General features: G+C 49.8%; 112 protein-coding genes, 3 tRNA genes, 2 rRNA genes and 3 pseudogenes (1 of these 120 only partly in view). 74 read left to right on the forward strand and 46 right to left on the reverse strand.

What is annotated here, in order from left to right; all coding sequences use genetic code 11:
• The 4 genes from OOJ59_RS00005 to dkgB form a co-directional block, all read left to right on the forward strand.
• Positions 1-239, forward strand: a 23S ribosomal RNA gene (locus OOJ59_RS00005); the annotation flags it as partial.
• Between the two features lie 97 nt (positions 240-336).
• A 5S ribosomal RNA gene (rrf, locus tag OOJ59_RS00010) occupies positions 337-452 on the forward strand.
• 54 nt (positions 453-506) lie between these two features.
• A tRNA-Asp gene (locus tag OOJ59_RS00015) sits at positions 507-583 on the forward strand.
• Between the two features lie 164 nt (positions 584-747).
• Positions 748-1,551, forward strand: a complete 804-nt coding sequence (gene dkgB, locus OOJ59_RS00020; protein WP_061383115.1) for a 2,5-didehydrogluconate reductase DkgB — start codon at positions 748-750, stop codon at positions 1,549-1,551.
• A gap of 21 nt (positions 1,552-1,572) precedes the next feature.
• On the opposite strand, the gene yafC is transcribed toward dkgB, so the two are convergent.
• Positions 1,573-2,487 (reverse strand): DNA-binding transcriptional regulator YafC, encoded by a 915-nt coding sequence (yafC, locus tag OOJ59_RS00025; protein ID WP_268063309.1) that lies wholly within the window; start codon positions 2,485-2,487, stop codon positions 1,573-1,575.
• A gap of 104 nt (positions 2,488-2,591) precedes the next feature.
• On the opposite strand from yafC, the gene OOJ59_RS00030 reads away from it, so the two are divergent.
• The 3 genes from OOJ59_RS00030 (at position 2,592) to OOJ59_RS00040 (ending at position 5,548) form a co-directional block, all read left to right on the forward strand.
• The gene (locus OOJ59_RS00030; RefSeq protein ID WP_038637474.1) at positions 2,592-3,767 is read left to right on the forward strand and encodes an MFS transporter; all 1,176 of its coding nucleotides are present in this window, start codon (positions 2,592-2,594) and stop codon (positions 3,765-3,767) included.
• A 131-nt stretch (positions 3,768-3,898) separates the two neighbouring features.
• Positions 3,899-4,699 carry an endonuclease/exonuclease/phosphatase family protein gene (locus OOJ59_RS00035; RefSeq protein ID WP_038637479.1) on the forward strand — a complete coding sequence of 267 codons (801 nt, stop codon included), beginning with the start codon at positions 3,899-3,901 and terminating at the stop codon, positions 4,697-4,699.
• Between the two features lie 78 nt (positions 4,700-4,777).
• Complete coding sequence (locus tag OOJ59_RS00040; RefSeq protein ID WP_160956330.1) at positions 4,778-5,548, forward strand: class I SAM-dependent methyltransferase; 771 nt, start codon at positions 4,778-4,780, stop codon at positions 5,546-5,548.
• 49 nt (positions 5,549-5,597) lie between these two features.
• On the opposite strand, the gene mltD is transcribed toward OOJ59_RS00040, so the two are convergent.
• Complete coding sequence (mltD, locus tag OOJ59_RS00045; RefSeq protein ID WP_042310500.1) at positions 5,598-6,956, reverse strand: murein transglycosylase D; 1,359 nt, start codon at positions 6,954-6,956, stop codon at positions 5,598-5,600.
• Positions 6,957-7,027: 71 nt separating this feature from the next.
• A complete protein-coding gene (gloB, locus tag OOJ59_RS00050) occupies positions 7,028-7,783 on the reverse strand; it encodes a hydroxyacylglutathione hydrolase (RefSeq protein ID WP_069323837.1) in 756 nt (251 codons plus the stop codon).
• A gap of 33 nt (positions 7,784-7,816) precedes the next feature.
• On the opposite strand from gloB, the gene OOJ59_RS00055 reads away from it, so the two are divergent.
• Entirely contained in the window at positions 7,817-8,539 is a 723-nt protein-coding gene (locus OOJ59_RS00055; protein ID WP_038637488.1) for a class I SAM-dependent methyltransferase, read from the forward strand.
• Here OOJ59_RS00055 and rnhA read toward each other — a convergent pair.
• Positions 8,536-9,114: pseudogene (rnhA, locus tag OOJ59_RS00060) on the reverse strand (ribonuclease HI). The gene OOJ59_RS00055 and the pseudogene rnhA overlap by 4 nt on opposite strands.
• On the opposite strand from rnhA, the gene dnaQ reads away from it, so the two are divergent.
• Both dnaQ and OOJ59_RS00070 read left to right on the forward strand, forming a co-directional pair.
• Positions 9,068-9,796, forward strand: a complete 729-nt coding sequence (gene dnaQ / locus OOJ59_RS00065) for a DNA polymerase III subunit epsilon (RefSeq protein ID WP_160956329.1) — start codon at positions 9,068-9,070, stop codon at positions 9,794-9,796. The pseudogene rnhA and the gene dnaQ overlap by 47 nt on opposite strands.
• 133 nt (positions 9,797-9,929) lie before the next feature.
• A tRNA-Asp gene (locus OOJ59_RS00070) sits at positions 9,930-10,006 on the forward strand.
• A gap of 155 nt (positions 10,007-10,161) precedes the next feature.
• Here the strand turns inward: OOJ59_RS00070 and OOJ59_RS00075 are convergent.
• Complete coding sequence (locus OOJ59_RS00075; RefSeq protein ID WP_038637494.1) at positions 10,162-10,680, reverse strand: hypothetical protein; 519 nt, start codon at positions 10,678-10,680, stop codon at positions 10,162-10,164.
• Between the two features lies 1 nt (position 10,681).
• Positions 10,682-11,365 (reverse strand): winged helix-turn-helix domain-containing protein, encoded by a 684-nt coding sequence (locus OOJ59_RS00080; RefSeq protein ID WP_226809209.1) that lies wholly within the window; start codon positions 11,363-11,365, stop codon positions 10,682-10,684.
• A gap of 749 nt (positions 11,366-12,114) precedes the next feature.
• Between OOJ59_RS00080 and OOJ59_RS00085 the strand changes: the two are divergent.
• The 9 genes and pseudogenes from OOJ59_RS00085 (at position 12,115) to OOJ59_RS00125 (ending at position 21,217) form a co-directional block, all read left to right on the forward strand.
• A pseudogene (locus OOJ59_RS00085) lies at positions 12,115-12,663 on the forward strand (fimbrial protein).
• 69 nt (positions 12,664-12,732) lie between these two features.
• Complete coding sequence (locus tag OOJ59_RS00090; RefSeq protein WP_087856505.1) at positions 12,733-13,281, forward strand: fimbrial protein; 549 nt, start codon at positions 12,733-12,735, stop codon at positions 13,279-13,281.
• Positions 13,282-13,322: 41 nt separating this feature from the next.
• Positions 13,323-15,794, forward strand: coding sequence for a fimbria/pilus outer membrane usher protein (locus tag OOJ59_RS00095; protein ID WP_160955663.1), 2,472 nt, complete (start codon positions 13,323-13,325; stop codon positions 15,792-15,794).
• 26 nt (positions 15,795-15,820) lie between these two features.
• Complete coding sequence (locus OOJ59_RS00100) at positions 15,821-16,597, forward strand: fimbrial biogenesis chaperone (RefSeq protein ID WP_087856503.1); 777 nt, start codon at positions 15,821-15,823, stop codon at positions 16,595-16,597.
• 11 nt (positions 16,598-16,608) lie between these two features.
• Positions 16,609-17,214 (forward strand): fimbrial protein, encoded by a 606-nt coding sequence (locus tag OOJ59_RS00105; RefSeq protein ID WP_160955665.1) that lies wholly within the window; start codon positions 16,609-16,611, stop codon positions 17,212-17,214.
• Positions 17,211-18,275: a fimbrial protein gene (locus OOJ59_RS00110; protein WP_160955666.1), complete on the forward strand. Its 1,065-nt coding sequence runs from the start codon at positions 17,211-17,213 to the stop codon at positions 18,273-18,275. Before OOJ59_RS00105 ends, OOJ59_RS00110 begins: the two co-directional genes overlap by 4 nt.
• A gap of 9 nt (positions 18,276-18,284) precedes the next feature.
• Positions 18,285-18,827 (forward strand): fimbrial protein, encoded by a 543-nt coding sequence (locus OOJ59_RS00115; protein WP_160955667.1) that lies wholly within the window; start codon positions 18,285-18,287, stop codon positions 18,825-18,827.
• Position 18,828: 1 nt separating this feature from the next.
• On the forward strand, positions 18,829-20,496 hold the full coding sequence (locus OOJ59_RS00120) for an O-antigen ligase family protein (protein WP_160955668.1): 1,668 nt from the start codon (positions 18,829-18,831) through the stop codon (positions 20,494-20,496).
• A gap of 1 nt (position 20,497) precedes the next feature.
• A complete protein-coding gene (locus tag OOJ59_RS00125; RefSeq protein WP_038637529.1) occupies positions 20,498-21,217 on the forward strand; it encodes an EAL domain-containing protein in 720 nt (239 codons plus the stop codon).
• Positions 21,218-21,232: 15 nt separating this feature from the next.
• Here the strand turns inward: OOJ59_RS00125 and OOJ59_RS00130 are convergent, their stop codons facing one another.
• The 3 genes from OOJ59_RS00130 to fadE all read right to left on the reverse strand — a co-directional run bounded on the left by OOJ59_RS00130 (position 21,233) and on the right by fadE (position 25,877).
• Positions 21,233-21,643 carry a Spy/CpxP family protein refolding chaperone gene (locus OOJ59_RS00130; protein ID WP_038637532.1) on the reverse strand — a complete coding sequence of 137 codons (411 nt, stop codon included), beginning with the start codon at positions 21,641-21,643 and terminating at the stop codon, positions 21,233-21,235.
• 180 nt (positions 21,644-21,823) lie between these two features.
• On the reverse strand, positions 21,824-22,591 hold the full coding sequence (locus OOJ59_RS00135; protein WP_137347656.1) for an amidohydrolase: 768 nt from the start codon (positions 22,589-22,591) through the stop codon (positions 21,824-21,826).
• Positions 22,592-23,432: 841 nt separating this feature from the next.
• Entirely contained in the window at positions 23,433-25,877 is a 2,445-nt protein-coding gene (gene fadE, locus OOJ59_RS00140) for an acyl-CoA dehydrogenase FadE (protein WP_160955669.1), read from the reverse strand.
• Between the two features lie 239 nt (positions 25,878-26,116).
• Here fadE and lpcA point away from each other — a divergent pair, with 239 nt between their 5' ends.
• Together lpcA and OOJ59_RS00150 are read left to right on the forward strand one after the other, a co-directional pair.
• Entirely contained in the window at positions 26,117-26,698 is a 582-nt protein-coding gene (lpcA, locus tag OOJ59_RS00145; protein WP_016149592.1) for a D-sedoheptulose 7-phosphate isomerase, read from the forward strand.
• 111 nt (positions 26,699-26,809) lie between these two features.
• Complete coding sequence (locus tag OOJ59_RS00150) at positions 26,810-27,577, forward strand: class II glutamine amidotransferase (protein WP_038637544.1); 768 nt, start codon at positions 26,810-26,812, stop codon at positions 27,575-27,577.
• Here OOJ59_RS00150 and dpaA read toward each other — a convergent pair.
• Complete coding sequence (gene dpaA, locus OOJ59_RS00155) at positions 27,548-28,288, reverse strand: peptidoglycan meso-diaminopimelic acid protein amidase (protein WP_038637546.1); 741 nt, start codon at positions 28,286-28,288, stop codon at positions 27,548-27,550. The genes OOJ59_RS00150 and dpaA overlap by 30 nt on opposite strands.
• Before the next feature lie 350 nt (positions 28,289-28,638).
• On the opposite strand from dpaA, the gene OOJ59_RS00160 reads away from it, so the two are divergent.
• Positions 28,639-29,400, forward strand: a complete 762-nt coding sequence (locus OOJ59_RS00160) for a C40 family peptidase (protein WP_160955670.1) — start codon at positions 28,639-28,641, stop codon at positions 29,398-29,400.
• 36 nt (positions 29,401-29,436) lie between these two features.
• Here the strand turns inward: OOJ59_RS00160 and flhA are convergent, their stop codons facing one another.
• The 7 genes from flhA to OOJ59_RS00195 are packed head-to-tail and all read right to left on the reverse strand — an operon-like array spanning position 29,437 to position 35,694.
• Entirely contained in the window at positions 29,437-31,530 is a 2,094-nt protein-coding gene (flhA, locus tag OOJ59_RS00165) for a flagellar biosynthesis protein FlhA (RefSeq protein WP_038637552.1), read from the reverse strand.
• A complete protein-coding gene (flhB, locus tag OOJ59_RS00170) occupies positions 31,514-32,653 on the reverse strand; it encodes a flagellar biosynthesis protein FlhB (RefSeq protein WP_069323849.1) in 1,140 nt (379 codons plus the stop codon). The genes flhA and flhB overlap by 17 nt, the downstream gene beginning before the upstream one ends.
• Entirely contained in the window at positions 32,643-33,425 is a 783-nt protein-coding gene (locus tag OOJ59_RS00175) for a flagellar biosynthetic protein FliR (protein WP_038637559.1), read from the reverse strand. The genes flhB and OOJ59_RS00175 overlap by 11 nt, the downstream gene beginning before the upstream one ends.
• 1 nt (position 33,426) lies before the next feature.
• Complete coding sequence (locus OOJ59_RS00180) at positions 33,427-33,699, reverse strand: flagellar biosynthetic protein FliQ (protein WP_038637561.1); 273 nt, start codon at positions 33,697-33,699, stop codon at positions 33,427-33,429.
• 12 nt (positions 33,700-33,711) lie between these two features.
• Positions 33,712-34,470 (reverse strand): flagellar type III secretion system pore protein FliP, encoded by a 759-nt coding sequence (gene fliP / locus OOJ59_RS00185; RefSeq protein ID WP_038637565.1) that lies wholly within the window; start codon positions 34,468-34,470, stop codon positions 33,712-33,714.
• The gene (locus OOJ59_RS00190; protein WP_003838856.1) at positions 34,467-34,838 is read right to left on the reverse strand and encodes a FliM/FliN family flagellar motor switch protein; all 372 of its coding nucleotides are present in this window, start codon (positions 34,836-34,838) and stop codon (positions 34,467-34,469) included. Before OOJ59_RS00190 ends, fliP begins: the two co-directional genes overlap by 4 nt.
• The gene (locus OOJ59_RS00195; protein WP_038637570.1) at positions 34,831-35,694 is read right to left on the reverse strand and encodes a FliM/FliN family flagellar motor switch protein; all 864 of its coding nucleotides are present in this window, start codon (positions 35,692-35,694) and stop codon (positions 34,831-34,833) included. The genes OOJ59_RS00190 and OOJ59_RS00195 overlap by 8 nt, the downstream gene beginning before the upstream one ends.
• Before the next feature lie 594 nt (positions 35,695-36,288).
• Here OOJ59_RS00195 and OOJ59_RS00200 point away from each other — a divergent pair.
• From OOJ59_RS00200 to OOJ59_RS00235, 8 genes are read left to right on the forward strand one after another with little or no spacing between them, the layout of a single operon-like run.
• Positions 36,289-37,275 (forward strand): sigma-54 interaction domain-containing protein, encoded by a 987-nt coding sequence (locus OOJ59_RS00200; RefSeq protein ID WP_038637572.1) that lies wholly within the window; start codon positions 36,289-36,291, stop codon positions 37,273-37,275.
• A 47-nt stretch (positions 37,276-37,322) separates the two neighbouring features.
• Entirely contained in the window at positions 37,323-37,676 is a 354-nt protein-coding gene (locus OOJ59_RS00205; RefSeq protein ID WP_160956217.1) for a flagellar hook-basal body complex protein FliE, read from the forward strand.
• A gap of 4 nt (positions 37,677-37,680) precedes the next feature.
• Positions 37,681-39,360 carry a flagellar basal-body MS-ring/collar protein FliF gene (gene fliF, locus OOJ59_RS00210; RefSeq protein ID WP_160956218.1) on the forward strand — a complete coding sequence of 560 codons (1,680 nt, stop codon included), beginning with the start codon at positions 37,681-37,683 and terminating at the stop codon, positions 39,358-39,360.
• Positions 39,338-40,354: a flagellar motor switch protein FliG gene (locus OOJ59_RS00215; protein ID WP_038637583.1), complete on the forward strand. Its 1,017-nt coding sequence runs from the start codon at positions 39,338-39,340 to the stop codon at positions 40,352-40,354. Before fliF ends, OOJ59_RS00215 begins: the two co-directional genes overlap by 23 nt.
• A gap of 3 nt (positions 40,355-40,357) precedes the next feature.
• The gene (gene fliH, locus OOJ59_RS00220; protein WP_038637585.1) at positions 40,358-41,068 is read left to right on the forward strand and encodes a flagellar assembly protein FliH; all 711 of its coding nucleotides are present in this window, start codon (positions 40,358-40,360) and stop codon (positions 41,066-41,068) included.
• Entirely contained in the window at positions 41,061-42,401 is a 1,341-nt protein-coding gene (gene fliI, locus OOJ59_RS00225) for a flagellar protein export ATPase FliI (RefSeq protein WP_160956219.1), read from the forward strand. Before fliH ends, fliI begins: the two co-directional genes overlap by 8 nt.
• 2 nt (positions 42,402-42,403) lie before the next feature.
• Positions 42,404-42,847, forward strand: a complete 444-nt coding sequence (gene fliJ / locus OOJ59_RS00230; protein ID WP_087856494.1) for a flagellar export protein FliJ — start codon at positions 42,404-42,406, stop codon at positions 42,845-42,847.
• Positions 42,844-43,239, forward strand: coding sequence for an adenylyltransferase/cytidyltransferase family protein (locus tag OOJ59_RS00235; protein WP_038637597.1), 396 nt, complete (start codon positions 42,844-42,846; stop codon positions 43,237-43,239). Before fliJ ends, OOJ59_RS00235 begins: the two co-directional genes overlap by 4 nt.
• Positions 43,240-43,256: 17 nt before the next feature.
• Here OOJ59_RS00235 and OOJ59_RS00240 read toward each other — a convergent pair whose 3' ends face one another.
• From OOJ59_RS00240 to flgA, 9 genes are all read right to left on the reverse strand, one after another.
• Positions 43,257-44,459 (reverse strand): sulfatase-like hydrolase/transferase, encoded by a 1,203-nt coding sequence (locus tag OOJ59_RS00240; RefSeq protein ID WP_087856493.1) that lies wholly within the window; start codon positions 44,457-44,459, stop codon positions 43,257-43,259.
• A gap of 1 nt (position 44,460) precedes the next feature.
• Positions 44,461-45,729 (reverse strand): ATP-grasp domain-containing protein, encoded by a 1,269-nt coding sequence (locus tag OOJ59_RS00245; protein ID WP_137346867.1) that lies wholly within the window; start codon positions 45,727-45,729, stop codon positions 44,461-44,463.
• Positions 45,726-46,841 carry a DegT/DnrJ/EryC1/StrS family aminotransferase gene (locus tag OOJ59_RS00250; protein WP_038637606.1) on the reverse strand — a complete coding sequence of 372 codons (1,116 nt, stop codon included), beginning with the start codon at positions 46,839-46,841 and terminating at the stop codon, positions 45,726-45,728. The genes OOJ59_RS00245 and OOJ59_RS00250 overlap by 4 nt, the downstream gene beginning before the upstream one ends.
• Entirely contained in the window at positions 46,838-47,914 is a 1,077-nt protein-coding gene (locus OOJ59_RS00255; RefSeq protein WP_087856490.1) for a glycosyltransferase family 2 protein, read from the reverse strand. The genes OOJ59_RS00250 and OOJ59_RS00255 overlap by 4 nt, the downstream gene beginning before the upstream one ends.
• Before the next feature lie 31 nt (positions 47,915-47,945).
• Positions 47,946-50,507, reverse strand: a complete 2,562-nt coding sequence (locus OOJ59_RS00260) for a glycosyltransferase (protein WP_160956220.1) — start codon at positions 50,505-50,507, stop codon at positions 47,946-47,948.
• Positions 50,508-50,563: 56 nt separating this feature from the next.
• Complete coding sequence (locus tag OOJ59_RS00265; protein WP_085047736.1) at positions 50,564-51,508, reverse strand: lysine-N-methylase; 945 nt, start codon at positions 51,506-51,508, stop codon at positions 50,564-50,566.
• Between the two features lie 135 nt (positions 51,509-51,643).
• Complete coding sequence (flgN, locus tag OOJ59_RS00270) at positions 51,644-52,072, reverse strand: flagellar protein FlgN (protein ID WP_038637617.1); 429 nt, start codon at positions 52,070-52,072, stop codon at positions 51,644-51,646.
• Between the two features lie 12 nt (positions 52,073-52,084).
• Positions 52,085-52,372, reverse strand: coding sequence for a flagellar biosynthesis anti-sigma factor FlgM (flgM, locus tag OOJ59_RS00275; RefSeq protein WP_038643000.1), 288 nt, complete (start codon positions 52,370-52,372; stop codon positions 52,085-52,087).
• 99 nt (positions 52,373-52,471) lie between these two features.
• Positions 52,472-53,239, reverse strand: coding sequence for a flagellar basal body P-ring formation chaperone FlgA (gene flgA, locus OOJ59_RS00280; RefSeq protein WP_193156905.1), 768 nt, complete (start codon positions 53,237-53,239; stop codon positions 52,472-52,474).
• Positions 53,240-53,321: 82 nt separating this feature from the next.
• Between flgA and flgB the strand changes: the two genes are divergently transcribed.
• The 12 genes from flgB to OOJ59_RS00340 all read left to right on the forward strand — a co-directional run bounded on the left by flgB (position 53,322) and on the right by OOJ59_RS00340 (position 63,400).
• Positions 53,322-53,669, forward strand: a complete 348-nt coding sequence (flgB, locus tag OOJ59_RS00285) for a flagellar biosynthesis protein FlgB (protein WP_042310529.1) — start codon at positions 53,322-53,324, stop codon at positions 53,667-53,669.
• 2 nt (positions 53,670-53,671) lie between these two features.
• Complete coding sequence (flgC, locus tag OOJ59_RS00290) at positions 53,672-54,103, forward strand: flagellar basal body rod protein FlgC (RefSeq protein ID WP_006685942.1); 432 nt, start codon at positions 53,672-53,674, stop codon at positions 54,101-54,103.
• Positions 54,103-54,990, forward strand: a complete 888-nt coding sequence (locus OOJ59_RS00295; RefSeq protein ID WP_085047734.1) for a flagellar hook capping FlgD N-terminal domain-containing protein — start codon at positions 54,103-54,105, stop codon at positions 54,988-54,990. Before flgC ends, OOJ59_RS00295 begins: the two co-directional genes overlap by 1 nt.
• Before the next feature lie 26 nt (positions 54,991-55,016).
• Positions 55,017-56,219 (forward strand): flagellar hook protein FlgE, encoded by a 1,203-nt coding sequence (gene flgE, locus OOJ59_RS00300; RefSeq protein ID WP_085047733.1) that lies wholly within the window; start codon positions 55,017-55,019, stop codon positions 56,217-56,219.
• 9 nt (positions 56,220-56,228) lie between these two features.
• Entirely contained in the window at positions 56,229-56,966 is a 738-nt protein-coding gene (locus OOJ59_RS00305) for a flagellar basal body rod protein FlgF (RefSeq protein WP_038637629.1), read from the forward strand.
• Positions 56,967-56,996: 30 nt separating this feature from the next.
• Positions 56,997-57,782 (forward strand): flagellar basal-body rod protein FlgG, encoded by a 786-nt coding sequence (gene flgG, locus OOJ59_RS00310; protein WP_038637632.1) that lies wholly within the window; start codon positions 56,997-56,999, stop codon positions 57,780-57,782.
• Between the two features lie 56 nt (positions 57,783-57,838).
• Positions 57,839-58,504: a flagellar basal body L-ring protein FlgH gene (flgH, locus tag OOJ59_RS00315; RefSeq protein ID WP_038643004.1), complete on the forward strand. Its 666-nt coding sequence runs from the start codon at positions 57,839-57,841 to the stop codon at positions 58,502-58,504.
• Between the two features lie 13 nt (positions 58,505-58,517).
• Positions 58,518-59,639, forward strand: coding sequence for a flagellar basal body P-ring protein FlgI (locus OOJ59_RS00320; protein ID WP_087856483.1), 1,122 nt, complete (start codon positions 58,518-58,520; stop codon positions 59,637-59,639).
• 8 nt (positions 59,640-59,647) lie between these two features.
• Positions 59,648-59,950, forward strand: a complete 303-nt coding sequence (locus OOJ59_RS00325; RefSeq protein ID WP_110498852.1) for a rod-binding protein — start codon at positions 59,648-59,650, stop codon at positions 59,948-59,950.
• 98 nt (positions 59,951-60,048) lie between these two features.
• Positions 60,049-61,425 carry a flagellar hook-associated protein FlgK gene (gene flgK / locus OOJ59_RS00330; protein WP_087856482.1) on the forward strand — a complete coding sequence of 459 codons (1,377 nt, stop codon included), beginning with the start codon at positions 60,049-60,051 and terminating at the stop codon, positions 61,423-61,425.
• Positions 61,426-61,443: 18 nt separating this feature from the next.
• Positions 61,444-62,373 carry a flagellar hook-associated protein FlgL gene (gene flgL, locus OOJ59_RS00335; RefSeq protein WP_069323862.1) on the forward strand — a complete coding sequence of 310 codons (930 nt, stop codon included), beginning with the start codon at positions 61,444-61,446 and terminating at the stop codon, positions 62,371-62,373.
• A gap of 25 nt (positions 62,374-62,398) precedes the next feature.
• Complete coding sequence (locus OOJ59_RS00340; RefSeq protein ID WP_160956222.1) at positions 62,399-63,400, forward strand: flagellar hook-associated protein; 1,002 nt, start codon at positions 62,399-62,401, stop codon at positions 63,398-63,400.
• Here the strand turns inward: OOJ59_RS00340 and OOJ59_RS00345 are convergent.
• Together OOJ59_RS00345 and OOJ59_RS00350 are read right to left on the reverse strand one after the other, a co-directional pair.
• A complete protein-coding gene (locus tag OOJ59_RS00345; RefSeq protein ID WP_160956223.1) occupies positions 63,397-63,876 on the reverse strand; it encodes a hypothetical protein in 480 nt (159 codons plus the stop codon). The two genes, OOJ59_RS00340 and OOJ59_RS00345, sit on opposite strands and share 4 nt — an antisense overlap.
• Positions 63,854-64,804 (reverse strand): transcriptional regulator, encoded by a 951-nt coding sequence (locus OOJ59_RS00350; RefSeq protein WP_160956224.1) that lies wholly within the window; start codon positions 64,802-64,804, stop codon positions 63,854-63,856. The genes OOJ59_RS00345 and OOJ59_RS00350 overlap by 23 nt, the downstream gene beginning before the upstream one ends.
• Before the next feature lie 553 nt (positions 64,805-65,357).
• On the opposite strand from OOJ59_RS00350, the gene lafA reads away from it, so the two are divergent.
• The 11 genes from lafA (at position 65,358) to dinB (ending at position 74,641) form a co-directional block, all read left to right on the forward strand.
• Positions 65,358-66,272 (forward strand): lateral flagellin LafA, encoded by a 915-nt coding sequence (gene lafA / locus OOJ59_RS00355; RefSeq protein ID WP_087856478.1) that lies wholly within the window; start codon positions 65,358-65,360, stop codon positions 66,270-66,272.
• Between the two features lie 196 nt (positions 66,273-66,468).
• Positions 66,469-67,794, forward strand: a complete 1,326-nt coding sequence (gene fliD / locus OOJ59_RS00360) for a flagellar filament capping protein FliD (RefSeq protein ID WP_087856477.1) — start codon at positions 66,469-66,471, stop codon at positions 67,792-67,794.
• 33 nt (positions 67,795-67,827) lie between these two features.
• Positions 67,828-68,220 carry a flagellar export chaperone FliS gene (gene fliS / locus OOJ59_RS00365; protein ID WP_003843794.1) on the forward strand — a complete coding sequence of 131 codons (393 nt, stop codon included), beginning with the start codon at positions 67,828-67,830 and terminating at the stop codon, positions 68,218-68,220.
• A 4-nt stretch (positions 68,221-68,224) separates the two neighbouring features.
• Positions 68,225-68,542: a flagellar protein FliT gene (locus OOJ59_RS00370; protein WP_087856476.1), complete on the forward strand. Its 318-nt coding sequence runs from the start codon at positions 68,225-68,227 to the stop codon at positions 68,540-68,542.
• Positions 68,539-69,711 carry a flagellar hook-length control protein FliK gene (locus OOJ59_RS00375; protein WP_193156907.1) on the forward strand — a complete coding sequence of 391 codons (1,173 nt, stop codon included), beginning with the start codon at positions 68,539-68,541 and terminating at the stop codon, positions 69,709-69,711. Before OOJ59_RS00370 ends, OOJ59_RS00375 begins: the two co-directional genes overlap by 4 nt.
• Positions 69,712-69,718: 7 nt before the next feature.
• Positions 69,719-70,189, forward strand: coding sequence for a flagellar basal body-associated FliL family protein (locus tag OOJ59_RS00380; RefSeq protein ID WP_038637667.1), 471 nt, complete (start codon positions 69,719-69,721; stop codon positions 70,187-70,189).
• A gap of 20 nt (positions 70,190-70,209) precedes the next feature.
• Complete coding sequence (locus OOJ59_RS00385; protein ID WP_038637670.1) at positions 70,210-70,926, forward strand: FliA/WhiG family RNA polymerase sigma factor; 717 nt, start codon at positions 70,210-70,212, stop codon at positions 70,924-70,926.
• Positions 70,927-70,955: 29 nt separating this feature from the next.
• Entirely contained in the window at positions 70,956-71,819 is an 864-nt protein-coding gene (gene motA / locus OOJ59_RS00390; RefSeq protein WP_006685923.1) for a flagellar motor stator protein MotA, read from the forward strand.
• 2 nt (positions 71,820-71,821) lie between these two features.
• A complete protein-coding gene (gene lafU, locus OOJ59_RS00395; RefSeq protein ID WP_160956226.1) occupies positions 71,822-72,820 on the forward strand; it encodes a putative lateral flagellar export/assembly protein LafU in 999 nt (332 codons plus the stop codon).
• A 57-nt stretch (positions 72,821-72,877) separates the two neighbouring features.
• Positions 72,878-73,519 carry a DNA primase gene (locus tag OOJ59_RS00400; protein WP_160956227.1) on the forward strand — a complete coding sequence of 214 codons (642 nt, stop codon included), beginning with the start codon at positions 72,878-72,880 and terminating at the stop codon, positions 73,517-73,519.
• A gap of 66 nt (positions 73,520-73,585) precedes the next feature.
• Positions 73,586-74,641: a DNA polymerase IV gene (gene dinB, locus OOJ59_RS00405; RefSeq protein WP_038637679.1), complete on the forward strand. Its 1,056-nt coding sequence runs from the start codon at positions 73,586-73,588 to the stop codon at positions 74,639-74,641.
• 101 nt (positions 74,642-74,742) lie between these two features.
• Here dinB and pepD read toward each other — a convergent pair whose 3' ends face one another.
• A complete protein-coding gene (gene pepD, locus OOJ59_RS00410; RefSeq protein ID WP_087856472.1) occupies positions 74,743-76,200 on the reverse strand; it encodes a cytosol nonspecific dipeptidase in 1,458 nt (485 codons plus the stop codon).
• 260 nt (positions 76,201-76,460) lie between these two features.
• On the opposite strand from pepD, the gene gpt reads away from it, so the two are divergent.
• From gpt to crl, 3 genes are all read left to right on the forward strand, one after another.
• A complete protein-coding gene (gene gpt / locus OOJ59_RS00415; RefSeq protein WP_038637683.1) occupies positions 76,461-76,919 on the forward strand; it encodes a xanthine phosphoribosyltransferase in 459 nt (152 codons plus the stop codon).
• Positions 76,920-77,019: 100 nt separating this feature from the next.
• The gene (gene frsA / locus OOJ59_RS00420) at positions 77,020-78,264 is read left to right on the forward strand and encodes an esterase FrsA (protein ID WP_038637686.1); all 1,245 of its coding nucleotides are present in this window, start codon (positions 77,020-77,022) and stop codon (positions 78,262-78,264) included.
• A gap of 57 nt (positions 78,265-78,321) precedes the next feature.
• The gene (crl, locus tag OOJ59_RS00425) at positions 78,322-78,723 is read left to right on the forward strand and encodes a sigma factor-binding protein Crl (RefSeq protein WP_061383058.1); all 402 of its coding nucleotides are present in this window, start codon (positions 78,322-78,324) and stop codon (positions 78,721-78,723) included.
• A 56-nt stretch (positions 78,724-78,779) separates the two neighbouring features.
• On the opposite strand, the gene phoE is transcribed toward crl, so the two are convergent.
• Positions 78,780-79,835: a phosphoporin PhoE gene (phoE, locus tag OOJ59_RS00430; protein WP_042310379.1), complete on the reverse strand. Its 1,056-nt coding sequence runs from the start codon at positions 79,833-79,835 to the stop codon at positions 78,780-78,782.
• Between the two features lie 289 nt (positions 79,836-80,124).
• Here phoE and proB point away from each other — a divergent pair, with 289 nt between their 5' ends.
• The 13 genes and pseudogenes from proB (at position 80,125) to OOJ59_RS00495 (ending at position 94,236) form a co-directional block, all read left to right on the forward strand.
• Positions 80,125-81,228 carry a glutamate 5-kinase gene (gene proB, locus OOJ59_RS00435; protein WP_003031373.1) on the forward strand — a complete coding sequence of 368 codons (1,104 nt, stop codon included), beginning with the start codon at positions 80,125-80,127 and terminating at the stop codon, positions 81,226-81,228.
• 11 nt (positions 81,229-81,239) lie between these two features.
• Complete coding sequence (proA, locus tag OOJ59_RS00440) at positions 81,240-82,490, forward strand: glutamate-5-semialdehyde dehydrogenase (RefSeq protein ID WP_085047718.1); 1,251 nt, start codon at positions 81,240-81,242, stop codon at positions 82,488-82,490.
• A gap of 279 nt (positions 82,491-82,769) precedes the next feature.
• Positions 82,770-83,489, forward strand: a complete 720-nt coding sequence (locus OOJ59_RS00445; RefSeq protein ID WP_069323872.1) for a Crp/Fnr family transcriptional regulator — start codon at positions 82,770-82,772, stop codon at positions 83,487-83,489.
• Positions 83,490-84,085: 596 nt separating this feature from the next.
• Positions 84,086-84,667, forward strand: a complete 582-nt coding sequence (ecpA, locus tag OOJ59_RS00450; RefSeq protein WP_038637704.1) for a common pilus major fimbrillin subunit EcpA — start codon at positions 84,086-84,088, stop codon at positions 84,665-84,667.
• A gap of 53 nt (positions 84,668-84,720) precedes the next feature.
• Positions 84,721-85,398 (forward strand): hypothetical protein, encoded by a 678-nt coding sequence (locus OOJ59_RS00455; RefSeq protein WP_038637707.1) that lies wholly within the window; start codon positions 84,721-84,723, stop codon positions 85,396-85,398.
• A 57-nt stretch (positions 85,399-85,455) separates the two neighbouring features.
• Positions 85,456-87,948: a CS1-pili formation C-terminal domain-containing protein gene (locus OOJ59_RS00460; protein WP_085047774.1), complete on the forward strand. Its 2,493-nt coding sequence runs from the start codon at positions 85,456-85,458 to the stop codon at positions 87,946-87,948.
• Positions 87,949-87,952: 4 nt separating this feature from the next.
• On the forward strand, positions 87,953-89,569 hold the full coding sequence (locus OOJ59_RS00465) for a fimbrial protein (protein ID WP_160956305.1): 1,617 nt from the start codon (positions 87,953-87,955) through the stop codon (positions 89,567-89,569).
• A pseudogene (locus OOJ59_RS00470) lies at positions 89,566-90,264 on the forward strand (molecular chaperone). Before OOJ59_RS00465 ends, OOJ59_RS00470 begins: the two are co-directional and overlap by 4 nt.
• 141 nt (positions 90,265-90,405) lie before the next feature.
• Positions 90,406-91,143: a winged helix-turn-helix domain-containing protein gene (locus tag OOJ59_RS00475; protein WP_121528633.1), complete on the forward strand. Its 738-nt coding sequence runs from the start codon at positions 90,406-90,408 to the stop codon at positions 91,141-91,143.
• Entirely contained in the window at positions 91,118-91,588 is a 471-nt protein-coding gene (locus OOJ59_RS00480) for a hypothetical protein (RefSeq protein WP_038637718.1), read from the forward strand. Before OOJ59_RS00475 ends, OOJ59_RS00480 begins: the two co-directional genes overlap by 26 nt.
• A gap of 341 nt (positions 91,589-91,929) precedes the next feature.
• Positions 91,930-93,378 (forward strand): EAL domain-containing protein, encoded by a 1,449-nt coding sequence (locus tag OOJ59_RS00485; protein ID WP_160956396.1) that lies wholly within the window; start codon positions 91,930-91,932, stop codon positions 93,376-93,378.
• 114 nt (positions 93,379-93,492) lie between these two features.
• Positions 93,493-93,957 carry a methyltransferase family protein gene (locus OOJ59_RS00490; protein WP_160956397.1) on the forward strand — a complete coding sequence of 155 codons (465 nt, stop codon included), beginning with the start codon at positions 93,493-93,495 and terminating at the stop codon, positions 93,955-93,957.
• A 203-nt stretch (positions 93,958-94,160) separates the two neighbouring features.
• Positions 94,161-94,236: transfer RNA gene (locus OOJ59_RS00495), tRNA-Thr, on the forward strand.
• A gap of 156 nt (positions 94,237-94,392) precedes the next feature.
• Here the strand turns inward: OOJ59_RS00495 and OOJ59_RS00500 are convergent.
• The 8 genes from OOJ59_RS00500 to OOJ59_RS00535 form a co-directional block, all read right to left on the reverse strand.
• The gene (locus OOJ59_RS00500; RefSeq protein ID WP_160956347.1) at positions 94,393-94,785 is read right to left on the reverse strand and encodes a VOC family protein; all 393 of its coding nucleotides are present in this window, start codon (positions 94,783-94,785) and stop codon (positions 94,393-94,395) included.
• 31 nt (positions 94,786-94,816) lie between these two features.
• The gene (locus OOJ59_RS00505) at positions 94,817-95,071 is read right to left on the reverse strand and encodes a zinc ribbon domain-containing protein (protein WP_038637880.1); all 255 of its coding nucleotides are present in this window, start codon (positions 95,069-95,071) and stop codon (positions 94,817-94,819) included.
• A 297-nt stretch (positions 95,072-95,368) separates the two neighbouring features.
• Entirely contained in the window at positions 95,369-96,541 is a 1,173-nt protein-coding gene (locus OOJ59_RS00510; RefSeq protein WP_121528634.1) for a MalY/PatB family protein, read from the reverse strand.
• 12 nt (positions 96,542-96,553) lie between these two features.
• Entirely contained in the window at positions 96,554-98,005 is a 1,452-nt protein-coding gene (gene nhaC / locus OOJ59_RS00515; RefSeq protein WP_038637884.1) for a Na+/H+ antiporter NhaC, read from the reverse strand.
• 140 nt (positions 98,006-98,145) lie between these two features.
• Positions 98,146-99,156 (reverse strand): LacI family DNA-binding transcriptional regulator, encoded by a 1,011-nt coding sequence (locus OOJ59_RS00520; protein WP_038637887.1) that lies wholly within the window; start codon positions 99,154-99,156, stop codon positions 98,146-98,148.
• A 101-nt stretch (positions 99,157-99,257) separates the two neighbouring features.
• Positions 99,258-99,869: a LysE family translocator gene (locus OOJ59_RS00525; RefSeq protein WP_085047701.1), complete on the reverse strand. Its 612-nt coding sequence runs from the start codon at positions 99,867-99,869 to the stop codon at positions 99,258-99,260.
• A gap of 236 nt (positions 99,870-100,105) precedes the next feature.
• Positions 100,106-100,912, reverse strand: a complete 807-nt coding sequence (locus OOJ59_RS00530) for an AraC family transcriptional regulator (protein WP_121528635.1) — start codon at positions 100,910-100,912, stop codon at positions 100,106-100,108.
• A gap of 117 nt (positions 100,913-101,029) precedes the next feature.
• The gene (locus OOJ59_RS00535) at positions 101,030-101,479 is read right to left on the reverse strand and encodes a GNAT family N-acetyltransferase (protein WP_038637894.1); all 450 of its coding nucleotides are present in this window, start codon (positions 101,477-101,479) and stop codon (positions 101,030-101,032) included.
• 126 nt (positions 101,480-101,605) lie between these two features.
• On the opposite strand from OOJ59_RS00535, the gene pdxR reads away from it, so the two are divergent.
• Complete coding sequence (gene pdxR / locus OOJ59_RS00540) at positions 101,606-103,075, forward strand: MocR-like pyridoxine biosynthesis transcription factor PdxR (RefSeq protein ID WP_121528636.1); 1,470 nt, start codon at positions 101,606-101,608, stop codon at positions 103,073-103,075.
• A 364-nt stretch (positions 103,076-103,439) separates the two neighbouring features.
• Here the strand turns inward: pdxR and OOJ59_RS00545 are convergent, their stop codons facing one another.
• Genes OOJ59_RS00545 through OOJ59_RS00555 form a run of 3 tightly spaced genes read right to left on the reverse strand, consistent with a single transcriptional unit; the run spans position 103,440 to position 105,240 of the window.
• Positions 103,440-104,264 carry a LuxR C-terminal-related transcriptional regulator gene (locus OOJ59_RS00545; RefSeq protein WP_193156911.1) on the reverse strand — a complete coding sequence of 275 codons (825 nt, stop codon included), beginning with the start codon at positions 104,262-104,264 and terminating at the stop codon, positions 103,440-103,442.
• Complete coding sequence (locus OOJ59_RS00550; RefSeq protein ID WP_121528638.1) at positions 104,257-104,724, reverse strand: CaiF/GrlA family transcriptional regulator; 468 nt, start codon at positions 104,722-104,724, stop codon at positions 104,257-104,259. The genes OOJ59_RS00545 and OOJ59_RS00550 overlap by 8 nt, the downstream gene beginning before the upstream one ends.
• 57 nt (positions 104,725-104,781) lie before the next feature.
• Complete coding sequence (locus tag OOJ59_RS00555; RefSeq protein WP_223229535.1) at positions 104,782-105,240, reverse strand: hypothetical protein; 459 nt, start codon at positions 105,238-105,240, stop codon at positions 104,782-104,784.
• A 597-nt stretch (positions 105,241-105,837) separates the two neighbouring features.
• Here OOJ59_RS00555 and OOJ59_RS00560 point away from each other — a divergent pair.
• The 4 genes from OOJ59_RS00560 to OOJ59_RS00575 all read left to right on the forward strand — a co-directional run bounded on the left by OOJ59_RS00560 (position 105,838) and on the right by OOJ59_RS00575 (position 110,708).
• A complete protein-coding gene (locus OOJ59_RS00560; protein ID WP_087856452.1) occupies positions 105,838-106,428 on the forward strand; it encodes a fimbrial protein in 591 nt (196 codons plus the stop codon).
• Between the two features lie 70 nt (positions 106,429-106,498).
• Positions 106,499-108,967 carry a fimbria/pilus outer membrane usher protein gene (locus OOJ59_RS00565; RefSeq protein ID WP_268063341.1) on the forward strand — a complete coding sequence of 823 codons (2,469 nt, stop codon included), beginning with the start codon at positions 106,499-106,501 and terminating at the stop codon, positions 108,965-108,967.
• 12 nt (positions 108,968-108,979) lie between these two features.
• Complete coding sequence (locus OOJ59_RS00570) at positions 108,980-109,711, forward strand: fimbria/pilus periplasmic chaperone (protein WP_085047694.1); 732 nt, start codon at positions 108,980-108,982, stop codon at positions 109,709-109,711.
• A 43-nt stretch (positions 109,712-109,754) separates the two neighbouring features.
• Positions 109,755-110,708, forward strand: a complete 954-nt coding sequence (locus OOJ59_RS00575; RefSeq protein ID WP_121528640.1) for a fimbrial protein — start codon at positions 109,755-109,757, stop codon at positions 110,706-110,708.
• Between the two features lie 83 nt (positions 110,709-110,791).
• Here the strand turns inward: OOJ59_RS00575 and cbdX are convergent, their stop codons facing one another.
• The 5 genes from cbdX to hyaE all read right to left on the reverse strand — a co-directional run.
• Positions 110,792-110,881: a cytochrome bd-II oxidase subunit CbdX gene (cbdX, locus tag OOJ59_RS00580; RefSeq protein WP_069323885.1), complete on the reverse strand. Its 90-nt coding sequence runs from the start codon at positions 110,879-110,881 to the stop codon at positions 110,792-110,794.
• Between the two features lie 13 nt (positions 110,882-110,894).
• Entirely contained in the window at positions 110,895-112,031 is a 1,137-nt protein-coding gene (gene appB, locus OOJ59_RS00585) for a cytochrome d ubiquinol oxidase subunit II (RefSeq protein ID WP_121528641.1), read from the reverse strand.
• An 11-nt stretch (positions 112,032-112,042) separates the two neighbouring features.
• A complete protein-coding gene (gene appC, locus OOJ59_RS00590) occupies positions 112,043-113,587 on the reverse strand; it encodes a cytochrome bd-II oxidase subunit 1 (RefSeq protein ID WP_069323887.1) in 1,545 nt (514 codons plus the stop codon).
• Positions 113,588-113,677: 90 nt separating this feature from the next.
• On the reverse strand, positions 113,678-114,535 hold the full coding sequence (locus OOJ59_RS00595; RefSeq protein WP_160956124.1) for a hydrogenase expression/formation protein: 858 nt from the start codon (positions 114,533-114,535) through the stop codon (positions 113,678-113,680).
• Positions 114,535-114,678 carry the 3' portion of a hydrogenase-1 operon protein HyaE gene (gene hyaE / locus OOJ59_RS00600; RefSeq protein ID WP_085047690.1) on the reverse strand. It continues 258 nt past the right edge of the window, so 144 of the gene's 402 nt are visible here — the last part of the coding sequence; its start codon lies beyond the right edge, outside the window — the gene reads right to left on this strand; the stop codon is at positions 114,535-114,537. The genes OOJ59_RS00595 and hyaE overlap by 1 nt, the downstream gene beginning before the upstream one ends.

The following is a 114,678-nucleotide window of genomic DNA, read 5'->3' on the forward strand; positions in this document are numbered from 1 at the left end:
CCGGAGTGGACGCATCACTGGTGTTCGGGTTGTCATGCCAATGGCACTGCCCGGTAGCTAAATGCGGAAGAGATAAGTGCTGAAAGCATCTAAGCACGAAACTTGCCCCGAGATGAGTTCTCCCTGAGACTTTGAGTCTCCTGAAGGAACGTTGAAGACGACGACGTTGATAGGTCGGGTGTGTAAGTGTAGCGATACATTGAGCTAACCGATACTAATGAACCGTGAGGCTTAACCTTACAACGCCGAAGATGTTTTGGCGAAAGACAGACATCAGTTTCAGCTTGATTACAGATAACATTAACCGGCGAAAAGCGGGTTAATAAACAGAATTTGCCTGGCGGCTGTAGCGCGGTGGTCCCACCTGACCCCATGCCGAACTCAGAAGTGAAACGCCGTAGCGCCGATGGTAGTGTGGGGTCTCCCCATGCGAGAGTAGGGAACTGCCAGGCATCAAATTGCAGTAAACCGGGATGAAAATCCGGGTGGTGACAAAGAAATTCGGTGGAGCGGTAGTTCAGTTGGTTAGAATACCTGCCTGTCACGCAGGGGGTCGCGGGTTCGAGTCCCGTCCGTTCCGCCACTTATTAAGAGCCCTGAGCTAACGCTCAGGGCTTTTTCTTTGCCTGCGATTTAATTATTGCTAAATTCGCAAAAATCCTCTGCATTTTTCATTCTTTTTCTATAAAGCGCTGAAGTTCATAATCCTCTCCGTAAACGAACATTGTGATTAAAAAGAGGAATTTCATGACTATCCCTGCATTCGGTTTAGGTACTTTTCGCCTGAAAGACGACGTGGTTATCGCTTCTGTTAAAACGGCGCTAGAGCTGGGCTACCGTGCTGTCGACACTGCGCAAATCTATGATAATGAAGCGGCTGTTGGCCAGGCGATTGCTGAGAGCGGCGTACCACGTAGCGAGTTGTACATCACCACCAAGATCTGGATTGAAAACCTTAGCAAAGACAAGCTGATCCCAAGCCTGAAAGAGAGCCTGAAAAAACTTCGTACGGATTATGTCGATCTGACGCTAATCCACTGGCCATCTCCGGGTGACGCCGTCTCTGTCGAAGAATTTATGCAGGCATTGCTTGAAGCTAAAGAACAAGGGCTGACTCGCGAAATTGGCATTTCAAACTTCACCATTCCGCTGATGGAAAAAGCCATTGCTACAGTGGGCGTGGAGAACATCGCCACTAACCAGATTGAACTGTCTCCGTATCTGCAGAGCCGTCAGGTGGTTGACTGGGCGAAAGCGCACGGTATCCACATCACCTCTTACATGACGCTGGCTTACGGTAAGGCGCTGAAAGATGAAGTGATTGCGCGCATCGCCGCAAAACACAATGCCACTCCGGCACAAGTTATCCTGGCATGGGCAATGGGAGAAGGTTACTCAGTAATCCCTTCTTCCACCAAGCGTGAAAACCTGGCAAGTAACCTACTGGCACTGGAACTGCATCTGGATGCCGAAGATAGAGCAGCGATCGCGGCACTGGATTGCAACGATCGCCTGGTTAGCCCGGAAGGTCTGGCCCCTGAGTGGGATTAATTGCCTGACCCTTTGTACCCTTTAACCCTCTTTCACAGCTCCTTCGGGAGCTGTTTTTATATGTTCACTTAAGAAGTCGATAAATGCCCGGATACGTGTACTGACGGCACGATCGCTGTAGTAAACGGCGCTGAAAGGCATTTCTACCGGCAGACGCTTATCGGCCAGCAGTTCCACCAGTTCTCCCTGTTCGATCTCTTTGTCAATCATATAATCTGAAAGACATGCAATGCCGTTACCGTTCAGGCAAAGCTGTTTTAATGTTTCCCCGCTGTTGGAAGAAATCCCACATTCGACCTCATGGAGCTGCCCATCGCTACAGGCTATTAGCCAGGTATTGAGCGAGATGGGTTCAGAAAACCCCAGACACAGGTGCCGTTTTAACTCTTCAACACTCTCTGGCTTGCCAAAACGGGCAATATAGTCAGGTGAAGCGATAATCTTGCGGTAGCTGGTAAATAACGGACGTGCGCGCAGACTTGAATCAGTCAACGTGCCTGCGCGTATCGCAACATCCACTTTTCGTTCAATAAGATTGATGAACGTTTCTGAGGAGACAAGAGACAACGTCATCTCGGGATACCGCTCACGGAACGGTTTAATCAGCGGCATCAGGAAATGCAGCATTACCGGCGTTGCCGCATCGATACGCAGTAAGCCGCGTGGGGTATTACGTGATTCCATGATTTCCGTTTCTGCTGCAGCCATTTCTTGCAGTATCTGCTGCACGCGCCTGAAGTATCGCTCACCTTCTTCAGTCAGGCTCAGCTGTCGGGTCGTACGATTAAGCAGACTGACGCCGAGCTTCATCTCCAGCTTTTTAACTGCCCGGCTGACAGCGGAATTGGCCTGTCCAAGCTGCTCTGCCGCCCGGCTGAAGCTGCCGCTTTCCACGACAGCGACAAAAATTGCAAGTTCTTCGGAGGTTGCTTTCATTTTTGCACCTGAAGCAAAATTAAATTGATATTTTGAATATTTTTGTCATTAAAACATCCAGGCATACTGCGTGTCATCTGATTACTGATGTTATGGAGTTATTTATGCCTCTCGCTTTATTTGCACTGACGATAAGTGCCTTCGCTATTGGCACGACTGAGTTTGTGATTGTCGGCCTGGTGCCGACCATTGCTCAACAACTGGCGATCTCGTTACCTTCCGCCGGAATGTTGGTTTCAATCTATGCGCTGGGCGTGGCTATTGGCGCGCCGGTGCTGACTGCTCTGACCGGACGCTTACCGCGTAAACAGTTACTGGTCGCGCTGATGGTCTTGTTTACGGCCGGGAATTTGCTGGCATGGCAGGCACCGGGCTATATGACATTAATCGTCGCCCGTCTGCTGACGGGGCTGGCGCACGGTGTGTTCTTCTCAATTGGCTCTACCATCGCGACAAGTCTGGTGCCGAAAGAGAAAGCGGCTTCCGCGATCGCCATTATGTTTGGCGGCTTAACGGTGGCGCTGGTTACGGGCGTGCCGCTGGGGACATTCATCGGTCAGCATTTTGGCTGGCGCGAAACTTTTCTTGCGGTATCAATGTTAGGCGTGATTGCGCTGATTAGTAGCCAACTGCTGATCCCGGCCAACATTCCCGGTCGGGCGGCCGCCAGCATTCGTGACCAGGTGAAAGTGCTGACCCATCCTCGTCTGTTGCTGATTTACGCCGTTACGGCGCTGGGCTATGGCGGTGTATTCACGGCATTCACCTTCCTGGCGCCGATGATGCAGGATCTGGCAGGATTTTCCCCGGCAGCAGTAAGCTGGATCTTGCTGGGCTATGGCGTATCTGTGGCTATCGGCAATATCTGGGGCGGCAAACTGGCAGATAAGCATGGTGCCGTTCCTGCGCTAAAATTTATTTTCGCCGCACTGTTTGTTTTGCTGATGGTCTTCCAGGTGACCGCATCCACTCAGTACGCCGCACTGGCCACTATTCTGGTGATGGGGATCTTTGCCTTTGGCAACGTACCGGGTTTGCAGGTCTACGTTGTTCAGAAAGCCGAACAATTCACGCCTAATGCGGTAGATGTGGCATCGGGACTCAACATTGCAGCGTTTAACATTGGTATTGCATTGGGTTCAGTGATTGGCGGGCAAACGGTGGAGCATTACGGTTTGGCGCAGACGCCGTGGATTGGTGCCCTCATTGTTCTGGTGGCTTTCTTACTGATGGGCGTCAGCGGTCGCCTTGATAAACCTGTACGCATTGCTCTGGGGTAAATCATTGATGTAAGCGCCCACTTACAAAACAAACTGCAATTGTTCGTTGAAAGTGAGTGCTAAAATCCCTATAACAGAAGAACCAGTCCGGCTGCGGACTGGTTGACGTTACAGAGGTTTGAAAGTCTAAAGTGCGAAAAAACACCTATGCCATGCGTTATGTTGCCGGACAGCCCGTTGAGCGGATTTTACCGCCAGGGTCGTTTGCGCATATTGGCCAGGCATTACCCGCAGGCGCTCCGTTAAGCAGTGAAGATCGCATTCGCGTGCTGGTATGGAATATTTTTAAGCAGCAGCGTGCAGAATGGCAGTCGGTGCTGAAAAATTTTGGCAAAGATGCGCATCTGGTGTTATTGCAGGAAGCGCAAACCACGCCTGAACTGGTGCAGTTTGCGACCGCTAACTATCTCGCTGCCGACCAGGTACCCGCCTTTGTGCTGCCTCAGCACCCCTCTGGCGTCATGACACTTTCTGCCGCCCATCCTGTTTACTGCTGTCCATTGCGCGAGCGTGAGCCTATTTTACGGCTGGCGAAATCGGCATTGGTGACGGTTTACCCGTTGCCTGATACGCGTTTATTGATGGTGGTGAATATCCACGCGGTAAATTTCAGCCTCGGCGTTGATGTCTATAGTAAGCAGTTACTTCCTATTGGCGATCAGATTGCCCATCACAGCGGTCCGGTGATCATGGCGGGTGATTTTAATGCCTGGAGCCGTCGACGGATGAATGCGCTGTACCGCTTTGCGCGCGAAATGTCGCTGCGCCAGGTGCGCTTTACCGACGATCAACGCCGACGCGCGTTTGGTCGCCCTCTCGATTTTGTGTTCTATCGTGGTTTGAACGTGAGTGAAGCCTCTGTGCTGGTCACCCGCGCATCCGATCACAATCCGCTACTCGTTGAATTCAGTCCCGGCAAACCTGAACAATAACGGTGTGTCAGGTCTGCCGTAGGGCAGACCTGTAGTGGTGCTGCCCTTCTTATTAAACAACAACCGAAGGACAACACAATGACAACACGCTCCCATCATGACAACGTCGAAAAACAGTTTGGCTCTCAGGCTAATGCCTATTTGACCAGTGCGGTACATGCCTCTGGCCGCGATTTGCAACGCCTGTCCGCAAGATTGTCAGCATTTCCGCAAGCCCGGTTACTGGATATGGGATGCGGAGCAGGGCATGCCAGTTTTGTGGCTGCGCAACACGTCAGGCAGGTCGTAGCTTATGATTTATCTTCACAAATGCTTGAAGTGGTGGCGGAGGTGGCAAAAGACAGGGGGCTGGAAAACCTCTCCACGCGTCAGGGTTATGCCGAAAGCCTGCCATTTGAAGATAACGCGTTTGATGTGGTGATTAGCCGCTATTCCGCGCATCACTGGCATGATGTCGGGCGCGCGCTGCGGGAGGTGAACCGCGTCCTGAAACCCGGCGGCGTACTGATCGTGATGGATGTGATGTCGCCGGGTCACCCTGTACGTGATATCTGGTTACAAACCGTGGAAGCGTTGCGTGATACCTCGCACGTACGCAATTATTCCAGCGGGGAGTGGCTGTCTTTAATCAATGACGCGAATCTCATTGCTGACACCTTGTTAACTGACCGCTTGCCGCTGGAGTTCAGTTCGTGGGTTGCGCGGATGCGTACGCCTGCGGCGTTGACCGAAGCGATTCGTTTATACCAACAGAGTGCATCTGCTGACGTGAAGGCCTACTTTGCATTACAGGAAGAGGGGTCGTTTACTAGCGACACGATAATGGTAGAGGCGCATAAAGCAGGATAAATAAAAAAGGCACTGGGGGGAAACCAGTGCCTTCATTTCTACAATGTTATCAGGAGTCCGGCATACCGTTGTTTTTCACAAACAACGTTAGCTGATCGCCAGGCTGCAGGTTATCCGTGTCGCTATTCCAGCGCATCACATCTTTGATGTTAACCCCGTGACGTTTGGCAATGCTCGACAGCGAGTCGCCCTTACGCACACGATAGGTGATGCTATCGCTGTTATTAGCCAGGCGCTGCGCGCTGGTTCCAGCGCCTACCGTCAGGCTTTGGCCTACTTTCAGGGAAGAACCACGCAGATTGTTCCACTGTTTCAGGTCTTTTGTGCTCACGCCAAGACGTGAAGCAACGCCAGAAAGCGTATCGCCAGAGCGAACTTTGTAGCTACGGCTGTTCAGCGGCGTGTTATCCGCGAGCAGCGTTGACTGCACGGCTGCAATTTCGCCTGAAGCCAGAGACTCACGCAGCTTTTCTGCATGCTTCTTTGGCACCATCACATATTGCGGACCGCTGGCACCCAACGTGGAGCCTTTCACGCCTGCATTGAAGGTCTTCAGCTTGCTGACGGATATACCCGCCATATCGGCAACCTGAGCCATCTCAACCGGGCTATTCAAGCGAACACGTGCCAATGCGCGGCTTTCGTCTGTTGTAGGCAGACGCACGCCATAGCGCTTGCTGTTTTTGAGAATATCGCTCAAAGCCAGCATTTTGGGCACATACAGCTTCGTTTCCTGAGGCAACGGTAACGACCAGAAGTCGGTGGATTTACCACGCGCTTTGTTCGTTTTGATCGCCTTCATCACGCGACCTTCACCGCTATTATAAGCAGCAATGGTCAGCAGCCAGTCGCCATCAAACATCTTGTTCAGACGCTGCATCATGTCGAGCGCGGCAGTGGTGGAAGCCACAATGTCGCGACGTGCATCATAATTGCGGGTCTGCTTTAAACCATAATTGCGCCCCGTGCTCGGAATGATCTGCCAAATACCTGCGGCATTGGCGCCAGACGTTGCGTGAGGATCAAAAGCGCTCTCCACTATGGGTAGTAATACCAGTTCCATTGGCATGTTACGTTTCTTAACCTGCCCGGCTATCCAGTACATATACGGCTCTGCCCGTAAAGTTACATCGTGGAGATAGCTCTTATTGCGTAAATACTTCTGTTTCTGTTCGCGAATCCGGCTGTTTTCCGGAATTCCCATCTTTAGCTCGTCACCAATGAAAGCCCACAAATCTTGATCAGCAGCGATAGATGTTCCATCGTCCATCCATCGCGCCTGACTTGTAAACTTTCCTGCTTCCCCTTGACCAGCTGCAGAAAGGCTCTGTGCGTGCTGTTGGACGTTACCAGTATTCTGGCACCCAACAAGCAGGACAGAGGCGAGTAATATCGCTTTTGCCTTCATGTGTGTGTCAATAGTTGCTTAAAAGACGACCGATCATAACGGCGAAGTTTTCAAAAGGCAACCCGGAATTGTCAGAACGTATCTTTCTTTGACCTTAACCAGGCAAAACGCTCTTCAGGTTGTTGCAATATTGTTTCTTTGTTTATTTCATTAATTAAATCAATATCTTCAGTTCGCAAAAAAATATTATTTCGCCGCTCATTTTTCAGAATTACGGGTAGTGTCATTTGTTTTTTTACGCGTAACTCATTAACTTTACGATAATATTCATTTATGAACGAATCGTGCGGGAGGATGCTTAAAGCAAACTTCATATTTGCTAATGTGTACTCATGCGCGCAACAAATCAAAGTATCATCGGGAAGTGCGCTGATCTTTTTAAGTGATTGATACATCTGTGTTGCAGTACCTTCGAAAAGCCGACCGCAGCCACCAGAAAAGAGCGTGTCGCCACAAAACAGGTAAGGGTGACTAAAGTAACAGATATGTCCTAAAGTGTGACCCGGCGTAGCAATTACCTTAAATTCATGCCCCAATACGAGAGCAATATCGCCATCTTCGACTATGTGCGTCGTTCCCTTATCTTGCGTTTCAGCCGGTCCGTATACCACTATTTGTGGGAAGTGTTGCAGGAGTTCTTTCACGCCGCCAACGTGATCCTGATGATGGTGGGTCAGCAGAATGGCCTCTGGCACCCAGTTATGTTCTGCAATGGCTTGCAGAACTGGGGCGGCTTCTCCCGGGTCAACAATCAGACAATGTTGGTCATTATTTGACAGGACCCAGATGTAATTGTCCTGAAATGCAGGAATACTGTTAAGATTCATATCTTACCTCTCAATGCGAAACGGAAGGTTATGATGAAACCGGCAAGGATCCCTCAAACTGTCGTGGCGCCCGTGAGCTGGGATGATTTACCTTGGGGCGAATACTATCGTGAGGCGCTGGAGCATCAGCTTAACCCGTGGTTCGCAAAAATGTACGGTTTTCATCTGCTTAAAATTGGTAATTTAAGCGCAGAAATCGATTCTGAAGCGTGCGCGGTTTCTCATCAGGTAAATGTTTCTTTGCTGGGTTCTCCCATGCAGGTAACGGCCGATCCTTTACATCTGCCCTTTGCCGACAAGTCGGTGGATGTCTGTTTGTTGGCCCATACGTTACCGTGGTGCGACGATCCGCATCGGTTACTGCGCGAAGCCGATCGTGTGCTAATTGATGACGGCTGGTTGATTCTGAGCGGGTTTAATCCGGTAAGCCTGATGGGACTGCGTAAATTGGTGCCGGTATTGCGCAAGACCCCGCCTTACAACAGCCGGATGTTTACCCTCATGCGTCAACTGGACTGGCTCTCTTTGCTAAATTTTGAAGTGCTGCACTACAGCCGCTTTCATGTTCTGCCCTGGAACAAGAAAGGCGGGAAAATGTTAAGCGCCCATATTCCTGCCCTGGGATGTTTGCAACTGGTGGTCGCGCGTAAGCGAACCATCCCGCTTACGCTCAACCCAATGAAACAAAATAAAAGCAAAACGCCTATCCGCCAGGCCGTTGGCGCTACCCGGCAATACCGCAAGCCGGACGCTTAAGACTCGGCCTGATACCCGATATCATCCTGAGTGGGACTCATTGCCGCGGCGCGCGCAAGCTCATCACAGCGTTCGTTTTCCGGATGGCCCGCATGGCCTTTAACCCATTCCCATTTGATTTGATGCGGACCCAGCGCGGCATCCAGACGTTTCCACAGATCGACGTTCTTTACCGGTTTTTTATCTGCCGTTTTCCAGCCGCGCTTCTTCCAGTTGTGGATCCATTGTGTAATGCCCTGGCGCACATACTGGCTGTCGGTGCTGAGTATCACTTCACACTGTTCTTTCAGGGCTTCCAGCGCAACGATTGCCGCCATCAACTCCATGCGATTATTGGTTGTGAGGTTGTACCCTTCACTAAAGGTTTTTTCGCGCCCGCGATAGCGTAAAATTGCCCCGTAACCACCTGGCCCTGGATTTCCCAGGCAAGAACCATCGGTGAAAATTTCTACCTGTTTAAGCATCTCTGGTAGACTTCCTGTTTTAGCAAATCGAAATCAAACGATAAGTCTGACATAAATGACCGTTATGAGCACTGGAATTACACGACAGGTAGTCCTTGATACCGAAACCACCGGTATGAACCAGATTGGCGCCCACTACGAAGGCCACAAGATCATTGAGATCGGTGCGGTCGAAGTGGTGAACCGCCGCCTGACCGGTAATAACTTCCACGTTTACCTGAAGCCGGATCGGCTGGTGGATCCGGAAGCGTTTGGCGTACACGGCATCGCAGACGAATTCCTGCTCGATAAGCCTACGTTTGCCGAGGTGGCCGATGAGTTTCTCGACTACATTCGCGGCGCGGAGCTGGTCATCCATAACGCATCGTTTGATATCGGCTTTATGGATTACGAGTTTTCTAAGCTCAATCGTGATATTCCGAAAACCAACGAATTTTGCAAAATAACCGATAGCCTGGCGCTGGCAAGGAAAATGTTTCCTGGCAAGCGAAACAGCCTTGATGCGTTATGCTCGCGCTATGAAATAGACAACAGTAAACGAACCCTGCACGGCGCATTGCTCGATGCCCAGATTCTGGCCGACGTTTATCTGATGATGACCGGTGGGCAGACCACGATGTCGTTCTCGATGGAAGGTGACAGCCAGCAGCAAAATGACACGGGGATCCAGCGCATTGTTCGGCAGTCCAGTAAACTACGCGTTGTTTTCGCCACTGATGAGGAGTTAGCGGCCCATGAATCGCGCCTTGACCTGGTGCAGAAGAAGGGGGGAAGTTGTCTCTGGCGGGCGTAAATGACCCAATTACAGTGCAGAAATGACCATTCGGGTGATTTTTGCAGCAAACGATTAAAAACGTGAGAAAAAGCGTTGACGAGGAGCGAGGCAATCCGTAATATTCGCTTCGTTCCCGAGCGGAACACAACGCGGAGTGGTAGTTCAGTTGGTTAGAATACCTGCCTGTCACGCAGGGGGTCGCGGGTTCGAGTCCCGTCCATTCCGCCACTATTCAGAAAGCCTGAATCAGAAATGATTCAGGCTTTCGTCGTTTTAGCCCACCCCAAATAACAATCCCATCATTACACTGCATTGCAACCTCCGCGCTGCCGGGCGGGAAACACATCAGGTCATCCTTAACCCGACGCATATCGTAGAGGCGATTAACCCGCGAAGTGATTCATCACGCAGGCGAAGCGGGGTGAAAAGTTATCGCCAATAAGAACCGTTTCCTCATTCAGGCGCTTCAGCATATACAGCTTGTCGGCACGTTCGTAAGCGTCGAAGAAGAGGTAATCGACAGCATCCGTTGCGTCATCATCGGGGGATTTTTCACGTCCATCGGGAGTGAGCATGAAAACGCCTGCGGTATGGCCGAGCGGACGGGCGTAGCGAAAGAACAGTTTTCGGCTAACAGTGAACTCACCATCATCACTTTTGAATTTCCCCTGTACTGACAATGAAAGGTGTCCGGAATTGTAGCTCGTGATCAGCATAATTCCGTTGAGTTCCTTTTTGCTATTTTGGATGTCGAGTATCGACGTAAATTCCGATGAGCATGAAAAGCTGATTTCTTGTTTCTTCGCATTCCCGACGATAATGAAAAAAGCAATGGCCGCCAGCCCAAAAATGGCAATTACCACTGACCACAGTAAAGGAGAGTGATCGCTTTCCTGCTTCATATCATTCCTCATAATGACGATACTGGCTGACGCAATGGTAATAGCCGAGGTTTAGTCCGCATTCAGCGGCAAACGACCACTCAACCAGGTTATGGTTGCTCGCCCACGTATTAAGATAGAGATCTTTTGGATGCGAACAGTTTGGGTTAATCCCCACTGACTTGAATATATCCAGCGCTTTCTTTTCAGTTATGGTATCGGTAAGAGCATTCCCTAATATATGTACCCGGCATTGCTCGTAGTCGATTGTCCGCAGAATAGCTGCGTCCGTCATGGCGATTTCATTGGGTATCCATGTTAGCCACGCTGTAGCCAGCACTGCGATACCGGTGATTAACGTTGTTATCGCGACTGGCCATCGGTTTCGGTTCTTTTTGTTGAGCTTCTTTGCAACATGGGCAATTCGCGCTGGAGTTTGCGCCTCTTCCAGTTGCTGAATATTGATATTGACGTCGCCCATCCGAAATCCCATTCGCGGAATGGTGACGATGAGTTCGGCAGGGTGACCCGTTGACGTTATTGCTTTGCGCAGAAATGAAATGTGCTGGTTGAGATTGGCATCCGTCGCCCGGGCGCCATTATGCTGGAAAACATTCAGCAGAATTTCATCGCGCGAGGAAATCTCTTTACCATTTTGCAACAAATAGAGCAGTAATTGCGTTGCCACATTATTCAATGTCGCCATTTCACCCGATGTCAGGTCTTTTAGGGTATTTTTATTTGGTCTGAAAACTAAGCCATCACCAATAATTACGGATTTAATTTTGTTTATTGGTATATGAGAAATCACTGATGTCTCCTTTAAAGCAGGATATCTCGCATTCGAGTGGGGGAAGCAATAGCATAACATAATTCATTTATAAAAAATGGTTGCGCCATAGATCGCTTCATTAATATTTATATAACAATATTTTAATATTTCTTATAAGATGTCTCATTCTCCTTTCTCTCTGTCACTATCTTATTGTCATTACTCGCTTTTGATATCCACTTTCATTTTTACAAAACTTTCATAAATACATTTTGCCTGGTATCCGGACTAAATAAAAAAATAGTTGATAGATAAAAACTCTATAAAAACGCAAAATAATAGATATTAACACTGGTATGCGTCTGAATTTTGGCGGTTTTTTAGGTAAACGATCGTTATGCAGGCGGTGATACAACACGATTCCCTGAGTTTGATTAATACCGTATTTTTGCATTGTGTCATTTTTCTGCCGACTTAATATAAGCCCCGAAACAGCCTGAACAGCTGTGGACGGTATTTCGTATGGAATGCCAGTGATGTTCAAAATAAGGGGCGGGTTGAGATGGATTGTTTGCAGGGATATGCGCTACCGCCACCTGCAGATCAGCATTTCCCTGACGTTAAGTGTCTGCGGAAATAGATCGTCGGAATAACTAAAAACGGATATAAGGTTAAGTAGTAATATGAAAATGAAAAACGTGGCTGTGGCCTGCGCGCTGATGGCGGGAATGACTTTGACTGCCTCTTCTGCTTTCGCTGCAAAAAATGTCGAGCCGACTAACGGTAAAATTCAATTCACCGGTTCTCTGGTTAATTCCGCATGCGGTCTGGCACCTGAATCCAGCCCGGTGCAGGTTAATTTTGGTGAGATCCCAACCTCTTAGTTAAAAGACAACCAACGCGCTGGCGTTAAGCATGCCAAAATCGTTCTTCAGGGCTGCGACACCACCGTTGCGAAAACGGCCACTGTGACCTATACCCCGGCAACGATTGATACCGACAACAACGCCCTGGCCGCATTCACCTCTGGTACTGCAAAGGGCGCGGGTATTGGTATGGTTGACAGCGGCAACCAAGACGTGGAATGGGGTAAAGCTGCCTCTCAGGTCAACATCACTGACGGCGAAACCGACATTGATTTCGTTGCTTATCTGCAGGCAAACAACGCTTCTGCAGCGGTAACGCCGGGTGATTTCGAATCTACCGTTAATTTCCAGATCGACTATCAGTAATTACCCGCAGCGGGCGCATTAATGCGCCTGCTTAACCCTTCCTGCGAATAACTGAAAGGAAATACGGTTATGCCTGGATGGCGAATTTTACTGCTTTTTGTCTTTATCTCGCCTGCATGGGTTATGGCTGGCGCCAATCGTCTAAACAGTACGCCCGGCAAAATGCGCATGCGAGGAAATATTATTGAGGCAGCCTGTTATGTTGATCCGCGCGACCGGTCGCTACTGGTTGAATTCGATGATCTCTCTGCCAGAGATATTTCCGGAAGACCAGAAAAAGTGTCCGCGCATGATTTCAGTATTCATTTGCTGGGATGTTCATTAGGGGATTCTCAACATTCCGGGAATGTGTTTCAACGCGCCAATATTACCTTTTCTGGTGCGCCTGACAGGGACAATCCTGATTATCTGAGCGTGCAGTCGGAAACTGAACATTTAGCAATAGAAATATACGACAGCAAAGGACAGCAAATTCGTCTGGGCGAACCATCACCAGATTATGTGCTTAACCCAGGGAAGAACACACTCAACTTTACGGCTTATTTGATCTCCCGTGACGGAAGAATGACATCCGGCGAATTTACTGCGGTCACGCATTTTGTTGTGAATTATCTCTGAGCTGCACTGCAATTCGGGTATCTGAAGGTTTGCGAACGAAAATGATCACGCTGAAAACAGATAAAAAACGCCTAGCGCTATTTATTACTCTGGTTTGTGCCTCTGCATGGGCTGAAGCGGATGAGGCCATTGAATTTAATACTGACGTACTGGACGCCAGTGACCGGCAGAATGTCGATTTGCAGCGTTTTTCCGAAGGCAACTTTGTGACTCCCGGAGAATATCTGCTGGATGTTCGAATTAACAGCCAGGAAATTCCTCAGCAGTCGATCCGCTATATTGTCGATCCTGCCAACCCGCATAAATCCATGGCGTGTCTGACGCAGCAACAACTCGAATTACTGGCGCTCAAAGAAGAGGCGCTGACCTATATTCATCCGATTAGCGCGACCTGCTATGACATTTCCCGTCTGCCGGGCGTAGCGTTGAATAATAGCGCAGGCGTACTGGACATTACCGTGCCGCAGGCATGGATGAAATATACCGATCCCGACTGGACGCCGCCGGAGCGCTGGGATAATGGCGTCGCGGGGCTGATTTTTGACTACAGCATCTCGGGTCAGGCCACACATTACGAGCAGGGGGGCGATCATTACCGCTCTCTTTCTGGCTACGGGCAAACAGGCTTTAACCTCGGCGCGTGGCGCTTTCGCGGGCAGTATCAGGCCAATTACGCTTCCGATGATAATCGTGGGCGTATCGACTGGGATCAGATCTATGCTTATCGCCCATTACCGATGCAGGCGGCAAAACTGACGCTTGGCGAAATCTATCTGAATTCTCAGGTTTTTGATTCGGTACGTTTCACCGGGGTTAACCTCGCCAGCGATGAGCGTATGTTGCCACCGAATTTGCAGGGTTACGCGCCTGAAGTTCATGGCATCGCGCGGAGTAACGCGAAGGTCACCGTCAGTCAGCAGGGACGTGTTATCTATCAAACCACCGTTCCTGCGGGGCCGTTTAATATTCAGGATCTGCACGGCTCGGTACGCGGCACATTGGATGTACGCGTTGAGGAGCAGGATGGCAGCGTACAAACCTTTCAGGTTAATACCGCCGATATTCCCTACCTGACGCGCCCAGGCTACGTTCGCTACAACGCCGCGGTCGGTAAGCCATCGCTTTACAACCATGACATTCAGGGCCCTGCGTTTTATACCGGCGATTTCTCATGGGGGGTCAGCAATGCGTGGTCGCTGTACGGCGGCGCGCTGCTCACTGGCGATCGTTATAACGCCTGGTCGATGGGGATCGGCCGGGATTTGAGCTGGTTGGGAGCGTTATCGGCAGATGCGACGCAATCCGTGAGTCGGGTGAAGCATCAGGCTGAACAAAAAGGCATGTCCTTTAAGCTCAGCTATGCCAAAACCTTCGATGAATACAACAGCGCCATCACCTTTGCCGGGTACCGCTTTTCACAGCGTAACTTCCGCACTTTTTCGCAGTTCCTCGACGAACAGTATGCCATTAACAACAGCGCCGGCAACGAAAAAGAGATGTACACCATCACCGGTAACAAAACCTTTTTTGCCGACGATCCGCAGTTAGCCACCACGCTGTATCTGACCTACACCCACCAGAACTACTGGGATCGTCGTTCGCAGGATCGTTACGGCTTGTCGATGGGACACAGCTTTTCGTTGGCGGGCATCCAGGGGATTAGCGCCAACCTTGCGGCTTACCGCTCTGAGTATCAGGGCAAACGGGACGACAGTCTTTCGCTTTCAATTTCGATTCCCTGGAGCGATGGCCGATCCATGGATTATGAATTGCAGAACAGCGGCAACCAGACCAGCCAGATGGTTTCGTATTCCGATAACCGCGACCGTAACAATCCATGGCGTTTGCGCGCAGGGGTTTCCGGTGAAGGGCACACGGCATTTGATGGCTATTACAAGCACCGCAGCATGATGGCGGAGCTGGAATCTAACGTCAGTTGGCAGCAATCACGTTATTTCTCCGTAGGCGGCACGATGCGCGGCGGTTTTACCGCGACGCGTCACGGTGCGGCGTTGCACAACAGCCAGGCGTCAATGAATACCGCCAGAGTGATGGTGGATACCGACGGTGTGGCGAATGTACCGCTGAACGGCGAACAGGCGCACTCAAACCGCTTCGGTATTGCCGTGGTACCGGATGTCGTCAGCTATCACAGCTTTGATACCCGTATCGATGTGGACGCAATGGACGAGGATATTTCCGCGACCAAAGCCATTGTCACCAACACCCTGACGGAAGGGGCGATTGGCTACCAGCGCTTTGCCGTGGCGCAGGGGCAAAAAATGATGGCGCTGCTGCGCCTGAAGGAGGGTTCGGTCCCGCCGTTTGGCGCCGAAGTGTTTAACGCCAACGGCGTCAGCGTCGCCATGGTGATGGAAAACGGCATGGCCTGGATTGCCGGTGTGAATCCAGCCGAGCGTCTTTCCGTGGCCTGGGGCGGTCGAGCGCAGTGTCACTTACAGGTGCCACAACAACTCAACCCGGAAGGTAACGTGCTGTTGCCTTGTGAATAATTTCAATAACCAGAATGAATTTTGTCATGAAAAATCAAGCTTTTTACTCCGTGCAGCGTTGGCTCAAACCCGTGGCTTGTGGCCTGCTTTTTATTGCAGAGATCAACGCTTCCTGGGCGGGTATTGCGCTCGACCGTACCCGGATGATCATCACCGGTGATGCGCGCTCTGTCAGTGCGAACTTAACCAATACCAGCCCGAGCATTCCATTTTTGGCCCAGTCGTGGGTGGAAGATGCCAACGGAACAAAAGTTACCTCGCCGCTGATGGTCTTACCGCCGCTGCAGCGAATTAACGGTGGGCAAAAAGGCATTGCCCGCGTGACGAAAACCAGTGGGATTAATACGCTGCCTCAGGATCGAGAAAGCCTGTTCTATCTGAATGTGCGTGAGATTCCACCTAAGCCTGATAAGCCGAACGTGCTGCAACTGGCGATGCAGTCGCGCATCAAATTGTTCTACCGGCCGACCGCCATCGTGCCGGAAACGCCGGGCGCGGTATGGCAAAACCAACTGGTCTTTCACAAGCAGGGTCTACGTTGGACCGTGGATAACCCAACGCCATACTTCGTCACCTTGATCGGTTTAAGCCGTAAGCCGGAAGCGCAGGGCGGCGGCAGGCTGACTGACTTCCCCGGGGTTATGGTTTCACCAAAATCCTCGCTTGATTTCAGCGTTACCGACGGCAGCGTCAGCCAGTTCAGCATGATGTATGTGAACGATTTTGGCGGTCACCCTGAATTGAAATTCAGCTGCACAGGCAATGTGTGTAAAGCATTGCCGATGGAGCAACAGCCCCGGTAAAGGACTCGTAAATGAAAAAGATGCTTTGCGCTCTGCTGATGGCTGGTATGGCCTGCCCGGTTCAGGCCACTAGCGGCCGCCAGGATATGAGCAACGTTTCCGGCGAGTATGGCAACGTCCGCTTTCACGGTCGGGTATTCGTTTCGCCGTGCGTGCTGGATATGGCTTCACGCGATCAGACCATCGATCTGGGTGATATTTCCGCCAGCCGCTTTCGCCAGAGCGGCGATCGCAGCGATCCGGTATTAGTGACGCTGAACCTGAATGGCTGCTTAAAAGGCTCTGGCCATACCTTAAGGGATTTTCCCGGACAGACCAGCGAAATGCCGGAGCTGGCGCATAGCACGGTGGAACGTGGCGTGTCGATGACGCTGATGGCCGAGGGTGCGCCGGAAAACAGCGATCTGGGGCGTATTCGCGGCGATGTGCGTGGTGCGGGCATTCGGCTACTGACCGAACGCAACCAGTTGATTCACCTGAATCAACCGCAACGCATGTGGATCCTCAAACCGGGCGATAACGCGATTCACTTTCTTGCCGCGCTGGAATCTTTTAGCCCGGAGGTGACCGCTGGCGAATTTAACGGTCTGGTCAGACTTAAGCTGGAGTATCTATGAGCGTATTGCACAAAGCGCTGCTGTGGGTCGCCCTGGCTGGCTGTCCGCTGGCCGGGCAGGCATTCACACAGGGGGAAGGTGAGCCGGAGGGCGGGTCGCCGCATCAGTACGATATTGAACTGAGCTCGCTGGATGTCAGCAAAAACCATGTAGGCGGCAGAACGGAACCTTTTACCTGGAATCTGGGCAGTTGGTATGTGGTGAATTTTTATTGCGAACAGGCCGATATCTCTCGGGAGCCAATTTATTACACCACCACGACCACCATGCCGCCTTCAAATCAGGGGGCGAACCGTTTTCGGTTAAACGAGTATCTGGATGTGGAAGTTCAGGTGTGGGTTGCCGGACGTTATAACAAATACGTCCAGGCACCGTTTACCAACGTTTCAAATCGCAACAGTAACAACAGCTGTAAAAAGCGTAAGGGCTACACGCGCGCCACGAATGTTGAAAGTGGTTCAAAAGGGAAAGTGACGTTTGTTGTCACTAAACCCATTATCAATGGCATCAATATCACTTCTCAGTCGCTGGTGGAGGTTGCCGGGCGCATGGGCGGTGCGGGACCTACGCCAACCACGGCGATTTCACGCGTGGTCATTAAATCCGGGCTCATTACGGTGCCGGATAAATGCACCTTCAATCGGGGAGACAAAATCAGCATTGAGTTTGGCGATCTGCCCGGATCCGCTGCAAAGCTCAACGGCACCAATTACAGCAAGTCGATCCCGATACATGTGGTCTGTGAAGGCGGCAGCTTCGATCAGGGCGCGCTGAACATCAATTTAGGTGTACAAACCACCACGGCGTCAGGTACGGCTGGGTTTAACGATCATCTTCTCGGTACGTTGAGTGGCGGACAGAAACGCGATGATCTCGGCATTATGATTAAAGACGAGAGCGGCGGCACCGTAGTGCCCAATCAGTTCTACAACGTGAAGGGTTTTTACCAGAATCAGGGCGACTGGAATCTCACTGCCGCACCGGTGGCAAAGCCGGGCGTGGGGAGCGTTAAGGAAGGCGAGTTTGAAGCCTCTGCCACCGTTGTCGCGCAGTTTCAGTAGGGTAATACCATGACTTTCAGAACGTTAATCGCGGTGAGTACGCTGCTGTTTGGCGCAACGGTTCAGGCTGACACCAAACTGGTCGGCGGCGATATGTATTTTCACGGCACCATCAGAGCGCTGGCCTGCAGCCTGGCGCCCGGCGGCGACAAAATCGAGGTCGATTTCGGGCAAATCGCGACGCAGGATCTCTATCTCTCGGGGCGCAGTAAACCGGAAAAATTCAGCATCCAGCTACGCGACTGCAACCCGGAGGTCTTCCGTGGGATCTCGGTCACCTTCAGCGGCAAGGAAGATGCGGAGCTTACCGATCATCTGGCGCTGGATAGCAGCGAGCAGGGCGGGGCGTCGGGGATCGGGATTGGGATGAGCGAAGACGATGGCACGGCAATCCGGCTTGATGAAAGTACATCAGTTAAAGAGATTACTGAAGGGTCGATGACGCTGAATTTTTTGGCGTGGGTCGCGGCAGAGCCGTCGGCGATAAAAAACCAGTCCCTTGAATACGGTCCGTTCAGCGCCAGCGGGACCTGGACGTTGAATTACCAGTAGCATGATGAACGCACTGAATCGTATTGCGCCGCTGCCTGGCCAGAAATTATTGCTGATTGTCAGTCTGTTTTTCTGGTGCGGGATCATGCACCTCTACTGGTTGAATAACGGCGGCAGCGGTCTGTCGTTGCCGCTTAATATTACCAGTTGGATCTACGCTGCGCTATTGGCTGCAAGCGTAACGATGCTACTGCCTCGCCGACGCTGGCGCATCACTGTACCTGCCATGGGATTTACGTTGGGTGCGCTCATCCTGACGCTGCTTTGTCTGCTGACGCCGGGCGTCTGGCGGTCCGAGGCGTTGCTGGTGATGGGGGCGCTATTGGGTGGGGTGCTTGTCTATCTGGTGACATTGCAAATTCCACTTACGGTAAACGTTCGCACGGCCTTGCTGGCCCTGTTATGGGGGGCATGCGTCATCGAATGCGTGGCGTTTGTCTATCAGTACTGGCATTGGCCGGGCGTTGATTACTGGGAGTTTGCCTGGCGGCGTGGCACGCGGCCCTACGGTATTTTTCAGCAGGTCAATCTGCTGGCCAGTTTCACGGCGTGCGGCGTGTTGCTGTCAGCGCTGCTCTTTTTACGCCTGGGCGGCAGATACCGAATTGTTATCGGGATTGCTCTGGTGATGATGGGATTTGTGCTGCATGAATCCCAGTCGCAAACCGGCTTTTTGTCTCTGGCGGTCGGCGAAGTGTTGCTGCTGGCGGTGTTCCCTGCACAACGCCGCACGTTGTTGCTACTTCTGTTGCCACTGGCGTTAGGTATGGCGGCAGGCGCGGCCGCTCGCCATTTTTTGTCCGTTGCCACGGTAGATCATTTAACGACTTCTCATGTGCGCTGGACGGTGCTGAAAACGTCACTGGCATTATTTGCTGAACGGCCGTGGATGGGATGGGGCGTGGGCAGTTTCGCTGCTGTTTTTCTCGAACGAGCGGGGCCATTGGGGCTGAGCAGCATCTCGCATCCACATAATGAACTGGTGCTGTGGTTGGTGGAGGGCGGTCTGGTTGGGCTGGCGGGCGCGCTGTGTTTTATTGCGGGTGGGTTATGGCTCTGGCTGCACGGAAATCGCTGGCGTCGTGCCTGCCTGGTGGCGGCGTTGCCGGTGGTTATCCATATGTTGACGGAATACCCGGTCAGGCAGTCAACGCCACACTGGTTATTGCTGATCCTGCTGCTTCGTTGCGCAGATGGCGCGCTAAAAGGGACAAGTCTGACGCGCCCGGCGACGTCGTTGATTCGTGGGCTGGCATTTATCTCGTTTTTGATAGCCACTCCCTTGTTGCTTCTCACGCTACAGACGCAACAGCAACTGACGCTGGCGGAACGGCAGTCAACACAGTGGCAACTTGCCGAATCGCTCCCGGTGGGCGGCTGGTTGCTTGCCACACGCTACCGGTTTGATCTCCAGATGGGATACCTGCAACGGTATCAACGTACCCGGGATGCTCGCTGGCTGGAGTTGGTTCGCCGCTGGGCGCCTGACTATGTGCGTGTTCACCCGGACCCGAATATCTCCTTCACGCAAATCTTGCTGGCGTTACAGCAGCGCGACCTGACCCAGGCGCACCGTCTGGCGACGCGCTTTTACCTGATCTACCCGAACGATCGCCGTCTCTCCTGGTTACAGGATGCACGACGTCCTTTTAATCAAAAAATGGAATGATATGAACAGACTCAGCGAACAGGCTCAATATGTACCAGAGCTTCCCCGTAATGCCGAACTGCTGCGGATCTCCGGGATCCGTTTGCAGCGCATTCATTTTTTTGATGATGCATCACTGGATGTCCGTGAGGTGTTAAGCCAGGTACGCACGCCGCTCCCGCTGGATCTTTTTTTCAAGCATCTTTCTGTCAGCGCGAAACAGCAGCTGTTTATGTGGCAAATGCAGCGGGTGCTCGTACTTCCAGGAAGCTATTCGCTGAATTTATCCGTCAGGATGCTGACCTGTCTGTCGTGGATCTCGCGACTCACCAGGCAGGCGCATCAGGGGCGGATTGTTATTGAAATTCAGGATCCCGCGACCATGATGCGTCTGGAAAAGGCAGAGCAGCAGGCGGTATGCATCGCCATAAAAACCCTGGTGCGTCATGGGTTTCGCGTGTGGCTGGATGACGTTTCGCCTGAGCTGTTTTTTGTCTGGCGACTGTCTGGCATCCGTTTTGATGCCATTAAAATTGAAAGCGGGATGTTTCATCAGTTCAGATCATCGGAGTGGCAGTTGCGGGTACTGGTCAATCAATTTCGCGGGCTGGGAGAGCGGGTGGTGATCGAGGGAGTAGAAAGCGCGCAGGATTACGCCATCTGCCGTATGAGCGGCGCAGATGCTGTACAGGGCTTCTTTTTTGAGCAGGAGATTGTGCCGAAAAGCCTGAATCATTGCTGATTCAGGCCCTGGGGATTACTCGCTCAGCGTCTGCGCGATATCTTTCTGTACCTGCTGGCGCTGTTCCGGAGTCAGCACTTTGTTCAGGTCAAAGTAGTATTTCACGCGATAATAACGCGCTTGTTGTTCGATATTGCTGAACGCGGAAAGCTGCTTCTTGACGGCGGTTTCATCCCATTTCCCGGACTTGATAACGTCAATCAATGCGCCGTCTTTAACATCTTTCACTGAAATCTGGCTGACGTTGGTTTCAAGCTGCTGGTGCAGTTTTTTGATCTGCGCAACCTGGTCGGTGGTCAGCTTAAGGTGCTGGACTACCGGGTCCTGAGCTGGGGCGGGAACGTTGGATACATTTGCTGCAAACGTGCTAAAAGAAGCGCCAGCTACGGTTGCAGCCAGCAAAGTCATGCGAACGAAGTTCTTCATTATTGAAATCCTGATAAAGGAATTATTAACATTGTCAGACACTCGCCGGTTACGAGTGATTATCCCTTGCAGAATACGTTGCCTGAAGCATGTCGCCACGCGAATTTGTTTTGCGGTTGGTTACGGAGTGCAACAATCCCGCTATGCAAAAATGTTGCGCAGCGGGAGGAGAGGCGATATCTACAGCGCGAACGGGTCGGCGTCCTGCCAGGCGGGAAACTTTTCGCGATACTCACGCAGCGCCGAGAGCGACAGCTCAGCGTCAATGCGCGTGGCCTGATGCGGCTCGGCGGTGGCAATAATCTCACCCTGTGGATTTATCACCCGGCTGTCACCGCGATAATGATGACCGTTACCGTCAGTTCCTACACGGTTACATCCTGCTACATACGCCTGATTCTCAATCGCCCGTGCAGTGAGCAGAACCTGCCAGTGCAGCGAACGCGGCGCGGGCCAGTTAGCCACATACAAAGCGAGGTCGTAATCGTTACGGTTGCGCGACCACACCGGAAAACGCAGGTCATAACAGATTAACGGCAGAATGCGCCAGCCGCGCCATGCAAAAATAACGCGCGCGTCTCCCGCCTGGTAATGCTGATGTTCATCCGCCATGCGGAACAGATGACGTTTGTCATAGAAATGCACATTACCTTCAGGCTCGACCAGAAAAAAGCGGTTAACCGCACCGCGTTCGGAGTGAATCGCGGCACTGCCCGCGATCAGGGCGTTCGTTTGTTGCGCTTTGGCGCGCATCCAGCTTACGACCTCTTCCTGCGGCAGCGATTTGTTTGCTGCTTCCATCGCAAATCCGCTGGTAAACATCTCGGGCAACACAATCACATCACGTCCGGTGACGGTTTCCAGTTGTCGGTCGAAATGGCGCAGGTTGGCCGGGCCATCCATCCAAATCAACGGTTGTTGCAGCAGAGTAATTTTCAAACCAGGCACGATCGAGGCTCCTCGTTGAACAACATTTTGACACTGTAGCATGAGCTTTAACGAAAATGTGGCAATAAGAAATCTCCCCGCATATAGCGTAATGCTGTTCAGTTAACGCCTCTGTTTCAGAAAGCATCACCAGTATTGGTAGAAGTTATGAATATGCTGTCTCAGAGAAAGGGTTCCGTTCACCTCATGTTCATTGTTTCTCTGAAACATCGATTCCTGTGAACGTGTAAAGGGCGTTCTCCGCCACGCCCTTTACCATCCCGGCTCCCGGCGGGAAAATTGTTGCTGCGCAATACCCTCCGCTTATTCCTTCAGGCTACCGGGCCGGGCGCGATGAAGCGTCCCTGCAAAGCGCGCCCTGAGCCAGCATCCATGCTGGCTCTCCCGGCCTTACGGAAACACGTCGGCAATTTTCAGCCGGACCAGCCCACACCTCACCATCTGCGTTTTTGGTCTGAACAGCAAAACAGATTTAACTGGAAGTCAGAGCATTGAAGCGATGACTCCGGGCCGGCTGAAAATCGATGAGGCGTTGACGGCTGACCGGGGTTGCCCGCAGGGATGCGGGCAGAGGGGACGGCCTGCATGGAGGCAGGCTCGGCCCCGACCCGACAGGCAGACGGCATAAGACGAATGAATCGCGAAGCGACGATTTTCCCGCCGGGAGCCTGGGATGCAAGGGAGGCGGCGGGAGCCTCCCTTGCACGTTCATGTGTAATGCGGTTTCAGAGAAGTTATGAGCATAAGGTGAACGTAATCCTGTTCATAGGTGGAATGTTCACCCTATATGCTTAACTGACTGGCATTACCCATTTAGCGGTGCTTAATGCCGTGCGGAAGGTTATGCCGCTTCGACTTTACGCACTTTCTCTGGCAGCTTTACCAGCTGCGTCGCCAGCTCCTCGGGTTCGAAGTCATCCACGTTAATGCTGCGCAGACGGCTCGCTTCGGCTTTCACCAAAATCGCGGCTTCGTCTTTATCAATCAACCCTTTGGCCAGCGCGTTATGCGCCAGTTCGTCCAGGCGGGTAAACGGCAGATTTTTACCCAACTCTTTGCAGATCCGCTGGTGGATAGGGTCGGCTGCAATCACGTCCAGCAGAGCCTCTTCCAGCAAACCGACCGGGTTATGCTCGCTTGGCGTCAGGTATTGACCGCGACCAAGGCGAGAACGGGTGGCGCTCGGAACCTGCAAAATCTTCGCGACCTTATGATCCAGCTTGTCGGACGGTGCATGATAGTGGCGACCGGTCGGGAAGATAACCACACTCAGCAAACCGGCAACCAAACGGTTAGGGAAGTTTTTCAGCAGATCGTCCATCGCCTGTTCGGCTTTGTACAACGCATCCTGGACGCCCCAGTGAACCAACGGCAGGTCGGCTTCATTACGGCCTTCATCGTCATAACGCTTCAGCACAGCGGAGGCCAGGTACAGCTGACTTAACACATCCCCCAGTCGCGCCGAGATACGCTCACGACGCTTCAGGCTACCGCCCAGAACGGCCATGGACACATCCGAAAGCAGTGCCAGGTTGGCGCTCAGACGGTTCAGGTGCTGATAGTAACGTTTGGTCGCATCGGCGGTTGGCGTGCTGCTGGTTAAGCCACGCGTCAGGCCCAGCCAGAAACTGCGTACTTTATTGCTGCCAACGTGACCGATATGTTTGAACAGCAACTTATCGAACGCATTCACATCGTTATTCTGCGCTGCAGCCATCTCTTCCAGCACATACGGATGGCAACGAATCGCACCCTGACCGAAGATCATCATGCTACGGGTCAGAATGTTAGCGCCTTCAACGGTAATGGCGATAGGCGCCCCCTGATAAGCACGGGCGAGGAAGTTGCTTTCGCCAAGCATGATGCCTTTACCGCCAGTAATATCCATGGCATCGATGATTGATTGCTGTCCACGGTGAGTACAGTGATACTTCACGATAGCCGACAGTACCGCCGGTTTTTCACCCAACATAATGCCGTAGGTAATCAGCGACGCCGCAGCATCCATCACGTAGGCGTTACCGGCAATACGCGCCAACGGCTCTTCAATACCTTCCATCTTGCCGATAGAGATTTTGAACTGGCGACGAATATGCGCATACGCGCCGGTTGCCATTGCGACCGATTTCACGCCGCCCGTGGAGTTAGACGGCAGGGTAATACCGCGCCCCACAGACAGACATTCCACCAGCATACGCCAGCCCTGACCGGCCATTTTTGGGCCACCGATAATGTAATCAATCGGCACGAAGACATCTTTGCCCAGCGTCGGACCGTTCTGGAACGGCACGTTAAGCGGGAAGTGGCGACGGCCAATCTGTACGCCCGGGGTTGAGGTTGGGATCAGCGCACAGGTAATGCCGAGTTCCTCTTCCCCACCCAGCAGTTTTTCCGGGTCGGAGAGTTTAAATGCCAGACCTAGTACGGTAGCGATAGGCGCCAGCGTGATATAACGTTTGTTCCAGGTCAGGCGCATCCCCAGCACCTGCTGGCCCTGCCAGTCGCCCATACAAACCACGCCGGTATCAGGGATCGCGCCTGCGTCGGAGCCTGCTTCCGGGCTGGTCAGAGCGAAACATGGGATCTCCTGACCGCGTGCCAGACGCGGCAGGTAATGATTCTTCTGCTCTTCGGTGCCGTAATGCTGCAGCAGTTCGCCTGGGCCTAATGAGTTAGGTACGCCGACGGTGATCGCGAGGATCCCGGAGACGCCGGAGAGTTTCTGCAATACGCGAGCCTGAGCATACGCGGAGAATTCCAGCCCGCCGTACTCTTTCTTAATGATCATCGCAAAGAAGCGGTGTTCTTTCAGATACGCCCACAGTTCCGGCGGCAGGTCCGCGAGTTCGTGGGTGATCTGGAAGTCATTCGCCATGCGGCATGCTTCTTCAACCGGACCATCAATAAACGCTTGTTCTTCAGCTGTCAGATGCGGCTGAGGATAGTTATGCAGTTTTTTCCAGTCAGGTTTCCCCTGGAACAGGTCGCCTTCCCACCAGGTAGTACCGGCATCAATCGCTTCTTTCTCTGTACGCGACATTGGCGGCATGACTTTACGGAAACCGCGGAACACCGGCGCAGAGATCATGGATTTGCGCATCGGCGTAAAGTTAAACGGTACGAGAATAATGGCCAGAGGAACCAGCAGCCAGACTGACCACAGACCTGCCACGCCAAGCGCAGCCGTCCAGGCGAGCAAAATTAAGCTGCTGAGGAATAAGCTCACGCGGTGATAGAACAATACGCCGAGCAGAACAACCGTAGCGATAATACTCAAAATCATCATAACGAAAAGCTCCCTTGCTTGTAGGAGGTCTGACCACTTGTGATGATATGGTTGTAGTGGATGTAAATTCTTTTAGCAATGTGTTTACAAAATAATTACAACAAAGCTCACATTGTTGGTGTTTTAACCGGCACAAAAAATCAAAAGCCGCGGCCATTCCTGTGGCTTGTACTTCTCGCTGGTAGCGCTATCCGGTACACTGCATCCTGTCATTTACATTCATGCTGAAGGATATCCTCATGTACCAGGATCTTATTCGTAACGAACTGAGCGAAGCGGCGGAAACGCTGGCTAATTTTCTTAAAGATGACGCCAATATTCACGCCATTCAGCGCGCGGCGGTCCTGTTGGCAGACAGCTTTAAAGCCGGTGGTAAGGTACTTTCTTGCGGTAACGGCGGTTCCCATTGCGATGCGATGCACTTCGCCGAAGAGCTGACCGGGCGCTATCGTGAAAACCGCCCAGGTTATCCGGCTATCGCTATCTCTGACGTTAGCCACATCTCCTGCGTCAGCAACGATTTCGGTTACGATTATGTGTTCTCCCGTTACGTTGAAGCCGTGGGACGCGAGGGCGATGTCCTGTTAGGCATCTCTACTTCGGGTAACTCTGGTAACGTGATTAAAGCGATTGCCGCAGCGCGTGAGAAGGGGATGAAAGTCATCACCCTGACCGGTAAAGATGGCGGCAAGATGGCGGGCAGCGCGGATATCGAAATTCGTGTGCCGCACTTTGGCTACGCTGATCGTATTCAGGAAATTCATATCAAAGTGATCCATATCCTGATTCAACTGATCGAAAAAGAGATGGTTAAATCATAAGAAGGCGATTGCCGGATGGCGGCTGAAGCCTTATCCGGCCTACATGAGCTCCACGTAGGCCTGATAAGCGCAGCGCCATCAGGCAGTTCACGGTTTTAAGGTAGGTGATGTATGTGCGAACTGCTCGGGATGAGCGCCAATGTGCCAACCGATATCTGCTTTAGCTTCACCGGACTGGTTCAGCGCGGCGGAGGGACCGGGCCGCACAAAGACGGCTGGGGTATTACGTTTTATGAGGGTAAGGGTTGCCGTACGTTTAAAGATCCGCAACCCAGCTTTAATTCGCCTATCGCCAAACTGGTACAAGACTATCCCATCAAATCCTGTTCCGTGATTGCCCACATTCGTCAGGCGAATCGTGGGGAAGTGGCGCTGGAAAATACCCATCCATTTACCCGTGAACTATGGGGACGTAACTGGACGTATGCCCATAACGGACAGCTCAGCGGTTATAAATCGCTGGAGACCGGTAATTTCCGCCCGGTCGGTGAAACTGACAGCGAAAAAGCCTTCTGCTGGCTGCTGCACAAGCTGACAGAGCGTTATCCGCGCACGCCAGGTAATATGACAGCGGTGTTTAAATATATCGCGGTGCTGGCAGGAGAACTGCGGGAGAAGGGCGTCTTCAACATGCTGTTGTCTGACGGTCGTTATGTGATGGCTTTCTGCTCGACCAACCTGTTTTGGATCACCCGTCGAGCGCCATTTGGCGTAGCGACGCTGCTGGATCAGGATGTGGAAATTGATTTTAGCTCAGAGACCACACCCAATGATGTGGTCACCGTGATTGCCACTCAGCCGTTAACCGGCAATGAAACCTGGCAAAAGATTATGCCAGGCGAATGGGCATTATTTTGTCTCGGGGAGCGAGTAGTTTGATGCCAGCTGCGGTTGAACGACTTCGTGACTCAACGGCTTGCTGATAACGTAACGGCCATCGACGACGGAAACGGTTGGTGGCTTACGCGTTTGTTCAAAGTAATCGTATCCTGGCTTTAACTGGGCCCAGAAATCTTTGTAATACGAAAACTTATGGCGCTGCATGTTGGCATCGGTCATGCGGAACGGGTAAATGCTAACCTGTACGCTGGATTGCCCGAACACCAGAGCGCCGGTGACAAACTGGAAAATCTCATCAATACCGTTGTCGGTCATCGCATAGCAGCCGACGGAAACGCAGGCGCCGTGGATCATCAGGTATTTACCTTCATAACCGTGTGCACGGTCGTAGGCGTTAGGGAAACCGATGTTAATCGCTTTATAGAAGCGGCTATCCGGTTTGAGCTGTCCGCGTTGTACGCTGTAAAAACCTTCCGGGCTTTTGAAATCACCCTGACGCTGTTTCGGCCCTAAGCCGCCGGAATAATTGCAGATCTTATAACTGTCGAGCAATTGATACTGTTCGCCCATCTTGACGTACAGATCGAGCGTTCGCTCTTCTTTGAAGATCTGGATATAGACAGGGGAGCCCATCAACTGCTGCTTATATTCTTTGCTGACAGGCGTGGTCGGGCTGCTGCTGCTCAACAAACCAGCAAATGAAACGCACGGCAATAAAAGCATCGCAAGAAAAAATGCGATTTTACGCATACTGCTTATTCCTTGATAAAACGATTACACACGCCAGGACGGCAAAAAAGAGTCCCCAAATCGGATAAATCTGGATCTGGAGCGCTCACATTAGCACCAAGAGAGTTTTTCGCAAGTCTCTCGTGCGGCGTTTACACTTTAGTTTTTCTTTATACGAAAAATTGCGCTTAAAGGCTGTCAGACACGGGCCTATTTTGCTGACCACCCCTCTGCATTTCGTCTTATTAATAAAGAATGCCTAATGTGTTGAATTTAAAATATTAATTATTTAATAATCGAATATTAAACAGGAATGACGGGCAATAGCGCTAGACTGCGGCGAACGTGTTTGACCAGGTATTCTTCTTTTCATGCTTTTTGTCTCTGCACCCCGTTGCTTCTTGCCGGGCCTGTTGTCTTTGTGTGTTGTGCTGTCATTACCGTCTGTCGCCAAAGTTCAGCCCCACTTATCTAACGCCCAGTTAAGCTATGCGGCGCAATTACGTATGCGTAACCGCGCCCGGCTACTGAAACTGTATCACGCACAGGTAAAAAAACAGGCAAGCTACGTCGTGGAAGGCAACGCAGAAAGTAAACGCGCGCTGCGCCAGCAGAACCGGGCGCTGATTAAACAGCACCCTGAGTGGTTCCCGGGCCCGCTAAAAGCCAGCGACCATCGCTGGCAAGAGCTGGCTGAGAATGACCATTTTCTCAGTAGCGATCATCTGCACAATATCACTGAAGTGGCCATCCACCGACTTGAGCAACAGCTAGGTAAACCCTATTTGTGGGGAGGCACCAGTCCGGATGAAGGGTTTGACTGTAGCGGGCTGATTTTTTATGCCTACAACAAAATCCTGGCGGCAAAATTGCCCCGTACGGCGAATGAAATGTATCACTACCGACGGGCAACGATTGTCTCTAACCGCGATCTTCGCCGTGGTGATTTAGTGTTCTTTCATATTCACAGCCGGGATATTGCCGATCATATGGGCGTCTATTTGGGGCAGGGGCAATTTATTGAATCACCGCGGACGGGAGAAACCATTCGGGTAAGCAATTTATCCGATGACTTCTGGCAGGATCATTATCTTGGCGCCCGTCGTATTCTTACGGAAAATACGATTCTGTAATCAAAAGGCGGTGCAATCACACCGCCGCGCCAGGCGTTAACTCAACGCCCCCATGATCTTTAATTCCAGCTCATCCGGAACTTCGTTATAAGACAACACTTGTAGGCCCGGGGCAAACAGGCGCGCATAGCGCGCGAGCAGAGGACGTAACTGCGGCGCGACCAACAGCACTGGCTCTTTCCCCGCCGCTTTCATCTGCTCTTTTATCTGCGGCATATTGGTCTGAAACTGATTCAGCATATTGGGATCGACCGGCACGCTATCCAGCACCACTTTTCCACTTTGCTGAGCCTGGTTCACCACATTCGCCAGCAGATTCTCCAGGTCACTATTCAGCGTATATACCGCCAGCTCATCTTTACGCACAAACGGATGGGTAATGCTGCGACGTAGCGCCAGACGCACATCCGCCGTTAACAGAATATGATCTTTGGTCACAGCGCTACTGGCGACCAGTACGGTGGCTATGGTGACGATATCGCGCAATGACACGCCTTCGATAAGCAGCGCCCGGTATACTTTCAACAGTTGGCTGTAATTCAGCGCTGCGCTCAAATCTTCCGCCAGACGCGGCGCCATAGAAGAGAGACGGTTATGCAACTGCGTAATGTCATCGTAATTAAACAGCTCTGGAATATAGTTGCGAATGATCTTATTCACATGCGTCGCAATAACGCTGGCGCTATCAATGACCTGATACCCCATATTTAACGCTTTGGCTTTTTGCGCCGGGACAATCCAGGTGACCGGCATACCGTAGGCCGGATCGTGGCCTAAAACACCGTCGATCTCGCCATAGGTTTCACTGGAGGGCAGCGCCATCAGCTTATCTGCGGGAATGTCGGCCTCATCGGCCTTGATCCCATTGATAAAAATCGCGTACTGGGTCGGTTTGAGGCGGAAGTTTTCGCGAATGCGAATTTCCGGTAACAACACGCCGTTGCTGTCTGAGATCACCTGCCGCACACCGCGAATACGCTGAGTGAGCGGATTCCCTTTGGATTTATCGACCAACGACACCAGCTTGTATCCCAGACTCAGGCTGATAGGTTCAATTAAAGGGATGGTTTCCCAACTTACCTGCTGCTCGGTGGTTTCTGCGATGGTTTTGGTCAGCGTTTCGAGATTTTTCTCTTCGGTCTCTGCAACCTTGGGGCGCTTGCTCATGCGCCAGGCGGTGAATCCCAGCAGGGCGCTGAAAATCAGGAAGGGGAAATGCGGCATCCCCGGCACCACTGCCAGCACAAACATAATGCTGGTGGCGGTATACAGCACCGAGGGGCTGGCCAGTAGTTGGCTACGCACGTCTGTGGCAATATCGCCGCTGTCGCTTACGCGGGTGACGATGATCGCTGCCGCTGTCGACAACAGCAGAGAAGGGATCTGGGCGACCAGACCGTCACCAATGGTCATCAGTACGTATTGCTGGAATGCGGCTTCGGCGCTTAAATCGTATTTAAAGATCCCGATACAGACGCCGCCGATCAGGTTGATAGCCAGGATCATCATCCCGGCGATGGCATCGCCGCGCACAAACTTTGACGCACCATCCATCGCGCCATAGAAATCCGCTTCGCCCGCCACGTCTTTACGTCGCGCTTGCGCCTGCGCCTGATTAATCAGTCCTGCATTCAGATCGGCGTCGATCGCCATCTGCTTACCGGGCATGGCGTCAAGCGTAAAGCGAGCAGAAACTTCGGAGATACGCTCCGCGCCTTTGGTCACCACGATAAAGTTAATGATCATCAGAATGATGAACACCACGAAACCAACGACAAAGTTACCGCCGATCACCACCTGACCGAAGGACTCAATCACCTTACCGGCAGCGCCTGCGCCCATGTGACCGTGCAGTAATACCACGCGCGTTGACGCCACGTTCAGCGTCAATCGCATCAGGGTGGTGATCAGCAGAATGGTCGGGAACAAGCTGAATTCGAGCGGGCGTTTTGCAGAAACGGCCACTAACAGCACCATCACCGCCAGCACGATGTTAAAGGTGAACAGAATATCCAGCAGGGCCGGTGGTAACGGCAGGATCACCATGGCCAGGATACACAGTATAACCAGCGGAATGCCGATGTTACCGTTACGCAGCAGGGCCAGGAATTGTTTAGTTGTTTTCGGCATCCAGTTTAAGAACCTCTTTTGGAATGGAAATATGTCTGTTCAGCGAAGGACGTGCTTGTGAACCGTCACGCCAGTGCTTCATTTGCAGTACATAGGTCAGGACGTGTGCAATCGCCCGATACAGTTGAAATGGGATCTGTTGATTCACCTGGGTGGTGTAATAAACGGAGCGTGCCAGCTTAGGAAACTCAACGACTTCAATATTGCTTTCTGCCGCTACCTGCCGGATATACAGCGCGATTTCATCGGTGCCTTTGGCAACCACGAAAGGCGCGGCGGCGCGTGACTGGTCGTATTGTAGCGCCACGGCATAGTGGGTTGGGTTGGTGATTACCACATCGGCTTTTGGCACAACTTTACGAATTTGCCCCATCGCCATTTGCCGTTGCAAGCGACGTATTCTGGCCTTAACCTCGGGTTTACCTTCCTGATTTTTATACTCTTCCTTCACTTCCTGTTTCGTCATTTTCAGCCCTTTGGTGAACATTTTTTTCGCCAGAGGGACATCGATCAACGCAAAGAAAACAAACAGGATGACAAAGTTGCGCATGATGCTGCTGTACAGCGCCAGACCATCGCTGACGGCCTGTTTGAAATGAAGCTCTTGTAAGCCGAGAAATGCGGCAACGTTATTGCGTACGCTGATCCATAGCATCACCAGCAGCACTATCGCTTTGAGCGTCATCTTGCCGGTATCCACCAGATGGTCGGTGGAAAACAGGCGACCAATCCCTTTGAGCGGGCTTAATTTGCTAAAGTCCGGCAATATTTTTTTCGGCAGGAATAGCCAGCCTCCCGGAACCAGTGAGGCAAACAGCGCGGCAACCGGCATGGGTAACAGCGTCAGGATGAATTTCCCCAGAATCAGCAGATGGTGTTCAAGGAACTGACCGATGATGTCCGGGTCATTAATGTTCTGCGCGTACTGATGCACGCTGGTAAAGCTTTCGCGCACGAAATCTTCGTACCAGGGAAAGCTGCTGGAGATAACCATAAATGCGGCAAACAGACTGGCGGCAAGCCCCATATCTTTTGAACGCGGTATTTGTCCCTCTTGTCTGGCCTTGCGAAGTTTTTGCGCCGAGGGTTTTTCTGTTTTTTCTTCGCTACTGCTATCCGCCATAGTGTCCCTTCAACGCGTCAAGCTGCTGTAAGACGAAATTCGCCAGGTGCAAATAGTGGTCGGGCAGGTTGTAAAGCAGGGTTGCAAAGCAGAACAGACCCGCCAGCATGTTGATGGGAAAACCTAATGAGTACAGGTTGAGCGGTGGTGCAATACGGTTTAGCAAACCAAAGCAGCCCTGAACAATCAGCATGATAAAGGTCGTCGGCAGCGCCAGCAGCGTGGCGGCGGCGAATACCCAGCCCAGCGCCAGAGAAATCGTGCGCAGAGATTGCGGATGCAATGCATTGCCAATCGGCCAGTAAGTAAAGCCTTTAAATAAAATACTCACCAGCAGCAGATGCCCGTCCATGGCAAAAAACAGTATCACCGCGTAGATGTTGATCATTTCCGCCAGCACCGTCGTTGACGCGCCGCTGCTGGGGTCGTTCATCACCGCCATGCTCATCCCCATATTAAAAGAGAGGATTTGGCCCGCCAGTTGTAACGCTAAAAATAAAAACTGCAGCATCAGGCCGAAAAGCATTCCCCACAGAAACTGCTCTGCGGTCAAAATAATGCTGTTGATCGACAGCAGGCTGGTGGGTACCGGGTGGGGGATAAGCGGCGTAATGATAAAGGCCAACGCCAGGGACAAAATAATGCGTATACGTATGGTCAGCGCGGCATTATCCAGTACCGGCGCGTAGTGAATAAACGCCATAATGCGCACGAAGGGAAACCACATGCCCAGTATCAGATTACTTAACTGTGTAATATCTGTTTCGCGCATGTCAGTGCACCAGAATGGCGGCCTGAGAGAACAGATGCACGCAGAGATCGCTCAACTGGACGATCATCCATTTTCCGCAAATACCCAATACCGCGAGGGTGACGATCAGCCTGGGTAAAAAACTTAGCGTTTGTTCGTTAATCTGCGTCACAGCCTGAAAAATGCTGACCAACATACCGACCAGCAGGCTGGGAACGACTAACACGCAGACTAAAATGATCACGACTTTTATACCGCTGGCGACGATGTCTGCGGCTACATCAATGGTTAGCATGTCAGCTCTCCGTTAGCCCAGTCCCAGACCGCGAATGCTGGAGGTCAGCGTACCAACGGTCAGCGCCCAGCCATCAATAAGCACAAACAGCATCAGCTTAAAGGGCAGCGAAACGATCAGCGGTGACAGCATCATCATCCCCATCGCCATCAGTACGCTGGCGACGATCAGATCGATCACGAGGAACGGAATGTAAATCATAAAACCTATCTGGAAGGCGGTTTTGAGTTCGCTTAGCACATAGGCGGGAACGATAATAGAAAGATCCTGATCGACTGCATTCCCTTTCGCGTTGGCGATCGTCATTATCTGCGCAATCGCTTTTTTATTGGTTTGCGCCAACATAAAACGTTTCAATGGCGAAGCGGCTGTACTCAGGGCGTCGGGGAGCGTGATTTGATCGTTTTCAAAAGGGACTACGGCATGATCGTAAATGTTGATCCAGATTGGGCGCATCACCAGCATGGTTAACGACAGGGCAATGCCAATCAGTATGCGGTTCGGCGGCGTTTGCTGCAGCCCTAATGCCTGACGCAGCAGGGAAAGAACAATAATAAAACGGGTAAAACAGGTCATCATCAGCACCAGGGTAGGCAGAATGCCCACCAGGGTCATCAGGATTAGGACCTGGATTTTTACGCTGTATTCCTGGCTATTTCCGTGTGAAACCACATTCAGCAACGGGATATCTCCCCCTTGCGCGCAGGCAAAGGGAGAAAGGATGAGTAACGAGATACCCAGTAAGAGCGTGAGTGTTGGCGCGCGTTTCATGGTGCCAGGTCGTTAATTTCATGCGTGTTGAATTCAAGGACGCGCAGGCCATATTTTTCGTTGACCACAACCACTTCAGCCTTACCTAGCAGGATATTATTGACCTTAATATCCAGCGGTTCACCGGCGAGTTTATCCATCTCGATGACGGTGTCATCATCAATGTTTAGCAGATCGGCCAGCATCACCTCCACGGAGGAGACTTCCAGCGTTAGCGTGACTGGAATACGTTTGAGTAATGACATCGACTCGGAAAAACGGTCTTCTAAACGCGCTACCAGCTTTTCAGTGACAGACGGCGCGGGTGGCGTAGTTGCTTCGGGGGCTAACTCGAAGCCTTGCTCTAAAATATCTTCTGGCTTACTCATAGGATTTCTCCGTCTTGCTCGTTAATTCGGACAAAAACAGTTTGTCTTTATCCTCTACGATCAGGGCATTAAATAATTCGGATTTCCCGATATAAACAGGGAAAGTATCAGGCATCGCAATCGGTAAAATATCGCCGGGTTTAATCGTCGTCAGATCGGCAACATTCAGAGGAATTTCTGCAATCTTCACGTTCATGGTTAGCGGCAGCGTATGAATGATTTCTTTGATCAGCGTTTTTTTACGCGTTTCAGCGCTGGCTTTATCAATCTGCTTTTTTTTCTCTCCATGCTCGCTACGGCGAATCAAATTCAGAATATAATCGGTATGCGAATCGTCCAGTAAGATGCGGAAACTGCAATTCTCATCATCACCTAATACAAATGTAAGCTGATAAGCCCAGTGGGTTTGTATGGTGCTGCTGTCGGGTTTGAGCGTCAGTGGAATACCAGATATATTTTTATTAAAAATGATATTGCAAATATCCAGCGCCAGTCTGCTTCGCAAGCGGATTTCCGTTTTGGTTGGTAAATCATCCTGCGACTTCTCGTCGGCGAGAGATGATGCCAGACCATAAAAGTTACCTAATAACATTAACAATAATGCGCGGTCGATATCAAAGGCCAGATGCCCAACCTGAGAAACTAATAACTCCGCACTTTTATTGATAACATCCATCTCACACTGTATTTTTTTTAGTGTTATATTTGTGCGGTGTTTTTTCAGGAAATAGTTTCCAAGATGTGATTCAATTGTATCAAAACTTCCCGTAAACATAGTCGGCAGACGATGATATGGACGTCCAAGCCGGTTTCCTTCAAGTTTAAAGATTCCGGGCGTTTGACTATATTTCAGCATGGTGCGCTTTCTCAGCTGTAATTTCTGGGGCGGATGAGTTGATATCAAATCCCGCGGTTATCAAAGAAAATACAAATCCATTTAATTTATTACTCATCCTTGACGCTATTCTCATAGTGTTGAAGTCCATTAGATATGAAATGCAGTACCTGGGCTCTTCACTGATCCAGGGCTGGATATTAGATATTTTACCCCTCCCTTCTGCAAGTTATTAATGGGGATGAACTATAATTAAAAAATAATTAATTACACATCCGTGATGTTGCCCGCCTACAGTCTGTCGCTGCGTAGGGTTATCTTACTGTCTATTTTTTATGCTGATTTTCTTGTAGTTGTTTGTTTTTCAAGGAATAATATTTTTATTATCTTTTAATTTAAGATTGTTAATGATACCGGTGATAGTATTTTTTTTAGGAAAAACCCTATTTGAAAATAGTCTCCGATAGGGCTGCCCTGTGAAAGGGCGGTAAAACATGAGCAAGGATGGGATTAAGACATGGCACGGGTGATATCTATTATTCGATGATTGTGCTTTGGAATGATTTGTATATTTCTCGTAACGGATGTTAACTTTACTTCTAAGTGTAAATAATCATGTTTGAACTTATTGCCGAAGCAGCCTCCAGCATTAACGTTTTTTCAATGGCAAGACGTATTGCTGCTTTTAATGTTCCAGTACTTATCCATGGCGAAACCGGTACGGGTAAAGAATGTATCGCCAAATTTATCCACTCGATTGCATTTGCGCAGGAGGCGTCGGCGCCTTATATCGGTGTGAATTGCGCTGCTATTCCTGAAAATATGCTGGAAGCCACGCTCTTTGGTTATGATAAAGGGGCGTTTACCGGGGCAGTGGCCACCGTACCGGGAAAGATGGAATTAGCTAATAACGGTACATTATTACTGGATGAAATCGGTGATATGCCGTTGGCGCTACAGGCCAAGATACTGCGCGTATTACAGGAACAACAGGTTGAGCGTTTAGGCAGTAACCGTCTCATCAAATTAAATTTTCGTTTAATTGCCTGCACCAATAAAAACCTTGAAGAAGAGGTTGCGGCAGGACGCTTCAGAGAAGATCTCTATTATCGCATGTCAGTGATTCCGTTGACGATGCCGCCCTTGCGCGAGCGTATGGAAGATATTATCCCATTGGCGGAATCCTTTATTAAAAAATACTCCACGGTGCTGGTAAAAAATATCAAGCTTTCTGAATCGTCACGCCGGGCATTACTCAGCTATGCGTGGCCGGGTAACGTACGCCAACTGGAGAACGCGATTCAACGAGGAATGATCCTTAATCGTGATGGCGTTATTTATCCAGATACGTTAGGTCTGCCATCTATTGAGTCCGATTCCTGGAGCGAGCCGCAATGGCAACCTAAACCCAGCGCGCAAATCACCACCAGCGCCAATCTGGGCCAGCATGGTCGTAGCGCGCAGTATCAATATATCGCTGACCTGATGCGCAAATATCAGGGTAATAAAACCAAAATCGCTGATTTATTAGGAATCACCCCACGTGCGCTTCGTTATCGTCTGGCATCAATGCGAAAACAGGGAATAGAGATATTTTCCTGAATCAGTCTGTGGTACCGAGAACGCTTTTCTAATTTTAAGAGTAGGTCATGAGCATAAATACGATAGCCCCAGCCAGTACGATGCAGACGCAAATGATGCAGGACATGCAGCAGATGAAAGCGGTCGCGCAAACGCCCGTCCTTTCGCCGATGCAGGTTAACGCCCAGCAGGCATCATCTCCGGTTTCGTTCGACCACGTTATGCAAGGGGCGCTGAATCATGTTGATCGGTTCCAGCAGGTTGCGGAACAAAAACAAACGGCCATTGAGATGGGGAAAAGCGACGACCTGGCGGGGGCGATGATCGCCAGCCAGCAGGCATCGTTATCGTTTTCCGCGCTGGTGCAGGTACGTAATAAAGTCGCTTCCGGATTCAATGACCTGATGAGCATGTCAGTCTAACGCTATGAATGAACTAATAAAAAAAGTTACTCAGTTTTTACCATCCTTCTCTTTCAGGCTGGATGGTAATAAACGTCTGGCGTTACTGGCGGCAGCGGCTGTTGCGGCTACCGCCATTATTGTCAGCGTGCTATGGAATGGCAACCACGGCTATGTTTCGCTGTACGGTAGCCAGGAGAATATCCCGGTTTCGCAGATCGTCACCGTACTGGATGGTGAAAAGCTGGAATACCGGATCGATCCGCAAAGCGGACAAATTCTGGTTCCGGAAGAGGCCTTGTCCAAAACGCGAATGACGCTGGCGGCGAAAGGCGTTCAGGCCATGCTGCCCAGCGGCTATGAGCTGATGGATAAAGATGAAGTGCTGGGCGCCAGTCAGTTTGTGCAAAACGTCCGCTACAAGCGGAGTCTGGAAGGCGAACTGGCGCAGAGCATCATGACGCTGGACGCCGTCGAGAGCGCCCGAGTGCATCTGGCGCTGAATGAAGAGAGTTCCTTTGTCGTCAGCGACGAGCCGCAAAACAGCGCCTCGGTGGTGGTGCGTCTGCATTATGGCAGCAAGCTGGATCTGGACCAGGTGAATGCTATCGTGCACCTGGTGTCCGGCAGCGTGCCTGATTTGAAAGCTTCGCAGGTCAGCGTTGTCGACCAGGCGGGGAATTTATTGTCTGACGGTATTGGCGCGGGTGAAGCGGTTTCTGCGGCGACGCGTAAGCGCGACCAGATCCTCAAAGATATTCAGGATAAGACCCGCGCCAGCCTCGCAAATGTTCTCGACTCGCTGGTCGGCACTGGCAACTACCGGGTGAGCGTGATGCCGGATCTCGATCTGAGCAATATCGACGAAACCCAGGAGCATTACGGCGACACGCCAAAAGTTAACCGTGAAGAGACGGTACTCGATAGCGATACCAGCCAAATCGCCATCGGGATCCCCGGCTCGCTGAGTAACCGTCCTCCAGTGGCGGCAAATCAAGTGACGAATGGCGCCAATGGAACCGCGCCAGAGGAATCTAACCAGCCCGCTGCGTTGTCAAAGCATAGCGAGAACAAACGCGACTACTCCTGGGACCGTAGCGTTGAACATATCCAGCATCCCGGTTTCGACATTAAACGTTTAAATGTGGCTGTGGTACTTAACCAGAGCTCGCCTGCGTTGAAGAACTGGAAACCGGAGCAAACCACGCAATTGACGGCGCTGTTGAATAACGCCGCCGGGATTGATGCCAGGCGTGGCGACAATCTGTCTTTATCGCTGCTTAATTTTGTGCCGCAGTCGATCCCCGTCGAGCCGGTGGTCCCCTTTTGGAAAGATGACGACATTCTGGCCTGGGTGCGTCTGATTGGCTGCGGTCTGTTGGCTCTGCTGTTGCTGCTGTTTGTTGTTTGCCCGGTCATGAAACGGTTGACCGCCGAACGTCGCCGGACGTCGGCGCCAGAGCTGGCGCTGGACGCCGCACCGATCGCGATTCCTGCGGACAAACCCCATTTTGCGGCCGCTGAAGATGAACGTAAAAATATCGAACTGCCTTCTTTCCCTGGTGACGATAGCCTGCCTTCGCAGAGCTCCGGTCTGGAAGTGAAGCTGGAGTTCCTGCAAAAACTGGCGATGAGCGACACCGATCGCGTAGCTGAAGTTCTCAGACAATGGATTACCAGCAATGAGCGAATTGACAATAAATAACGGCAGCAACAATAGCTATCTGGAACAGGCCGCAATTTTATTGCTGTGTCTGGGCGAGGAGGCGGCAGCCACGGTGATGCAAAAACTCAGCCGCGAAGAGGTGGTTCGCCTGAGTGAAAACATGGCGCGTCTGTCTGGGGTAAAAACCAGCATAGCTAAAAAAGTGATCAATAACTTTTTTGATGAATTCCGCGAACAAAGCGGTATCAACGGCGCATCGCGTTCCATGCTGCAAGGGATCCTCAATAAAGCGCTGGGCACAGAAATCGCCAGCAGCGTGATCAACGGTATTTATGGCGATGAGATCCGTTCGCGGATGGCGCGTTTACAGTGGGTGGAGCCGCGCCAGTTGGCGATACTGATCTCAGAAGAGCATTTGCAGCTACAGGCCGTATTTCTTGCCTTCCTGACGCCAGAGATCTCGGCCACGGTACTGTCTTACATGAATGAGTCAGTGCAAAACGAGATCCTCTATCGCGTAGCTAAACTGAACGATGTGAACAGGGACGTGGTGGATGAGCTGGATCGTTTGATCGAGCGTGGGCTGTCGGTACTTTCTGAACATGGCTCGAAAGTGAAAGGGATCAAGCAGGCTGCGGATATCGTGAACCGCTTCCAGGGGAATCAACAGGTGATTCTCGATCAGCTGCGCGAACGCGATGAAAATGTGCTCGAACAGTTGCAGGATGAAATGTACGACTTCTTTATTCTGAGCCGCCAAACTGACGAAGTGCGTCGTCGTCTGCTGGACGAAGTACCGATGGAAGATTGGGCGGTGGCGCTGAAAGGTACTGAAGCGCTGTTACGCCGTTCGATTTATGCCGTGATGCCTAAGCGTCAGGTACAACAACTGGAGGCGATAACCTCACGTCTTGGTCCGGTTCCGGTGAGCCGTATTGAACAGATACGCCGTGAAATCATGGGAATTGCCCGCGAGCTTGAGGAAGCGGGTGAAATACAGCTACAGCTGTTTGCTGAACAGACGGCGGAGTAACCTATGGCGATTGAAACCATTCGTGGTCGTTACCGGCTGCATCGTTTTCCTCCTCGCCAGCGCCATCTACAGGCTGAACAGCTCACGCCGGGGATTACTCCGGCGGATTATCAGCGCCAACTGATGGACGGCTTCCAGGAAGGGCTGCAAAAAGGTTTTGAGCAGGGGATGACCGAAGGCCAGGAGCAGGGTTTTCAGGAAGGTCATCAGAAGGGGCACGATGAAGGTCGTCGTCAGGGATACACTGAAGGCAGCCTGGCCGGACAGCAGGAAGGGCGCAAGCAGTTTGAACGCGCCGCCCAGCCGCTGGAGGCTATCTCCGGCAAAGTGAATGACTATCTGGCGCACGTCCAGCGTAAACAGCGGGAAGACCTGTTGCAGCTGGTTGAAAAGGTGACCCGCCAGGTGATTCGCTGTGAGCTGGCGCTGCAACCGACGCAGCTATTATCGCTGGTCGAAGAGGCAATTTCGGCCTTTCCGGCGATGCCTGAGTCGCTACAGGTGCTGCTAAGTAACGAAGAATTTAACCGCATCAAAGATGTCGCGCCTGAGAAGGTCACTGCCTGGGGACTGACTCCCTCTCCCGATCTACAGGCGGGCGAGTGTCGGGTTATTACCGATAAATCCGAGCTGGATATTGGCTGCGAGCATCGCCTCGAGCAATGTATGTCGGCACTTAAAGAGTCGCTGCTGCCGGAGCCGACGGGTGAGTGATCTTTCCAGCTTCGACAACGCGCTGCGTTCTATTGAGTCGATTCCTTTAGCCCGGGTTGCCGGGCGACTGGTTCGCGTGAACGGCATTTTGCTGGAGAGCGTGGGCTGCCCGTTGATAACCGGCCAGTTGTGCCGTGTTGAAAGCGCAAACCATACGCTGATCGACGCGCAGGCGGTGGGATTTAATCGTGATATCACCTACCTGATGCCCTTCAAACACCCCGTCGGACTGATGGCGGGGGCGCGCGTATTCCCCGAAGAAAAAGCCCAGGAGATCCTGATCAGCGAAAGCTGGCTGGGGCGGGTGGTCAATGGCCTGGGCGAACCGCTGGATGCCAAAGGCCGTCTGACCGGCAATGATGTGCTGGCACCTCAGGCGCCGTCTATCAACCCCCTTACGCGTCGGTCGGTGAACCAACCGCTGGATGTTGGTGTAAAAGCAATCAACGGGTTATTAACTATCGGCAAAGGCCAGCGCGTGGGGTTGATGGCTGGCAGCGGCGTGGGAAAAAGTGTGCTGCTGGGGATGATCACCCGCCAGACCAAGGCCGACATCGTGGTGGTGGGGTTAATTGGCGAGCGTGGCCGCGAGGTGAAAGAGTTTATCGATCACTCGCTGGGCGCGGAAGGGTTGGCAAAATCCATTATTGTGGCGGCTCCGGCGGATGAGTCGCCGTTGATGCGTTTGAAAGCCACCGAGCTGTGCCACTCTATCGCCGCCTGGTTTCGCGATCGTGGGCATCACGTTTTATTGCTGGTGGATTCGTTAACCCGTTATGCCATGGCGCAGCGTGAGATCGCGTTGTCATTGGGAGAACCTCCGGCGACGAAAGGCTATCCGCCCTCGGCGTTCGGTATGATCCCTAAGCTTGTGGAAAGCGCCGGCAACAGTGAAAGTGAAGGATCAATGACCGCCATTTACACGGTGCTGGCGGAAGGGGACGACCAACAGGATCCAATCGTTGACTGCGCGCGCGCGGTGTTGGATGGACATATCGTACTGACCCGTAAGCTGGCGGAAGCCGGGCATTATCCAGCCATTGATATTGGGCAGTCGATCAGTCGATGCATGACCCAGGTTACGCCCTACGAGCATCAGCAATCGGCCCGTCTGCTGAAACAAAACTATGCCGCCTATATGGAAATTAAGCCGCTGATCCCGTTGGGGGGCTATGTTGCCGGAGCCGATCCCAGCGTTGATAAAGCCGTCAAAGTGTTCCCCGCCATCGAGCGTTTCCTGCGTCAGGAGGTAAGTGAACCCGCGTCACTTGAACTGGTGCAAAGTCGTTTACAGGCCCTTTTCCCCCAGGCAAAGAAAACGGAAGGTAAATAATCATGCGGCAAATTATTGATACCCTGGCGCAGTTGCAGCGTCTGCGGGATAAATCAGTCAAAGACATGACGGTCCAGTTGGCTAAACAGCAGCAGGTCTGTACCGGCTTTGACAATAACATCAAAGCGCTGGGTTACCTTATTCAAAAAACCAGCACCGGCGTTGAGGCGCCTTCGGTTGAATCACTCAAAAACGTGACCGGATACAAAGGCACGCTACGCACGGTGATTGCCTGGCAGGAACAGGAAAAAACGCTGGCTAAAATCAAAGAGCAGCGTATTCAAAAAAATCTGGTCGCCGCGGCTTGTGAAGAGAAAATTGTCGCCATGACGTTGGCAGATAAGCGTTACGCGCTGAGCAATGAGGCGCAGGTAAAAGAGCAAAAAGCCGTAGATGAAATCGCCGCGCAATGTTGGCTAAGACAGAAGACGCTGGGACTGGTATGAAAACGATCATTACTTTCGGCACATTTGATGTTTTTCATATTGGACACCTGCGTATTCTTGAACGCGCCGGGCAATTGGGTGAGCGGCTGATTGTCGGCGTCTCCTCAGATGCGCTAAATATGCATAAAAAAGGCCGGATGCCGGTTTATAGCCAAAGCGATCGCATGGGAATTGTTGCCGGACTAAAATGCGTGGACAGCGTGTTTCTCGAAGAGTCGCTGGAGAAAAAAGCGGATTATATTCGCCAGTTTAACGCTGATACGCTGGTGATGGGCGATGACTGGGCCGGACGCTTTGATAGTTTGTCGTACCTGTGCGAAGTGGTCTATTTTCCCAGAACACCATCGATATCCACCACCTCGATTATTGAGGTGGTGAAGGGATACAAATAAAAAATTCGTGGACTGGGTTATTCTTCCGGTTTCATCTTGTTTTTATTTTTTATCCACACATCCAGCTGTAATTTCATATCATCAATATGTTGCACAATCAACGGTACCATGTCGGCTGAGAAAAAATGCTGCATATGCGGATGAATGCCGCCAGTACGTTGCCGATGTGCTTTATCAAGATCAAGGTAAGCTTCTCCTGATTTCTTATATTTAATTAAGGGTAATATATCAAAGTGATTTGCCGGGTCAGCCTTCCATAAAAACATCTTTAGCTGATTATCGACCTTCATTAAGTGAAAGTGTTCGGAAGTGATGGCATACCCTTTCTTGAGTGGACTTCCGCCATGCTGACTTTTCTGTTGTGCAAATAGATTACGACTGTAACAAAAACGGCGCTGTGGCGTTAATGCGAAAGCTTGTTTTTCAATACCTTCAGCAGGCGTTATATCAAGTAAGGTCAGTACTGTATTGTAGATATCGACCATACTGACCATATGGTTTAAATCAACGGCTTTCATGCCTGGACAGAAAATAAATGCTGGGGTATGAACTAATGGCGTGTAGGGTTCAATACCATGCGTATAACCGCCATTAAATCCGTGCCCCCAAAAGTCATCGCCATGATCGCCAAAGGCGATAATCATTGTATTATCAAGCTTTTTGTTTTCCATCAACATTTTAATGGTCTGACCGACCATTAAATCCATACTTTGGTAGCCACGCTGCCAGCGTTCGAGGCTGTTACTGCCCCCTCTTTTGATATCATCGTAATAACACAGATGACTACTGAGGTTCCACAGATAGAGCGCGAAGGGCTCCGGGCGGGAAATGACCTGCTGCATTTCAGCCTGCATTATTTTCGCGCTGTCATACCAATTAAAAGTATCCGTTTCACTCCAGATGGTATCCACATTTGCCCAGTTTTTGGGATACCCCATACCAGCAGCGGTGTATCCGTGCTGCTTTAAAACGTCGAAAAGCGCGGGGCCGTGACGATGGATGGAGATGTTTTCTTCGAGATGGGTGTTATGTTCTAACGTATTGTCATCACCATGCAAGAGATCGCTAAATGCCATCAGTGAGGAGGTGGCAGTAGAAATGAAATTATTAAGTCGTAGCGACTGGTTATAAATTTTATTCGTAAAAGGAAACCACTGGCGATTGTTAAAGATCGTGTGATTGAGACTTTCGAGATGCAAAAATATAATATTTTTCTTCATGTTATTCACATATTAATAGTTCGAGCATGCTGATGTCGAAGACAGGAAGTCCGGTGACCGAATTAACTTCCTGTCGTTCAGAGAAACTGTCGTCGATAAATATGGCGTCGGCCTCGTCAATATAATCACTTTTCTTATCGTTTTTACCTAAGTGGGTAATGGTGTCAAAGAAATTGTTAATCCGCCGTTTCGCCAGTTCAGCATAAATGTCACCGGCATGACGCGTAATGAGATGAATTTTTATCCCGCGATTCAGACATTGGCAGAGAAAAGTGAAGACAGGCACGCAGAGTTTATCTTTGATGACGACGGTATCATCGTAGTCGATGTAGACATGTCGAAACGTGAAATTATGCGTATAGTGATTCGTTAAGCTACGTGTAATTTGCAGGTTTTTACTGAGCGGGTGCAATTTGACGTTTACCCGCATACTTTCGTACAACGTCAGCATGGCGAAATTAACGCCATTAGCACGATTAAGCGCCATTGTGCCTGCAATACGCGGCGCGACTTCCAGTAATGTCAAAGTACCTGAGGCAGAACGCTTCAACTGAAAAAACCATGCGCCGTAGAGCTGCAATTGCTGCGAAATAGCGCGAGCGTAAGCGTCCACTTCCGGCAGACTCACTAAGGTTGAGGTCATTGCAATACCGGCACGTATACGTGAGCGTATGCGAGGTTGGCAAAACAGTAATCCCTGAGCGCGATCGGAAAAACAATCAACCGTAAACTCTTCCCCACTTAAATATTCGCAAACAATCAGATCATCTCTTTCTGCCTGTAATGATGCCAGCATGGCTGGGGTATCAACACGCGCTGCTCCCTGCGCGCCCTGACCGCGATCTGGTTTAACAAAAACGGGCCATTGCTTTATCTCAGTAACGTCGTTAAAGATCTGCGGGGTGGGAATTGAATGTGTGAGAGCCTGATATGTTTTACTTTTAAAACGCGTAATCTGGCAGGTTTCTTGCGATGGGCAGAGTACCGTGGCGGAAAGCGCGCCCCGGTTTTCAGATAAGGCAAGAAGGGCTTCATCATGTGCCGGGAAAATGTAATCAATTTTTTCTTGCAGCACTAATGCCTGCAATGTGGGTAACCAATTGCAATGCGTAACGTCAGGTACGATATGGTACTCGCTGGTGTAATGTCGGGCATGGCTATCGTAATCCGCCCCGGCTAAAACCAGATTTACGTTTTTTTCGTATCGAAGAGACAGGTAAATTTCTCTGCCAATTTCGGTCCCTGCAGGGAAGATAAGTACATTGATCATGCTGTTATGAGCTCAATAATAGTGCTGAGTTCTTCGGGGGTCATATCAGGATAAATCGGCAGACACAGCACCTGTTCGGCGATTTGGTTCGCCACGGGCAGCGTCTCTTTATTGGCGCCAGACATGTTTTTGTACATGTTAAGATTCGACAGCAACGGGTAGAAATAACGCCGCGTTAAAATGTTATGTTTTTTGAGATGATCGTATAACGCATCTCGCGACATTTTATAGTCGGGGCGCACCAGGATCGGGAAATAACTGTAGTTACTCTTAAGATTGGCATTGCTGTCAGGAATAACGATCCCTTGCGTATTGGCGAGTTGCTCTCGATAACAGCGATCGATTTTTTGGCGCCTGGCTATCGCCTCATCAATATAATTTAATTGTAAGAGACCAAAAGCCGACTGGATTTCATTCATTTTGCCATTGATGCCTGGCGCGACAACGGTTAACTCGTCAGCAATACCAAAGTTTTTCAGGTAATCGATCCGTTGTTTTGTTTTTTTATCGTAACTGACGATGGCGCCACCCTCAAAAGTATTGAACACTTTTGTTGCATGGAAGCTGAGGACCGAAAGATCGCCATGACGTAGAATGCTTCCGCCGCAATCTTCTACAGCAAAAGCATGTGCCGCATCATAAATGACGGGAATACCATAATTATTGGAAATTTTTTCTATTTCAGTAGTGTTACAGCTTTGGCCGTAGACATGCACCGGCATAATTAACCCTGTTTTCGGGGTAATGGCCGACTCAATCAGGTGCGGGTTGATATTAAAGCTGTGTGGTTCAATATCAACAAATACTGGCGTTAATTGGTTCCAGAGAATGCTATGAGTCGTGGCAACAAAAGAATAAGGGGTGGTAATGACCTCGCCTTTAATTCTCAGCGTTTGCATTGCGGCAATTAACGCGATAGTCGCATTACAAAACAGTGAGATATAAGGAACGTTCAAGTAAGACGCTAACCTTTCCTCTAACAGTTGATGCATGACGCCATTATTGGTTAACTGCTTACTTGACCAAATCTCTTGCAGATACGGCATAAACTCCTCGAGTGGAGGTAAGAAAGGTTTGGTGACCGTAATAAGGTTATGATCTGCTTGTTTCATTGCTGAGGGTCCTGAGGGAATTTTTCACTAATCTGTTGATAGTGTTCTGGCAGTCTGGTTTTCAGACTGGTAAGGAGCGTGCTTCTGATCTTCTTATCAGTAATACTTTTTAACGCGGCAAAATATAATTGAGGTAATATTTCCAGGCGACTATCACAATAGATGATGGCCTGAACAATATGATATTGTGCTTTGCTGACGTCTTTATGGTGAATGGCCACGATAAAACCCTGGAAATGTAGCAAGGGGTCGGTTGGCTGTTTAAGCAACAGTTCGTCAATATCTTCTTTGATCAGCGTATGGTCGGGATGAGCATACTGCTTCCAGCGGCTGTTCATCGCGTCTACCCAGGCCTCTTCATGTTTCCACTGATTAAGGATCATCATCCGGTTTTGGTACATTAATTTGCTGTTATCTTTTCTGTACCAGGTGTTGTTGTCATGGCGACGGTAGTAAGCCACTAAACGTCGGGATGAAATAAAATGCCCCTGGCGGGAAAGTTTCAGAAACATATCCCAGTCTTCCTGTACCAGTTCAGGATCGGAGCGCTCTATCTTCAGATACGCCTCGCGGCGGATTAACGATCCGATATAAAGACTGAGATTGCCTGATACCAGAAGGTGATGAAAAACATCGCCATCAAGGAATATATCGCTGTAGGGAAAACGCGAGCCATCAGGCATGATGACCTCAATGGCGCTATAGCACATGACGCAATGTGGATTTTTCTCGAGAATATTAACCTGATGGGAGATTTTGGTGCGGACGATAAGATCATCAGAGTCGACGACAGCAATATATTTACCCGAGGCCATATTCATTGCCTCGATGATCGGTTTATCACCAATTTTATTTTTCTGCGAATAATAGTTAGTTTCGCGTAGGATCGTTTTGCAATTATATTTCCGTTGATATTTTTTAATGATATCAACAGACCGATCGGTAGACGCATCATCGACGATGATCACTTCGATATTTTTCCACGTCTGGTTAAAGACGCTATCCAGCGCCTCTTCAAGGAAAGCATCGTGATTATAACTGGTGACGATAATACTCACTAAAGGCGTTGGCATAGATTCATCTCTGGCGACAATTACTGTGTTATCAACTAAATAACTTCTGTTGCAGGCTTATCAGCAACGTATTGCTGTGTTGTTGGGGCGACGCCTCGATGAGGCTTACGATTTCCTGAGCTGCCCGTTTCCCCGCCTGTCCATCCATAAATGCATCACAATAGTGGCGGCGAATCTCAGCTAACGGCGTTTCCAGCGCAGCCCAATCAAACGCGTCGGAGAGCGCGTTGCGTAACGCCTGTATGTCCTGAGCCACCGGGAGAATGTCACGGATACGTTGATCGGCACTGTCAGGGGTAGAGAAACTTTGTTGTCCATCCAATAGCGAAGCCATACCTGGCCAGCTCAGTAAAATGACGCGTTTATTCATATGAATAGCGTCAAAAATAAAGCCGCTGCTGTCCGTCAGGATGTAATCTGCTTGTGCAATAAGCGCCAGCAGATGCTGTGGGTCGTCGAGTCTGTTCTTTAAATAGCGCTGCGCCAGCGCCAGAGAGGCGGTTTCCTCCGGTCTGTGAAGGGTGCCATGATGCAATTTTGTGACGATATTATATTCATGACTTAAGCGACCGAGCTGTTCCGCCCAATGGGGCAGCGAGCTTAGCGCGCCATAGGTAGGGGCATACAGAATGGTCTGTTTTTTCGCATTGAGCTTCAGACTGTTTGGCAACGTGTTATCAAAAGTGTGGTTGTGCCACTCATCGAAGCGGGGATTGCCGACCACTTTTGCACTACCGCCAATATCAAGCGCGTGCTGGCTATAGTGGCTGTAGCACAGGATGCGATGATAAAAAGCGTTCCACCAGGCATGGTTCCACTCTTCTTTCGCCAGGCCATACATGGCACGCACATGGGTATCCGCCAGCCCGTTTAGCAACGGTGTGTAGTAGGGGCTTACCAGGCATTTGAAACGCTGGCGTTGCTGAATGACCGTAGAAAGGCGTGTTCCGCCCAGCGCGGAGTCGTTAATGGTTTTAATCGTCGCTGTCATTTCATCCAGAAACGACTTGTGTATTTTGTCACTCACCAACAACGAGCAAGAATGGCCCATCGCCTGAAGCGCGCTAATAATGGGGCGGTACACCGTGTAATGCAGCGATGTTTCCATATAGAAGCCAATGGCATCGATATGAGTGGAAGTCGACGGTTGCGAGTTGCTTACCAGCGCGTTGACGGTCTCGGGTTTTTTATTAATTTTATTGAAGTAGTAGCCGATGTTATCGGTTTCTTTCTTTTCGATATCGCTATATCCCGCACGCTGATAACAAATGCTCGGATAACACGAGAGCCATTTTCCTTCACGTAGCAGCGGTTGCCATTGCCCTTCGAGGGTGTCGGAGAGGTCATGCTCCATTTGCTGAGCCAGCGTCGGGTAATAACGGCTGTTTACCAGATAGGCGCAAACTTTATTGCAGTCGCGGGCATGGATCATGCCCTGCAGGCTTTTCAGTTCGCTGCCTTGCTTAATTTCTCCGCCGAGGATGACCACTTCCCACGGAAAATTAGGTAACGCGCTCAGGAGCGAATTGAGTACCCGAATATGCTTTTCCTGCTTGAGGATCACGCTGTCATCTTCAAGTAACAGGTAGTTTTTCCAGCCCTGACGCTGCGCCAGTTGCAGCGCCTGCATATGGGACTGACGGCGACCAATCTGGCCATTGGTTGCTACTGATGCGGCCAGTCGGGTAACTTTTTCCGCGGGAAAATTAAGAAACGACAGCTCTTGCTGGATGTGCGCTAAACGATCCGGGCGCGAATCCAGATTCACGATCACCACCTGATCAATGTAATCCCAGCGGATCGGTTGATGATGCGTGGCGTTATGCAGGCTTTGATACCAGTTTTTTAGCATTGGGTCGGTAACCGCCTGTGCCAGCGTGGTTTCCTGCGGCTCGCTGCTTCCCAATACAAAGTCTTTATCGAACGTATTTTGGCTATGCGAGATACAAATGATGGTGCGCTCGCCCGGCAATTGAAGTGGATTCACGGTGAATTGATTGGTGAATCCTTCTTCTTCGCCTAAGTTACATTCATCATCGTAACGGTGCTTTTTCAAATAATTGCGATGGTAGCAAAAGGTGCCGTTGAGAATGTTTTGCGGGCCAAAGCTGCGGCTTTTAAACAAGCGGTTGATATGGCTATACCAGATGGGGATTTGATCGGAACCCGAAATCAACGCCCGATGACGTTGCATCATGTCGATGGTGTAAGAGATCTTATCCGCCGGATAATAGTCATCGTCATCCATACACAGAATATATTCACCTAACGCCAGCGCATTGAGCATATTCCGCTTTCTGCCCAGCGTCAGTTTTTCCGGATGATAGATATAACGAATATTAAATTTCTCCGGGTGATTCTGTGTCAGCCTGTCAATGACCGACTGATGGCTTTGCGGGGAATCATCGAGGATCACTAGCTCCCGGCGGTCGGCAGGGTAATCCTGGTAGCGGAACATATACAGTAAATAGGGTAAGAAAGCGGCGCGGTTCCACGTTGGGGTAATGACGCTGACAAACGGTTTTTCACGGCCAGTTTCCAGCGTTTTGACAATGCCGGTCAGGGCGGAACGAGCTTTAGAGGTTTCAGGCATGGTGATGTGTATTCGCGGTTCGAAAAAGGACCGGGCATTCACCCGGTCAACAGGTGCTAACGTGTAATCAGGGAAAACGCCGAGAGCAGAGGGTCTCCCGGCAATATGTTCACAATATGCTGGCGCAGCGAGATGGCATGCTCGCTATTGCGCCACGCTTCAAACAGCGCGAAAAGGGCATAAATTTCGTCGTGGCTTAATGCGGAACCGTCCAGTGTCCACAGGCAAAACAGTGTACGAATCATAAAGACGTCAGCGACCAACCAGAAGAAACGCTGGAGCGCGCTTTCATCGTCATGTTGCGGGAAGGTATCGTGATAAAGGCGATAAATCAGATAGTTACTGAAAATCCAGGCATCCTGCGCGAAATAGCGCTCCCAGGTCATTAACCACTGATCATGCAATTGCTGTTGGAGCAAGGCTTCACTGTTAGCATCTTGCAGCATCAGCAGGCTTACCTGCAGGGGCAAGGTCAGCTTACGCGCGCTTTCCGGCAACAGTTCCCAATTGAAATCGCAGTTGCCCATTTGGGTGATCATTTCCCGCTGCAACTGGGGCAGACTGGGCAGTTGTGCGAATTGCTCCTGCAGTTTTCCACTTTGCGCATGGTCAGCCAGCACCTGCGGTAGCGAAGCCAGCTTTTCCAGCGTCTCGTCGCTACTGTCTGGGCATTTCTCACAAAAAGAGAGCATGATGCCCAGCGCATAGAGGCGCAGCTCCGGTGACAAGCCTGGCAGGGTAATGGTATTCAGAGCAGATTGATTCAATACCTGATCGCGTGGGGATAACGTCGGGCTGTCAGGGGCGGCCGCACATTTTGAATGATGCAAGACAAAGGCATTGGGATCGCCTAATGCAGCCTGGCAGCTGGCCGGATCGGTTAAGACCAGACTCTGACGAACTTCCGTTTTCCAGCGCACGTTGACCAGTAAAGCGGAATCCGGATGGTGGGATAAAAACAACCGGACAAAGTCAGGCTCGTAACAATCAATCATACTCATAATGTGTTCTCAGTAATCCCAATATTCAAAATCTGGCTATGACAGTGCAATATCCATGCCTGAATTTTAATTATATTTATATCAATTGGTTAGATGAGGCGCGGAAAGCCGGTTTCCGCGTCAGGGAAGGAAGTTTTAGCGCTGGTAAATAAAATCGGGCTCAGTACCTAAAAAAGCCTGAATAAATTCATACTGACGGATCAGCAGATCGCCGTTTTTTTCGTTGTACATCTTGCAGCGTTTCGCTTTTTGCTCAAGGCTTTGCCACCAGCCCTCTGCGGCAGTTTTCTGCACGCCCGGCAGCCAGCTAAAGACCTGTTCTATCCCTGCACGATTGACGCTTACGCCCAGCAGTTGCAGGAGCGACCGGCGCTGTTGGCTGCTGTTTTGCAACTGCTCATAATGCTGTTGAATAAGTTCATTGACGGCCAGTAGTTCGTCGCTGTCGCGACGGATCATACACAGACGTTGTTGTTCCAACTGGTGTCTGAGCGCGTCATACCGCGTCCCGTCCTCGCGGATGCCCTGAAGCAGAGTTTTCACCTGCTGTAGCCTGGTACTCACTGTTGTAGCCTCTTATTTCTGGAAAAAGCTGAGCATGTCCCCAGCCAGTTGATCGGTATCAACCTGCAAATCGCCTGAGGCCAGCATGGCCTGCATTTGCGCCACTTTGTCGTAATCAACGTCACTTTGCGTATCACTGTTCAGCGTTTGCTGCGCCGTTTGTAATCCCGCCTGAGTAATATCGTCGGCGGAAAGCGATGCGGAACTGGACGCGCTCGTCTGCACGCTGCTCTTGTCTGCACGCGCCTGTTCGGTTGTCGATGCAGGGCGATTGCCTGGCAGAGTTGGGGTAATTTTCATAGCAACCTCGTACATATTCCGTTGGGTTGGTTATCTGTTATTGGCTAAAAGCGACGGCAATAGAGGAAAACTTTAATCCCATCACAAAAAATCCCCGCACTATTCCGCCGTCAGCGTGGTGACCACGCCGGTATCGTCCACCATCCCGCTAATGATCCGCTGGCTGCTGCTGTTGCGAATTTTTATCACATCCCCTTTACGACCATTCTTCAACGCCACGCCCGGAATTGAGGCGGTGATCCCGGCCATGTGGGAGACGATCATCACCGACTGGTCGCGTTTGACCAGTACGGGCAGTACCAGCTCGCTACGGGTAATCGGTTTGCCCGGTTGCAGGGCGCGCTTGCTGGTGAGACCAATCGCCTCATCGATATTCGTCATCAACCCTTCGCGCTGGTTGCTGATATTGAATTTTTTAAGCTGCAGGTCGTCGGCGGTGATTACCGTATCTCGCGCAATCAACGACTTTGGCATGACCACCGGAATCGACACATCGGGGCGTACCGCCACGTTAAATTGCCAGCCATTGCTGCCCGGACAACTGACCACAAAGTTCATTCGTGACAGGACCATCTCCGGTGATGTGCTTGAGGTAACCTGCGGCGCCGACGCGCATAGCGCGCTGGTACTCACGGCTGAGGGAATATAAATATTGAACGTGTAGCGATAGTCCTGCCACTGCTGTTTGCGCGCCAGCGCGTCAATTTCATGACTGGCGGCATTGAGAATCTGCGCGTTGATCTGTTCCCGGGCGCTGTGCTGAATGGGATGGACGGCGGCATATACGGGTAAGCCACAGCATATAGCCAGCATCATTTCCACGGCAAAGAGGAAAGAGGGCTTCCTTCTGTGAGGGTGTCTTTTCATAAAGTCATTTCTCATCAATCACTTAAAAGTTGGCATACATATTGCTAATAACAGCGATATCTACGCAGGAGTGATGCAAGAAATGGGAATCAGTTTTCAGCAGGCATTGGGTGTACATCCGCTGGCAGTGAAGTTACGTCTTGAGAGGACCGAGCTACTGACTGCGAATCTGGCAAACGTCGATACACCAAATTTCAAAGCCAAAGATATTGATTTTGCCGCTGAGATGCAACGGGCAAGTCGTACAAATGTTCCGCCCGAGGTTGACGTGAAATACCGCGTGCCGATGCAGCCTTCAGAGGATGGCAATACCGTAGAGCTGAATACCGAGCAGGCCCGGTTTTCACAAAATAGTATGGATTATCAAAGCAGTCTGACTTTTTTGAATCTGCAACTTAGCGGCATCAAAGAGGCCATTGAAGGGAAATAACCATGTCGTTTACTGATATTTACCAGATTTCCGGTTCGGCGATGACGGCGCAAACCATCCGTCTGAATACCGTCGCCAGCAACATGGCGAATGCGGAATCTCCTGCCAGCAGCGAGGCGCAGGCCTATAAGGCGCGCAGCCCGGTTTTTGCCGCGGTTTACAACAATAGCCTGATAGGGGGACATAACCGTCACGCCATTGATGGCGCCAGCGTACAAGTGCAGGACGTCATGCAAAGCGGCGGGGCGGTAAAGCGTTATGAGCCGCATCACCCAATGGCGGATCAGAACGGTTTTGTCTGGTACCCGGACGTCAACGTGGTCGAGCAAATGGCTGACATGATGTCCGCATCACGTGATTTTGAAACCGACGTTGATGTGCTGAATAACGTCAAAAGTATGCAGCAAAGCTTACTCAAACTGGGAGAAGTGTAATGAATACCCTGGCTCTGTATGCCCAATCTCAGGCGCTGGCTTCTTCTCAGGAGAAGACGACGGCGGTTGCTGAAAATAACGTCGGCGCCACGGCGCAAAGCACTAATGTGGGAGACAGCAGTTCTTCGACGACGTCGTCAACGACGGATACCAGCGACACCAGCAGCACCACAACAACCACCACGTCCACCGAAACCTCGGCGGTCGACACGTTTCTGACGCTGTTTGTGGCTGAAATTGAAAACCAGGACCCGACCGATCCCACCGATCCTACGGCCTATATCGATCAGCTCTCCTCAATGGCGCAGGTGGCGATGATGGAAGAGATGAGCGTCCAGGCCAACACCAATGCCGTGCTGATGAGCAACATCCAGGTGATGGCGCTGGGAAATATGGTCGGCGACGACATCATGGTGCAAACCACCTCGCTGGATATCGAAGACAACAGCAAGGCGATCCAGGGGCGCGTCACGTTGGATGACAGCTGTACCGATGTGGATCTGCACTTTACCGATGAAGCGGGTGATGACTACACCGTGTCGCTGATCCCGGAAGGTGAAACCTCCGTCGGACCCGGCCAGGTGGACTTCGACATCAATCCTGCGGATTACGGCATCCCCCCGGGCGATTACAGCGTTTCCGTGGTGACCAATACCGGGGAAGAGGAAGTGCCGATCGAGGTGACGGGCCAGGTGGAAGATGTGCGTATTCCGCTTGATGGCAGCACGCCGGTGCTCAACGTTGACGGCGTTGGCGAAGTGCCATTCACCATGATCACCCAGTTTGGCGTACCGGACAGCACCGACGGAACCAGCGGTTCCGATGACACCACGCCGCCAGATACTGACGACGGAAGCGATAACGCCAACAGCAATATGGTGCTCTGATTTAGTTAATCTTACAGGAAGAAACAATGAGTTATGAAATTGCAGCGACGGGGCTAAACGCCGTCAACGAACAACTGGACGGCATCAGTAACAACATCGCTAACTCCGGTACGGTGGGTTATAAATCAATGACCACCCAGTTCTCCGCCATGTACGCCGGGACGCAGGCGATGGGCGTGAGCGTGGCCGGTTCCGCACAAAGTATCTCCACCGGCGGCTCGATGGTTTCAACCGGCAACGCGCTGGATTTAGCCATTAACGATGATGGTTTTTTCGTCATGTGCGATAGCGCAGGGAATATTTCCTATACGCGTGCCGGCTCTTTTGTGACCGATAAAAACGGCTATATCGTCAATGCGTCCGGTGATTACCTGCAAGGTTATCCGGTTGATGACAGCGGCACGCTGCAAACCGGTACCGTCACTGATATCCAGATTAAAACCGGCAACATCCCGGCGCAGGCCACCGATAGCATGACCTTCACGGCAAACTTTGACGCCAGTGATGAAACGATCGATCGCACCAGCGTACCGTTTGACGCGAACAACAGCGATACCTATACCGACAGCTACACCACCACTGTGTATGACTCGCTGGGTAACGAACACTCGGTTAGCCAGTATTTTACCAAAACCGCCGATAACACCTGGGAAGTACAGTACACCTTTGATGGTGAGGCGCAGAGCGGCGTCCCACCGACCACGCTGACCTTCGACTCAAATACCGGCAAGCTGACATCGCCAACAACACCGCAAACCATCACGTTCACTACTGATGACGCTGCGCCGATTTCGATGACCATTGATTACTCAGACTGTACTCAGTACGGCTCTGATTTCTCGGTGACAACCAACTCCGCAACCGGTTATGCCTCGGCAACGCAGAACGGCGTGCAGGTGGATGATGACGGTAAAGTTTACGCCACCTACAGCAACGGCGAACGTATGCTGCAGGGGCAGGTCGTGCTCGCTACCTTCCCGAATGAGAACGGACTGGAAGCGGTAAGCGGCACAGCCTGGGTACAGACGGGCGAATCCGGCACGCCGCTAATTGGCACGCCTGGCTCCGGCTCTTGCGGCACGCTCTCCTCCGGCATGCTCGAAAGCTCCAATGTGGATATTACCAACGAACTGGTCAATCTCATGACCGCCCAGCGTAATTACCAGGCGAACACCAAGGTGATTTCGACCAGTACGCAGTTGGATCAGGCTCTCTTCCAGGCGATGTAAGGCTAAGAAATGGATCGGTTGATTTATACCGCACTCAGCGGAGCCACCCAGACGCTGCTCGAGCAGCAAATTAGCGCCAATAACCTCGCCAACGTTAACACCAATGGTTTTCGCGCGGATATGGCGATGGCGAGTAACGACAAAGTAAAAGGCGGTGGTTTTGATACGCGTTTTATGGCGAAGGAGAGTCCCAGCGGCGTCAATGACAGCACTGGCGTGGCGGAAAAAACCGAACGCCCGCTAGATGTTGCTATTCAGGGACCCGGCTATATCGCCGTGCAGGATAAAGCGGGAAACGAGGTGTACACCCGTAACGGCAATATTCAGCAGGACGATCAGGGGCAACTGACCATCGACGGTAACGTGGTGCTCGGGGATAACGGCCCGATTATTTTACCGCCAAACGCGATTGCCTCTTTCGGCAGCGACGGCACGCTCTCCGTCACGCCTGACGATGGCGATGTTACAGCAACGATGGATATCGATCGCCTGAAGCTGGTGGATATTCCGGTCGCCAATCTGGCGAAAAATAGCGAGGGGATGCTGGTCACGGCGGACGGCGTACCGGCGCAGCGCGATGAGAACATCAAAGTGAGCGGCGGCTTTCTGGAAGGCAGTAACGTGTCTGCGGTGAGCGAAATGATGTCATCTATCGCGATGAACCGTCAGTTTGAAGCGCAAATCAAGATGATGAAAACGGCTGAAGATCTCAGCGACTCAGGCAACAGGCTGCTACGCGGCTCCTGAGTCGTAGCCTTTAATCAGGGATAAAGTTTTATGAATGCAGCGTTATGGATCAGTAAAACCGGCCTGTCGGCGCAGGATGCTGAGATGAGTGCGATTGCCAACAACATCGCCAACGTCAATACCACGGGCTTTAAGCGCGACCGCGTGATGTTCCAGGATCTGTTTTATCAGACTCAGGAAGCGCCGGGCGCCATGCTCGATCAAAATAACATCATGCCGACCGGAATGCAGTTCGGTAGCGGTGTTCGTATTGTGGGAACGCAAAAAACCTTCACCGAAGGGAATGTAGAAACCACCGACAATACGATGAATGTGGCCATCATGGGACAGGGGTTCTGGCAGGTGCAAAAAGCCAATGGGGATATCGCTTATACCCGTGACGGCAATATGCAGGTTAACGCTGATGGCGTGCTGACCAACTCCCAGGGGTTGCCGTTACAGCCGGAAATTGATGTGCCAGCGGGTTCAACCAGCGTGTCATTTGCTTCCGATGGCACGGTGAGCGCGATTTTACCCGGCGACAGCGATCCCACTGAGCTGGGACAGCTAACGCTGGTGAATTTCGCCAACCCGGCCGGGCTTTCAGCCGAAGGCGACAACCTGTATCTGGAAACGGCGGCCAGCGGTCAACCGACGGAAGGTATTCCGGGGGAAGATGGTCTGGGAACGTTACAGGATAAAGCACTGGAAGGCTCGAACGTGGACATCGTCAACGAAATGGTGGCGATGATCACCGTACAGCGCGCCTATGAGATGAACGCCAAAATGGTCTCTGCGGCAGACGATATGCTGCAGTTTATTAGTCAGACACTGTAACTCAAGAATGTGAAATGCCGGATGGTACAGCGCCATCCGGCAGAAATAGGCAGAACGTGAAAAATTATCTCTGGCTGATGGTACTGCTTCCCCTGTTAAGCGGGTGCGAATCGCAGGCCCTCCTGGTCAAAAAAAATGACGAATTCTTTGCTCCTCCCAAAACGGAAGCGCCGCCAACGGCGGATGGTCGCGCGGGGGGCGTGTTTGAAACGGGGTATAACTGGTCGCTGACGGCGGACCGCCGCGCCTATCGCGTGGGTGATATCCTGACCGTGATGCTGGAAGAATCCACCCAGTCGAGCAAACAGGCGAAAACCAATTTCGGTAAGAACAATACCGTCGACATCGGCGCGCCGACGCTGTTCGGACATACCAAAGATAACCTTTCCGCTTCCGTAGACGCCAATCGTGACTTCAACGGGACGGCGACCTCGCAGCAGCAAAACAGTTTGCGCGGTGAAATTACGGTGTCGGTACACTCGGTACAGTCGAACGGTATCCTGGAAATTCGCGGTGAAAAATGGCTCACCCTTAACCAGGGCGATGAGTACATTCGCCTGAGTGGCCTGGTGCGCGCCGATGACATTCAGAACGACAACTCCGTCTCATCGCAGCGTATTGCGGATGCACGCATCTCCTACGCGGGCCGTGGCGCATTGAGCGATGCCAATGCGGCGGGCTGGCTGACGCGTCTGTTTAACCATCCTCTCTTCCCGATCTAAGCAGGATTTTGATATGCAACACTTAAGCGGGCGCTGGATGAACGCGTTAAACGGCATCGTTATCGCCCTGAGCCTGGCGCTGCCAGGCGCGGCGCAGTCGCAATCTCTGGAATCGCTGGTTAACGTCCAGGGGGTCAGGGAAAACCAACTCGTCGGCTACAGTCTGGTGGTCGGTCTGGACGGAACCGGGGATAAAAACCAGGTCAAATTCACCAACCAGACAATTACCAACATGCTGCGCCAGTTTGGTGTACAACTGCCGAGCAAAATCGATCCGAAGGTGAAGAACGTTGCGGCGGTGGCGGTCAGCGCGACGCTACCGCCCATGTACTCGCGTGGGCAGACCATTGACGTCACGGTCTCGTCGATCGGCGATGCCAAAAGCCTGCGCGGCGGCACACTATTGCTCACCCAATTACACGGCGCGGATGGCGAGGTTTATGCCCTTGCGCAAGGGAGCGTGGTGGTCGGCGGGATGAACGCGACCGGAGCCAGCGGCTCCAGCGTCACCGTGAATACCCCCACCGCCGGGCTGATACCGAACGGCGCGTCGGTAGAACGTGAAATTCCCAGCGACTTCCAGATGGGGGACACCATTACGCTCAATCTGAAACGCCCCTCCTTTAAAGATGCCAATAACATTGCCGCGGCGATCAACGCGTCGTTTGGCGGCATTGCGACGGCACAAAGCTCGACCAACGTTATCGTCCGCGCGCCAACCAGCCCCGGCGCGCGCGTGGCCTTTATGTCTCAGTTAGATGACGTCCAGGTGCAGGCGGAAAAAGTCCGGGCTCGGGTGGTGTTTAACTCGCGTACCGGTACGGTCGTTATGGGCGATGGTATCGCCCTGCATGCGGCGGCGGTATCGCATGGCAGTCTGACGGTTTCCATCAATGAAAGCAGCAACGTCAGCCAGCCGAACGCTTTTGCCGGTGGCCGTACGGCGGTGACGCCGCAAAGCAATATTTCGGTGAATCATGCCCGTCCGGGGATGATCAGTCTGCCAGAGTCCAGCAGTCTGAAAACGTTGGTCAACGCGCTCAATAGCCTGGGGGCAACGCCGGACGACATTATGTCTATTTTACAGGCCCTGCATGAAGCTGGTGCGCTGGATGCCGATCTGGAGGTGATTTAATGGCCGACATCAAGGTGAATCATAGCGGGGGCATTGACGGTAGCGATGCGTTAATGGGCCCCAAAATCAAAGATAACGATTTGCAGAAAGCTGCCCAGCAATTCGAAGCCATCTTCTTACGCAACATGCTGAAAGAGATGCGTAAAACCAATGAGATCTTCGACTCAAAAGATAACCCGTTTAACAGCGACTCGGTACGCATGATGCAGGGATTTTATGACGATCAGCTGTGCAACAGTCTTGCCCAACAGCACGGCATTGGCATTGCGGAGATGATCGTCAAACAGCTCTCCCCTCATCACCAAGGATAAAGGTTGCGCGGCGGCTTAAGAACTGCGGTTTTTTCGCCGCTCTTAATCGGCAAGGTTGTTAATGACAGACCGGGTAACTGACCGGCGAGGACGCTTTGATGGATATGATTAACATTGGCTACAGCGGCGCATCGACTGCGCAGGTGGAGCTTAACGTAACGGCGCAGAACACCGCCAACGCGATGACTGACGGTTATACCCGGCAGGTTGCCATCACCAGTACCATTGGCGCGAGTTCCGGTTCAGCGAACAGTGCGGGTAACGGTGTGCAGGTTGACAGTATTCGCCGGGTCTCAAACCAGTATCAGGTTAACCAGGTCTGGTATGCCGCCAGCGATTATGGCTATTACAACACCCAGCAAGAGTATTTAACGCAGTTGGAAACCGTCCTCAGCGATGATAACAGCAGCCTGAGCGGGGGATTTGATAACTTTTTTGCCGCGCTAAACGAAGCCACCACCAGCCCGGATGATTCCGCCCTGCGTGAGCAGGTGATCAGCGAGTCCGGCGCGCTGGCGCTGCGCGTGGATAACACCCTCGATTACATCGACTCGCAAAGCAGTGAGATCGTCAGCCAGGAGCAGGCGATGGTGGCGCAGGTGAACACCCTGACTACCGGTATTGCCAGTTATAACCAGCAAATTGCTGAAGCTGAAGCCAACGGCGATAACGCTTCGGCGCTGTATGACGCCCGCGATCAGATGGTGGAAGAGTTGAGCGGCATTATGGACGTTCAGGTCAATATCGATGATGAAGGCAACTATAACGTCACGCTGCAAAACGGTCAGCCATTGGTCAGCGGGCAGGAGAGTTCCACCATCGAACTGGATACCAACGCCGATGGCACGCAGAGTATGTCGTTAACGTTTGCCGGAACCACCTCATCCATGAACACCGATACCGGCGGCTCGCTGGGCGCGCTGTTTGATTATCAGAATGAGGTGCTGACGCCGCTGACGGGAACGATTAACAGCATGGCGGAGCAATTTGCCGATGCGGTTAACACCCAACTGGCGCAGGGCTACGATTTGAACGGAAATCCCGGTGAACCGCTGTTTATTTATGATGAAAACTCATCGGATGGCCCGCTGGAGGTAAACCCTGATATCACCGCCGATGAACTGGCGTTTTCCAGCTCGCCGGACGAAAGCGGCAACAGCGATAACCTGCAGGCGCTGATCAACATCTCAACCGAACCGCTGGAAATTGAAGGACTCGGTAGCGTAACCGTGGGCGAAGCCTGTTCATCGATCATCAGCAATATTGGTATCTACAGCCAGCAAAACCAGACGGAAGCCGAAGCCGCAGCGAACGTGTACTCCGAGGCACAGAACCAGCAGAGCAGCGTGAGCGGCGTCAGCATGGATGAAGAAGCGGTCAACCTCATTACCTATCAGCAGATTTATGAGGCTAACCTGAAAGTCATCTCAACAGGTGCTGATATTTTCGATTCTGTGCTGGAAATGTGTAGCTAACCGGAAGGGGAATGAAAAATGCGAGTCACTGCCCAGCAGTCTTATGTGTCTATGACGCAGAGTTTTAACGACCTTTCCAGCGATCTTTCTCATGTCGTCACGCAGATGGCGACGGGGAAAAGCATTCTGTTGCCGTCTGACGATCCGATTGCGGCGACCCGTATCACCCAGCTTAACCGCCAGCAATCGGCCCTCGACCAATATCAAACGAATATTAATTCCGCGTCGGCAGGGATGAGCCAGCAGGAATCTATTCTCGACGGCGTCAATAACGATCTGTTGGCGATTCGCGACGATCTGCTGGAAGCCGCGAACGGCACCAATACCGCTGAGTCATTATCCAGTCTGGGGCAGGATATCCAGTCGATGACTGAAGCGATGGTGTCGGCGTTAAATTACCAAGATGAAGACGGTCACTATGTGTTTGGCGGGACGGTGAACGATCGGCCGCCGATTGTCGCGGTGGATGAGGACGGCGACGGCGTGACCGACAGCTATACCTACCAGGGGAATGGCGATCATCGCCAAACTACTGTCTCCAATGGCGTAGAGGTTGACACCAATGTGGCCGTCAGCGATTTCTTCGGCGATAGCCTGGATGTGCTGAACACCTTAACGTCATTATCGAAAGAGCTGCAGGACCCATCGGTTGATCCTGCCGATCCGCAGGTGCAAAGCGACATTCAGAATGCCATCGATACGGTAGACGTGGCCTCTGATGAGCTCAACGCCTCCATCGCCACCATTGGTGAAACGCAGAATACAATGACCATGCTCAGCGATGCTCAGACAGATATCTCAACGTCCAACGATCAGCTGATCAGTCAGTTGAGCGATCTGGATTACGGCCCAGCTTCCATTACCTTTACCGGACTGGAAATGGCGATGGAAGCCACCTTAAAAACCTACTCTAAAGTGAGTGAGTTGAACCTTTTCAGTGTGATTTAACAGCGAGCAGTAGCTCAGGAATAGTATGCAGGTCGGTTTAAATACAACGTCACTCTCCGGTAGCGGAGCGCTTAATCCTTCTGTGCAGCAGCATACCGTTGCGCAGAATGCCCCTGTCCGTCAAAAGTTACCCGCAACGGCGAGTGATTACCCGGCCTCACCGCTTATTACCACCCGGCCTCAGCGTTATAGCGTGCAGCTTAACGATCAGCTCACGACGCTACAGCAGGCCGATCACTATCTGGGACAACTGGAACAGCATTTGCTGGATTATCGCCATGCCTCGCGCCGTGGCGGGCAGGCGCAGCAGCAAAAGGGAGCCGAACTTACCCAGTGGCTGGATAAAAGAACGGCGTTATCCGGCGGCGCGGTGGACAGGCAACTGCGTCCGGTTTTGCAGGGCGAGGCGCGAGTGACCTTTCACGCGCCTGAACTGGCGCAGATGCTGCAAAAAGATGCCATAAGCTCGCGCATGTTTAGTGTTTCCGATGGGCGGCAAACGCAGCACTCGGCGGTGGTGGTGGGTGAGGATATGGAGCCAGGCCAGTACAAGATAATGATGAGCAACGCGCTGCGTCGCGTCGGCGTACAGGTGCACGATCGGCAGGGCACGTTAACGTTCTCCACCACGGAAAAGCAGTGGTCGCAGATCCAGCAAACCCTGAGCGTACGCGATGTCGGTGCGAAGTCATCAGCGTTTACCCCGCTGAAAACATTTGCCGATCCCTCACGTTCAGAGGAGCTTCAACAGTATGTAGCACAGGGCGGAGCCCGAACTCAGGACGGATTACAGCAGGCGTTGGATATTATTGGCGATCAACGTGCGCAAATGGCTGCCCAGCAGGAGAAGGCCCGGCAGCTCATTGACGGTATGGCGCGTTTTCCACAGGCAGAAAGTGCGGTGCAAGCCTCTGAATCATTGGGTGGGGTTTTGGATCATGCTAATCACAATTATCAGGTATTAGCGCAGGCGGTGAATGGACAAGCCCGACTTTCCAGCCAGACTGTCCGTAGTTTATTAAGTTAATTCTGCTGGCATGCTTTGGTTGAAAAGTTAAATACAGAGGGGTCTGTGATTAACAGACCTCCGACATCCCGAGTAAAAATCAAATTTTGCTGCGGAGTTATATGGAGCCACCATGTATGCAGGTTGTGCTCAGTGACAAATGCCCCGAAATTAGCCATACGATAATCGTTTTGATCGGTTTTGGTGGTACTAAAGTGAAACTCACCCTGTTTATATGAGCCGGTATAATGATTAATACACGACGCTACTTTAAACGTAGAGGGCATTTTATTATTTTGCTCCAAAGGGACGAGAGTGATCGTGGTGCTTTTATCCAGAGAACTTGCGATAAGTTCATAATGTACGTTTTTGCCAGTAGTAAGGTCGTAATTGGCAATGACCGTATTTTCAATGCGGGCATGAGCCGTAAATGTGAAAAATAGCGTGAAAGCAGACAGGGCAGGGAAAAAGAAATTATTTGCATTTTGGCATTTCATTTAACATTTTCTCCACTTCTTTAATTAAAATACCATTCATTTCATTATCTTTATTTAGCCAATGTTCAAAACTTAGCGCTAACTGCCATTTGTCATTGCATTGATTGCTAAGCACAATATCAAGGGCGAGTTTGTTCAGTGAGATCCGATAATACAAGGTCATCGAGGCGTTATGGCTTACCAACAGAGGGTTGAGCTGCTCGATACCGGGAAGAATATGCGTTGAAACAAGCGATGATGATTTCTTATTCTCACCGGGGTCGTAAAGTTGATATACCGTAACACGGTCGGCATTTTCAAGTGTCTCTTTAACCAGTTGCGGAGTTTCTTCCGTTTTAGTAACAGATGGTGCTTTAAAATAAGAGATTAAAGTAAATAACGACAGCGCGATAACGATAACGGGTAAGGTAATCAGAACGGCTCGGTAAGGATGCCGCCTGATGGCCGTTTTTCTCTGGTTTCTTGACGATAGTTGACTGTTAAGTAAGGGCATTTCCCCATGATTTGTTGATGGAAGCATTTCATCAGGCGCAGGGGACTCAACAATCTCGGTACGTTTCTCGACCTCATCAATGGTGCTGTCATCAGCCACAGTTTCATTAAGGTCAATAGTTTCAGTGAGGTAGTTCTTATTAAATAAATACCCTTTTTTAGGTATGGTTTTTATAATTTCTTGCTGCTTACCGTCATCATCGATCGCAACACGCAGCGCATGAACGGCTGTCGGCAGGCTATTTCCACCGACGATGCGATTCTTCCAAACTGCGCTCATTAAATATGACCGAGATAAAACGACATCGGCATTTTTAGCTAATGTCTCTAACAGAATAAAATGGTATTCGCCCAGGCGACGTATCTCGCCTGTTTCACAATGGATTAACGCATTAAGCGAGGAATCCATCCGCCAGTTGTTGACTACGATACTCATCGATTTGTATACCCGTGCAAGATTTTATATCCCTGGTGTCACACCGTTAAAAATCAGTGCATTAAAATTCTGGAGAAATTGAAATTTCTTTGTGCTGTGAAGCTGCAGCTGAATCGCTATTGAGTGTTTTTTATGCTGTCCAAAAAAGGATTTGAAATGTAGCGAAAGTGCCCGAGACTCACAATATAAAAGTACAGGGTATTTGCAACTAAATGTAAAACATGGCTATAACCAGGCTTTTTAAAGTGATTTCATCTAGGGATAATCTTATTCTTATCAAAAAGTTAACCCGTATGGCGCGTAAGCAACCAAGCCGTTATTAGATATTTCTAATAATCTTTTAATTAAATCTTGATTGAGATCTTCCTTAGAAAGTGGTTTTTTGGGGAGGTAGCACGCAAAGCTAAAATAGAGGTGGAAGCGTTTTTTATCTCGCTAATGATGTTGTGTAACGCGTCAAAAAAAATTTTCTGCAGCGCTTTAAGTTTTCCAAACGGGTGGTCGTTTTTACAGAGTATCGAAACGAAAACGATTATTCCCAAGGAGCAGTACCATGTTATCGATTAATACTAATACCGCATCAATGTCTGCTGTAAATGCTATCAACAAAAGCAGCGCATCACTGTCTACTTCTATGGAACGTCTGGCGACAGGTAACCGTATTAACTCCTCTGCAGATGACGCTGCGGGCAAACAGATTGCCAACCGTCTGACCGCGCAGTCCAGCGGCATGGGCGTTGCATTGAGCAACATCAACGATGCCACTGCCATGCTGCAGACAGCCGACAGCATGTTTGACGAAATGACCGACGTACTGGGCCGTATGAAAGACCTGTCTACTCAGGCGGCGAACGGAACGTACAGCGATGAAGATTTGCAGGCGATGCAGGACGAATACGACGAGCTGGGCCAGCAGATGTCCGATATGCTGCAGAACACAACTTACGGCGGCACCAACCTGTTCGGTGTTTCCGGTACCAGCAACACCGGTAAAGACGGTCTGTTCCAGAGCGGCGTAACCTTCCAGGTTGGCGCTGAATCTTCTGACACCATGACCGTTGATATTTCCAGCCAACTGGACACTCTGGTTAACGCACTGGATCAGGTTAGTGCTTCCTTCAAAGGTGACCAGGCAGATAAGACCGGTAGCGCAGGTATTTCTGGCGGCTCCGAACTGACCACTTCTGGCTCTGCAAACGCGATGATTGGAACTATCCAGACTGCAATGGACGACGTGTCTAAGATCCAGTCCAAACTGGGTGCATCCATCAACCGCCTGAACGACACCGCGGCTAACCTGACCAGCATGCAGGACAACACTGAAGTGGCGATCGGTAACATTATGGATACCGACTACGCGACGGAAGCGTCCAACATGACCCAGCAACAGGTGCTGATGCAAACGGGTATCACCATGCTGAAGCAGTCCAACAGCATGTCCAGCATGGTTTCCAGCCTGCTGCAGTAATTCCTGACGTAATGTCATTCACAACACCGCCACCCGGCGGTGTTGTGCTTTCCGCAACCGGGCCTTTGCCTGGAAACCTTCCTGAGGAAGGGAAAATTCATTTCCGCTACTAACTTAACTTACTGAATATCAATAATAAAAAATATTGGCATGCGTTTTGCTATTACATAACTAACGTTGCACGGAGTCACTGATTATGAGTTTTACGAGTCCGATCCAAAAATTAGCACAAGAATTTGCCTACGCGGACATCGCCACCCAGGCGGCAAATCTGCAAAACGAACAGAACGAATTGAATGCAGAGAGCAACGGCCTGGACTCGTTAAGTTCGGCGCTCACCGACTTTCAGTCAGCAATTGATGCGCTTAACAGTGACACCGACGGCCCGCTGACGTTTTCTGCTACGTCGAGCAATGATTCAAACACCATATCCGCAAACTCGGAAGCTCAGGCCGGAACCTATTCATTTTATGTTTCGGCACTTGCACAGGCGCAACAAACCACGTTCAGCATGAGTGATGACCAGTACAGCGCATCCGGTACCTTTACGTTGTCGATGGATGACGGCACGACCATGGATATCGATCTCGCGGCTGCTGATGAAGATGGCGACAGTTTTATTGATGCCAGCGAACTGGTTGATGCAATTAATGACTCGGATGACAACCCTGGCGTATCGGCGGCGCTGGTTAAAACCGACGGCACCACCACTATCATGCTGACCTCTGATACCACCGGAGCACAAAGCGGCTTTTCAGTGAGCGTTACGGGCAACACCGATTTTGCGACGGCGGAGTCTTCCAGTGAGCAGCTCATCACGAATCCGCAGGACGCAGAAATTCATCTGGGAAGTGAAACCGGTCCTGCCATCACCAGTAGTTCGAATACTTTCGATGACGTTATCCCCGGCGTGACCATGACCTTTTCCGAGGTCAGCGATCCTGATGATCCTAATGATGTGACCACCTTTACCGTCGCGGAAGACTCCAGTGGATCTCAGGCAAAAGTGCAAACCTTCGTGGATGCCTATAACACGCTAATCGACACCATAGATTCTCTCACCAGCTACGGCGATGACGACACCGCGGCCGGGGTCTTTGCCGGTGATGCCGGGATGAATTCGCTGGCAAACCAAATGGATGATATCGCTCACGCTTCATACGGCGGCGTATCGATTGTCGACTATGGCATCACGCTGGATTCCGACGGTCACTTACAAATCGACTCCACCCAGTTCAGCGAAGAAATGGAAAAAAACCCGGACGGTTTGACCTCTATTTTTGTCGGTGACGACAGCATGGTCGCACAAATGGACGACCTGATGGACAGCTATCTGGATTCCAGCAACGGCATCATTGCCATGCGCCAGGAAAACATTGACGACCAGCAGAGCAAAATCCAGGACGAAAGCGATCAACTGACCGAAACCTATAACACCAACTACGAGCGCTATGTGGAAGAGTACACCAATACGCTGGTTGAGGTGTACACCATGAAAGTGAGTATGGCCGCGTTTATGTAACCGGCTGATTTAAGAGAAGGATTAAGAACCAATATGTACGACACGCAGGATGGTTATTCGCAATACAAAGAGATGGATCTTGCTGCGCGTACGGCAGCAGCATCGCCGTTAGAGCTGGTGCTGGTGCTGTTTTCGGGACTGATGGACGAACTGGAACGCGCGAAAAGCCACATTGAGAACAAACGCTACGAGCGTAAAGCGCAAAGCATCAATAAATGCATCGATATTCTCAACGCCTTAACCAGCTCGCTGGAGTTTGAAACCGGCGGTGAGCTGGTGGTGAATCTCTCCCGGCTGTATGACCACTGCGTCTACCGCCTGTATGAAGCCAGCGGCGAATTGTCGTTAGAAAAAATTGATGAAGTGATCCTCATCCTGACGAATCTGCGTACAGGCTGGGAAGGTCTGTCAGCAAAACTTGGATAAGGCGATGGAAAGAGAGCGTCAGCAACAGCAGCTTTATGCCCTGGTGGCGGCGATGAACGATGCCCTGGATCAAAAACGGTGGCGTCGATTACCAGGTCTGCATCAGCAGGTGATGCGTGACTTTCATGCCTATGCTGCCTGGGAAACTGACGCCGAGGCGCTACGGGAAGTGAAAAGCAGACTGCTGGTCGCGTTTGAGACATTAATTGCGCGGCGAACGCAGCGTGCGGAAGAACTCAAAACGCGGATGGAGAAACATCAGCAAAACCAGGAAGGAATGTTGGCGTATTCAATGGTTAATTTAATTTCGGAGAAGGCATGAATCCTGTATTACTGGCCTCGGTCAGTGCGTCGGCAGAGGCCACACCGGAAAAGGCGACGATTTCGGCGCCGTCAACCCCTGAGGGCGGCAGCGCATTTTCTTTATCCCAGTCGGGGCTGAACGCCGCGGCTGAGCGGTTGATTGGCGCAAAACTGAGTCATCAGCAGACATCGGTGGCTGCGCATAAACAAGACGACGCGAATCCGGCAGCCATGCAGGCATTGCTGGCTATGCTATTGGCGCAACCGACTCAGGCAGCCCCGGCCGATGTACAAAAGCAGCCTGATGGCGACATGTTGAGAATGCTGGCGCAGGTGCAAACCACCCATTCGGGGTCATCATTGCTGCGCCAACTGGCGAGCGCCATGGCCCAGCCGGAAAAAACATCCGCGCCATCGGCTGATCAGCACACAACTGACTTATCGTCACTGCCGCCTAAGCTGCAAACGTTACTGGCGTCACTCAGCGAGGATTTGCCGCCAGCAACCCCGGATCAACAGGCTAAGCTGGCGACGTTTTCCGCCCAGGATCTGCGAGCGATTGCGCCGGAGCCTGCGTCACTCTCGACCTCCCAACAAATTTCTGCTCGGGTGAAATCAACCCAGAACCCCAGTCCTCGCCCGGTGGTGGAGAGAAAAACCGCTGGGGTGACGGTCAATCCTGCGCTCTCTACGCAGAATTTGCTCAATACCGCGGCGCAGGGAAATCAGCCAGTGAATCCACTGACCGAGCATAACATCGTGTCGACGCCAGTTTCCACACCAGTGACGATGTCAACGGAGGAACTCGGGGAGAAACTCACTGCGCTGCTTAAAGACAGAATTCAGTTCCAGATAGGTCAGCAACAGCAAATTTCGACCATTCGTCTTGATCCTCCGTCGCTGGGCAAACTTGAAATTGCTGTGCAACTGGATGCTGGGAAGCTGATGGTACACATCGGCGCAAATCAGAGCGATGTCTGCCGCTCATTGCAGCAGTTTAGCGAAAACCTACGTCAGCACCTGACGGCGCAGAACTTCATGGACGTCAATGTTCAGGTCTCTTCCGAGGGGCAATCGCAGCAGCAAAAACAGCAGTCAGGTCATCAACAGGATGAGGTGGCGTCAGCATTAGTGCTCAATGATGAACCTCAATTTCAACGGAATGAATCCGTTCTGATCAAAGTGTAAAAGCAAAATGAAGAAAATCGTTATCGCGTGTGTGATCAGTTCCGTCGTCGCTTTGGGTATTGCGGGGGGGGCCGGATGGGGCATTTATCATGCTATGAATAAGGGAACCACGGCTGCGGCAGCGACTCCCGCTCACGAAGCGGAAGATAGCCAGGATGAGTCCAACAATATTTTTGTCTCCCTGCCAGAAACGGTGGTTACGCTGCATGATGATGAAGGCGGCGATCGCTATATGGTCGCTGAGCTGGTGATGGTTGTTGATTCAGAGAAAGACGCTGAAAAAATTAAGCAGGACGAACCGCTCTATCAAAGTATTACCGTAGATGAGCTTTCGAATATGAAATATGAAGATATTCGGGCGCTGAAGATCTCCGAAATCAGAAAGAAAATATTTGAAAATCTGAAAGTTGAATTAGCGAAACGCAAAATGGCGACACCTTATAAGGAGATATTGGTGAAAAAAGTCGTTTTCCAATAAGCGACAAGCCAGGAAATAACATGATACAGGATGCTTACGAGTCAGAAGACTTTAATGCGACGCCCATGCTTACGCCAAAGCAAGAGAGCCATTATTTACAGGCTTATCTGCCGTTGGTGCGCAAAGTGGTGCGTCAACTTGCGCCGCAATGTACCTGCGTTATGGACAGGCAGGATATGGAACAAACGGCGTTGATGGGATTGCTGAATGCGATTCGACGCTACGGTCAACCAGACGAAGGTTTTGCCGGTTATGCCGTTCACCGCATACGCGGCGCAATTCTGGATGAGCTGCGCAGCCTCGACTGGCGGCCTCGCCAGCTACGCCAAAAATACCATCAGATTAAAGATTTGATTCGTGATGCGCGCACACAGCTTGGGCATGAACCCTCATGGGAGGAGTTGTCCCGACGGGGATTATCGTCTGAGGATTATCAGGAATACCAACAGCTGGAAGGTGCGGAAACGCTGGCCAGCCTGGATGAATTACTGAATGGCGATATGCCGATAGCACCGCTCGAAGGGCGGGGGCTGGAAGAGCAATTCGTCACGCAGGAAATGTTGAGTTACGCCCTGAGCCAACTCAGCGAAAAAGAGGGCCTCGTGCTCTCAATGTATTACCAACACGATATGAATTTAAAAGAGATCGCGCTGGTATTAGGGCTGACCGAAGCCCGAATCTGTCAAATGAATAAAAAAATCACGCACAAGATTCGTGATTGTTTATATCCAGACTAACAATTCCGAATCAACATGCGGAGGACGTAATGCAAAAGATTTTTGGCTTATTAGTGGTTTTGGGCTGCGTATTTGGCGGCTACTTTGAGGCTGGAGGGCAGTTAATTGCTATTTGGCAGCCAGCAGAAATTATTATTATCGTTGGTGCTGGCCTGGGGGCGATGATTATTGGGAACCCGGTACATGTGCTGAAAGAGATCGCCCATCAGATCAAAGGGGTGATCAGTAAAAAGAAAATGGGACCGGAATTTCAGCGTCAGCTACTGATGTGCCTGTATGAGCTGCTGGAAATGGTGCAGAACGGTGGTCTGCGTATGCTGGATCAGCATATCGAACAGCCGGAAGAAAGTACCATTTTCCAAAAATACCCGCTGGTGCTGACTCAGAAGCGACTGGTGACATTTATCGCCGATAACTTTCGTCTGATGGCGATGGGTAAAATCGATGCCCATGAACTGGAAGGGATCCTCGATCAGGAACTGGATACCGCTGAAGAGTCTTTGTTAACCCCTTCGCGCTCTTTGCAGCGTACCGCCGAGGCGATGCCTGGCTTCGGGATTTGCGCGGCGGTGTTGGGTATCATCATCACCATGCAGTCTATCGATGGCTCCATTGCGCTTATCGGTCTGAAAGTGGCGGCGGCGTTGGTGGGGACATTCTTAGGGGTATTCATCTGTTATTGCCTGATGGACCCGCTGGCAAACGCCATGGAACAGCAGGCGCGGGCAGAGCATTCGCTGCTCGAATGCGTTCGTACCGTTCTGGTGGCGCAAGCGGGCGGTAAACCGACGCTACTGGCGGTCGATGCTGGCCGTAAACTTCTCCATCTGGCCTCTAAACCCACTTTCGCCAATCTGGATGCGTGGGTTAATGCGATGCTGGAGCAGGAATAAGCATGAGGAAGGGGCCAAATCGTCGCGATCGCGGCGCGAAAACCACCATTATCCGCCGACAAATTAAAAAGAACCATGCAGGCCATCATGGCGGGGCGTGGAAGGTCGCCTTTGCTGACTTTACGCTGGCGATGATGGCGCTGTTTATGACGCTGTGGATTGTGAACAGCGTCAGCAAGGCTGACCGCGAAAATATCGTGGCGGCGCTGCATGGCCAGTCAATCTTTAACGGTGGCGGTATGGCGCCGTTAAACAAGCTGGGCAAACTGCCGATAGCGCCAGGCGCGCAGAAGAAAAACGTCACGCGCAACAAGCTTGATAAAACCGAGAATCCACAGGAGACGGCGAGGATCACGGAAGAGAACGCTAAAAAGGCGCTGGATGTGAATGAGAAAACGGCGTTACTGAAACAAAAATCAGCCCAGGAGTTAGGCGAGCTGGCGACCGACATTAACGTCATTGCCCGCAAGGCGCATATGGAGACCAACCTTGAGATGGAGATTGTTCCTCAGGGGTTGCGCGTACTGATTAAAGATGATCAGAACCGTAATATGTTCGAACGCGGTAGCGCCAAAATTATGCCGTTCTTTAAATCGCTGCTGGTTGAGCTGGCCCCCGTGTTTGACTCGCTGGACAATAAGATCATCATCACCGGGCATACGGACGCGATAAGCTATAAGAGTAACATTTACAACAACTGGAACCTGTCAGGCGACCGCGCATTGTCTGCTCGACGCGTACTGGAAGATGCCGGAATGCCGCAGAATAAAGTTATGCAGGTCAGCGCAATGGCCGACCAAATGCTGCTGGATGCGAAAAATCCGGAAAGCGCCGGCAACCGTCGCATTGAGATCATGGTATTAACGCAAAGCGCTTCTGATACGCTGTATCAATATTTTGGCCAACACGGCGAGAAGGTCGTACAACCGCTGATTGATAAGCTGGACAAACAAAAGCAGGTGACTTCTTTACGTCAACATTCTGCTCCCGTCACTCATTAATTTGACTCCCGGTCCTCCACGCAACGTGGGGGGCAAATTATCCCGCAGGAAGGCAATGTGATAGATGTAACCCATATTATTCCATTGGATATTCATACTGATAACGTCACGGATGTGGCCTGTCAGGGCGCGCATTTCGACCAGATTTCAGGGATCTGGTATACCGAACCTCATGAGCTAAACGAGGCGCTTCGTGACTATGTCTACAACACCGACAGTTTTAACATCGTCGCGCCGTACTATCTGGTAATTACCTCGAAGATGCGCTGCTGGAACTGCCACCAGCATACCCATATTCACGGAGTGATGTTTACCCGGTTTATTAGAAAGGATCATGATGGCCAAGGCTGGCAATCTATTCGACGGAATACCTTTCTGTTTCATATTAATTCTCTGCCTGAAGAGATAAAAAAGAACATTAAGGCCAGCAATTACTATCTGGATAAAAGTAAAACCACCGGGCTACGTTACTGGATGAATCATTGTGAAATTTGTGGAGAGCGTCTGGGTGACTATGAGCTTTTCTGCGTTGAAAATGATGCATTTCGCCTGATGACGATCGAAAAATTGCTGCGGGCAAAGATTCGCAAAGTGAATAAGCTTTTTGTCAGTACGGCGGGTAATCCCGCAGAACATAAGACCACGGACATCGTACGTTACCTGTGCGATGCGCGCTTTGTCATGAATGGTCCAGCGTAAGGCATAATCAGACTTCTCACACCATAAAAATACTGTATACTTAAACAGTGTTATGGGAGGCGAGTCATGCGCAAAATCATACATGTTGATATGGACTGTTTTTTCGCGGCGGTGGAAATGCGTGATAATCCAGCCCTGCGCGACATTCCCATTGCTATCGGCGGCAGTCGTGAACGCCGGGGCGTTATCAGCACGGCCAATTACCCGGCGCGTAAATTTGGCGTACGTAGCGCAATGCCGACCGGAATGGCGTTAAAACTGTGCCCACATCTCACGTTATTGCCTGGTCGATACGAGGCTTATAAAGAAGCCTCCCGCCAGATTCAGGCGATCTTCTCCCGTTATACCTCGCTGATCGAACCTCTTTCGCTGGACGAAGCCTACCTGGATGTGACCGACAGTGCTCATTGTCACGGTTCCGCCACGCTGATAGCGCAGGAGATCCGCCAGACGATTTTCAACGAGTTACAGTTAACCGCCTCAGCCGGGATTGCGCCAGTTAAGTTTCTGGCAAAAATAGCCTCCGATCTCAATAAGCCCAACGGGCAATATGTCATTACCCCCGCTGATGTTCCCGAATTTCTCAGAACGTTGCCGCTAGGGAAAATACCCGGCGTAGGCAAAGTTTCTGCCGCTAAGCTGGAAGCGATGGGATTGCGTACCTGCGAGGATGTTCAAAAATACGACCTGGCCATGTTGCTCAAACGTTTTGGTAAGTTTGGTCGCGTGTTGTGGGAACGCAGCCAGGGCATTGATGAGCGGGATGTCAACAACGACAGACTGCGCAAATCTGTCGGCGTTGAGCGTACGCTGGCAGAAGATATTCATGAATGGGCTGAATGTGAGGAGATTATTGAGCGGCTATATCCCGAACTGGAACGACGTCTGGCAAAGGTAAAACCGGATCTGTTGATCGCCCGGCAGGGAATTAAACTCAAGTTTAATGATTTTCAGCAAACCACGCAGGAGCACGTCTGGCCGCGCTTAAGCAAAGATGACTTAATTGCAACAGCGCGCAAAACCTGGGATGAACGTCGGGGAGGGCGAGGCGTAAGGCTGGTGGGATTACACGTCACGCTGCTTGATCCACAGCTGGAAAGGCAACTGCTGCTGGGAATTTGACTCTGATGTATTGCCGGATGGCGGCGTAACCGCCTTATCCGGCCTACAAATCAGCGCGTAGGCCGGATAAGCGCAGCGCTATCCGGCTTTATTACAGAGACTTATTTCGCTGGAATCGACTTCAGTAGCTCGGTTAGCAGCGTCCAGTAGTGGCCGACGCTTTCAATATGAACCTGCTCATCCGGGGAGTGCGGACCGGTGATAGTTGGCCCGATGGAAACCATGTCCATATCCGGATACGGTTTCTTGAACAGTCCACATTCCAGACCGGCGTGGATAATCTGGATGTTCGGCGTTTTGTTGAACAGACGCTGATAGGTTTCGCGAACCAGGTGCATAACCGGAGAGTTAGCATCCGGCTGCCAGCCAGGATACGCACCTTTGGCTTCGGTTTTGGCACCGGCGAGCTTGCCCAGTGAATCCAGCATGCTTACCACGTAGTCTTTACCGCTGTCGATCAGCGAGCGAACCAGGCAGTGGATCTGTACATTATCGTCAGTCATGGTCACGACACCGACGTTCAGGGAGGTTTCCACCACGCCTTTCGCCACGTCGGAATTGCGGATCACGCCGTTCGGGGTGGCGTTCAGCAGACGAACAAAGCTATCGCGAGACGGCGTGGTCAGGGCGGCTTTATCGTTGGCGACAGCATCCAGAAGCAGAGCCAGATTCTTCTCTTTGGCTTCCAGTTCGTTTTTCAGGATGTCCTGGTAAGTGTTAACCAGTGCTTTTAGCGCATCAACTTTATCTGCGGCCACGGCGAGGGTCGCAAAGGCTTCACGCGGGATCGCGTTACGCAGCGTACCGCCGTTGAAATCGACCAGACGCAGATCCAGCTCTTCAGCGTGACCCGCCAGGAAGCGTACCAGCAGCTTGTTAGCGTTACCGAGACCAACGTGGATTTCGCCGCCGGAGTGACCGCCTTTCAGACCTTTTAAGGTCAGCTTAAAGCTCTGGAAACCAGCCGGAACCGCCTCACGGGACAGCGGCAGGTTTGAGGTAAAGTCGATACCCCCTGCGCAGCCCATGTAGATCTCACCTTCTTCTTCAGAGTCGGTGTTGATCAGGATATCTGCCTGCAGCCAGTTTGCCTGCAAACCGAACGCGCCATCCATACCCGCTTCTTCGGTCATGGTCAGCAACACTTCCAGCGGACCGTGTACCACATTGTCATCCGCCAGTACGGCCAGCGCGGACGCCATACCGATACCGTTATCCGCGCCCAGCGTGGTGCCACGGGCTTTCACCCATTCGCCATCAATATAAGGCTGGATAGGATCTTTGGTGAAGTCGTGCACGGTGTCGTTGTTTTTCTGCGGAACCATATCCAGGTGCGCCTGCAGAACGACCGGTTTGCGGTTTTCCATGCCTGCAGTGGCAGGTTTGCGAATCAGGATATTACCGACCTGGTCGCGCTCGACGTGAAAACCTTTCTCCTGGGCCCAGCTCAGAATGTGTTCAGCGAGCTGCTCTTCATGGTAGGACGGGTGAGGAATAGAACAGATTTTGGCAAAAATATCCCACAGCGGTTGCGGGGATAACTGAGACAGTTCAGACACGTTGAGTCTCCTTGGCGGTGTCCTACAAAACTTGCTTGCAGTCCACGGGGTTAGCTGAATTAAAAACACCACAAGTCAGGCTTGCGCGATGCGATTGAGAATACCACTTTCTCCGCCGACGGCTAGCATAAAGCATGCAAAAAGAGGCGCGGATTCCGCGAAACACTGGTTTTTAGTGCGTCAGATCTCTATAATCTCGCGCAACCTGATTCACCCTCAATTATTAATTAGCCGTAGATACACAGGCTGGGACACTTCACATGAGCGAAAAATACGTCGTCACCTGGGACATGTTGCAGATCCATGCACGTAAACTGGCAAGCCGCTTGATGCCTTCTGAACAATGGAAAGGCATTATTGCCGTTAGCCGTGGTGGTCTGGTGCCGGGCGCATTGCTGGCGCGTGAATTGGGTATTCGTCATGTCGATACCGTATGCATCTCCAGCTACGATCACGACAACCAGCGCGAGCTGAAAGTGCTTAAGCGTGCTGAAGGCGACGGTGAAGGTTTTATCGTCATCGACGACCTGGTTGACACCGGCGGCACCGCGGTTGCGATCCGCGAAATGTATCCTAAAGCGCATTTCGTCACTATTTTCGCTAAGCCGGCAGGTCGTCCGCTGGTAAATGATTATATTGTTGATATCCCTCAGGATACCTGGATTGAGCAGCCGTGGGATATGGGCGTAGTGTTTGTCCCGCCGATCTCTGGTCGCTAATCAACAGCGCTTTCAACGCCTGGCTTTGCCGGGCGTTGTTCTTTATTAATCCCCATCAGGTTACACTATGCCTTAATGAGTATTCATGGAGGCTGCAAGAATGTCACAAGCTAACCTCAGCGAAGTCCTGTTCAAACCCCGCTTCAAACACCCTGAAACGTCTACGCTGGTTCGTCGTTTTAATCACGGCGCGCAGCCGTCCGTACAATCTGCCCTGGATGGCAAAACAATCCCGCACTGGTATCGCATGGTGAATCGTCTGATGTGGATCTGGCGCGGCATCGATCCGCGTGAAATCCTCGAAGTACAGGCGCGTATCGTGATGAGTGAAGCCGAACGTACGGATAAAGAGCTCTACGATACGGTCATTGGCTATCGTGGCGGGAACTGGATCTATGAGTGGGCAAAGCAGGCGATGGAATGGCAACAGAAAGCGTCTATGGAGGAGGATCCGCAGTTGAGCGGACGCCACTGGCTGCATGCCTCTACGCTGTACAACATTGCCGCTTATCCGCACCTGAAAGGCGATGAGCTGGCAGAGCAGGCGCAGGCTCTGGCTAATCGCGCCTATGAAGAAGCCGCTCAACGGCTGCCGGGCACGCTGCGTGAGATGGAATTTGCGGTCGCTGGCGGCGCGCCGATAACCGGCTTCCTGCATATGCCAAAAGGCGATGGTCCGTTCCCGACGGTACTGATGTGCGGCGGTCTCGATTCCATGCAAACGGACTACTACACGCTGTATGAGCGCTACTTTGCTCCGCGCGGTATTGCCATGTTGACGCTGGATATGCCGTCGGTCGGATTCTCATCAAAATGGAAACTGACTCAGGATTCCAGCCTGCTGCATCAGCATGTATTAAAGGCGCTGCCTAATGTCCCGTGGGTGGATCACACCCGCGTGGCGGCCTTCGGTTTCCGTTTTGGCGCTAACGTAGCGGTACGCCTGGCGTATCTGGAGTCGTCACGGCTGAAGGCGGTGGCCTGCCTGGGACCGGTTGTGCATGCGCTGCTGAGTGACCCGCAGCGTCAGGCAAGCGTCCCGGAAATGTATCTTGACGTTCTGGCCAGCCGCCTGGGGATGCACGACGCTTCCGATGAAGCGCTGCGCGTTGAGCTTAATCGCTATTCATTAAAAGTGCAGGGACTGCTCGGTCGACGCTGCCCGACGCCAATGCTGTCTGGGTTCTGGAAAAATGACCCGTTTAGCCCGGAAGAGGAGTCGCGTTTAATCACCTCGTCATCTTCTGACGGTAAGCTGCTGGAGATTCCATTCAATCCGGTGTATCGCAATTTTGACAAAGGACTGCAAGAAATAACCAAGTGGATCAATCAGAGATTGTGTTAAAAGTTTGCTAAATTTTATCGATTTGGTAAAACAGGAGCTTCACCTAAGGAGATCGTAATGACGTTACCGAGTGGGCATCCGAAAAGTAGATTGATCAAGAAATTCACCGCGCTTGGCCCGTACATCCGGGAAGGACAGTGCGAAGATAATCGCTTTTTTTTCGATTGTTTGGCTGTTTGCGTCAACGTGAAACCCGCCCCTGAGAAACGCGAGTTCTGGGGCTGGTGGATGGAGCTTGAGGCGCAGGAAAAACGCTTTACCTACAGCTATCAGTTTGGTTTGTTTGATAAAGATGGCAACTGGACGGCGGTGCCGGTGAAAGAGACTGAAGTGGTAGAGCGACTGGAATACACCTTACGTGAGTTTCATGAAAAATTACGTGGGTTGTTAACGTCGCTGGATTTGGCGCTGGAGCCTGCTGACGATTTTAAAGATGAGCCGGTTAAATTAACCGCATAATGAACAGTAAAATGCCGGATGGCGGCGCAACCCCATCCGGCATTTTTTATCCTAAATCAGAACTGATAAACCATACCGACGGCAACGATATCATCATCGTTGATGCCCAGTTTATTGTCGCTATCCAGCTGGTTGATTTTATAATCGACAAACGCGGACATATTTTTGTTGAAATAATACGTGGCGCCAACGTCGATATAATTCACCAGATCCTCATTGCCGACGCCTTCAATATCTTTACCTTTTGACAGCACATAACCCAGTGACGGACGCAGACCAAAGTCAAATTGGTACTGAACAACCGCTTCGAAGTTCTGTGTTTTATTGGCGAATCCGCCGGAAATCGGCGTCATATTGCGCGTTTCAGAATAGAACGTCGCAATATAGATATCGTTAGCATCATATTTTAAACCTGTTGCCCAGGCTTCTGCTTTATCGCCCGTACCGCGAGTTTGCAGATTCTGCTGATTGGTACGATCGGAGTTGGTATAAGCGCCGCTTACGGCGAAATCGCTACCGCCAAAGTCATAGGTAACGGATGTACCAAAACCATCGCCGTTCTGTTTTTTCACATCGCGGTCCTGATTTTTACCCTGATATTGCAGGGTGAGATCCAGGCCATCCACGACGCCGAAGAAATCGGTGTTACGGTAAGTCGCCAGGCCGCTGGCGCGTTTGGTCATAAAGTTATCGGTCTGTGCAGAAGAATCGCCGCCGAACTCCGGGAACATATCAGTCCACGCTTCTACATCGTACAGCGCGCCCAGGTTACGACCATAATCAAACGAGCCAAGATTTTTTAATTTCAGACCGGCAAAGGCCAGACGTGTTTTTTGCTGGTTGGAATCACTTTCAGCTTTATTGCCTGCGAACTCTGCTTCCCAGCGACCATAACCCGTCAGTTCATCATTAATTTGCGTTTCGCCCTTAAAACCTAAACGGATATAGCTTTGGTCGCCGTCCTTGCTGTCATAATCCGTCATGTAATGCATGGCTTTAACTTTGCCATACAGATCCAGTTTATTACCGTTCTTGTTATACACTTCAGCTGCCTGTACGGATGCCGACGCCACAATCCCCATCACCACTAATGCCAGAGTGCTCTTTTTCATTTTCATTCCTGATTAAAAGTACGCGCTAATATTCACTGGGTGTGATCCCCGTTAAAAGACAGGAAGGTTTTTAACGTCTGGCAATGAACGTTTTATGACAAAGTAAGAATATTTTTAAAAAAGAGTGTTTTTATGTTTCTGTAATAAATGCGTCAAAATCTGCCGCTACGCTTGCTGATCCTGCGCAATAAAATTTCATGCTTTGTGCGCTGGCTGTTGGCAACCGGGGCCAGTCCTGCTAAAACGTTCGTTTGATATCATTTTCCCCAATTTTGAATGGCAGAGAATCATGAGTGACAGCCAGACGCTGGTGGTAAAACTTGGCACCAGTGTGTTAACGGGCGGATCGCGCCGCCTGAACCGCGCCCATATAGTAGAACTGGTTCGCCAGTGCGCGCAGCTTCATGCCGCAGGGCATCGTATTGTTATCGTTACCTCAGGCGCGATCGCCGCCGGGCGTGAGCATCTTGGTTACCCTGAGCTTCCGGCGACGATAGCCTCGAAACAGCTGTTGGCGGCGGTAGGGCAGAGCCGATTGATTCAACTGTGGGAACAGCTGTTCTCTATTTACGGTATCCATATCGGGCAGATGCTGCTGACGCGTGCGGATATGGAAGACCGCGAGCGCTTCCTCAATGCCCGCGATACGTTACGCGCGCTGCTGGACAACAACATCGTTCCTGTCATCAATGAGAATGACGCGGTGGCGACCGCCGAAATTAAAGTCGGCGATAATGACAATCTCTCGGCGCTGGCGGCAATTCTGGCCGGAGCCGATAAGCTACTGTTGCTGACCGATCAGCAAGGACTTTTCACCGCCGATCCGCGCACCAATCCGCAGGCGGAGCTGATCAAAGACGTTCACGGTATTGACGATGCGTTGCGCGCCATTGCCGGCGACAGCGTTTCTGGCCTGGGAACGGGTGGTATGGGCACGAAATTGCAGGCCGCTGATGTCGCGTGCCGCGCAGGGATTGACACCATCATTGCCGCAGGCAGCAAGCCAGGCGTGATTGGCGATGTGATGGAAGGCGTTTCCGTTGGAACGCGTTTTCATGCTCAGGCCTCTCCACTGGAAAACCGTAAACGCTGGATTTTCGGCGCGCCGCCTGCCGGGGAAATTACCGTCGATGAGGGCGCGACCGCAGCGATTCTGGAACGTGGCAGTTCATTACTGCCAAAAGGCATTAAAAGCGTGACAGGCAACTTTTCTCGTGGTGAAGTGATTCGTATCTGCAATCTCGAAGGGCGCGATATCGCCCACGGCGTGACCCGCTATAACAGCGACGCGCTCCGCCGTATTGCCGGACACCACTCACAGCAGATTGACACCATCCTCGGCTATGAATACGGCCCGGTTGCTGTCCATCGCGACGACATGATTACCCGTTAAGGAACAGGCATATGCTGGAACAAATGGGCATTGCTGCCAAAGCTGCGTCATACAAGCTGGCGCTGCTCTCCAGCCGCGAAAAAAATCGCGTGCTGGAAAAAATAGCCGATGAGCTGGAAGCGCAAAGGGAAAGTATCCTTAGCGCTAACAAGCAGGATGTAGAACAGGCGCGTGAAAATGGTCTGAGCGAAGCAATGCTCGACCGCCTGGCATTGACCCCTGCGCGTCTGAAAGCGATTGCTGACGACGTGCGTCAGGTGTGTAATCTTGCTGACCCTGTCGGGCAGGTGATTGACGGGGGCCTGCTGGATAGCGGACTGCGTCTTGAGCGTCGTCGCGTCCCGTTGGGCGTGATTGGCGTGATTTATGAAGCGCGTCCTAACGTTACCGTTGATGTTGCCTCCCTGTGCCTGAAAACCGGTAATGCGGCGATCCTGCGCGGCGGGAAAGAGACTTACCGGACTAACGCTGCGACCGTGGCGGTGATCCAAAAGGCGCTGGAAGCCTGCGGTTTACCCGCAGCAGCGGTGCAGTCAATCGACAATCCGGATCGCGCGCTGGTCGCTGAAATGCTGCGTATGGATAAGTACATCGATATGCTGATCCCGCGCGGTGGCGCGGGCCTGCACAAGCTGTGCCGCGAGCAGTCGACTATCCCGGTCATCACCGGCGGCATTGGCGTGTGTCATATTTATGTGGATGATTCTGCTGAAATCGCGCCAGCGCTGAAGATTATCGTCAATGCCAAAACCCAGCGTCCGAGCACCTGCAATACCGTGGAGACCTTGCTGGTGCATCAGGATATCGCTGAGCGTTTCCTGCCTGCGTTAAGCGACAAGATGGCGGAAAGCGGTGTTACGCTGCACGGCGACGAAATCGTGATGCAGGTACTGCATGGCCCGGCCAAACTGGTGCCGCTGAAACCGGAAGAGCTCGATAACGAGTTTCTGTCTTTGGATCTGAACGTTGTGGTGGTCGAAAATATGGATGGCGCTATCGCGCACATTCGCGAACACGGTACCCAACACTCCGACGCTATCCTGACGCGCACGCTCAGCAACGCCAACCGTTTCGTGAATGAAGTTGATTCTTCTGCCGTATACGTGAATGCTTCCACCCGTTTTACCGATGGCGCCCAGTTTGGACTGGGGGCTGAAGTGGCGGTGAGTACGCAAAAACTGCACGCGCGTGGCCCAATGGGACTTGAAGCATTGACCACATACAAGTGGATTGGCTTCGGAGATGATACCATTCGCGCGTAATTGAAACCGGGTGATGCAAAACAGGCGTTTGATTCGCAAGGCCAGTAATGCATCGCCCGGTTTGTTTTAACCTTCTTCGCCATACCCGCGTTCGTTTGAGCTCTGCGTTTTTAATCATCCGCAGCAGACTATATTTATTCATATTCTCGTTTGTGCCAGAAAAGTGAGCCAGCACAGAATTTTCCCTGTCTGGAATGAATTTTCCTGGTCTGCGGTTCACGTATTGTTCCCAACGCTTGTTCTATTAGAATCAGTCTCATTTTTATGAGGAGTTGTTGCGTGAAATCGGATATTCACAAACTTAGTATTCCTGTTGTGCCGCTCGGCAATCCGTTCCCACCCCGCCATTGTTCGCTGTGTCCAAAGGGAACGGCTATTGATCGTGATAATGAGTACAAGTTAATAGACAAAAGAAGGAAGTTTAAAGCCGGTGAGATTCTCGCTCGGCAGGATGAAGCCGCAGAGATGCTTTTTGTGATTCATGAGGGGTATTGCAAGTCCAGCGTGGAATGTGGCGATAACGTTTTTATCAGCCGCTTTTATGTTCCAGGGGATATCATGGCGCTGGATGCTGTCGAAGGGAGAACGTATCTGACCACCATCAGGGCAGCAACGACTGCGGAAGTTTGCCATATCGACATCGCGCGGTTGTTCAAGGTCGCAGAGAAGGATCCTTCAGTTGCCGCAGCAGTCATCAAGTTTCTGTGCAGAGATAATGGGTTCATTGTTGAGAAATTGCGGCGTTATGCGAATAAACACGCGGAGGCCAGAATCGCCGCTTTCCTGGTGGAGTTTTACGAGATGCATTTGCGTATTGGCAGACCGGAAACGACGCTTCGATTGCCTTTTTCCCGGGAAGAAATTGCCAGTTATCTCGATCTTAAAATTGAAACCGTCAGCCGTTCATTAAAATCACTCGAACAACAAGATTTGATTACCTTACATCGTGTACGTACGGTAACACTTAATAGTTATCTCGGTTTGAAAAGCTTCATCTAATTCTCGCTTTTATGAATATGATTTTTTTCTTGCAATACCAGGAATATTCTTTTTATATGGAAAATTCCTGGTTTTATTTGTGTGAAATAATTATCAATTCGAGTATTAATCCTCCAGATTTTTGCTTTGTTTATAAGAATATTCCCCTTCAAACGAAAGTTTTATGAGAATTTTCTTGTGAAGATGAAAATTTATCAAAGTTGTAACAAATAGTCAGCATTTTAGAAAAGATATAAATATTTTAATTATCTTTATGTTTTGTAAGGATTTTATTAGGGTTTTATTTGTATGACCTTTTTGATATTTATCAAAAACATAAAAAAGATGAATTGTTTGGTTCGACTTATTTGTGTGGTTAATAATTCTGAAATGCGGCTTATTTTGAGTAAATATATCTTGGGAAAGTTCCTGGAAGACTATTTGTGTAAGAAAATTCTTAGTCTTTTGTAATTTCTGCGTTTCAGGGTTTGTTGAGATGTTACTTAATTCAAATGATAATTTTTTTGCGCGGCAATTCTGGCTCGCAATTAATGGAACCGCTGGAGTGACTTAATAATAAGACTCGGTGGTGAGTTTGTTCTTAGGAGAAGATAAAAATGAAAAAACTATTATTAGTAACCTCTCTGGCTTCTGTATTTGTTGCGGCAAATGCAATGGCAGATGTTACTGCTTCTGCAACTGCCTCGTGGGATGCGACGGCAACAAAAGATACCACCAGCATGTTGGTTGTCACCCCGCTAAACTCTTTGACTTTCCAGTATGCTGAAGGACTGAATGCCTTCAACTCTCAGGACGGTGCTTTTGATGTGACTATTCAGGGCCAGGAGACGGCAACTGATTTTGAGCTGACTGCGCAGATCATTAGCAACACTCTGACCAACGCCAGTGGTGATGCATCTACCCTGAACGTAGGAGTGGCATGGAATGGCACCGCGCTGACTAAGTCTTCAGATACTGTCCTGGTCAACTCCAGCTCGACTTCTGGTCTTGAAAGCCTGATGGCTGATGGCGCTTATAACGGTGCTGCTCGTGTCAGCGATCAATCCAACTTCAAATTCACCATCACGTCAGCGACTTCTGATGGTACCCAGGCAGTAACGGATTACTCTGCCCTGCCAGACGGCTATTGGACTGGTGATGTAAAAGTACAGTTCAATGCAACCTGGACGACTACCTAAGTAATAAAAAATTCGGGAGAATTTTATCTCCCGAATTTATCAGGAATGGTGTCATGAAAAAATATTTACCGACAGCGATGTTGGTAGGGTTAGTAGTATCTTTTCCCGGATGGGCAATTAATGTTGGTGAAATTACATCGATAATGACTTCTGCTGAGAGTTCATTATCGAAAGAAATTACCAATACGACTGATGCGGCGCGTTATGTCAGTGTTTCGGTAAAACAATTGTCATCACCTTTAGCTGGCGGAGTCGAAATAAAGCCTGTTAATTCCGGAGAGTTACTTTCTACACCTGCCAACCTTATTCTTCCTGGTCAGGCGAAGGATGTATTTCGCTTTTTCTATAAAGGACCAGCAGATGATGTTGAGCGTTATTATCGTCTGCAATGGATTGATGAACCGGTTACCGAGAGCGCGGAAACCCGGGCCAATAAAATGGCGGTTGCAACAGCGTCGGCTGAAATTGGAACTATTTTGGTGGTTGCGCCGAGAAAGGAGCGTTTTGAATATAACCGAAATGGCGATGTTATTACCAATACTGGCAATGTTTCGTTTCGAGTGATCGCCTATGGCACGTGTAAAGAGAAGGCCCGCGATCGAGGACGAGGCTGTCGCGAACGTTATTACATTATGCCAGGTACGAAAATAAAATTACAGTTTACCGATATTAATAATAGCCGTTCACGGATCGGTATCTGGCACGGTAAGCAGTTTATTACAGTGAAGTGATGGTCGATTGCAGCCATCTGTACGGGATAAATAAAATACCGGAATGTAAGGATGCATATGACAACAAAAAACATTGTCGGCGGTAGCTTTTGCCTTTTTCTTGCGCTGACACCAGGATTTTCACATGCAGCCCCAGTAAAAGTGGGTAATTACGTTATTCCCAGCGCTTTCGCCCGTTCACTGGAGCAGGGAATGACGGTACCGGTATATATTCGCTACAACGAGACTGACGAGAAAAGTCAGCAAAAAATTGCCGATGCGGTAATTTCGCTTGTTGATGGCAATATTACCGTTAAATCCCTGACGCTTACTGAATTACCTAATAATGCCGTGTTATCTGGAAAAACCCGCGCATTGGTGGAAAAAATTCGTGATGTGAAGTTTCACGATAATACCAATATCGAGCTATCGGCTAATGCACGCCTGCAGCTTAACGTCTCTTCATTTCATCTGGAGATGATTGTTAGTAAAGATGCGCTAACTGAAGCGATTGTCGCACGCAGCAGTCTGCTTGGGCCTTCCAGTGTGGAGACGCTCTCCAATGTCCTGAATTATAACTTTGGTACCTACTACAACGATTATCACAACGGCAGCAGTACTCGCAGCTATCTGACGGTAGACAATACAACATCGCTGCGTGAGCACCATATCAACATTAACGGTTCGTTTTACGGTATAGGCGACAGCAATGGCACCAGCAAACTCTATCGGGCGATGTATGAGCGCGATTATAACGGGTATCGACTGGCGCTTGGGATGCTTGACACCTGGAATGTCCAGTCTATTGCCAGCCTGAATGCGCTGAACGGCGGTAAAATTTACGGTGTGAGCTATGGAAATAAAGGAAGTACGGTTGTTGAAAATACCGCGCTTTCGCTCACGCCGATTACCGTATTTTTGCCAGCCGCTGGCGAGGTTCATGTCTTTCGTGACGGGCGATTGCTCAGCGTGCAGAACTTTAATATGGGCAGCTATGAAATTGATACCAGTCGTTTCCCGTATGGAGTTTATGACGTCACGGTAGATATCGTGGTCAATGGCCGGACAATTAATAGTCGCATCAGCAGGGTAAATAAAATCTTTGCCCGCCAACAAGCAGCCGGAATTGATCAGCTCTCGTGGCAGTTTTTTGGCGGCTCACTGGATTATGATCGTGTGAGCTATAAGCGAAACCATTATCAGGATTTGGGCAGCGAGCAGACATGGATTGCTGGCGGGGCCGCATCGGTAACGCTGGCGGTATTGTCGGGACTGGGCCTGAAATCCACGCTCTACGGTTTTGACAACAATGCGGTTAATGAAACGGATGTCACGCTCAATGTAAATGAATACGTAAGCATTGGCACTCAGACGCTGGTAGCGAACGATTCGTCATGGCGAAACATCAGTAACATTAATCTCAATGTGCCTGAGGGGTATGGCTCTCTCTGGGCATCTCGTGAAGACAGTAAAATTGGCGATCGTTTGCCCGTGCAGGAACGTGACAATTATTCCATTGGCGGCACGCTGAATATCGGAAAGTTTATTCCTCATGGCGGTTCGCTCACCGTTAGCCAGACGGAGAATCGCTATTCAGGCAATAAATACCGTAACCTGGACTACAGCACGACCCTTTATTCAGGCAGATATGCCTCGGTTGGACTGCGTGCAGGGATCCAGCGTTATTACTACAACAACCGAAATGACGATGGGCGACAGGAACGTTATGTCAGCCTGGATTTATCGTTGCCGTTGGCTTCCTGGTTGAGCATGGGGGTCTCCCGGGATCGCTATGGCAGCACCCAGGGGAATATCAGCGCGCGTAAGCAGTATACTGAAGGCCCCATTAAATCAGTCGGCCTGGCGGCGTCAACCCGTCTGAGTGGTGAACAATATTACGACAACAACTATTCGATAAACGGCAATTTGAGTTATGACACGAAATATAACGCCGGTACCGTATCGGTCACGCGTTCCGCGGATAACTCCACCAATATGAACTTCTCTTCTCAAGGCTCTCTGGCGTGGGCTGGGAAAGACTTCGGTCTGAGTAAAGAGAGGCAACGGTCAGGTGTCATCGTGAAAACAGATTTGACCGGTGAGGGTAAACTGGCGGCGAAGATTAACAATCGTAATTATCTTCTCAGCGGTAAATCAAATTTCATTGCACTGCCGCCCTATGCCCAGTACAAGCTGGAAATTCTCAATGATAAAAACTCTGAGGACAGCTTCGATATTGTTTCAGGACGCAAGCAGGAACTGACGCTATATCCGGGTAACGTTGGTGTTATTAACCCTGAAGTGAAAAGCATGGTCACCGTGTTTGGGCGTATTCGTTACCCTGATGGGCAGTTAGCTGCAAATACCGATATTCATAACCACATCGGGAAAACACGTACCGATGAAAAGGGTGAGTTTGCTATCGATATTGATAAAAAATATCCGGTCATCACGCTAATTTCAGCCAATGGCAGCGTTTGTGAAGCCGATCTCGATCTGGAAAAAGCACGCGGCGCGGCGTGGGTGGGTGAGGTGAAATGCGCAACGCAAACCACTATGGCACAGAGGTAATAAAATGAAAGTATTAAATAAGTTGGCTATTTTTATCTGTGCTGTGGGAAGCTTTACGCCTTTGCCTGTTTTAGCTTTGAAGGCCTCCTCGTCCGGCTCAGTCAGCAATAATTATTTGTTTATTGAAAATGCTATCGATGGTGAATATTTTATTACCCCATCGGCACTTGATCCGCGCTTCAGCGGGTCAAATACGTGGATAAAATACGGTACCTCGCAGGTCAGTCTCGGATATTTAGGTTTTGTGGGCTGGACTGCACCCGGAAATTATTATCAGGATATGTGGATTGATAATTCCCCGATTAATGGGCCTTTCCGGGGAATACGTTGTTATAGTGGAACCCAGTGTCCATCGACCGGGTTTATTGCCGGGCAAGGAACTGACAATAACGGGTTTTATCATGCACAGGTGGGCTCTGTCGCAGGCGTTGTTGGCGGAGCCTACGGATTCGCCTCTCTGACGGATACTGCCTATGAGTATTTTCGCAATGTGTCTACCGGTAGCAGCGAAACCTACGTATTCAACCGCTGTTATACGTCTGTAAATTATGATTATTCTTCCGGACAGCGTTGCAAAGACCAGTCGACCGGATCATGGAATTACGTTAATTATACGTTGACCAAACGCGGGCATCTGTCGCTTGAATCGACTAATGCGTTTCAGGAACTTTGGGTTGCCAGCGACGGAACGCCGAGCATCACCAAAGACTCTGGTTATTGTGAGCTTGGCGTGGTGGGCGGCACAGACGGTGTGATTTGCAAGATGGTGAGTTATAACCTGCAACAAACGGCTAATCTGACCCCCTCTCTGACGTTTCGCGCTTATGTTGACACGGCGATGCTTGGTTTTACGCCCGGAGCGGCCACCGTGAGATACTCCGGGAATGGCTCAAACTGGTATAACTATGGTTCTTCAACAGCGTATTACAACGTTTTCACCACGTCCGGGGAGTATATTTATATTTTTCTGTCGAAAGTATTTCTGAAAAATCTCGTCGATTCAGGGATCAGTATTACTAACAGTCAGCCGTTTACTTTCGGTTTTTATAATGGCTTAACACCAGAGTCAGGGCACTACCAGTTTACCCCTTCGTTACAGCTCAATATTGTGCCGAAGGAGTATGGAATCAGTATTGTCTCTTCGGACAACACAGCTTCTGCGAGCGGCAGTGGCACGATTGGCGATGCCGCTCCTATAGAAATGGATTACACCGTAACCGTCTCAGGCCCTCGTCAGGCCGATAGCATTACCGCCCAGGTTATCGGGGATAGTACAACGATCAATAGTGTGCCTTATTGCCTGTTTACCTCTACGCAAGGCGGGCTATCCGTCCCAATCCCCGCCTTTCTGCAGTACAACAGCCAGTCGGGGGGCGTAGTGCAGAAACGAAATAGCTGCAGTGAAGCACCAGTCAGCATGAGCGATGCGCAGTGGCAACAGACGCCCTGGGACGCCAATAACAATGACGATGGAAGCTATTATACGACTGATTTGAAGTTGCTTTTCCCCATGAATGATTCACGTTCGCTGTTAACCGTTTCCGGAGCAGACTGGGAAGGTGTCGTCAGCGCCAGCGGAGAGATAAAAGTGACGGCGAATTGGGTGGGCGTCACACCATGAATCGCTACCATTTCGCACTTAGATGGGCATTTGTCTTTTTTTGTGGGCTGACTGCATGCTCTGCACAGGCTGTCTACCTGGAGTCGACCATCTATGAGATGCCATCGGATAAATCATTTATCAGTAAGCGAATCTATAACGATAGCCACAAACAGAATTTGTACAGTATTAGCGCCGTAAAAATTGATAAGCCGGGGCCGGGAGGTGAAAACAGAAGCGCCATTGCTGAAGGCGAACTTCTGTTTACACCGCTGAATTTCTCACTGGCACCGCAGGCGAGTGAGTTTTTTAAGATTTTCTACCGTGGACCGCAGGATGATAAGGAGCGTTATTATAGAATTCTGTTTCGTGAAATGCCGATCACGCTGTTTACCGAGCGTAATCAAGGAAAAGGCGGACAGGCTCTCCCGGTGATCGCTATGGACACTATACTGGTTGTTCGCCCGAGAAAAATAAATCTGACCTACACCATTGATGAGGCTAACGGAACGCTGAAAAACACCGGGAATACTTTTTTTAAAATCATCGTACACCAGGGGTGCAACTCAACCGATGATGAAGCCACCATGCGTTATGTGTTGCCGGGGGAAACCTGGCGTAGTAGCCAACTAAAAACATAAAACAGAAAATTTATAGTTGCCTTGCAGAAATACCTACCCGTGGGGCAGGGGTGCTTCAAACTCAATCGTGAGTAAGTATTGAATCTGATCGGATATGTCATGATGAGATATTGAATCTATACTGTATGTATCTTTATAAAATACAGTCATAAGCTCAGAGTAGATGAAATTTTGGCCATCCGAACTCAATATTACGGTATTTAAGAGTCAGGTTGTATGAAAAGTATAATTAATGATCAGGTTGAGTACGATTCCACCAGGAAAAGCCTGAAACATGGCGATACTACAATAATTCTTTCGCCGTCTACAGCGAGACTACTTGATTTACTCATTACTCATAAAAATCAACAGCTCCACCGCGAATTTATCATTGAGGAAGTATGGGAAAAGCATGGCATGGTGCCATCCGGCCATAGTCTTAATAAAAGTATAAGTGTCTTACGAAAAGCATTTAGCGAGTTGGGGGCGGAGAACCCCATTGAAACATTGCCCAGACAGGGATTTTTGTTCCATGCTGCGGTCCGTGACGCATCGACATCCTCCAGTGAGGATCAAGACAGGCGCTTGGTACCTAAAACGGAAATGGCAGTTCCATCAAGAAAAGTGAAATACGTAAAAATTTTTGTTCTCATTTTATTAATCGCTTTAATCGCAAGCACTTTTTTTATCGTGAAGACTTTTAATACAGGTACCAGGAATTTTATCTACATCAGGACAGTAGGTGATTGTGAACTTTATACTGCAGATGACAATAATGCTGATAAAACGAAAGCATTCTTATCCTCTGATATGTGGCGAAAAGTAAATTCGGTTTGTCATAGCGGTAAGAAAACAATAGTTTTCTATGATGATAATAATTTATCAGCAAGCAATTCTCTTAAAGAGAACTTTCTTGGAGTTTGTTCGCTAGATAAACGAGGTGCTGCGCATGAATGCGAAAACTATATTTATTAGTGGGGTGATCCTCCTTGCAGCGATAACAGTATATTTTTATCTTCATCTGCAACCTGAGACGCTGACTTGTTCTGCTAAAAATTATCTGCATCTGGAAGCTCAAACTCAGGGGGTGAAAATTGAAGGTGAAGTCCTTCTTGTCTTCCGGATATCTTCCGCCACCGAAGGGCGAGTATCTCAGGTAGGAAGTCTTGTCATTCAGGGCAAACATTATGCCGTAGATCGTAATGTCGTCCTGAAATTTATTGGTAAAGATCACGATGGATACCGACAGACTCGCCGCGTGGCTATTGTTAAAAATAAAAATGATAATGTCCCTGATGAAATTACTGAGCTGCTTATGTCACGGCAGGATATTTTCTATTATAAGGTTGTCCGTATCGCCGGAAATGTTTATGGGATAAGAGATTTGCGACGTACGCTTATGGTTTGTCGGGCTGCTTAACAGAGTTGATATATTGTATTACAAATTTTTTTAGTTACATATGTTGTTGTTTTGCTTTTTTGTGGTTTTATGTTTTGTCTTGTTGTGAAAGTGAGTAAATTTATTTGTTCTGATTAGAAAATGGGAATTTTCCTTTTTCAATATTTTAAATGGCCTTACTATTTGACGGGGATATTCATATGGACAGTTGTAATCATAAATTCCTAACCTGTGTAATATGACTTATGGAAAAAGTTAACTCACGCACCGCCTTATAATTATTGGAGGTCGAAGGTGTTGTATATGCTCTCGTGCATAAAACGAGGGACCTGCTATGCCATAAATTAAAGTTGGTGATAACTATGAATGTGAAAAAGGCTTTTCTTCTCAGTTATGATATTTTCCTTTTCTCAGGGTTAAAAGCGTCTTTGCCAAATTTAGTACTGGTTGATGCGCGCACATATATTTCTGGAGCGCAACCCGTCATACCACAATATCCATCCTGTGTGTTGGTTATTGATAATCGACTGCCATTATTCCTGATCAGGAAGTGGCTCCAGAGAAATAGTGCACAGTTCATTAATATGAGCTGTATTGTTCTTCGGATGAGTGAAAACCAGGCTGTTAATCGAGGGTATGAAGAGTTTGTTTTTATTAATGGATGGGAATTATCAGAGAAGGTGATCTCTCAGTTAAAAGATTATTTATTGGCACCTGGTGAGATAGCCGAAATCAACAGAGGTTCACCACTATTTACTTTTTATTTAACCGAGTTTGAGGAAGAAATGTTGTATGCTTCTTTCACTAAAGAAAGATTGCACGATTTTTGTATTGCCAACTCGCTGACAATTAAGTCAGTATATCGATATCGGGAAAAAATTACCACTCGGCTCGGATTTTCTCATTTCAATGAAACAATCATTTTTTTAACCAGGAATAATTTCTTGCGTGAAGACAGTTCACCGCTAAGAAATACAGCGGAGAATATGATTTACGATGAGGTGTATGATGTTTCAGATACTAGTCGACTGAGCATGGCAATAAGGAATGAAGAAATCATTCCTTATTTTCAACCCATAGTAAATACCAGTGGTGATGTTTGCGGCGTTGAGGTTTTGGCTCGTTGGCCACAGGGGCATAACTACGCTATTTCTCAGCGTGAGTTTATTCCATTGGCAGAAAAAAGTGGGTTGATTAATGAGTTGACCAGCTATTTAATGACCGTCGTTGCGCGTGATTTCGTCGGCGGAGGTGTAGGGATCAACAACACTTTATTTGTCTCATTTAATGTCAGCCCATCAGGTTTAAGTAACCCTGTCTTTTATTGGGAATGCCTTAACTTTATGGAAATGACGCAAAAATTACCCATAAAACTGATGATAGAAATAACTGAAAATCAGACGCTTACAATCACTCCAGCAATCAAAGAGCTTATTCGTTCATTACGAAACAGAGGCGTTCTGTTTGCTTTAGATGATTTTGGGACCGGTTACGCTAACCTCTGTTATCTCAATGAGTTAGACCTGGATGTAATCAAGATTGATAAAACATTCATTAAGGCTATTAAAGAGGTTGAGCAACATATTCCTATGCTTGAGTCAATTATTCATCTTTCCGGGCTTTTAGGGCTACGCGTAGTGGCGGAGGGCGTTGAACATGACTTTCAACAGCAATGGCTGGAAAAACAGAGAGTTGATTACCTGCAAGGCTATCAATTTTTACCGCCAGTGACATTTAGTGATTTTATCCGGTATTACGAGCACTCTGTTAGTTTGTATGAACCTGTATCTGGTTCAACTTTCTCAACCTAGATCTCAAGAAGGTTTGCTGTTCTGAGCGATGCATCGTTTGTTTGTTTATCCTAAAAGGGTTATTCATAACTGTATTAATGTTCAATACAAAAGTTTTGAGGTTAGCCCTTCGCCATGCGTACATTTCTGACAAAAGTAAGAGTATGGTTTCCGCCACCGCTCATCTTAGTATTATTTCTTGTCATGGATGCGTTGATGACGACCCCGCGTTTTACGTTCGGTGCGGTGAATATCGTCGTAAGCATATTGCTGGCCTGCGTTAGTCTGGCGGTAGCACTGCATACCGCGTGGCAGATGAGGATGAAACGCACGACGCTGAACCCGCTTCATACGGAAAGAACGACCACGCTTGTTACCGAAGGTTGTTACGCCTGGAGCCGCAACCCTATTTACCTTGGAATGAGCGGACTCCAGTTGGCCTTCGCTTTCTACGTCGGCAGCCTCGCCGGGATACTGGCTGTACCATTATTTATGCTGGTGATAGCCAGATTGCATATCGATTTTGAAGAAGAACAGCTGCGAAAACATTTCGGGCCGGAATGGGAACGCTATGAGCAACGGGTTCGTCGTTGGTTATAGAATTGTCTGATGCAATAACGCGCTATCGCGAACACGGAAAGCGCTGAGCGCGTTCCGCCGTAGCTGGTGATGACACGATTCGTGCGTAATTGAATCCGGGTGATGCAAAAATAGGCGTTTGATTCACAAGGCCATTGACGCATCGCCCGGTTAGTTTTAACCTTCTACCCCGTGTTCACATTTGTGGACATGTCCTTTTCAGGGCCGATATAGCTCAGTTGGTAGAGCAGCGCATTCGTAATGCGAAGGTCGGAGGTTCGACTCCTCTTATCGGCACCATTTCAAGCCAGGACGTCCTCCGGCCTTTAAGAAAACCACGTTTCTCCTCTCGCGCCGCACGCATACTTTTCGACTCGGGGTAAAGATTTGAACTGCTTTTGGGTTCTATGCCTGTCGAGTTCACACCGATAGCAGAATTGCCGGATAAAGACTCCTTCAGGCTACGTTCGCGTAATAGATAAACGCGAGCTTGTTGCCGTCCGGATCGCGTACGTAGGCGCTGTAAAATCCCTGACCATACTGCGGCCTATGACCCGGTGCGCCTTCATCTGTGCCGCCCAGACTGAGCGCGAGGGTGTGTAACTGCTCAATATGCTCGACGGAACGTGCATTCAGCGCCACCATCGTGCCATTACCAACGCTGGCAGGTTGTCGATCTAAGGGGCTGCCGATGCACAGCCCAACGGTGTGGTTGCCGTTGAATGTTCCCCACGACGCACCTTCTTCATTACGCCCGGCCTGCGGTTGCCCAAGCAGTTCCATTAGCGGATCGTAAAACTGAATGGCGCGTGGGAGATTGTTGGTACCTAACATAATGTAAGAAAACATACTGTCCCTCATATTCATGATGCCAGGAGGCTCAGTGGTTATCCGCCTTATGCGCCCAGGCGGGCATCGCTGTAAGATAACGCTTAGCACGTATACGCGCCTCTTCCGGGCCGACCTTTTGCCATGAGTCGAGAAACGCCGCCAGACCTGCAACGGCTTCATCCCAGGATTTCAAATTACCGTCGGCATCACTACACCAGGTGCAATATTGATTGCTGGCAACGTTGGCATCACTACCGGAGATTGGCATTCCGCAGGCCTGGCAAAACCGTTCATGCTCTGTCATACAACGTTCCTTTTGTTAGAGGGGTGGTTAATAAATATACACCCAATGACGAGAGAACTTAGGGGGCTAGATCAATTGTTGAGCGCTCGCGACAACCCGCAAGGGGGCGCTGACCGCACTGCCGGATATCGAAACGCTGAATGCTTTTATTACGCAATGTCATCTACCGGACGACGAAATAAAAGACCTTTAAGCATGATATCGGCGAGCTAAGTAATTTTAGCTCTCTATGATTTTGTGAATGTCCCCGCATCCTCATCGGATGGCGGGGATTTTTACTTTATTTTTGCAGGAAGATTAAACTGTAATACGCTTCAACCCCGCTATCGCTTTTTCGAGGTAGGCGCGTGGACATCCCATGTTCAGGCGAATAAAACCTTTGCCAGCCGAACCAAAGCTATTTCCCATTGAAGGCGCAATACCGGCAACATCAAGCATAACCCCTTTGAGTTGCTCATCATCCAGTCCAAGCGCTTTGCAATCGATCCACAGCAGATACGTACCCTGGGAAGGAACAAGCCGAGCCCACGGGAGATATTCATTAATCTGTTGAATAAACCAGCGTCGATTTTCAGCCAGATAATCGAGTAACTCGTCTAACCAGGGCGCGCCATGCTGCCATGCTGCCGTACTTGCCTCGACGGATAGCGCATTGAACACATCCAGCCCATGGGCATCCAGACGGCGTAAAAAGTGTTCACGCAATGCCGGTGCCGGTATCAGAAAATTAGCAATGCGTAGTGTCGACAAACCAAACGTTTTACTGGCGGAGGTGGCAGAGATAACGCGCGAATGCCAGCGCGCTCCCAGATGCAGAACTGAAGTAAATTTTTTCCCTGGCAGTAATAAATCAGCCCATATTTCATCAGACAGCAACGTAACATTATAGGTCTCACATAAGGTGAGTAACTGTTCCAGCTCCTGCGCAGACCAACAACGGCCAGTTGGGTTATGCGGATTACATAAAATCATCAACGGTGGGCGTTCAGTCCGGAATAACATTTCCAGGTGCACAAAATCCATTTGATAACCCGTAACCGGATCCTCAGATAATGGGTTTTCCAGGAGCTGCCTGCCGTTCAGAGTGATAATTTTGGCGAATGACCCGTAGTACGGCCCCTGAACGACCACGCCTTCACCGGGTTGACTCAGCATTTGCACCAGTAGAGATAACCCCGGAACGACGCCTTCAATGCTGCAGACCCATTCCTGCTTTATTTCCAGTTGATGGCGGGTGGAGAACCATGAGTTTAATGAATCAAAGTAACTTTGTGGGCGTTCGCTGTAACCAAAAATGCCGTGCCCGACGCGGAGTGTTAAAGCCTCCTGAACGGCAGGGGGGCAAGCAAAGTCAAAGTCAGAAACCCACATTGGCAACAGTTCATGTGTATCTTCGCCGAAATATCGCGTCATAAAGTCCCATTTCAGCGAACCGGTATTGTGGCGATCGATAACCTTATTAAAATCCATTACATGCTCTCCCTATTCTGTTGCCGTAATTTTTTTAGCTGTACCTGCCGCTGATGGCGCTTTTGCGATACCGATTCCTGTAAAACCATAAATCAAGGCGAAGAAGATTGCGGCATAGCACTGAATTGCCCATGGCAGTAAATCCAGCGTGCTCACGCCTAATGTCGTTGCCATATAGACTCCGGCAGAGGTCCACGGCAATAGCGGTTCAATAACTGTGCCCGCATCTTCAATAGTGCGGGATAGATTTTTAGTATCCAGTCCCATACGACGGTAAGCGTCTTTAAATAATTCAGCTGGAACCAGAAGAGCGAGTTTGCCGTCGCTTGTCGCACCTGTCACCAGAATGGTGGTTCCAATGGTCGCCGCAATTAGCTGACCGACACTGTGAATGACGGTCAACAGGCGGTTAATAAGAATGTTGAGCGCCCCCGTTAACGTTAAAGCCCCGGCAAAAGAGAATGCGCAAAATACCAGAAGGATAGTGCTCATCATTGAGAACATTCCACCACGGTTAAGCAGGCGTGGTACATCCGCAATAATGCCCTCGCTCCCTTGCGGGAACATCGTAATATTAAAGCCATCGATAAAGGCATCCAGTCCTTGCTTGATGCTAAGTCCCTGCATCACAACGCCCAGAATCAGGGCTAATACGCACGCGCTCAGCATTAAAGGAATGACCGGTTTTTTACGAATCGCCCCCCATAAAACGATTACTGGCGGCAAAATCAGAATGATATTGAAGTGGTACAGCGACTCCAGTGCGTTGACAATATCGGTCACCCGTTGTGGCGTGGCGACCTCGCCCAGCATATTGCTGTGGCCCGCAATTAAATAAACCACGGCTGCAAGCAGAAAGCTGGGAATTGTGGTCCACAATAAGTGCTGAATATGCTCGAAAAGGGTAGTATCTGCGACAATGGCCGCAAAGTTAGTTGAGTCTGACAGAGGCGATATCTTGTCGCCGAAGTAAGCACCTGAAACAACGGCTCCCGCAGCCGCTGCCATCGAGACATCCAGTCCGGCGGCAACCCCCATCAATGCTACGCCCACCGTTCCGGCTGAACCCCAGGAGGTTCCGGTACATACCGATACGACGCTGGTCAAAAAGAAGGCGGCGATGAGAATGTATTCGGGGCTGATGAGTTTAAGTCCCCAGTACACCATATAAGGGATGGTGCCGCTAAACATCCATGTTCCAATCAGGCCGCCAACGCAGATAAGAATCATAATAACCGGCATTGCTTTGGCGAGTTTATCGACCACCGAATTAATGATGTCTTCCCAGCAATACCCTTGCCACCAGGCCATCCCTGCGGCGACAGCGGCAGAGCACAGTAACAAAGGTTCAATGCGTAACCCCATAATGCCGTAGCCAATAATTAATAGCAGGAGCATGGCTAAAATAGGGATCGCTGCCAGTCCAAATGAGAGCGTTTTTTTCTGATTTTGAGAGGCATTCATTCATGAATCTCCAGTCTGTAAGGTCGTTCAAGAGTAGAGAACACCCTTAGGCCTGACTGTGATCGTTCATTGGCCCTCATGTAAGCGATTACATGAGAACGTTAAACTTGAAGTCGATCACAATTCAGGGGCTTGACGATTTACGCATTGATGACGGGGGGAAGAACAGAATCGCGGATCACCAGATCCGCAGTGAAGCTATTCACACTGGGACGCTGGGTTGCGCCCTTAAAAAGCTGTATCGCCAGGTGCGAAGCACAGCGCGCCATCCGTTCAACGGGGTAATGCATTGTTGTCAGCGCGGGATAGAGATAGCGCGCCATCACCACATCATCGAACCCAACGATTGAAAGCTGCTGTGGAAGGGTAATTCCTTGTTGATGAAGGATGCGCATAATCCCGGCGGCCATCACATCATTAAATGTCACCGCTGCGGTGAAAGGGATGCCGCAATTTAGCAACTGATGCGCAGCGCGTTCGCCCCCCTCTTCATTGAAGGGGACGCTAATAACCCAGTTTTTATCTGGCGTAATGCCATATTCGGCCAGCGCCAGCTGATAGCCTTCCAGCCGCTCACGACGATCGATAATCGGTAAATCACTTGTCACGCAGGCAATACAACGGTGTCCTTGTTCCAGTAGATGTAGCGTGGCTGTTTTAGCTGCTTGACTATTTTCCAGCCATACGCAGCGATTGGCCATCCCGGCAATATAGCGATTCACGACGACCATGGCCGGGAAATGCGCGGCATATCGCAACAGTTCTTTTTCGGAGAGCCTACTGGCATGGACCACAATAGCTTCACAGCCCTGGTTGATCAGGAAATCGAGCCCGGATTTTTCCATTCCTTCATCGTGGCCACCGCTGCATACCATCAGCCGAAATTGCTGCTGGCGTGATACTTCTTCCACGCCTCGGGCAAGTCTGGCAAAAAAAGGATCGGCAAGATTGCCGGTCAATAACCCGAGCATGTCCCCGCTGCGTTTCGCTAATGCAATTGCGGCGGCATTGCGATGATAATTCAGCTCGCGCATAGCTTTTTCAACACGCTCACGCGTCACCGGTTCAACCCATGCAGTTTGATTAATAACGCGTGAAACGGTTGCAGTGGATACTCTTGCTAACTCTGCAACATCCTTTATCGTTGCCATACCGGCTCTTTACCTTATTGATGCTTGAGAATTTGCTTATCACTGGTTTTTATTTGGAAAATTAACTATTGGATTTTATTTATCATGAGTTCATCTGACGTCTAGATTTGCATCAATGCCAGTTTAACGGCAAGCCCGGCAAACGCAACAGCAAAGAAACGCAATACCCAACGTTGCACAGCAGCATTAGCAACCACATGCTGGCGTATGCTGGCTGCACTAATTCCATATACGGTAAAAACAAAGAAAGTCATAACCATAAAAATCAGGCTCATCTCCATCATCTGAGAAACAGGTGAGATCTCACCTTTAATAACGAACTGCGGTAAGAATGCCAGGAAAAACATGGAGAGTTTGGGGTTGAGTAGATTGATAAGTATCGCTGAGGTTATAACTTGCCTTAAACTCTGTTTTTTAGTTTTACTAGCCATATTCAGATTTTTATTTTCATTAAGCGTTTTCCATGCCATATAAAGCAGATATGCTACGCCCAAATATTTAATTATCTGAAGGGCCATTTCACTAGTATGCAGTATTGCAGCCAGTCCTGTAATAACTGTTAATATGTGCGGAACAATACCCAGCGTGCAACCCAATGCAGCAATTATACTTACGCGAGCACCATCTGAAATGCCCGTGGCGACAGTATAGAGTACGCCAGTCCCTGGAGATGCCACGATAATGAGAGTGGTAAGGAGAAACTCAAGCGTCATAATGAATTTCCCCCACAGACTTTTACTTCGGACTCGATGTAACGGGGCAACTGAGTCTGCGCAGTGAGGTTGGTACGGGAAATAATGCCATCTGCATGAATTATTCCAGTGTAGAGTCGTTCAACATGATTACGAATGATGGGAGGGTAGAATAGTGACATTGGCAAATCTCTCTTCCGGAATGTTTCCAGCAGCATGCCGAGTGTCACGATTGGTGTATTGAATAAAATTGCAGCTTACTTTATCGCTGCAGCATAGGCGCCGGGCGTTATGCCATAAGTACGAACAAAAAGTCGCGTCATATGACTTTGATCTGCAAAACCGGCGGTATAGGAGGCATCAGTAAGAGACATTCCTCCAGCGATAAGCTGCCTCGCCTTTTGCAGTCTCCGCTGGATAAGATAAGCATGTGGAGTAAGCCCTGTGACTGTAGAAAAAGCGCGTAGTAGCTGAAACTGACTCACGCCTCCCAGAGCTGAAAGCTCATGGAGTGATAACGGTAATGAGGGGTCATCATCAATACGCTCCTTTGCCAGGATAATTGATTTTGGTACGCCTTTTTTCTCAATACGCGGGCTTGCGAGTAAGCCTGCCAGTAAAAAGAGCAGGGTTTCTTCCTGTTCAATTTCGCTGTGCCCGCCGCGGGAATCCGTCAGAATTCGAAAGAGTGTTGAGAAATGGGCTGCAGGCTCACGATTACGAAATACTGGGCTGGATAGCTCAACGCAGCCAGAGCGACTTTCCGTCAGAGCTTGCATGGCGCCGGACAAAACGGTGGGGTCGAAATAGAGCATGCGCCACGACCTGCTTTCTGTTCCCAAAGGTGAGCCATCATGGACTTCACCAGGATTAACGGTGATCACATTCCCCACTACAGCTTCTACCCTACCGCGCCCGCTCATCGAAACCTGAGCTCCACGAACGATTAAGCCAATGCCGAACTGATCATGAGTATGACGCCCAAACCGGAAGGACGTATCGGCAGATACCGCATGGACACCTGCCATCCCACATCGAAGGGTTGTGAAACGTTCTTTCTTCATCGAATTAAGACCGGGGTGATGAGTTATCAGTACATCCTCTGAGTATATCTACTCAGAGGCTAATCTTTGATTTTTTTTAAACTGAATGATTAACGTCTGTGAAAAGTATTATTTCTCTCACATACGATATTCAATCATCCCACTCTTTTTGGCAACCCAGTCATACAGTCTTTGTCCACGCAGGTTGGTTTCATGCGTGTGCCAGTATAATCTTGACGCATGGTTTTTTTGGGCTTGCTTTTGAACATACTCGATCAGCTGTTTACCGATATGTTGACCGCGCACTTCTTCGCTAACAAATAGATCTTCGAGATAGCAATAGTTTGATTCTGCCCAGGTTGAACGGTGAAAAACATAATGCACCAGGCCCACAATTTTACCATCATATTTGGCAACTGCACAATAAACTGGTTCGTCTGGCGTCAGAAAACGCTCCCATGTTAATTTCGTTACTTCATCTGAAATTTTAGTACGATAAAATGTTTGGTAGTTTATCCATAAAGGAAGCCAGCTGGAGTAATCTTCTTGTTCTGCAGCTGCAATAGTAATAGTATTTTTGCTATTCATATATTTCTCCTGATATTGTATAAGAATAATGTCTCAGGAGTATGATCCTAGGGGCTTTATAAATTCTGGTAAAGAGACACTTTTTACCTATTGATAGGATCCACTTTTAGCATAAAGGTTAATACAATGAAGAAAAATAATGCACCTTTATTTCAAGGATTTGTTTTAGGAAAAGGTGTCGTGAAGGAACAGGTTTATCATGCTCTTCGTGAACACATTCTTGCAGGCCGATTACCAACAGGAACAAAGATGCCTTCAACCCGGGCGTTGTCCGAGATGATGGCAATTTCACGAAATTCAGTGATTGCCGGTTATGACAGGCTATTAGATGAAGGGTATATTTTGACCCGGAAAGGGTCTGGAACCTACGTTGCGCACAATATTCCGGATCGGAGTATCAGCAATAGCTATCCAATGATAGCGTCGGGGGAAGTCGTCGCGCCTGATGAACAGGTAAATGGCCAAAATAATCCTGTGCGCGATTTATGGTCAAATGAGTATGAAGGGCGCGGCATGAACCGTCTATTTGCGGTTGGTGTTGGCTGTACGGATCTCTTCCCGCACGCACTATGGGGCAAATTACTGCAACGGATCTGGAGACAATCCCGGCACCAATTGGGGGCCCACACTCACCCTTGCGGATACTTTCCTTTGAGAAAAGCGGTTTGTCGTTACATCAAAACAACGCGTGGAGTGAACTGTAACGAAGAGCAGATAATCATCGTAAATGGTATCCAACAAGCATTGAACATTACCGCACGAGCGCTGCTGTCGACAGGCCATGAAGTTTGGCTGGATGAACCGGGTTACAAAGGCGCACGAGGGGCTTTTATGTCTGTTGGCGCAATGGTGAGGCCGGTACCGGTAGACAGCGAAGGAATGAACGTCCGCTATGGTATTGATCATTTCCCTGACGCTAAGCTGGCCTATGTTGTCCCGTCGGATCAATATCCATTAAGTGGAACATTGAATTTATCCCGGCGTTTTGAGCTGTTGGAATGGGCGAAGTCAAACCAGGCATGGATATTTGAAGATGATTATAATAGCGAGTTCCGCTATGCCGATCGCTCTTTACAGGCATTGCAGGGATTAGATGATAATCAACGGGTTATTTATGCCGGTACATTTTCGAAAATGATGTATCCAGAGTTCCGTTTAGGTTTTTTAGTTGTCCCGCCAGGTTTGCAACAACAGATTATGGTGACGAAATATTTTACAGATCTCGGCACCAGCTATCTTGAGCAGGCAATGATGGCGAGTTTTATTGAGGATGGGCATTATGCCAGTCATGTGCGTCGAATTCGCAAGGCGTGTTATGAAAGAAGAACTGCGCTGGTCAATGCTATTCAAGAATACCTTGCTGATAAAATGATTGTTCAGCCTTCTGACTCTGGCGTTCATATTGTGTGCTGGCTACAAAACGGATTGACCGGAAATGATGTCGAGGAAAAAGCCAGAGCACTGGGGATGGGAATACTATCACTGAGCCGTTATTACCAGCGAGATATCACCCGACAGGGGATTTTGATTGGTTTTGCAAATCATCCGGCAGAGGCACTTGTTGATGGGATACGTCGTCTGGCTCAGGTTATTTAAATAATAATTTGTTCAGAACGTCTTAATGTTGTTTGCCATGCAAAGTATGGTTATGAAGCGTACTGCAAAGCGAGCGATTTTCGTGACTAGACATATCTGGCGGCATGGCCTTTTGAAACTTTTGACGCCTTCCTGGATGATGTAAAAAACATGCAAGAACAGACAGATCCGAGGCATTGACGGTGAGTACCCGACACTCCGACCGGTCTACGATATGTGGCTCAATGAGCGTAATTTCGATAGCCTGAGACGGCAGATTAAACGTCCTGGTGAGCTGATGGAAAGGAGCAGGTTTGAGGTCATTTAAAGGCGACTCCCCAATATAGCCTTCAGGGGAGTACCATTTCGACTGAAATGAGGGTTTTCACTGAAAATGCTCACCTATGTCAATCTCATGATCAAGCATCTGAATAAGAAATAGTAGATTTCGGCTATTTTCTTTTTTGGCGCGGTTAGCTGGAAGCTCCTTTTTTTGATTGCGTTTATCATCTGGTTTGTATTGTTGTAATATAGATTTCACAAAAACACCACGATAAACATCATAGCTACTTGTTCCCATTCCTAAATGATGAAATCCTTTGAGTTTATATAAACTTACTGTTTTTATATTAATGCTTAATATTTGCGCAATTTTTTTCACTGATAAACCACATGCCAGCAAGAGTAATACTCTTCTCGGTTGCTTTCCTATTCCATAATTTGAAAGTGTCTGGTAAATATAGCTATTGACATGATAAATTAAATCATCAGTATTTGATGGAATAGGGTGGCGATATTTTTTAATAATATCAGAGCTATCAAGTTTTGAAATGATAAGGCTTGATAACATCGGGATGATTTGTTTTGGTGTTTTATGCATATATTCAATAAATTCAATATCTGTCGGGAAAAAGTAGAGTGGAACTACGCGATCGGCATAGTTAAATTTTTGACCGAAAAATAGTATTCGTCGTTGCTGTAGATGAGGAGATAATCTGGATAATAACAGAATACTTTCATGTGGAAGTATTCCAAGAATTACTGGCGCAGTGGTATACACCTCCAATAATTCTACGAGTGATTGTGGTGAGAAGCAGGTCTTAATCTGGGTATCGGGAAATACCTGGCTATACAACTCCTCGATTGCATAAGTTTCAGGCCATTGTAGTGCATATACGATCAGAAATTCGCTATAGCTAATATTATTCATCTTCTCCCCCCATTTTTGTATTCCGCATCATGACAAGGGTATGCCATATATCGTTGTTACCCGACATACCATTTCCAACTCGTGAACGATAAGATCCCATAATAGTTCTCCGGGGTTTTGCATTTGATGGGGGCGACTTTTTTATCTTGTTCTTGACTGATTCGATCATGACGCGTTCCACCCATATTTCATTACATGGATGGCGCATTCCTGGCTGTATCTGCTGTCGTGATCGAAAATGAATAGAGTTAGGGCGACTTATTATATATGATAACTGGAAAGAGGCCCTTCGTTTAGGCATCGCAAAAGCCTTAGCAATGTCGTTGCGATTCACCCATTTTTTTTGTTGCTGACACCATAGAGCAATAATTATGTATAGTGGTTGCTTTGAGTATTGTGAAACGCTGTCAGGTATAATTACATTGTGATAGTTTATATTTCTGAGTGATTCGTTTTTCATGCTATTATCCTATTTAAGACAGCGAGAGTGTTTAAATCGTTATAATTTGTTAAGTTTTTATATTGACTGATTTTTGGGTAGGGTTATATTAATGGGGTTGGATGTAAACATTTGTTTTAAGTCAATGTCCAGGTTTTGTTCGCTATGTTCTGTTGTGTCTGTACTTATGCTATCAATTAAATGGCGAATAATAACGTACAAAACTGGCATGCAATAGATGTCACCTTTCATACCTTCTTTTACTATTATCCTGCCACTTGTTCTAAAACAACTAAAAAGAAGTTGTCCATTAAATTGATTATTAATTAAATCAATAATCAATTTAATTTCAAATTTATTATTATCTGGAGAGAGTAATACTTCCATTAGCTTTAATAATCGATTTATTTTTCTGTCGCCAATAATTTTTCTCCACTGATTGAATTTGCCAACATTCATATCGCTTAATTGCATTTTTGAACGATGTAATACTTCTGCCCAAAACGTTTCCAGCTGCTTCTGTTGGATATTATTCATCAGTACACCATGAACCGTGTGCATTAAAAATTAAAATGTTTTTTCCATAAATTGTCCTGATAACAGTGTGGATAATATTAAAAGCAAAAAATATCAATCGGTAAAAGCAAAAAATATCAATCGATAAGATAGGCAATATACATCAAAAAGATAGATACAGGCTCCAGTGATTTTTACAAATAATTTAGTCATAGAAATCCCGTCACAAAAGGCCTCTGCATGGGTGGGTTACTGTGTCTGTAGTTTTATAGCCCAGGCTGTAATGGCTGGTTTCATCAGTAATAGAGATAGATAGTGTATTAAAGGAAATATGATGATTTTTTCTATGTTATTGTTTTATAAATGAATTTTGTTTGTTTTTTATTGGTTTCTGACGTGATGCTTAGCACTTTACTCGTTATTGTCGATCGTAAAGATCGATTTTACTTGTTGTAAACATTATATAAAAAATGATTAGGCTTTTTAGCAATGCTAGGAAGTGACGGTTGGTTGATAGCCGGGTTTTTCACAAACTGAACTACGCTCCCCGTTGACCGATAAGCAGAACAGTATGTCGGGTTTTATCTGTCTAAATTGCCTAAATGAACGGACTGAAAAATGAATAAAGTAAACAAGTTAATCTTATCGGCCTGCGTTGCTGGCAGTATGGTAAATGGTGCATGGGCAGCGGCCCCAGTTGGTGCTGATTATGGACATGGTACCCTGCACTTTACGGGAAGCGTGATTAACTCTCCATGCAGTATTGCTCCGGGAGACGAGGATATAGACGTTCCATTAGGTCAGGTTGCCAACAAAGTTTTAGAAGCTGGTGCTGGTTATTCTCTCACACAGCCAATCACAATTCATCTGCAAAACTGTGATCTAACTGCACATACGGGCGTAAGCAGCGGTACTGGTACCGTCGACTATCCTTCATTCTCTAAAGTCACCGTTCAGTTTGCAGGATCTGCAGATGCTAGCAATGCCGAGTTGTATGCAAACACGGGTACTGCCCAGGGCGTAGGTATTCGTCTGATGGATACTATGGCGGGAAATGTTCCACTGTCAGCGAATACTACTTCGGCTGAGCATGGCCTGACATCTGGCGATAATTTACTGAAATTCGGTGCGCGTCTGGAAAAAAATGGTCAGGCTGTTGTAACGGGGACAGTTGCTGCTGATGTTACTTATGCATTGAATTACAAGTAATCTCTATCGATACAAAATCCAGGCAAGACATTTATTCTAAATAATAGATATAAGATTATTGTATATGAGTATTAGACCTGCATATCTCGCATTGCTTCTGGCAATCTATTTTCCTATGGTGAATGCACGGAGTGTTGAGTTTAATACTCATCTTTTAGATGCTGATAATAAGAAGAATGTCGATTTGTCAGCTTATTCTCAACAAGGTTATATTGCGCCTGGTGAATATATTTTAGATATTGTCCTTAATGGCCGAACGATTAAAGAGCAACAGATTGTTAATTTTTATTTAAATGATGATAAAAGTAACAGCTTTGCCTGTTTGACTCCGTCATTGATTGGACTGATAGCGTTCAAAAATGAAGTCAAAAATAACCTGTCCTTTTACCCTGGAACACAGTGTGTCAATCTTACTGCCTCCGACAGCAGTGTCGTTTATTCTCCTGATAACCAGACTCTATCTGTGACGGTGCCGCAGGCCTACCTTTTATATCAGGATGATGAATGGTCTCCGCCCTCCCAGTGGGAGGACGGTGTCAACGGTTTTATTTTTGACTATAACCTGCTTGGCAACCGCTATATGCCACATCAAGGAGATGTAAGTAGCAATTACAGCTTATACGGTACGTCAGGATTGAATGTTGGCGCATGGCGCTTACGTTCTGATTACCAGTACACCACAATCAGGGGAAGTGGGGAAAATGAGTCATCACTGACTTTCCCGCAAACATACCTCTTTCGTCCTGTTCCTTCTCTCCAGGCCAGACTGGTGATGGGGCAAACATATCTGAACTCCGATATTTTTGATACGTTCCGTTTTAGCGGAGTATCACTTACCAGCGATGAACGTATGCTGCCCCCGTCGTTACGTGGTTATGCGCCACAGATAACCGGAATAGCACAAACCCATGCCCAGGTCACCGTATCCCAGAATGGGCGTATTCTCTGGCAGTCTCAGGTACCAGCGGGTCCATTCGTTGTGCCTGGATTAAGTGAAACGGTCCGTGGAAATCTCGATGTTACCGTTCGGGAAGACAATGGGCAGGTACATACCTGGCAGGTGAATACAGCCAGCGTTCCGTTTCTTACCCGAAAAGGAAACGTTCAGTTTAAAACCGCGGCAGGTAAACCGCTGATCTACGCTGGCAGCAGCCACACCGTCGAGCCGCTTTTCTCAACCGGCGAGATGACGTGGGGAGCATTTAACAATACATCCCTTTATGGCGGCTTTATTGCCAGTGATGGTGATTATCGCGCACTGGCACTGGGGATCGGCGAAAATATGGGGGTATTTGGTGCCGCGTCATTTGATGTCACGCAGTCTGTAGCAAAGATACAAAACGAGCCTCAGCAAACGGGTTACAGCTATCGTTTTAATTACGCCAAAACCTTCGATAAAACGGGTAGTACAATCGCATTTGCCGGGTACCGTTTTTCTGAAAAAAGCTTTATGACGATGAGCCAGTATATAGACCGCTCGAATGGCTATGGCTCGTCACTGTCCGAAAAACAGAGCTATGTACTTACGTTTAACCAATCCATCAGCTCACTCGGGCTCAATGCTCTGTTCTCCGTGAGTCATCAGAATTACTGGAACAGTAATGTCAGTGAGAACTACACCGCTTCATTGAATAAGATCTTTAACCTTGGTCCTTTTCAGGGAGCAACCGCTTCACTTTCTTTGGGGCGAAATCGCACATTACGTAATGAACAGGATAACCAAATTTATCTTTCACTAACCTTGCCCTGGGATACACAACGGCAGGTCAGCTACAGCATCCAGCACGATAGCAATGGACGTATGAATCAGACCGCAACCCTCTATAACCGGCCATCGAATAAAACCTCCTGGAGCCTGGGGGTCGGTCAACAGCATGATGAAGGGCAGCAGGACGGTACGTCACTGAACGGAAATATTCAAACAATGACGCCATACGGTCAGGGTAATGCGAACTTCAGTATGCTGAGCCAGCAGTATAAGAGCTTATCCCTGAACTGGTATGGCTCTTTCACGGCTACGCGTTATGGCGCTGCGCTTCATCAAAATATGGCGGGAAATGAGCCGCGGTTGATGATTGATACCGGAGATGTGGCGGGGGTGCCTGTTGATAATGATAACGGTACGACAAACCGCTTTGGTATTGCGGTGGTACCGGCTGGTTCAAGCTATGAACGCTCAGACATTGCTGTTGATATTACCGCCCTGCCTACAGATGTTAACGTGTCGGGTAATGTCATTAGTAAAGTGCTGACTGAAGGGGCCATCGGATATAAGAAGATTATGGCTACAAAAGGCGGTCAGTTGATTGGAACTATACGACTGGCTGATGGTTCGTTTCCACCGCTCGGTACACAGGTAAAAAACCAGAAAGGTAGGGTACTGGGCATTATCGGTGATCAGGGTTTTACCTACCTTTCCGGTATCAGCCATGAAGATCGCAATAATGTCAGCGTCGCCTGGTCACAGGGGCAGTGCAAATTACAGCTTCCTGAACATTCGGACCTGACATCGGGCGTATTGTTATTACCCTGCCATTAATGGAGATGAGTTGTGTTATCTAAACGTGTTTATAAACTTTTGGCATCGCTTGCTGTTGGTCTTTTACTGGTAAGAGCAGGGACTACTAATGCGGCTGTAAATATTGACAGGACCCGAATCATCATGGATGGTTCTGATAAATCACTGGCAGTCACGTTAACTAATCAAAGTAAAACACAGCCTTATCTGGCACAGTCATGGATCGATGATGCCAATGGAAAACGCTCAGAATCATATTTACTGGCATTACCACCTTTGCAGCGAATTGATGCGGGGAAAAAAACGCAGGTCAGAATTATGGCATTACCCGCTATTGCCTCTCTGGCTAAAGACCGGGAGACACTTTTCTACTTTAACGTCCGCGAAATCCCGCCGAAAAGCGACAAGGAAAATGTGCTGCAAATCGCCCTGCAGAGTCGTTTGAAGTTATTTTATCGTCCTGACGGCATAAAGAAAAAAGCCAGCGACCGCGTAGAGGAAAAAGTTACGGTAACACGTCAAAATGGTAAGCTGGTGCTTAATAATCCGACGCCCTACTATATTACCTTAGGGTATTTAGGTGCTGATAATAAAGGGAGCTTCCCTGGTTTTGACAGTATTATGATAGCACCACTCTCCTCGTTGGATTTTAACGTTAAATTTGGTGGTAACTCATTGAATGTAGGATATATAGATGACTTTGGCGGGCTTCACATAAATCCGTATCGCTGTGCGGAAATGCTGTGTGTTTTTGAAGGGAAGTAAACTTAAATTAAATGGGTATGCACAACTTTTTGGAGGGGGGGAAATGCCAAGACTTGCGTTGTTTTTATTAGTTTTCAGCAGTGGATATTTACCATTGTCGTTTGCTTATGCGGCAGGGTGTCAGTTCAATGGTTCAGCTCAAAATATTTTTCTTAGTGTGCCACGGATGTCTATTCCGGCTGATACACCAAATGGCACAGTACTTTACACATCGCCGAAGACATCTATTAATCTGAGTTGTGAAGGTGAGACTTATGGGCAATTCGTTACCGCAGTAACTACATCTGATTTTAATTCTTATCTGTCAAGAAAAAATGGAATTACAACAACAATATACATTGACGGTAAGCCTTATGATCGTCAACAAGAAAATGTGATCGGTTTTACTACGGCAACGGGAAATAGCTTTAAAAAAAATCTCTCAGTCTGGGTGGAAATAAAAGTAGATTCATCAAAAGGAAAAGTACCTCCTGAAGGAACATTATTGAACGGTTCTTTCCAATCAATATATTTTCTTGTTGATAATAATTATTTTCTTCAAAGATCGATAATATCAATCTCAACACCAGACATTACTTTTATACCTTGTACGATGGAGGTGGCTGTCTCTCCCAACACCATTGACTTTGGTGCAGTTAAAATCAGCGATATGGAAAAGGGAATGAAGCTGCAAAGGAAATTCACAACGTTAATTCAGAAGAGTAAAGGCTGTACCATTGCGGTCAGCGCGCCATTTGGTATCAATATGTACTTTGAACCAGCAGCTCCAGGGATTAATGCTGATGGATCTCTTAACTTAAATAACGGGTTAGGATTATCTATTTCAGATACATCTGGAAAATATATTCCTTTTAATACCGCATGGAAGATTGATGATGTAAAGGTAGACTCAATCCTGAAGAATTATTTCACCGCGAATTTACAAAAGATATCGGGTCAGGACGTTAAGACAGGACCTTTTAGTGCGGACGTAGTGGTAAGGCTCAATTTTTACTGAGATTCCAGACATCTGGCTCAGAATACGCAATGAGTACCATAAATATAACAGGAGGCAGTATGACACTCCCTCCTGTTGCAAAACTACTTCTGCCGCGACTCAAGCCAGACCAGCGCCAGCGTGGAGAACGCGCACATCAGCAGAATGCCGACCAGCCAAAACAAATACCACATTGTGCATTCCTCCCTAGTAAAGTTCGTGGTTGTGGCGGCGGATCGTTTCTACCTTGATTCGCCCCAGCATCTTGTAATAACTCCAGGCGGTATAAAGCAGCACTATCGGTAGAAAAATCAGCACAATAACCAACATGATACTGAGCGTCATCTGGCTGGAGGTACTGTCCCACACCGTCAGGCTGGACAGGGGTTGCACGCTTGAAGGCATCACAAACGGAAACAGGGTGATTCCGGCGGTGAAGATCACGCAGGCCTGGGTCAGGGAAGCGCACAAAAATCCCCACACGGCCCGACGTTGCCCGCAGACATAGATCGTGAGCATTGGAAAAATCATGCCAGCTAGCGGAATAATCAACAACAATGGTGACTGATAAAAATGCGCCATCCACGCGCCCGGCGAGGTTGTTACCGCTTTTAATAGCGGGTTGGAAGGACCATTAGGATCCTGGCTAAGCAGCACAAAGCCATCAATTCCTGTCCACAGCCAGTAACCGGCTAACAGAAAGCAGAGTACCACCAGCATTGCGCTGCGGCGGGTGGCGGACAGCGCGCGTTGGCGAACGATGCCATCGGTTTTTAACTGGAGCCACACGCCCCCTTGCAGAATAACCAGCATCAGGCTTAACGCGCCGCACAAAAGGGCAAAGGGAGAGAGTAACTGCCAGAAGGTGCCCAGGTATTGCACATGCAGTTGCGGCGTGTGGATAAAAGGCACGCCCAAAAACAGGTTGCCGAACGCAATGCCGAAAATAACAGGCGGAACCAGACTGCCGATAACCAACCCGGTGTCCCATATTCTGCGCCAGCGCGCGTTGGCTATTTTACCGCGATAGTCAAAAGCCAACGGGCGAAAGAAAAGGGCGCATAGCACCAGAATCATCGCCACATAAAATCCCGAAAAAGCGGCGGCATACACGCGTGGCCAGGCGGCGAATAATGCGCCGCCCGCCAGAATGAGCCACACCTGATTACCTTCCCAGTGCGCCCCGACGCTATTGATTAATACCCGGCGTTCGTCATCGTTACGCGCGATCAGCGGCAACAGGCAGCCGACCCCCATATCAAATCCGTCAGTGACCATAAAGGCCACCAGAATGATGCCAATTAGCAGCCACCAAATGAGCCGCAGCGTTGCATAATCCAACATGATTATCTCCTTTATCCCTGTTGTTGCGCCGGTTGTTGGTCCCGCATCGTATCTGGACCCAGACGCGCGTATTTTTGCATCAGGTAGACCTCTGCAATTAAAAACAGGGTGTAAAGCGTAAGGATAAGCCCCATGGAGAAGGCCAACTGGCTCGCGCTCAGCGCGGAGTGGGCGTACCAGGTGGGTAAAATATCCTGAATCGCCCACGGCTGACGGCCAAACTCCGTCATAAACCAGCCTGCTTCAATGGCAATCCACGGTAGCGGCAGACTCCACAGCGTCATGCGTAGTACCCAGCGATGCTGGTCGATACGCCAGCGTAAGGTTTGTATCAGCGCAATCGCCATCACCAGCAACAACAGAGAACCGCATCCAATCATGATGCGAAAGCTCCAGAACACGGGGGCCACCTGCGGGATGGCGCCGCGTTGCGCGGCCTGATATTGCGCGGGCGTAACGTGGTTCATATCAGGCGCGTAGTTCGCCAACAGGATGCCGTAACCCAGATCATTTTCTACGGCGTGGAAAGCCTTCAGCACCTGAGGCGTGCGTTTGCCGTTGGCGATTTCCTGCAACAATAACCACGCTTCCCGGCCCCGCTGCAGGCGGGGGAGCGCGTCCGCCATCAGATTTTTGAGTCCCGGAACCGGGGTATCTAACGAGTGGGTCGCCAGGATACCCAGCAGGGCCGGTATCTTCACGGAAAAGGCGTTACGCTCTTGTTCCTGCTGCGGCCAGGCGATGACATGAAAAGGAGCGGGGGCGGGCTCGGTTTGCCATTCTCCTTCCATTGCCGCCAGTTTTACCGGCTGGAGCCGGGCGACCTCATAGGCTGAACTGTCACCCAGTTGCAGGGTGCCGAGGATAGCCAGCGTGCCAAAAACGGAACCCACCGCGAAGGAGCGCAGGGCAAACTCGCGATTGCGACCACGCAGCAGATACCAGGCGCTGATGGACATCACAAACATGGCGCCCGTGACATAACCGGACATCACAGTATGGACAAATTTCACCTGGCTGACAGGGTTAAAGACCAGTTCGCTAAAACTGCTCATCTCCATGCGCAGGGTATCGATATTAAAGTGAGCACCGGTCGGATATTGCATCCAGCCGTTAGCGTTGAGGATCCACAGCGCCGAGATATTGGATCCAAACGCGACCAGCCAGGTCACCAGTAAGTGCTGGTACTTGTTTAAACGCTGCCAGCCGAAGAAGAACAGCCCGACGAAGGTGGATTCAAGAAAGAAAGCCATCAGGGCTTCCATCGCCAACGGGGCGCCGAAAATATCGCCCACATAGTTGGAATAGAGCGACCAGTTAGTGCCGAACTGAAACTCCATGGTCAGGCCGGTAGCCACGCCGAGCGCAAAGTTAATACCGAATAACTTTCCCCAGAAACGCGTCATGTCGCGGTAGATGGTTTTGCCGGTCACCACGAACAGGGTTTCCATGATGGCCAGCAAAAATATCAGCCCCAGCGTCAGGGGAACAAACAGAAAATGGTACAGCGCGGTCAGCGCAAACTGCCAGCGCGATAAGTCAATGACGTCCCACATGCGAACTCCATCAGGCATTAGAGAGTGAATAGATAAAGAAGAAAACGTCAGACCCGCAGCAGAAAAGTACGCGGGTCTTAAAGAGGGGAGTCAGGCAGGCGGGCCGGATGCCAGCCAGGCGCAGACTTCATCCAGGCGCTCGAGCGAGTCGAGCAGATCTTCCGGCGCAGCCAGTACCAGTTCCGGTAATGGACAGATCTCATAACTCTCGAGCAAAAGCCCTTTCAGGGTATCCAGACAGCGCACATGCCAGACATGGCGCAGCGCCGTGGCGTCGATTTGGCTCTCGCCGTAGCCGATGGTGCGGATCTGAATGTGCCCTTCGCCGCACAGATTGGCGAGGAATCGGCGATCCGCGTCGCTAACAGGCAGTTGGGTGAGGTTAATGCTATGAGGAAGCGTGGCCGGATCGCGCAGGTGCGCCAGCAGTTCCTGGGCCAGCGTCAGGCCATTCATTAACCCGGCGATGGGCGCAGGCAGCAGGCTATCGTTCGGCAGCGTATTGAGTGTTGCCGCCTGCCACAGCGCCTGCGGCGCGCCACCGGCTTCCAGATGTTCTTCCCATTGGCCCTTGTCATTCTGACAACGCACTCGCCAGATGCCGCAGAAAATCGACTCCTGAATTTCGCTTTCCCGGCCGTCAGCATGCTGGATGCGCGCTGAAACTTCGCCTTCACCGAGCAGCGTATTCAAAAACGTGAGATCGTCGGCGTTGAGCGTGGATAGATCCCATCTCAACACCTCCTGCCTGACGGGAATTCTCCGGGCGAGCTGGTGGCGTACATCGGCTAACAATGCCATCACCGCTGGGCTGTGCGGGCAGTTTTCCAGTATCGCCATGCTGGGGTCGCAGTTGACAAGGCAGGTGAGGGGCAAGGGATTCATGCTGAAGCTATCATCGCCCGGCTGCGTACCCGGACCCAGCAGATGAAAAAAGGAATCGCTCATCATGCAGACTCCGGCGGTATCTGTTCTTCAACTAAGGGCCGCATCAGGTTAAGCAGGTCAGCCCAGGGGTGGATGCCGCTGAGAATGCCGCGCAGCTCGCCGTGGATAAACACCAGTGTGGCCGGGAAGCGGAACACGCTAAA

The organism is Citrobacter sp. W9 (assembly GCF_026719375.1).
Taxonomy (GTDB): domain Bacteria; phylum Pseudomonadota; class Gammaproteobacteria; order Enterobacterales; family Enterobacteriaceae; genus Citrobacter; species Citrobacter werkmanii.

Bases quoted from the DNA above. Each gene is read 5' to 3' on its own strand.
- OOJ59_RS00460 (WP_085047774.1), top strand. From the start codon at position 85,456: ATGACAACAAAAAACATTGTCGGCGGTAGCTTTTGCCTTTTTCTTGCG.
- fliF (WP_160956218.1), top strand. From the start codon at position 37,681: ATGAATGAACTAATAAAAAAAGTTACTCAGTTTTTACCATCCTTCTCT.
- flgA (WP_193156905.1), bottom strand. From the start codon at position 53,239: ATGAAAAGACACCCTCACAGAAGGAAGCCCTCTTTCCTCTTTGCCGTG.
- OOJ59_RS00595 (WP_160956124.1), bottom strand. From the start codon at position 114,535: ATGAGCGATTCCTTTTTTCATCTGCTGGGTCCGGGTACGCAGCCGGGC.
- OOJ59_RS00465 (WP_160956305.1), top strand. From the start codon at position 87,953: ATGAAAGTATTAAATAAGTTGGCTATTTTTATCTGTGCTGTGGGAAGC.
- OOJ59_RS00370 (WP_087856476.1), top strand. From the start codon at position 68,225: ATGGAAAGAGAGCGTCAGCAACAGCAGCTTTATGCCCTGGTGGCGGCG.
- OOJ59_RS00305 (WP_038637629.1), top strand. From the start codon at position 56,229: ATGGATCGGTTGATTTATACCGCACTCAGCGGAGCCACCCAGACGCTG.
- dpaA (WP_038637546.1), bottom strand. From the start codon at position 28,288: ATGCGTAAAATCGCATTTTTTCTTGCGATGCTTTTATTGCCGTGCGTT.
- motA (WP_006685923.1), top strand. From the start codon at position 70,956: ATGCAAAAGATTTTTGGCTTATTAGTGGTTTTGGGCTGCGTATTTGGC.
- OOJ59_RS00110 (WP_160955666.1), top strand. From the start codon at position 17,211: ATGAGCGTATTGCACAAAGCGCTGCTGTGGGTCGCCCTGGCTGGCTGT.
- fadE (WP_160955669.1), bottom strand. From the start codon at position 25,877: ATGATGATTTTGAGTATTATCGCTACGGTTGTTCTGCTCGGCGTATTG.
- fliP (WP_038637565.1), bottom strand. From the start codon at position 34,470: ATGAAACGCGCGCCAACACTCACGCTCTTACTGGGTATCTCGTTACTC.
- fliJ (WP_087856494.1), top strand. From the start codon at position 42,404: ATGCGGCAAATTATTGATACCCTGGCGCAGTTGCAGCGTCTGCGGGAT.
- lafU (WP_160956226.1), top strand. From the start codon at position 71,822: ATGAGGAAGGGGCCAAATCGTCGCGATCGCGGCGCGAAAACCACCATT.
- OOJ59_RS00500 (WP_160956347.1), bottom strand. From the start codon at position 94,785: ATGTTTTCTTACATTATGTTAGGTACCAACAATCTCCCACGCGCCATT.
- proA (WP_085047718.1), top strand. From the start codon at position 81,240: ATGCTGGAACAAATGGGCATTGCTGCCAAAGCTGCGTCATACAAGCTG.
- gloB (WP_069323837.1), bottom strand. From the start codon at position 7,783: ATGAATCTTAACAGTATTCCTGCATTTCAGGACAATTACATCTGGGTC.
- OOJ59_RS00295 (WP_085047734.1), top strand. From the start codon at position 54,103: ATGAATACCCTGGCTCTGTATGCCCAATCTCAGGCGCTGGCTTCTTCT.
- OOJ59_RS00105 (WP_160955665.1), top strand. From the start codon at position 16,609: ATGAAAAAGATGCTTTGCGCTCTGCTGATGGCTGGTATGGCCTGCCCG.
- OOJ59_RS00175 (WP_038637559.1), bottom strand. From the start codon at position 33,425: ATGCGCGAAACAGATATTACACAGTTAAGTAATCTGATACTGGGCATG.
- flgK (WP_087856482.1), top strand. From the start codon at position 60,049: ATGGATATGATTAACATTGGCTACAGCGGCGCATCGACTGCGCAGGTG.
- flgG (WP_038637632.1), top strand. From the start codon at position 56,997: ATGAATGCAGCGTTATGGATCAGTAAAACCGGCCTGTCGGCGCAGGAT.
- OOJ59_RS00215 (WP_038637583.1), top strand. From the start codon at position 39,338: ATGAGCGAATTGACAATAAATAACGGCAGCAACAATAGCTATCTGGAA.
- OOJ59_RS00385 (WP_038637670.1), top strand. From the start codon at position 70,210: ATGATACAGGATGCTTACGAGTCAGAAGACTTTAATGCGACGCCCATG.
- OOJ59_RS00130 (WP_038637532.1), bottom strand. From the start codon at position 21,643: ATGAAGAACTTCGTTCGCATGACTTTGCTGGCTGCAACCGTAGCTGGC.
- OOJ59_RS00255 (WP_087856490.1), bottom strand. From the start codon at position 47,914: ATGCCAACGCCTTTAGTGAGTATTATCGTCACCAGTTATAATCACGAT.
- cbdX (WP_069323885.1), bottom strand. From the start codon at position 110,881: ATGTGGTATTTGTTTTGGCTGGTCGGCATTCTGCTGATGTGCGCGTTC.
- crl (WP_061383058.1), top strand. From the start codon at position 78,322: ATGACGTTACCGAGTGGGCATCCGAAAAGTAGATTGATCAAGAAATTC.
- OOJ59_RS00245 (WP_137346867.1), bottom strand. From the start codon at position 45,729: ATGATCAATGTACTTATCTTCCCTGCAGGGACCGAAATTGGCAGAGAA.
- yafC (WP_268063309.1), bottom strand. From the start codon at position 2,487: ATGAAAGCAACCTCCGAAGAACTTGCAATTTTTGTCGCTGTCGTGGAA.
- OOJ59_RS00075 (WP_038637494.1), bottom strand. From the start codon at position 10,680: ATGAAGCAGGAAAGCGATCACTCTCCTTTACTGTGGTCAGTGGTAATT.
- OOJ59_RS00115 (WP_160955667.1), top strand. From the start codon at position 18,285: ATGACTTTCAGAACGTTAATCGCGGTGAGTACGCTGCTGTTTGGCGCA.
- OOJ59_RS00180 (WP_038637561.1), bottom strand. From the start codon at position 33,699: ATGCTAACCATTGATGTAGCCGCAGACATCGTCGCCAGCGGTATAAAA.
- OOJ59_RS00560 (WP_087856452.1), top strand. From the start codon at position 105,838: ATGAATAAAGTAAACAAGTTAATCTTATCGGCCTGCGTTGCTGGCAGT.
- OOJ59_RS00575 (WP_121528640.1), top strand. From the start codon at position 109,755: ATGCCAAGACTTGCGTTGTTTTTATTAGTTTTCAGCAGTGGATATTTA.
- OOJ59_RS00320 (WP_087856483.1), top strand. From the start codon at position 58,518: ATGCAACACTTAAGCGGGCGCTGGATGAACGCGTTAAACGGCATCGTT.
- gpt (WP_038637683.1), top strand. From the start codon at position 76,461: ATGAGCGAAAAATACGTCGTCACCTGGGACATGTTGCAGATCCATGCA.
- ecpA (WP_038637704.1), top strand. From the start codon at position 84,086: ATGAAAAAACTATTATTAGTAACCTCTCTGGCTTCTGTATTTGTTGCG.
- OOJ59_RS00235 (WP_038637597.1), top strand. From the start codon at position 42,844: ATGAAAACGATCATTACTTTCGGCACATTTGATGTTTTTCATATTGGA.
- OOJ59_RS00095 (WP_160955663.1), top strand. From the start codon at position 13,323: ATGATCACGCTGAAAACAGATAAAAAACGCCTAGCGCTATTTATTACT.
- flgM (WP_038643000.1), bottom strand. From the start codon at position 52,372: ATGAAAATTACCCCAACTCTGCCAGGCAATCGCCCTGCATCGACAACC.
- OOJ59_RS00265 (WP_085047736.1), bottom strand. From the start codon at position 51,508: ATGAGTATGATTGATTGTTACGAGCCTGACTTTGTCCGGTTGTTTTTA.
- proB (WP_003031373.1), top strand. From the start codon at position 80,125: ATGAGTGACAGCCAGACGCTGGTGGTAAAACTTGGCACCAGTGTGTTA.
- OOJ59_RS00555 (WP_223229535.1), bottom strand. From the start codon at position 105,240: ATGAATAATATCCAACAGAAGCAGCTGGAAACGTTTTGGGCAGAAGTA.
- flgC (WP_006685942.1), top strand. From the start codon at position 53,672: ATGTCGTTTACTGATATTTACCAGATTTCCGGTTCGGCGATGACGGCG.
- appB (WP_121528641.1), bottom strand. From the start codon at position 112,031: ATGTTGGATTATGCAACGCTGCGGCTCATTTGGTGGCTGCTAATTGGC.
- OOJ59_RS00475 (WP_121528633.1), top strand. From the start codon at position 90,406: ATGAAAAGTATAATTAATGATCAGGTTGAGTACGATTCCACCAGGAAA.
- OOJ59_RS00375 (WP_193156907.1), top strand. From the start codon at position 68,539: ATGAATCCTGTATTACTGGCCTCGGTCAGTGCGTCGGCAGAGGCCACA.
- OOJ59_RS00100 (WP_087856503.1), top strand. From the start codon at position 15,821: ATGAAAAATCAAGCTTTTTACTCCGTGCAGCGTTGGCTCAAACCCGTG.
- OOJ59_RS00260 (WP_160956220.1), bottom strand. From the start codon at position 50,507: ATGCCTGAAACCTCTAAAGCTCGTTCCGCCCTGACCGGCATTGTCAAA.
- OOJ59_RS00195 (WP_038637570.1), bottom strand. From the start codon at position 35,694: ATGCTGAAATATAGTCAAACGCCCGGAATCTTTAAACTTGAAGGAAAC.
- OOJ59_RS00535 (WP_038637894.1), bottom strand. From the start codon at position 101,479: ATGAATAGCAAAAATACTATTACTATTGCAGCTGCAGAACAAGAAGAT.
- dinB (WP_038637679.1), top strand. From the start codon at position 73,586: ATGCGCAAAATCATACATGTTGATATGGACTGTTTTTTCGCGGCGGTG.
- OOJ59_RS00080 (WP_226809209.1), bottom strand. From the start codon at position 11,365: ATGGCGACATTGAATAATGTGGCAACGCAATTACTGCTCTATTTGTTG.
- OOJ59_RS00455 (WP_038637707.1), top strand. From the start codon at position 84,721: ATGAAAAAATATTTACCGACAGCGATGTTGGTAGGGTTAGTAGTATCT.
- frsA (WP_038637686.1), top strand. From the start codon at position 77,020: ATGTCACAAGCTAACCTCAGCGAAGTCCTGTTCAAACCCCGCTTCAAA.
- OOJ59_RS00380 (WP_038637667.1), top strand. From the start codon at position 69,719: ATGAAGAAAATCGTTATCGCGTGTGTGATCAGTTCCGTCGTCGCTTTG.
- OOJ59_RS00505 (WP_038637880.1), bottom strand. From the start codon at position 95,071: ATGACAGAGCATGAACGGTTTTGCCAGGCCTGCGGAATGCCAATCTCC.
- OOJ59_RS00510 (WP_121528634.1), bottom strand. From the start codon at position 96,541: ATGGATTTTAATAAGGTTATCGATCGCCACAATACCGGTTCGCTGAAA.
- dkgB (WP_061383115.1), top strand. From the start codon at position 748: ATGACTATCCCTGCATTCGGTTTAGGTACTTTTCGCCTGAAAGACGAC.
- OOJ59_RS00190 (WP_003838856.1), bottom strand. From the start codon at position 34,838: ATGAGTAAGCCAGAAGATATTTTAGAGCAAGGCTTCGAGTTAGCCCCC.
- OOJ59_RS00125 (WP_038637529.1), top strand. From the start codon at position 20,498: ATGAACAGACTCAGCGAACAGGCTCAATATGTACCAGAGCTTCCCCGT.
- OOJ59_RS00055 (WP_038637488.1), top strand. From the start codon at position 7,817: ATGAAACCGGCAAGGATCCCTCAAACTGTCGTGGCGCCCGTGAGCTGG.
- flgL (WP_069323862.1), top strand. From the start codon at position 61,444: ATGCGAGTCACTGCCCAGCAGTCTTATGTGTCTATGACGCAGAGTTTT.
- OOJ59_RS00040 (WP_160956330.1), top strand. From the start codon at position 4,778: ATGACAACACGCTCCCATCATGACAACGTCGAAAAACAGTTTGGCTCT.
- OOJ59_RS00120 (WP_160955668.1), top strand. From the start codon at position 18,829: ATGATGAACGCACTGAATCGTATTGCGCCGCTGCCTGGCCAGAAATTA.
- OOJ59_RS00240 (WP_087856493.1), bottom strand. From the start codon at position 44,459: ATGAAGAAAAATATTATATTTTTGCATCTCGAAAGTCTCAATCACACG.
- phoE (WP_042310379.1), bottom strand. From the start codon at position 79,835: ATGAAAAAGAGCACTCTGGCATTAGTGGTGATGGGGATTGTGGCGTCG.
- OOJ59_RS00150 (WP_038637544.1), top strand. From the start codon at position 26,810: ATGTGCGAACTGCTCGGGATGAGCGCCAATGTGCCAACCGATATCTGC.
- OOJ59_RS00545 (WP_193156911.1), bottom strand. From the start codon at position 104,264: ATGAATAATATTAGCTATAGCGAATTTCTGATCGTATATGCACTACAA.
- fliS (WP_003843794.1), top strand. From the start codon at position 67,828: ATGTACGACACGCAGGATGGTTATTCGCAATACAAAGAGATGGATCTT.
- OOJ59_RS00160 (WP_160955670.1), top strand. From the start codon at position 28,639: ATGCTTTTTGTCTCTGCACCCCGTTGCTTCTTGCCGGGCCTGTTGTCT.
- flhB (WP_069323849.1), bottom strand. From the start codon at position 32,653: ATGGCGGATAGCAGTAGCGAAGAAAAAACAGAAAAACCCTCGGCGCAA.
- appC (WP_069323887.1), bottom strand. From the start codon at position 113,587: ATGTGGGACGTCATTGACTTATCGCGCTGGCAGTTTGCGCTGACCGCG.
- nhaC (WP_038637884.1), bottom strand. From the start codon at position 98,005: ATGAATGCCTCTCAAAATCAGAAAAAAACGCTCTCATTTGGACTGGCA.
- pdxR (WP_121528636.1), top strand. From the start codon at position 101,606: ATGAAGAAAAATAATGCACCTTTATTTCAAGGATTTGTTTTAGGAAAA.
- dnaQ (WP_160956329.1), top strand. From the start codon at position 9,068: ATGAGCACTGGAATTACACGACAGGTAGTCCTTGATACCGAAACCACC.
- OOJ59_RS00250 (WP_038637606.1), bottom strand. From the start codon at position 46,841: ATGAAACAAGCAGATCATAACCTTATTACGGTCACCAAACCTTTCTTA.
- OOJ59_RS00480 (WP_038637718.1), top strand. From the start codon at position 91,118: ATGAATGCGAAAACTATATTTATTAGTGGGGTGATCCTCCTTGCAGCG.
- lafA (WP_087856478.1), top strand. From the start codon at position 65,358: ATGTTATCGATTAATACTAATACCGCATCAATGTCTGCTGTAAATGCT.
- OOJ59_RS00350 (WP_160956224.1), bottom strand. From the start codon at position 64,804: ATGAGTATCGTAGTCAACAACTGGCGGATGGATTCCTCGCTTAATGCG.
- OOJ59_RS00205 (WP_160956217.1), top strand. From the start codon at position 37,323: ATGAGCATAAATACGATAGCCCCAGCCAGTACGATGCAGACGCAAATG.
- flgE (WP_085047733.1), top strand. From the start codon at position 55,017: ATGAGTTATGAAATTGCAGCGACGGGGCTAAACGCCGTCAACGAACAA.
- OOJ59_RS00520 (WP_038637887.1), bottom strand. From the start codon at position 99,156: ATGGCAACGATAAAGGATGTTGCAGAGTTAGCAAGAGTATCCACTGCA.
- OOJ59_RS00340 (WP_160956222.1), top strand. From the start codon at position 62,399: ATGCAGGTCGGTTTAAATACAACGTCACTCTCCGGTAGCGGAGCGCTT.
- OOJ59_RS00345 (WP_160956223.1), bottom strand. From the start codon at position 63,876: ATGAAATGCCAAAATGCAAATAATTTCTTTTTCCCTGCCCTGTCTGCT.
- flhA (WP_038637552.1), bottom strand. From the start codon at position 31,530: ATGCCGAAAACAACTAAACAATTCCTGGCCCTGCTGCGTAACGGTAAC.
- OOJ59_RS00530 (WP_121528635.1), bottom strand. From the start codon at position 100,912: ATGAAGAAAGAACGTTTCACAACCCTTCGATGTGGGATGGCAGGTGTC.
- OOJ59_RS00550 (WP_121528638.1), bottom strand. From the start codon at position 104,724: ATGAAAAACGAATCACTCAGAAATATAAACTATCACAATGTAATTATA.
- OOJ59_RS00490 (WP_160956397.1), top strand. From the start codon at position 93,493: ATGCGTACATTTCTGACAAAAGTAAGAGTATGGTTTCCGCCACCGCTC.
- fliH (WP_038637585.1), top strand. From the start codon at position 40,358: ATGGCGATTGAAACCATTCGTGGTCGTTACCGGCTGCATCGTTTTCCT.
- OOJ59_RS00525 (WP_085047701.1), bottom strand. From the start codon at position 99,869: ATGACGCTTGAGTTTCTCCTTACCACTCTCATTATCGTGGCATCTCCA.
- lpcA (WP_016149592.1), top strand. From the start codon at position 26,117: ATGTACCAGGATCTTATTCGTAACGAACTGAGCGAAGCGGCGGAAACG.
- mltD (WP_042310500.1), bottom strand. From the start codon at position 6,956: ATGAAGGCAAAAGCGATATTACTCGCCTCTGTCCTGCTTGTTGGGTGC.
- OOJ59_RS00030 (WP_038637474.1), top strand. From the start codon at position 2,592: ATGCCTCTCGCTTTATTTGCACTGACGATAAGTGCCTTCGCTATTGGC.
- OOJ59_RS00200 (WP_038637572.1), top strand. From the start codon at position 36,289: ATGTTTGAACTTATTGCCGAAGCAGCCTCCAGCATTAACGTTTTTTCA.
- OOJ59_RS00090 (WP_087856505.1), top strand. From the start codon at position 12,733: ATGCCTGGATGGCGAATTTTACTGCTTTTTGTCTTTATCTCGCCTGCA.
- flgB (WP_042310529.1), top strand. From the start codon at position 53,322: ATGGGAATCAGTTTTCAGCAGGCATTGGGTGTACATCCGCTGGCAGTG.
- fliD (WP_087856477.1), top strand. From the start codon at position 66,469: ATGAGTTTTACGAGTCCGATCCAAAAATTAGCACAAGAATTTGCCTAC.
- OOJ59_RS00485 (WP_160956396.1), top strand. From the start codon at position 91,930: ATGAATGTGAAAAAGGCTTTTCTTCTCAGTTATGATATTTTCCTTTTC.